The 115,343-nt window shown below is 54.2% G+C and carries 77 protein-coding genes (2 of these 77 cut by a window edge); 56 read left to right on the forward strand and 21 right to left on the reverse strand.

Translation table 11 applies throughout. The features are described from left to right. Positions 1 to 1,783 carry the 5' portion of a glycosyl hydrolase 115 family protein gene (locus BOC67_RS10635; protein WP_291910121.1) on the reverse strand. Its footprint begins 716 nt before the window's first position, so 1,783 of the gene's 2,499 nt are visible here — the first part of the coding sequence; it begins with the start codon at positions 1,781 to 1,783; its stop codon lies beyond the left edge, outside the window. A gap of 279 nt (positions 1,784 to 2,062) precedes the next feature. Here BOC67_RS10635 and BOC67_RS10640 point away from each other — a divergent pair, with 279 nt between their 5' ends. From BOC67_RS10640 to BOC67_RS10675, 8 genes are all read left to right on the forward strand, one after another. After that, complete coding sequence (locus BOC67_RS10640; RefSeq protein ID WP_291910122.1) at positions 2,063 to 3,283, forward strand: PQQ-dependent sugar dehydrogenase; 1,221 nt, start codon at positions 2,063 to 2,065, stop codon at positions 3,281 to 3,283. Positions 3,284 to 3,501: 218 nt separating this feature from the next. After that, a complete protein-coding gene (locus BOC67_RS10645; RefSeq protein ID WP_291910123.1) occupies positions 3,502 to 4,464 on the forward strand; it encodes an FHA domain-containing protein in 963 nt (320 codons plus the stop codon). 8 nt (positions 4,465 to 4,472) lie between these two features. Continuing rightward, positions 4,473 to 8,303 carry a TOMM system kinase/cyclase fusion protein gene (locus BOC67_RS10650; protein WP_291910124.1) on the forward strand — a complete coding sequence of 1,277 codons (3,831 nt, stop codon included), beginning with the start codon at positions 4,473 to 4,475 and terminating at the stop codon, positions 8,301 to 8,303. A 21-nt stretch (positions 8,304 to 8,324) separates the two neighbouring features. Beyond that, entirely contained in the window at positions 8,325 to 8,675 is a 351-nt protein-coding gene (locus BOC67_RS10655) for a hypothetical protein (RefSeq protein ID WP_291910125.1), read from the forward strand. A gap of 13 nt (positions 8,676 to 8,688) precedes the next feature. Then, positions 8,689 to 9,387 carry a hypothetical protein gene (locus BOC67_RS10660; RefSeq protein ID WP_291910126.1) on the forward strand — a complete coding sequence of 233 codons (699 nt, stop codon included), beginning with the start codon at positions 8,689 to 8,691 and terminating at the stop codon, positions 9,385 to 9,387. Continuing rightward, the gene (locus tag BOC67_RS10665) at positions 9,365 to 11,377 is read left to right on the forward strand and encodes a TOMM precursor leader peptide-binding protein (protein WP_291910127.1); all 2,013 of its coding nucleotides are present in this window, start codon (positions 9,365 to 9,367) and stop codon (positions 11,375 to 11,377) included. The genes BOC67_RS10660 and BOC67_RS10665 overlap by 23 nt, the downstream gene beginning before the upstream one ends. Positions 11,378 to 11,547: 170 nt before the next feature. Then, positions 11,548 to 12,225, forward strand: coding sequence for a hypothetical protein (locus BOC67_RS10670; protein ID WP_291910128.1), 678 nt, complete (start codon positions 11,548 to 11,550; stop codon positions 12,223 to 12,225). A 59-nt stretch (positions 12,226 to 12,284) separates the two neighbouring features. After that, positions 12,285 to 13,310 carry a hypothetical protein gene (locus BOC67_RS10675; protein ID WP_291910129.1) on the forward strand — a complete coding sequence of 342 codons (1,026 nt, stop codon included), beginning with the start codon at positions 12,285 to 12,287 and terminating at the stop codon, positions 13,308 to 13,310. Between the two features lie 143 nt (positions 13,311 to 13,453). On the opposite strand, the gene BOC67_RS10680 is transcribed toward BOC67_RS10675, so the two are convergent. Both BOC67_RS10680 and BOC67_RS10685 read right to left on the reverse strand, forming a co-directional pair. Further along, a complete protein-coding gene (locus BOC67_RS10680; RefSeq protein WP_291910130.1) occupies positions 13,454 to 15,292 on the reverse strand; it encodes a UbiD family decarboxylase in 1,839 nt (612 codons plus the stop codon). 240 nt (positions 15,293 to 15,532) lie between these two features. Then, entirely contained in the window at positions 15,533 to 16,318 is a 786-nt protein-coding gene (locus tag BOC67_RS10685; RefSeq protein WP_291910131.1) for a hypothetical protein, read from the reverse strand. Between the two features lie 133 nt (positions 16,319 to 16,451). On the opposite strand from BOC67_RS10685, the gene BOC67_RS10690 reads away from it, so the two are divergent. The 5 genes from BOC67_RS10690 (at position 16,452) to BOC67_RS10710 (ending at position 25,117) form a co-directional block, all read left to right on the forward strand. Next, entirely contained in the window at positions 16,452 to 17,042 is a 591-nt protein-coding gene (locus BOC67_RS10690; protein WP_291910132.1) for an RNA polymerase sigma factor, read from the forward strand. 77 nt (positions 17,043 to 17,119) lie between these two features. Next, positions 17,120 to 18,268: a FecR family protein gene (locus BOC67_RS10695; protein WP_291910133.1), complete on the forward strand. Its 1,149-nt coding sequence runs from the start codon at positions 17,120 to 17,122 to the stop codon at positions 18,266 to 18,268. 342 nt (positions 18,269 to 18,610) lie between these two features. Next, complete coding sequence (locus BOC67_RS10700) at positions 18,611 to 22,108, forward strand: SusC/RagA family TonB-linked outer membrane protein (protein ID WP_291910134.1); 3,498 nt, start codon at positions 18,611 to 18,613, stop codon at positions 22,106 to 22,108. Positions 22,109 to 22,126: 18 nt separating this feature from the next. Then, positions 22,127 to 23,581 (forward strand): RagB/SusD family nutrient uptake outer membrane protein, encoded by a 1,455-nt coding sequence (locus tag BOC67_RS10705; protein WP_291910135.1) that lies wholly within the window; start codon positions 22,127 to 22,129, stop codon positions 23,579 to 23,581. Positions 23,582 to 23,602: 21 nt separating this feature from the next. After that, positions 23,603 to 25,117: a redoxin family protein gene (locus tag BOC67_RS10710; protein ID WP_291910136.1), complete on the forward strand. Its 1,515-nt coding sequence runs from the start codon at positions 23,603 to 23,605 to the stop codon at positions 25,115 to 25,117. Positions 25,118 to 25,165: 48 nt separating this feature from the next. Here BOC67_RS10710 and BOC67_RS10715 read toward each other — a convergent pair whose 3' ends face one another. Then, a complete protein-coding gene (locus BOC67_RS10715; RefSeq protein WP_291910137.1) occupies positions 25,166 to 25,549 on the reverse strand; it encodes a helix-turn-helix domain-containing protein in 384 nt (127 codons plus the stop codon). A 103-nt stretch (positions 25,550 to 25,652) separates the two neighbouring features. On the opposite strand from BOC67_RS10715, the gene BOC67_RS10720 reads away from it, so the two are divergent. The 7 genes from BOC67_RS10720 (at position 25,653) to BOC67_RS10750 (ending at position 34,861) form a co-directional block, all read left to right on the forward strand. Beyond that, on the forward strand, positions 25,653 to 26,183 hold the full coding sequence (locus BOC67_RS10720; RefSeq protein ID WP_291910138.1) for an NAD(P)H-dependent oxidoreductase: 531 nt from the start codon (positions 25,653 to 25,655) through the stop codon (positions 26,181 to 26,183). 111 nt (positions 26,184 to 26,294) lie between these two features. After that, positions 26,295 to 27,311, forward strand: coding sequence for a zinc-binding alcohol dehydrogenase family protein (locus BOC67_RS10725; protein ID WP_291910139.1), 1,017 nt, complete (start codon positions 26,295 to 26,297; stop codon positions 27,309 to 27,311). 108 nt (positions 27,312 to 27,419) lie between these two features. Then, positions 27,420 to 27,959, forward strand: coding sequence for a sigma-70 family RNA polymerase sigma factor (locus tag BOC67_RS10730; RefSeq protein WP_291910140.1), 540 nt, complete (start codon positions 27,420 to 27,422; stop codon positions 27,957 to 27,959). A gap of 81 nt (positions 27,960 to 28,040) precedes the next feature. Then, on the forward strand, positions 28,041 to 28,970 hold the full coding sequence (locus BOC67_RS10735) for a FecR family protein (RefSeq protein ID WP_291910142.1): 930 nt from the start codon (positions 28,041 to 28,043) through the stop codon (positions 28,968 to 28,970). A 26-nt stretch (positions 28,971 to 28,996) separates the two neighbouring features. After that, positions 28,997 to 32,206 (forward strand): SusC/RagA family TonB-linked outer membrane protein, encoded by a 3,210-nt coding sequence (locus BOC67_RS10740; protein WP_291910143.1) that lies wholly within the window; start codon positions 28,997 to 28,999, stop codon positions 32,204 to 32,206. A gap of 22 nt (positions 32,207 to 32,228) precedes the next feature. Beyond that, positions 32,229 to 33,821 (forward strand): RagB/SusD family nutrient uptake outer membrane protein, encoded by a 1,593-nt coding sequence (locus BOC67_RS10745; protein WP_291910144.1) that lies wholly within the window; start codon positions 32,229 to 32,231, stop codon positions 33,819 to 33,821. Positions 33,822 to 33,883: 62 nt separating this feature from the next. After that, on the forward strand, positions 33,884 to 34,861 hold the full coding sequence (locus BOC67_RS10750) for a tartrate-resistant acid phosphatase type 5 family protein (protein ID WP_291910145.1): 978 nt from the start codon (positions 33,884 to 33,886) through the stop codon (positions 34,859 to 34,861). A 27-nt stretch (positions 34,862 to 34,888) separates the two neighbouring features. Here the strand turns inward: BOC67_RS10750 and BOC67_RS10755 are convergent, their stop codons facing one another. Next, positions 34,889 to 35,224, reverse strand: coding sequence for an MGMT family protein (locus tag BOC67_RS10755; protein WP_291910146.1), 336 nt, complete (start codon positions 35,222 to 35,224; stop codon positions 34,889 to 34,891). Between the two features lie 124 nt (positions 35,225 to 35,348). On the opposite strand from BOC67_RS10755, the gene BOC67_RS10760 reads away from it, so the two are divergent. Continuing rightward, complete coding sequence (locus tag BOC67_RS10760; protein WP_291910147.1) at positions 35,349 to 35,573, forward strand: hypothetical protein; 225 nt, start codon at positions 35,349 to 35,351, stop codon at positions 35,571 to 35,573. Positions 35,574 to 35,650: 77 nt separating this feature from the next. On the opposite strand, the gene BOC67_RS10765 is transcribed toward BOC67_RS10760, so the two are convergent. Further along, entirely contained in the window at positions 35,651 to 36,166 is a 516-nt protein-coding gene (locus BOC67_RS10765; protein ID WP_291910148.1) for a low affinity iron permease family protein, read from the reverse strand. Positions 36,167 to 36,596: 430 nt separating this feature from the next. On the opposite strand from BOC67_RS10765, the gene BOC67_RS10770 reads away from it, so the two are divergent. The 12 genes from BOC67_RS10770 (at position 36,597) to BOC67_RS10825 (ending at position 49,991) form a co-directional block, all read left to right on the forward strand. Continuing rightward, entirely contained in the window at positions 36,597 to 36,776 is a 180-nt protein-coding gene (locus tag BOC67_RS10770; RefSeq protein WP_291910149.1) for a class I lanthipeptide, read from the forward strand. Between the two features lie 101 nt (positions 36,777 to 36,877). Then, entirely contained in the window at positions 36,878 to 37,072 is a 195-nt protein-coding gene (locus BOC67_RS10775) for a class I lanthipeptide (RefSeq protein ID WP_291910150.1), read from the forward strand. Between the two features lie 94 nt (positions 37,073 to 37,166). Further along, the gene (locus BOC67_RS10780; RefSeq protein WP_291910151.1) at positions 37,167 to 37,340 is read left to right on the forward strand and encodes a class I lanthipeptide; all 174 of its coding nucleotides are present in this window, start codon (positions 37,167 to 37,169) and stop codon (positions 37,338 to 37,340) included. Positions 37,341 to 37,361: 21 nt separating this feature from the next. Next, positions 37,362 to 37,562, forward strand: coding sequence for a class I lanthipeptide (locus BOC67_RS10785; protein ID WP_291910152.1), 201 nt, complete (start codon positions 37,362 to 37,364; stop codon positions 37,560 to 37,562). A 71-nt stretch (positions 37,563 to 37,633) separates the two neighbouring features. Continuing rightward, positions 37,634 to 38,845, forward strand: a complete 1,212-nt coding sequence (locus tag BOC67_RS10790) for a lanthionine synthetase LanC family protein (RefSeq protein ID WP_291910153.1) — start codon at positions 37,634 to 37,636, stop codon at positions 38,843 to 38,845. A 27-nt stretch (positions 38,846 to 38,872) separates the two neighbouring features. Beyond that, positions 38,873 to 41,986, forward strand: a complete 3,114-nt coding sequence (locus BOC67_RS10795) for a lantibiotic dehydratase (protein ID WP_291910155.1) — start codon at positions 38,873 to 38,875, stop codon at positions 41,984 to 41,986. Beyond that, the gene (locus BOC67_RS10800; protein ID WP_291910156.1) at positions 41,986 to 44,181 is read left to right on the forward strand and encodes a peptidase domain-containing ABC transporter; all 2,196 of its coding nucleotides are present in this window, start codon (positions 41,986 to 41,988) and stop codon (positions 44,179 to 44,181) included. The genes BOC67_RS10795 and BOC67_RS10800 overlap by 1 nt, the downstream gene beginning before the upstream one ends. A 603-nt stretch (positions 44,182 to 44,784) precedes the next feature. Next, entirely contained in the window at positions 44,785 to 45,513 is a 729-nt protein-coding gene (locus tag BOC67_RS10805) for a hypothetical protein (RefSeq protein ID WP_291910158.1), read from the forward strand. Between the two features lie 368 nt (positions 45,514 to 45,881). After that, a complete protein-coding gene (locus BOC67_RS10810) occupies positions 45,882 to 46,568 on the forward strand; it encodes a hypothetical protein (RefSeq protein WP_291910160.1) in 687 nt (228 codons plus the stop codon). Between the two features lie 8 nt (positions 46,569 to 46,576). Next, positions 46,577 to 47,686, forward strand: coding sequence for a hypothetical protein (locus tag BOC67_RS10815; protein ID WP_291910162.1), 1,110 nt, complete (start codon positions 46,577 to 46,579; stop codon positions 47,684 to 47,686). Between the two features lie 39 nt (positions 47,687 to 47,725). After that, positions 47,726 to 48,751 carry a hypothetical protein gene (locus tag BOC67_RS10820; protein WP_291910164.1) on the forward strand — a complete coding sequence of 342 codons (1,026 nt, stop codon included), beginning with the start codon at positions 47,726 to 47,728 and terminating at the stop codon, positions 48,749 to 48,751. Between the two features lie 313 nt (positions 48,752 to 49,064). Next, complete coding sequence (locus tag BOC67_RS10825; protein WP_291910166.1) at positions 49,065 to 49,991, forward strand: PorP/SprF family type IX secretion system membrane protein; 927 nt, start codon at positions 49,065 to 49,067, stop codon at positions 49,989 to 49,991. 40 nt (positions 49,992 to 50,031) lie between these two features. On the opposite strand, the gene BOC67_RS10830 is transcribed toward BOC67_RS10825, so the two are convergent. After that, complete coding sequence (locus tag BOC67_RS10830) at positions 50,032 to 51,036, reverse strand: AAA family ATPase (protein WP_291910168.1); 1,005 nt, start codon at positions 51,034 to 51,036, stop codon at positions 50,032 to 50,034. A gap of 357 nt (positions 51,037 to 51,393) precedes the next feature. On the opposite strand from BOC67_RS10830, the gene BOC67_RS10835 reads away from it, so the two are divergent. From BOC67_RS10835 to BOC67_RS10900, 14 genes are all read left to right on the forward strand, one after another. Next, positions 51,394 to 51,993: a sigma-70 family RNA polymerase sigma factor gene (locus BOC67_RS10835; protein ID WP_291910169.1), complete on the forward strand. Its 600-nt coding sequence runs from the start codon at positions 51,394 to 51,396 to the stop codon at positions 51,991 to 51,993. Between the two features lie 103 nt (positions 51,994 to 52,096). After that, the gene (locus BOC67_RS10840) at positions 52,097 to 53,104 is read left to right on the forward strand and encodes a FecR family protein (protein ID WP_291910170.1); all 1,008 of its coding nucleotides are present in this window, start codon (positions 52,097 to 52,099) and stop codon (positions 53,102 to 53,104) included. A 414-nt stretch (positions 53,105 to 53,518) separates the two neighbouring features. Continuing rightward, the gene (locus tag BOC67_RS10845) at positions 53,519 to 57,154 is read left to right on the forward strand and encodes a SusC/RagA family TonB-linked outer membrane protein (RefSeq protein ID WP_291910172.1); all 3,636 of its coding nucleotides are present in this window, start codon (positions 53,519 to 53,521) and stop codon (positions 57,152 to 57,154) included. An 11-nt stretch (positions 57,155 to 57,165) separates the two neighbouring features. Then, on the forward strand, positions 57,166 to 58,635 hold the full coding sequence (locus tag BOC67_RS10850; RefSeq protein ID WP_291910174.1) for a RagB/SusD family nutrient uptake outer membrane protein: 1,470 nt from the start codon (positions 57,166 to 57,168) through the stop codon (positions 58,633 to 58,635). 26 nt (positions 58,636 to 58,661) lie between these two features. Further along, complete coding sequence (locus BOC67_RS10855; protein ID WP_291910175.1) at positions 58,662 to 59,570, forward strand: putative zinc-binding metallopeptidase; 909 nt, start codon at positions 58,662 to 58,664, stop codon at positions 59,568 to 59,570. 10 nt (positions 59,571 to 59,580) lie between these two features. Then, on the forward strand, positions 59,581 to 60,873 hold the full coding sequence (locus BOC67_RS10860; RefSeq protein WP_291910177.1) for a DUF4302 domain-containing protein: 1,293 nt from the start codon (positions 59,581 to 59,583) through the stop codon (positions 60,871 to 60,873). A 29-nt stretch (positions 60,874 to 60,902) separates the two neighbouring features. Beyond that, on the forward strand, positions 60,903 to 69,812 hold the full coding sequence (locus BOC67_RS10865) for a right-handed parallel beta-helix repeat-containing protein (protein ID WP_291910179.1): 8,910 nt from the start codon (positions 60,903 to 60,905) through the stop codon (positions 69,810 to 69,812). Positions 69,813 to 69,903: 91 nt separating this feature from the next. Further along, on the forward strand, positions 69,904 to 74,016 hold the full coding sequence (locus tag BOC67_RS10870) for a PKD domain-containing protein (RefSeq protein WP_291910182.1): 4,113 nt from the start codon (positions 69,904 to 69,906) through the stop codon (positions 74,014 to 74,016). 49 nt (positions 74,017 to 74,065) lie between these two features. After that, a complete protein-coding gene (locus tag BOC67_RS10875; protein WP_291910184.1) occupies positions 74,066 to 75,070 on the forward strand; it encodes a PorP/SprF family type IX secretion system membrane protein in 1,005 nt (334 codons plus the stop codon). Between the two features lie 16 nt (positions 75,071 to 75,086). Next, a complete protein-coding gene (locus BOC67_RS10880) occupies positions 75,087 to 77,090 on the forward strand; it encodes an OmpA family protein (protein WP_291910185.1) in 2,004 nt (667 codons plus the stop codon). Positions 77,091 to 77,114: 24 nt separating this feature from the next. Next, the gene (locus tag BOC67_RS10885) at positions 77,115 to 78,143 is read left to right on the forward strand and encodes a type IX secretion system membrane protein PorP/SprF (protein WP_291910186.1); all 1,029 of its coding nucleotides are present in this window, start codon (positions 77,115 to 77,117) and stop codon (positions 78,141 to 78,143) included. Between the two features lie 57 nt (positions 78,144 to 78,200). Further along, a complete protein-coding gene (locus BOC67_RS10890) occupies positions 78,201 to 78,785 on the forward strand; it encodes a hypothetical protein (protein ID WP_291910187.1) in 585 nt (194 codons plus the stop codon). Positions 78,786 to 78,884: 99 nt separating this feature from the next. Continuing rightward, positions 78,885 to 79,469 (forward strand): sigma-70 family RNA polymerase sigma factor, encoded by a 585-nt coding sequence (locus BOC67_RS10895; protein ID WP_291910188.1) that lies wholly within the window; start codon positions 78,885 to 78,887, stop codon positions 79,467 to 79,469. A 192-nt stretch (positions 79,470 to 79,661) separates the two neighbouring features. Further along, positions 79,662 to 80,723 (forward strand): ionic transporter y4hA, encoded by a 1,062-nt coding sequence (locus tag BOC67_RS10900; protein WP_291910189.1) that lies wholly within the window; start codon positions 79,662 to 79,664, stop codon positions 80,721 to 80,723. On the opposite strand, the gene BOC67_RS10905 is transcribed toward BOC67_RS10900, so the two are convergent. The 13 genes from BOC67_RS10905 to nirB form a co-directional block, all read right to left on the reverse strand. Then, on the reverse strand, positions 80,720 to 81,160 hold the full coding sequence (locus BOC67_RS10905; RefSeq protein ID WP_291910190.1) for a hypothetical protein: 441 nt from the start codon (positions 81,158 to 81,160) through the stop codon (positions 80,720 to 80,722). The two genes, BOC67_RS10900 and BOC67_RS10905, sit on opposite strands and share 4 nt — an antisense overlap. Positions 81,161 to 81,337: 177 nt before the next feature. Further along, a complete protein-coding gene (locus BOC67_RS10910; RefSeq protein ID WP_291910191.1) occupies positions 81,338 to 82,981 on the reverse strand; it encodes a RagB/SusD family nutrient uptake outer membrane protein in 1,644 nt (547 codons plus the stop codon). 25 nt (positions 82,982 to 83,006) lie between these two features. After that, positions 83,007 to 86,294: a SusC/RagA family TonB-linked outer membrane protein gene (locus tag BOC67_RS10915; RefSeq protein WP_291910192.1), complete on the reverse strand. Its 3,288-nt coding sequence runs from the start codon at positions 86,292 to 86,294 to the stop codon at positions 83,007 to 83,009. Positions 86,295 to 86,584: 290 nt separating this feature from the next. Beyond that, positions 86,585 to 87,751 carry a FecR domain-containing protein gene (locus tag BOC67_RS10920; RefSeq protein WP_291910193.1) on the reverse strand — a complete coding sequence of 389 codons (1,167 nt, stop codon included), beginning with the start codon at positions 87,749 to 87,751 and terminating at the stop codon, positions 86,585 to 86,587. Positions 87,752 to 87,838: 87 nt separating this feature from the next. Next, positions 87,839 to 88,438 (reverse strand): sigma-70 family RNA polymerase sigma factor, encoded by a 600-nt coding sequence (locus BOC67_RS10925; protein WP_291910194.1) that lies wholly within the window; start codon positions 88,436 to 88,438, stop codon positions 87,839 to 87,841. A 246-nt stretch (positions 88,439 to 88,684) separates the two neighbouring features. Continuing rightward, a complete protein-coding gene (locus BOC67_RS10930) occupies positions 88,685 to 89,449 on the reverse strand; it encodes an SDR family oxidoreductase (protein WP_291910195.1) in 765 nt (254 codons plus the stop codon). A gap of 129 nt (positions 89,450 to 89,578) precedes the next feature. After that, positions 89,579 to 90,481 (reverse strand): AraC family transcriptional regulator, encoded by a 903-nt coding sequence (locus BOC67_RS10935; protein WP_291910196.1) that lies wholly within the window; start codon positions 90,479 to 90,481, stop codon positions 89,579 to 89,581. A gap of 136 nt (positions 90,482 to 90,617) precedes the next feature. Next, entirely contained in the window at positions 90,618 to 92,057 is a 1,440-nt protein-coding gene (locus BOC67_RS10940) for a rubredoxin domain-containing protein (RefSeq protein WP_291910197.1), read from the reverse strand. Further along, positions 92,058 to 95,552 carry a nitrate reductase gene (locus BOC67_RS10945; RefSeq protein WP_291910198.1) on the reverse strand — a complete coding sequence of 1,165 codons (3,495 nt, stop codon included), beginning with the start codon at positions 95,550 to 95,552 and terminating at the stop codon, positions 92,058 to 92,060. It lies immediately after the preceding gene. 21 nt (positions 95,553 to 95,573) lie between these two features. Further along, a complete protein-coding gene (locus tag BOC67_RS10950; protein ID WP_291910199.1) occupies positions 95,574 to 96,857 on the reverse strand; it encodes an MFS transporter in 1,284 nt (427 codons plus the stop codon). Between the two features lie 17 nt (positions 96,858 to 96,874). Beyond that, a complete protein-coding gene (locus BOC67_RS10955; protein WP_291910200.1) occupies positions 96,875 to 98,176 on the reverse strand; it encodes an alginate export family protein in 1,302 nt (433 codons plus the stop codon). 93 nt (positions 98,177 to 98,269) lie between these two features. Further along, positions 98,270 to 98,638 (reverse strand): nitrite reductase small subunit NirD, encoded by a 369-nt coding sequence (nirD, locus tag BOC67_RS10960; protein WP_291910201.1) that lies wholly within the window; start codon positions 98,636 to 98,638, stop codon positions 98,270 to 98,272. Positions 98,639 to 98,662: 24 nt separating this feature from the next. After that, positions 98,663 to 101,158 carry a nitrite reductase large subunit NirB gene (gene nirB / locus BOC67_RS10965; RefSeq protein WP_291910202.1) on the reverse strand — a complete coding sequence of 832 codons (2,496 nt, stop codon included), beginning with the start codon at positions 101,156 to 101,158 and terminating at the stop codon, positions 98,663 to 98,665. 179 nt (positions 101,159 to 101,337) lie between these two features. On the opposite strand from nirB, the gene cobA reads away from it, so the two are divergent. From cobA to BOC67_RS10985, 4 genes are all read left to right on the forward strand, one after another. Next, positions 101,338 to 102,123 carry a uroporphyrinogen-III C-methyltransferase gene (cobA, locus tag BOC67_RS10970; RefSeq protein WP_291910204.1) on the forward strand — a complete coding sequence of 262 codons (786 nt, stop codon included), beginning with the start codon at positions 101,338 to 101,340 and terminating at the stop codon, positions 102,121 to 102,123. Continuing rightward, positions 102,110 to 102,799, forward strand: a complete 690-nt coding sequence (locus BOC67_RS10975; RefSeq protein WP_291910206.1) for a Crp/Fnr family transcriptional regulator — start codon at positions 102,110 to 102,112, stop codon at positions 102,797 to 102,799. The genes cobA and BOC67_RS10975 overlap by 14 nt, the downstream gene beginning before the upstream one ends. 123 nt (positions 102,800 to 102,922) lie before the next feature. Then, on the forward strand, positions 102,923 to 103,876 hold the full coding sequence (locus BOC67_RS10980; RefSeq protein WP_291910208.1) for a pectinesterase family protein: 954 nt from the start codon (positions 102,923 to 102,925) through the stop codon (positions 103,874 to 103,876). Next, complete coding sequence (locus BOC67_RS10985; protein ID WP_291910210.1) at positions 103,873 to 105,492, forward strand: glycoside hydrolase 43 family protein; 1,620 nt, start codon at positions 103,873 to 103,875, stop codon at positions 105,490 to 105,492. The genes BOC67_RS10980 and BOC67_RS10985 overlap by 4 nt, the downstream gene beginning before the upstream one ends. 52 nt (positions 105,493 to 105,544) lie before the next feature. On the opposite strand, the gene BOC67_RS10990 is transcribed toward BOC67_RS10985, so the two are convergent. Beyond that, entirely contained in the window at positions 105,545 to 106,567 is a 1,023-nt protein-coding gene (locus BOC67_RS10990; RefSeq protein WP_291910211.1) for a LacI family DNA-binding transcriptional regulator, read from the reverse strand. 228 nt (positions 106,568 to 106,795) lie between these two features. On the opposite strand from BOC67_RS10990, the gene BOC67_RS10995 reads away from it, so the two are divergent. The 5 genes in view from BOC67_RS10995 to BOC67_RS11015 are tightly spaced (at most 19 nt apart) and all read left to right on the forward strand, a layout consistent with a single transcriptional unit that may run on beyond the window. Then, entirely contained in the window at positions 106,796 to 109,747 is a 2,952-nt protein-coding gene (locus tag BOC67_RS10995) for a TonB-dependent receptor (RefSeq protein ID WP_291910213.1), read from the forward strand. A gap of 19 nt (positions 109,748 to 109,766) precedes the next feature. Further along, complete coding sequence (locus tag BOC67_RS11000) at positions 109,767 to 111,404, forward strand: RagB/SusD family nutrient uptake outer membrane protein (RefSeq protein WP_291910214.1); 1,638 nt, start codon at positions 109,767 to 109,769, stop codon at positions 111,402 to 111,404. A gap of 15 nt (positions 111,405 to 111,419) precedes the next feature. After that, positions 111,420 to 113,651, forward strand: a complete 2,232-nt coding sequence (locus BOC67_RS11005; RefSeq protein ID WP_291910215.1) for a glycosyl hydrolase family 28 protein — start codon at positions 111,420 to 111,422, stop codon at positions 113,649 to 113,651. Further along, a complete protein-coding gene (locus BOC67_RS11010; RefSeq protein WP_291910217.1) occupies positions 113,641 to 114,816 on the forward strand; it encodes a glycoside hydrolase family 88 protein in 1,176 nt (391 codons plus the stop codon). Before BOC67_RS11005 ends, BOC67_RS11010 begins: the two co-directional genes overlap by 11 nt. A 13-nt stretch (positions 114,817 to 114,829) precedes the next feature. After that, positions 114,830 to 115,343, forward strand: the start of a protein-coding gene (locus tag BOC67_RS11015) for a tagaturonate reductase (protein WP_291910219.1). It continues 950 nt past the right edge of the window; only the first 514 of its 1,464 coding nucleotides appear in the window; it begins with the start codon at positions 114,830 to 114,832; its stop codon lies off the right edge, out of view.

The raw sequence follows: 115,343 nt of genomic DNA on the forward strand, positions 1-115,343 counted from the left end.
GCGCTTCCAGCCACTTGACAGCCATAGCGGCCGCGCCGTACACCGGGTATTTGATGCGGGCAAAATAGGCGTCCTGCCTTGCAGCCGGTAAAGTTTGCTCCACCCCTCGCAGGATGGCTTTGATTTTTTCGTAACTCGCCAGGTAGCGATCCAGCTCTCCGCCAAATTCCGTTTCGCTGAAAGCGGTATTCACCACGGGCGTCCAGCCCCGTGCGTATTTCGCTTTATCTTCCTCCACCTTGCTCCATCCCATGAACTCCGGCCGGCGGATGCCGCAAAGCCTGTAATACTCCAGCATAGCAGGGTATAACGCTTCTCCGGCGGCCTTGCCAAAATCCCGCACCAGGTAGCGCCGCAGCTGCTCATTGATGGCGGAAGGAGATATACCCGGGATGTTCCAGGCCAGGTCCAGGAAGAATTCCAGGTTGTACCCGGCTATTTTTGGATCATGCACATTCGCCACCCACAAGCGCCTGGCATGATGGTCATAGGCTTCCCGCATTTCGTTATAGATCAGCCCCGGCTGCGTGGTGGCGAGCCAGAGGTAATCATGCGGGCGGCCCCAGTAGCTCAGGTGATAATACACGCCGGCCCCGCCGCTGCGCTGCTGTTGCAGGCTGTCGCCCAGGCGCGTCATGTAACCATAATTATCATCGCACCAGGTCAGCATCACATCTTCCGGCACCTGCAGCCCATTTTCATATATCTCCAATACTTCCTTATAAGGCACAAATTGCTGGGGGATTTTTTTCAGATCAGGTTGGATATACTTTTTCAGCAACGCCCGCTGCTCATTGATCACGCGTTGCAGGGCGTCCGTTTTTTCCGCCAGGGTTTTCACGCCTTCCATAGCGCCATCGTGTATGCCCCGCATGCCGATGGTAAAAAAGTTATCGGAGCGCTTCACTTCCTGCAAACGCTCTGCCCAGTAGCGGATTACGGCGTCGTGGTTATCTATAAAATTGAAATGCCCGCGCTGTTGTTCATTCCATTCGTACACGTTGTTGCGCATCAGCGGCTCGCAGTGGGAAGTTCCGATCACAATGCCGCAGCTGTCCGCCATTTCCTTTGCGCCCTTCGTCCGGTAAAAAGCGACGGTGCCCGTATGCATCGCCGGCCAGATAGTGTTGGCGCGCAGGCGCAGCAAGAGTTTGAACACCTCCCCGTAAGTCTTCGCGGAAATAATACCGGTATCCGCCTGCGGATCAAAATGTTTGGCGCTCCAGGGGCGCAGGCTCCAGTCCTCATCATTGAGGAAGATGCCCCGGTAAGCCACCGCAGGCCGCTGCAAGCTGCGGTACCCTGCGGGAATGCTTAATTGCGGCCGTTTTTCCGGCGTCACATCGCCCCACCATACCCAGGGGGATACGCCTGCCAGCCGGGAGAGTTCCAGGATGCCGTAGGCCGTGCCCCGGGCATCGCTGCCCGCTACGAGCAGCTGCTTGCCGGCAACGCCTATAAAAAACGCATCCATGGCCCCGGCAAGGCTGTCCACCGGTACTCCCAGCCGCCGTAACTCCGCGTTATTCGTACGGCTGAGTTGTAGAATCCGGATGTTGCTGTTTTTCCCCGTTCCCGCCACGGGCGCCCGGCCCGTCACCTGCCGGAGATCTCCGCGGAACATTTCCAGGGCTACCGCCACAACGGGCGATGCCGGGGCCTGCAGGTTGTAACGCACCGGCGAGGCGCCGTTAAACCACACCACGTCAGGGCTTTGCGCATGAACAGTCAAAGTAAGCGCTATACAGGCGCAGGGCAGGAAGCAGTTTTTCAAACGTATCATATTGTGAATACAAAGGTGGAATAGCAACAAGTATAAATTTTTTTTGGGGAGAGAGTAACCTGCACCTACCTGCCCGGTGTTCCGTTTACAAACCGCAATACCGGTGGCATAAGCCGGATCACCACATGCCTGCGTGCCGGGTAGCCGTTGCCGGTACACGCGCCGGCGGCAGGCAGTGATCACTATTCCGTCTATCGCAGCATAAACTGGTATTTTAATTGCGGGGAATGGATGACCTTTTTTACTGTTAGCATTTATAAACCTCTCAACTATCCTCACATGAATCACATGAAAAACTATGCGTTGATGGCGGGCATCCTGGCGGTTTTTGCCTGCTGCTCCCGCGAAGAGCCGGGCACTGATCACCCTTCAGCGCCTCCTGTGGAAACCAAACCGCCCAACACGAAATACCAGCCCGCGTTTAGCGGTCAAACCCGCGCCAACGGGGCGGTCACAAAAACGAAAATCAAAACGGACATCATCACCTCCGCACTCGCCAATCCATGGGGTATTACCGAACTGCCGGATGGCCGGCTGCTGGTAACGGAAAAAGCGGGCAACATGCGCATCGTAAAAACCACCGGTGAGCTGAGCGCGCCTATCACCGGCCTGCCCGCGGTAAACGCAGCCGGCCAGGGCGGCTTGCTTGGCGTTTGCCTCGATCCGGATTTCGCTACCAATCGCACCGTGTACTGGACCTTCTCCGAACAGGTCGCCGGCGGCAACCTGACTTCCGTAGGTAAAGGCCGCCTTGCTGCGGATGAAAAGACGATTGAAGGCGCTACCGTCATCTACCATGCGTTGCCGCGCCGCACCAGCACCCTGCACTACGGCAGCCGCATCCTGTTTGATAAAACCGGCAACCTGTTCGTCAGCACAGGAGAGGGCTCCAACCTGGATACCCGGCCGCTGGCGCAATCCGTAAGCGCGGTGCTGGGGAAAGTCATCCGCATTACCAAAACAGGGCAGGCCGCACCTGGCAATCCCACCTTCTCAGGTGCAGGCGCGCTGCCGGAGCTGTATAGCATCGGCCACCGCAACCCGCAGGGCCTGGCCATCCACCCCGTAACGGGCGAGCTGTGGGAATGCGAACATGGCCCCAGGGGAGGGGATGAGGTGAACCGTATTCAGCCCGGCCGCAACTATGGCTGGCCCGTCATCACCTACGGTATCGAATACAGCGGCGAGCCTATCGGCGATGCCATCCAGCAGAAAGACGGGATGGAACAACCGGCGTACTACTGGGACCCCGTCGTATCGCCCAGCGGCATGACCTTCTACGCCGGCAAACGCGTGCCTGAATGGGAAAATAACCTCTTCATCGGCGCATTGTCCGGCCAGCATATCGTCCGACTGGTATTCAGCAACAACAAGGTAGTAGGCGAGGAGCGCCTGCTGGCCAGCGAAGGGCAGCGCTTCCGCGATATCACGCAGGGCAGGAACGGCGCGCTGTATGCGGTTACCGATCAGGGCCGCCTGTACCGGATTGATAAAGAGTAATACCAAACTACGGCGACAATTTTTTCGTATAGGCGTGGGCCTTAATTCCGGCCCACGCCACTGAATATATTTTGCAGTTTGAGAATGCAGTTGTAAATTGGAGTAGCCATTCAACAAAAGGCGGCCTGCGGGCCGGTAATATTATTCCTGTCCTTATTCCTCACAACGGCTACCTGTGAAATGACCATTATCACCACCGGAATCCTCAATGAGATTACATGGCTAGTATCATCAATCTGGTTACCGAAGAACTGGTTGTTCTTACCCCTTTATTTACCGTAGGCCGCAATGCAAGCCTGGTAAACCTGCACCTCGCCTTTGGGGACGTATCCCAATCCCATGCTACCTTATTATGGTCCAAAGAAGGCTGGCAACTCCGGGACCATAGCCGCAACGGCACCCTCCTGGATGGAGAACACGTCTGGCAGCGAACCGCCAAACTCGCCAAGAACCACGTATTGCAGTTTGGCAGCGATGCGCAAACGAAGTGGAAACTGCTGGACCTCGATCCGCCCTTCCCCTTCCTGAAATCGCTCAACCGCCGCAACCACATCATCCGCCTGTCCTTCGCTACGGCCCTGCCGGATCAGCAGCGCCACGAAGCGGCCATCTACTTCCTGCCGGAAAAAGGCTGGGTGTACGAAAAAGAAGGACATGTCAACGCCCTCTCACACGGCCATAAAATTTCCTTCGCCAACGACGAATGGGAATTCGTATCCATCACGGAACTGGAAGATACGATCGATCAGCAGTCGCTCGTAGCCGGCGCCAGGCTGCTGTTCCACCTCAGCCTGAACGAAGAGCATATCCGGCTCGAACTGCAGCTCAGCCGCCATAACGCCATCGACCTCGGCAGCCGCGCACATAACTACCTGCTGCTGTCGTTGGCCCGTAAACGTTATAGCGACCACCTCCTGCAACTCCCGGAGGCGGACCAGGGCTGGTCCACCATCGACGAAATAACCGAAGACCTGTCACGCGAAATGCAGAAAGAAGTAGACGTCTATTTCCTGAACCTGCAAATATTCCGCTTACGTAAACAGTTATGTGAAATCCCTGAAATAGGTTACCTGTTCAGTAACATCATCGAGAGAAGGCCGGGCGAAATACGCCTTGGTCATCCTTATTTCAGTATCATCAAAGGAAACCATACCGAAGCTGATATCACACCCCTCAGATAATCCTGTATATGAACCATCAAACCATGCCGGCTGCCGGTTTCCCGGTAGTAGGCAACTATGAACTGCTGGAAGCGGCCGGAGAAGGCGCTACCTGTCATGTGTACAAAGCCATTCAGCAACATACCCGTCAGCTGGTCGCCCTCAAGGTGCTGAAACCCTCCCTGTCGGACGCCATGCAGCTGTCGCGCTTCGAGCGCGAAGCGAAAGTATGCGCCGGCATCAGTCACCCCTACATCGTAAAGCTGCTCGACAAAGGCGCTACCGCCGAAGGCAGGCCCTTCGTCGCTTTTGAATTCCTCGAAGGCAATACCCTGCGCCAGCAATTGCAACGCAGCGGCGCGCTCAGCGTGGCGGAAACCCAGGCCCTGATGGGGCAGCTCCTCGATGCGCTCTGCTGCGCGCACGCAAACGGGGTCGCCCACCGGGATCTGAAGCCGGATAATATCATCATCATCCGCTCCGGGGCAAGGCCGCATGTAAAAATTCTGGACTTCGGCATCAGCACCTTCGTGCAGGACCTGCAGCATGCCGATGCCATGGGCACGCCGGCCTATTGCGCGCCGGAACAACTGCGGGGCGAGCCGCCTACCACCCGTGCGGACCTCTACGCCTGGGGCCTCATCCTCATCGAATGCCTGACGGGCTGCCCCGCCATACAGGGTAACAGCATTGCGGATATCTACTACCAGCAACTCAGCCCGGAAACGATACCGATACCGGCATTCCTGCGGAACCATGCGCTGCACGATCTGTTGCAGTCCGTCCTCGCGAAGGACCCGAACGACCGCCTGGCGGACGTACACACGCTTTATGAACGCTTCCAGCAGCTGGACCTCTCCGTACTCCAGCCGCATACCACCGCCCCGGCGGCCTTCCCGCAAAACGGCCACCCTACGGCGGATAACTCACTGGCATGGATGTACGAAAAAAAGGAAAAGCGCCAGGTCACCATCCTGTGCGCGGCCATCCGGGTGATACAAGAACCCGCCAACCCTGTGGATGAAGATATCCTGGAGGAAATCCAGAAGGCCCAGCTGGCCGCCTGTACGGACGTTGCCACCCGCGGCGGGGGCTTCCTCAAAGGCGTTTTCGCAGATCAGTTCATGAGCTATTTCGGCTATCCCACCTCCGAAGGCAATGCCGCCCACCTGGCCGGTAAGGCCGCATTTGAAATACTAACGGCTACGGAAGCACGCAGTAAACGCCTGCAGCGCCAATACGGCCTGCAGCTGGAAGCCCGCGTCAGCATCCATACGGGGCAGGTGATTTGCCGCCCGCTCCGCGTGCCGGAAGGCATAGCCCCCAACTACGCGCAGCGACAGCTCGCCCTCGCGGCGCCGCAGCGTATAGTCGTTTCCGTTGCCACAAGGCAGCTCCTCGCGCACCTCGCCGTTTTTGAACGGGTGGTACACGCGCCGGAGGAGTTTGCCGCTGCCTGCTACATGGTGAAAGAGCGCAGCGGTAGCGCTTTTGCGCTGCTCCGGGACGGGGCCAACCAAAGCCTGCACGGCCGCTCCCGGGAGCTGCAAGCCCTCCGCGGGGCATGGGAGCGGGAAGGAGTGGCGCTGGTACGCGGCGCTGCCGGCATGGGCAAATCGAAGCTCCTGTACGAAGCCTCCCGCATGGCGGGCAACGACCTGCTGGAAGTTCGCTGCATGCCGGAATACCGTCACCGGGACCTTTACGTCATTTTCCACCTCCTGCAACAGCATTACGGCTTCCGGCCGGAGCTGCCGCAGGATGCCAGCCTGGCCCGGCTGACTGCTATGCTGGAAACGGCCGGCGCGGCAGTGGATACGGTCATGCCTATACTCTTGTCCTGCCTGGGGATGGCATTTACGGAACAATTCCAGCCCTCCCTCTTATCGCCGGGCGAGCAGCGCCGCCTGCTCATAGCCACGCTGATACAGTGCCTGGCTGCCATCTCCCTGGAAAAAAAATACCTGCTGATCATAGAAGACCTCCACTGGATAGACGCCGGCAGCGCCGCCGTACTGCAGGAAATCGTGAGCCTGCACGGCTGCCCCAATATGCTGCTGCTACTCTCCGCGCGGCCCTCCTTTGAACCCTTATGGCCACGGGATGCCTTTACCCTGCTGGAGCTGGGGCCGCTGGATAAACCTGCTTCCATGGCCCTGCTGGCGGACTTGCTGCAACGGCAGCCGGTGGAGCAGGATTGTATGGACTACCTGCTCCGCCATACGGACGGTATCCCGTTTTTCATGGAGGAGCTCACCCGCTACCTGCTCACAAAGGAACTGCTGATATACCGGGATGGCAGCTACCGCTTCGCAGAACAGATGTTCCAGCTAACGGTGCCGCTTACACTAAACGAAGTGCTGATGGCCCGCCTGGACGAGCTGGGCCCCGCCCGGGAAACCGCGCAGCTGGCCGCCTGCGCAGGCAGGGAGCTGCCCTGGAACCTGCTGCGGCAAATCTCTTCCCTGGAAGAGGAAATGTTGCAACAACACCTGCAAACGCTGGAAGCGCACGACATCCTGTATCCCCTCCGTTCGGAAAAAGGGCTGGTCTATGTTTTCCGTCATGCGCTGATGGGCGAGGTAGCCTACCAAAGCCAGTTGCTGAATATGCGCAGGCTGGTTCACGCGCGCATTGCGCAGGCGCTCCTGGGGGACGATCATGCCTCCGGTCCGCACCATGCCGCTACCATTGCCCGGCACCTGTTCCTGGCAGGCAACGCCATGGAGGCGGTAGACTGGCAGATCAAAAGCGTGCAGCTGATGCTGGGCGGTATCACCGGTAAGGACTCCCTGGCTCTTTGCCAGCAGGCGCTCAAATGGCTGTACACCCTGCCGGAAGATGCCGGCCGCACGCAAAAGGAAGTGATGGTGCGGCACCTGATGCTCTCCGTACTCGTAGTGCTGGAAAGCTATGGCGCGCCAGCCGTCAGGGAGCAACTGGATATATTGACCGCCCTGTACGAGCAAAACGAAGCCCGGGAAGAAATACTGCCCGCCATGCTCATGTACTGTAATTACTACGCGATGACGGGCAACTGGAAACAGGCGACGGAGACGGCGCAGCGGCTGCACGAGGTGGCGTATTCCACGCAAAACCAAAAATACCCGGTCGTATCCTCCGTGTTCCTCGGGCTGCAATATTTCAATAACGGGGAGCTGGAACAGGCCGCGGCCATGATGGAAGAAGCCCTGGCACGCTATGACCCCGCGCTGCACAGCAGCCTGGCCTACGAATTTGGAGTGGACCAGGAAGCGCTGGCCTGCAGCACGCTCGCCTGCGTGTACACCCTCGCGGGAGATGCAGCACGAGCGGAAACAATGGTCCACCGCGCGCTGGAAAAAGTAGAGGCTATCGCGCATCCGCATACGACCGCTTCCACCTACCTTGGCCTGGCCTGCGTGTACTTCTATCAGCGCAACCGGCAGCAGGTGATCTATTACAGCCAGGCGCTGCTACAGGTCAACGAATCCAGCCAGCTGCATATGTTCGGTAACTACGGGGCCATCTTACTGGCCTGGGCCAACGATGACCTGCAGGCCGCAAAGGCAGCGCTGGCGCAGGAAGCGCAGAAAGGCATACAATCCATGAACAGCTTCTGGAACGCCGTGGTGGCAGAAATCGAAATGCAGGCAGGCGAATACGAAGCCGCCCTGCAACGCCTCACCGCATCGCTGGCCCTCATCGGCGGGGCGGACGGCGCGCTCTATCATGCGGAAATACACCGGCTGCTGGGAGTATTGCACGCCCTGCAGCAGGACGGCGATGCCGCCGCCGGGCACCTGCAAACTGCCGCCGCGATTGCGGCTGCGCAGCGGGCTGCGCTGATACAGCAACGCATCCGGGCGGTGATGAACTAATGCTCATTAAAACCAAACTATATGAACCCTGTATTATCCAATCAATGGTTACAGACCTATTACGGCGCTTTACAATTATGCTGGAACGACGCGGAGTTCCAGGTAAGCCTGATGGCGGACCCGCGGGGCGCGCTGGAAAAGAAATTCAATTTCACCTATCCGGCAGTGCTGGACCTGCAGTTTAAGTACGTGCCCGACGGCAACTTTTCAGCCCTGCCGGAATTCCCTGTCAGCATCTTCGATTATCCGCCGGCTGTGCAAACGGCGCTGCAGGTGCCTTTGGTGCCGCCGCCGCCTTCCGGCCTCACGGATCTCAATTACCTCATGGGACTGCAAACGCCGGCGCCGGCCTGCTGTTGTATGTGCTTCTGATAAACTGTACGGTATGCATCGTTTCTTTTTTACGCAACAAAACCATCACGGGCAGTTTATCGAGATGTACCGGGATCAGGCCCATACCCAGCTGTTTGGCTGGATGTGCAGCTACCCGGAGCCGGAGCATCCCGGCAGGGTGGTGGAGTTATGGGCGTTTATGTCCGCCACGGATGCGACGCTTTCCAACGTGGCCTTTTACCCTGTGCAGGTTACCACCGGTTTCGTGCCGCATAATTTCGAATCCTGGCTGCTGAAGTTGCAGACAGGGCCGGCGTTTCAGGCCTACGTCTATCGCGTGGCGGATGTGGACCTGCCGGATGGCAGGCATAGCTTCACCGGTACCATGGCCAACGGCATTTATAACAGCAGCGGGGAGCAGGGCAGCGAGCCGGCGCTCGTAGCGGTGACCCTCATCTCCGCAGCGCGGCAGCTGGACAGTCAGTCGGCCGTGACGGACCAACTGATGCTGATGGCGACCTTCGAAGCCTCGCAGCCTTTGCTGCTCTATTCCCCGCTGACGGTACTGCAACCGCCGGTAGCCTCGCAGGAGTTCATTTCCGGGAAAGGCGTGCCTGGTATGGCATTGACGGGCCAAAAAGTTACCGTACCCATGCGGGAACAAGTGCTGACAATGACGGGCGCGCCTTCGGCCGGGCAAATTATTCAACGTATTAAATCCCTTACGGATGACATCACCATCCATGGATGACGTATTGCTGCTGACGCCTGGTTCCCGCTTCCTTCCCCTGGGGGAGGTGGCGGGCCTGGTGTTGGGCAGCAGCAGTATTATCCCCGTTTCGGGGAAGTTGCCGGTAGCGCTGATCAACATGGTGCAGCGGCAGGCCATATCTGCCTCCGGCTGCGTGCGGAAGTTGCAGTCAACTTTTCCCGTGCCGCACCTCCTGATGGAGCTGGACCGCCTCCGGCATACCGGCGTGCTTACGAGCCACCAGCTGGTGGAGACGGCATTCGTACCGCTGGCGGATATAACGGCGCCGGATACACGCTTCCTGGCCACCCCGGTGGACGGCCTTGCGCTGGCCGCGGCCATGCCCGCCTGGCGCGCCGCTATGGCCGCGGGCAGGCCGTGGATACCGGTGATTACCGGTAACGGCTATACGGTGGTTGGCCCGGTGTTTAACGGGGAGAGCGCCTGTTGCCCGCATTGCCTGTTTTCGCGGATGGACCGGTATTTCAGGGAAGATGCAGGTATGGTAACTGGAACGGATACACGTAGTTTGGCAGATCAGCCGGATGCGCCATCGCTCTCCCCAGCGGATACACGTATTCCACCGGACCTCGCCACTGCCATACAGGAAGCCTTATTACACCTCTGCGCTCATCCCGCCCCGGGGGAATACTTTCATGTGGGCAGGCGGTACCAGCTCCACCGCTACCAGTTGCGCCGCCGGCCGGAATGCCCCGTCTGCGGGGACCCGAAGGCCTTTGCCGCGGGTATGTCCGCCCCGGTAACGTTAACGGGTACACGCACGCAGTACCGCAACGAGCCGGTAACGGCCACCTGGGAAAAATGGAGCCACCACATCAACCCGGTGACAGGCATTGTGCGGCAGTTCAGCGAAATCGGCCAGTACGCCTGGCGCGCGCTGATGCCGGATGCGGCGCCGTTCACCTTCCTGCCTGCTTACGGTAAGGGCTATACGAATACGGCGGCGATGGTGAGCTGCCTCTGCGAGGCGATTGAGCGTTGGAGCGCCTGCTACCGGGGGGACGAGCCTTTGCTCCAGGCCACCGCTGCGGAGCTGCATCCTTACGCAGTACTGCCTGCCGCCATCCAGCATTTTGCGCCGCAGCAACTGCAATGGCCGGAGGATACGCCGGCCCTTGGCCCCGTGCCGGATACGGCGGTGGCCAGCCGCTGGTTGCCGGCATGGTCGCTCACGTACGAGGAGCAACGCTATGTCCCTGCGGAAGCCGTGTTGTATAATCTGCCGGCAACAGGAGAGGGGAGGGCGGCCGTCTTTGAATCCAACGGCATGGCGGCGGGCAGCACTTTGCCGGAAGCCATCTTACAGGGATTGCTGGAACTGATAGAACGGGATGCCGCCGCCATCTGGTGGTTTAACGGCCTGCCGCGCCCGGCAGCGCCGGCGGAGATGCTGGCCGGCAATGACTGGTACCGGCAACAACGGGAAAGGCTACACGAAGCTGGGTGGCAGGTACATTTACTGGACCTCACGCTGGATACCGGCGCATACGTGATTGCAGCCGTGGGAGAGCAGGCCGGCGCTTACCTGGCAGGCTTTGGCTGCCACTATTCCATGGAAGAAGCGATGTTGCGGGCATTTACGGAACTGCTGCAACTGCAGGCCATCATGGCGCCGGTAAAGCCTCCGGAAGGCACGCCGTTGGATTACCTGCGGCCCCACGCGGGCGCAAAGCGCTTTGATAGTAAAGTGACGCCCGGTACGGTGGAAGAGATGATCACCCAATTGGTCAGCGGCCTGCAGGCAACAGGCATAGAAACCATCGTGGTGAACTGTACCCGCCCCGATGCAGGGCTGCCTGTGGTAAAAGTGCTGGCGCCAGGCCTCCGCGCTTTCAGGCCGCGGTTTGGGGCAGGCAGGTTATACGAGGCCCCGGTCTCGCTCGGGCTGGCCATACAGGCAACCCCGTACCCACGGCTTATCCCTATGTGGATGGCGCCCTCACGGGAACATACCGCAAAGCAGGATTAGATCTTTCTCCCCCCCCCCAAAAAAAAATAAACTGAAATATGGTGAAATAGGAAAGGGATAACTGCCATTGTAGTTTTGAGGTATCAAGTCAAACGGAGCTCCACGACTGATACCGGGCGGAAACCGAAAAGCCTTAACAGAGTAGGTGATTAATACTAAACTATGAAACAATGGCAGAATACACTTTAAATGTTGGTTTCACCAACGATCAGTTACAAGTATTATACGCTACAGGTACCAACGTGGTAATTGCAAAACCTTCCGGCGGCGGCAGCCCCAATGTGGCCTGGCAGGTGTTCAAACCCCTGATGGCCAACCAACTGTCCTGGATTGAAGAATACGGTATTTACGCTTCCACCAGCAATATCACCAACGGCGCCACGCTCTCCCAGATGTCCAGCATCCCGGTTGGAGCGGCCATGAACAAACTCTACACCCTGCAGGATTCAGGCGTGATCACCGGTCCGGCCAGTGGAGGTCAGCCAAGTTCTTTTGCGCTGTTGAACGATTTCACCACCAAACCTTACATGACAGTAGGTTTGTACCAGGATGCGAAGGTGAACGGCGTAGACATCCTCGGCAACGCCATTTCCGCCGTACCTGTACTGCTGGCCAGCACCGCGGTGATGACCCCTTACACTACTGTTTACATCTGGCTGCAATCGCAGGTGAAAAGTAATTCAGTAGTGACGACCGTAACCTCCCCGATGACGCAGTTGCAGTTCGGCGGCGGAATTGACACCATCTCCGTTGCTTACGACAGCAATTCAGGCAAGTTCCTGCCTACCGGCAACTTCTCTATGAATTCCAAACAGTACGAAATTTCATACGTTGAAGCGGCACTCTGATTTCCACTATTAATAACCTGGAGGAGGCCTTTGCGGGCCTCCTTTTTAATGACAGTCCTATGGAAAATTCTGTGAGTGGCAACACCTCGCTCGATGAGCTGTTATACGCCATGCAACAACGCAACCTTGTGTACAACGGGGATTTCCGCTATTACAGCAACCAGGTGCTGGCCGGTGGGTATATTACCTATAACTGCCCGGACGGCTGGGTGTTCACCAACGCCGGCTCCTTCGGCATGGTAGGCTTTGACACGGCTACAAACACCTGTTACATCAACACCGGGGGAGGGGATAAAACAACTACTTTCCAACAGGCCTTGCATGAATTTCCGCGCTGGCAGCAAACTTTACGGGGCAATTATGTAGCGGCCAGCGTGATCATGACGGTATCCGGTAATTACCCGGTAAGCGTCACGCTGACGGATAATACCGATGCGGACACCGTAACGAAAAGCACCGGCGGGGACCTGCAGTTCGACCTCCTGCTGAAAGTAAATCCCAATGCCAGCGGGCTATTCCTGGTAGTAGAATGTAAAACGCCGAATGTGCGGATCAATATTTCCCAGGCATATGCGAATATCGGGAAGGTGGCTATTCAAAGTCTGCCCACTATGGTGCAGGGCATTATCGGAGAACGCCGCCAATACGTGGCTACGGAAACGCCGCCGGCGGAAGAGCTGTCCCTTTGCCAGCCTCCCGTTGCGCTGGGAGATGGTTACTCCCGGCTGAATTCCGTGATCAACGGGCGCTTCGGTACAAGTGGCAGCGGCATGTCCCTGACGCCGGATATGCGCGGGTACTTTAGCCGCTCCTGGAACAATGGCGCGGCCACCGATCCCGACGCCGGGCAACGTACAGCCCTGGGCGGTACCGTCACCGGTGATCACGTGGGCACCCTCGAGCAGGATATGTTCCTCAAACATAACCATCCGCTGCCATGGACGGCCAACCAGCCCAGTATGGGCGGCAATGCCGGCTCCATCACGGTGATCAATACACTGCAGCAGTCCAAAACGGGCGATACCGGCGGCAGCGAAACAAGACCGAAAAATATTGCGGAGCTTTTTACGATTAAATGGGCCTGATCTTTTTTCAGTAGCAGTTAGTAATGATGCCCGGTGGCGGGGCTGGCTGTTGAGCCGGCCCTTTCTTTTTTTGCTGGCCCCGTAACCGTGTAAGCTACTAAAAACCAAAGGGAGCAACCTTGCTCCCTTTGTAATATTTTCCATTATATAATCCCGTGTAACACGCCACCTTTCTTCCCCATTTCATCCACCCGCTTTTCCACCGCAGGGTCAGGAATTAACGGCGGCGCATGGTGCGGCTTAATCCGCGCGTCAATGATCACCGGCCCGTTACAGCCCCAGTGCTTATGCCGTATAAAACTGTTAATGCCATGGATATCGTGGGAAGGATTACTGCGCGTAAACGTTACCCAAACGAAGTTGTTGATATTCGCTGCGGTAAAGCCGGCGTCATCACATAATACGATAAGCGGTAAGCCTTCCAGTGATTCGTTTTCCAGGTGGTCGTTGAGGATGCCCAGCTGCGCGGCTGCTTCCGCTTCGCTGCCATAAGCCGGCGCCTCCACTGCAACAACGCCGGGCAGGGCGAGCTTAAACGCGCCAAACGGCCTTGGTACACTGAACGAAGCAGGTATTTCTTTCCAAAGCTCCCTGCGTTTTTCTCCCGCTGCGGCAATGGCTACTTTACTGCCGGCATTCAGGTCGCTGCCGGAATAATCCAGCGTATCGATGGTGGTGTTGGTGTAAAAATGCAGGTCCCGCGTCGTGTCAATGCGTTCCAGCATATGCAGGAGGAATTTCGCAATGTCGTGCGTATGCAGGGAAGGATCGTCTTCCTGCGCGCAGATGAACAGGTACTTGGCCAGGCTAAGTTGATTGCTGCCCAGTATATGATTAGCGATAGTGAGTATTTCCTGTGGTTTGCGCTCTTTCAGGTAAGGCGTGTAACGCTCGCTGCCGATGGCAAAGAGCAGGGGATGCACGCCGGCGGCATCCACGGCATGAATTTCCTTTACACCGGGGATTTCCTGTGGGATGGCATTGCCGGTGATCTCATGGATCAGCGCGCCGAAGCTGGTATCTTCCTGCGGCGGGCGGCCTACTACGGTAAACGACCAGGTGGGATTTTTTTTATGGTACACCCGGCTCACTTTCAGGAGCGGGAAGGGGTGAGTGAGGCTGTAATAGCCCAGGTGATCCCCAAAAGGCCCTTCCGGTTTGTTTTCATGCGGCATCACGGTACCGGTGATCACAAAGTCCGCATCTGCGGAAATGCAGTAGCCTTCGTCGTCGTAAAAATAACGGAAGCGGCGGTTGCCCAGCGCCCCGGCGAAAGTCATTTCGGAAAGTCCTTCCGGCAGTGGCATTACGGCGGACAGCGGATGGGAGGGAGGGCCGCCCACGAAGATGCTCACCTTCAGCGGTTGCCCTTTGGCATTGGCTTTCGTTTGATGGATGCCGATGCCGCGGTGGAGCTGGTAGTGCAATCCTATTTCCTGGTTGGGGATGTAATCGTTTCCGGCCAGCTGAATGCGGTACATGCCGAGGTTGGCGTTCATGATGCCGGGCTTATCCGGGTCCTCGGTGTACACCTGCGGCATGGTCACAAAGGGACCGCCGTCCATCGGCCAGTTCACAATTTGCGGCAGTTCGCTGATGCTGGTACGGCCATAGGAGATGGGCGCGTTTTTCCCTGTTTTCATGGGCAGGGCGGAGAGGGCCGTGGCGGCCACGTTGAGGTAGCGGAAAGGGTGCTTGATGGCCTTTACGGGATCGCCCTTAATATCTACAAGTACTTTGATCTTTTCCAGCGTATCGCGGAACATGAATTTGGAACGGTCCAGCGTGCCGAACAGGTTGGATACCGCCGGGAATTTGCTGCCTTTGATATTTTCAAACAGCAGGGCCGGCCCTCCGTGTTCGTACACGCGCAGGTGTATGGCGGCCATTTCCAGGTAGGGATCTACTTCCTGTTTAATACGGATCAGGTGTCCGTGTCGTTCCAGATCATTGATGCAGTCTTGTAAGCTATTGTACCCCATTATATCGTTCTTGGATTGAATCGGCCAAAATTAGAGCAATTTTACTAATAATGGGGTTGTTGGGGTTGGGGGAAAAGAAAAAGGCGCCGGAGCGCCTTATATTTTTGAGGGAGAGTGTTGTTATGAAGGGGCTGGGTGACTGTTGGATATATCAGCCAGCGGTATTGGTGTTTAACACCGGTAGCATTTTAATGCTGTTCATCAGCCAGCGCTCCTACTATTCAACACCATCCGCTCATGCTAAAACTTAATCTGCATTTTTTCCGACACCAGCTTCCCATCCTTATAATACTCAAAGTACCACTCCCCACCGCGTTTGAACAGTACGCCTTTATCAGTCCCGTTATCAGCAATAAAATATTCCGCCAGTGTAGTCTTAAACAGGCTCAATACTTTCTTTGGCGTAGTATCCACCAGCTGATAACCGGTTTCCGTAGGCTGCGCATACAGCGTAGCGCCGTTGTTTTTCGTTTCAGCAGTGGCTGCCGCTACCGGGGCTGCCGGGGCAGGAGCAGGCTGGGCTGGCGCGGAGGCTACCGTCTGCGGCGCCGCCGCCACAGGGGCGGATGCCGTGTTGGCCGCTGCCGGTTGCACCGTGCCATTATAAGCGTAGTTCAGCGATTGCAGGGAGCTTAAGGCATCTCTCAGCGCTTCGTTATACGCAGCGCCATAGTCTTTTTCCCGGCTTTTGCCCTCCTTGCTTTTAAACAGCACATTCCCCCGGCAATCCTTCAGCGTGAGCGTAAGGTTGGTCACAAATACGGCTTTACGCTGCTCCACATCGGCAATCAGCGCACTGCACTTGTTGCCGGCGATATCCGTAGGCAGCTCCTTATCGTCGATCAGGGCCTCGAAGCCCATGCCGTTCAGCACCATCTGCGTAGTGGTGTTTAAACCATACTGGTGCGCCTCTTTCTGAAAACTGAATTTTTCAGGTACCAGCACATACTTATAGTTGTTCACGGAATTCTGTGCGAACGCCGCCACACTGAAAAGTAACAGGAAAAAAAATGAGAATCCTTTCATAGTCAAATATTACCGGATGAAAATACAAAATCCTGCGTAATTACGCGTCCGCAACAATACTAATTTTAAAACCACCCATTTTTTACTATTTTAGACCTTTCAACCAACCAACTGTGTGTAGTGGCCGTATTGTATGGAACATTTAGTAAATGAAAAAGAATTGCTCCGGCGTTTGTCGGAAGATGACGAGGCTGCATTTCAGGAACTGTTTTATCACTACTGGGATCAACTCCACCATGCCGCACTGCGATTGACCAAATCTCCGGAACTGGCCACCGATATCGCCCAGGAAACGTTTGCCAGGGTATGGGCCAGGAGAGCCCAGCTAACGGACGTACAAAACTTCCCTGCCTTTCTCTTTACCATCTCCCGTAACTTAATACACGACCACCTGAGAAATAAAGTTTTCCGGGAAGAGAATGCCGGCTACCTGGAAGCTTATGCCGGCTATCACGACGCTACGCCGCAATACCTGCTGGAAAATAAAGAGCTGCAACACCTGTTGCAGGAGGCGATCGACAGCCTGCAGCCGCAACTCAGGCAGGTATTTACCATGGCGCGGTTGCAGGGCATGCGGCACGAGGCCATCGCACGGGAGCTGGACATTACGCCCATGTCCTCAAAAGTTTATATGGTAAGGGCCCTGGCCGCCCTGCGCAAATATATCCTGGAACACGGCGGCCCTTTACTGTTCTGCCTTTCCGTTTATTTTTTGCGGCCGTAAAAATTTTTTGAGCAATAATGTTCTCCTTTTTCCCGCTCCTCCGTCATTGTAATAAGAGAAGCTGAATCTAAGCCACCATGAACGATACTGACTTCAAAATATTATTTCAAAAATACCTGGATGATGCCATCACGCCGGAAGAAATGCAGCTTTTACAGCAGCAGCTACGGTCGCATTACCCAACCGCGGCAATAGAAGAGCTGTGGGAAACCACGCTGCAAACGCCCTATACGGGCCCGCGCAGCAGTCCGGCGCAACTGGCCGCCCTGTACGGCAACGTAAAGCCGGGAGGGAAGGTAGCTGCCATGAAATGGAGAAAGCGCCTCCCGTATGCCGCCGCCATACTGGTTTTGGTTACTGCGGGCTCGCTCTGGTATTACCAAAGCGCGCAGCGCCTGCCGCATACGCCCACCGCAACGGCTATACAACAACCGGTAATGCCGGCTACGGGTACGGTAACGCTCACCCTCGCCGATGGCAGCATCGTAAAAGTGGATAGCCTGGGCAACCAGACCATCCGCCAGGCGGGCGCCCGCATCAGCAAAGCCGGCAACGAGCTGGTATATGCCAGCGGTAACGCCGCCGCCAACGGTACCAATACCCTGACTACGCCCAGGGGTCGCCAGTTCCAGCTCAAGCTGCCGGATGGCACACGGGTATGGCTAAACGCTGCCAGCTCCCTCAGCTATCCCACGGCTTTCACCGGGCCGCAACGGAAAGTAACCGTTACCGGCGAGGCCTATTTCGAGGTAGCGCCCAACCCGCAGCAGCCCTTTGTGGTAGCCACTGCCAGGTCGGTGGTGGAAGTATTGGGCACCCGCTTTAACATCCGCGCCTACGAAGCGGCCAGCCAGATCAGCACCACCCTGGTAGACGGCGCCGTACGCGTATCGGCGGATCAAAAGGGGATCAGCCCCGTAGTGCTGAAACCCGGTCAGGTATCCATACTAACCGCTACGCAGATGTTGGTCGATAAAGCCGATACTGATAAAACATTGGCATGGAAAAACGGCTATTTCAATTTTGACGGAGCCACCCTGCAACAGGTATTGAATGAATTACAACGATGGTATGATATAGACGTAGTATATGAAGGAAATGTAAAAAATATCCGCTTTGGCGGCGAGTTAAGCAGGAGCAAAAGCCTGGGCCAGATAATAACAGCACTGAAGGACAATGAAGTGCACTTCCGTTTGGAGGGCAACAAGCTGACAGTTTTGCCGTAAGAGGTCAACAACATACTATTTATTACTTACAGCACGGAACGCCGGCATAACGCCGGTAAGGAAACTTTTTGCTTACTACTCACCAAAATCAGGAGGAGATTATGAATTAAACACCAACTATTACATCCGTGCCGCTAAAAAAGGGCCGCAGGTGTTTGCACCACCCCGGCCCTGACGTGGCGGACACTTTCTGACCGTTGAGGAAGTCATTTATTTATCAACCACACAATGCAAGTTATGCAAAAATCTGCGATGTGGCGAGGGAATGCTATGTCCGGCCAGCAGTCATGGCCGGCGTCAGCAGCGAAATTCCGGAAGCCTTACTTTAAAAAATCGTTAGTCATGAAACTAACCGCTTCCTTTTTTCTGACCGCCGCTTTTATGAGCGCCCAGGCGATGGGCTATAGCCAGTCCATCAGTTTTTCGGCCAACAATGTACCTTTACAGCGTCTCTTCCCGGTGATCAAACAACAAACCGGCTACGTAGTGTTCTACAACCAGGAGTTACTGGCAGATGTCAAACCGGTAACCGTACACGCGCAAAACCAGCCGCTGGCCGAGTTTCTGGCCAACGTCCTGAAAGACCAGCCACTCAATTTCCGTATAGACGGAAAGGATATCATCTTCTCCCGCAAGCCCATGGTGCTCATCCCGGAAGCTATTGCCGCCATCATCAAAGGAAAGGTGACGGATGAGAACGGGAACCCGCTGCCCGGCGCCACCATCCGCGTCAAAGGCGGTAATGCCACCGCCAGCACGGATGGCAACGGGGAGTTCACCCTTAAAAATGCGCCGGCAAATGCGACCATCATCATTTCCTATATCGGTTATAAACCGCTGGAAATAACGACGGACGGCACTTCCGTTAACGTGCGCATGGAGCCGGCCGCCGCTGCGCTGGCACAGGTAATGGTCACCGGTTACCAGTCCATCTCCAGGGAAAGGGCCACCGGCGCCTTCTCCACCGTCAGCAACGATGTGCTGAGCCGCCGCCCCACCTCCAACCTCTCCAGCGCCCTGCAGGGCCTCGTAGCCGGTATGCAAACGAAGGAGAACGAGGATGGCAGCATGGACCTCCTGATCCGTGGCAACACCTCCCTGTACGGGGATCGCAGGCCACTCGTCGTAGTAGACGGATTCCCCGTGTCGACCAGCAACTTTTCGGATATCAACCCCAATGACGTGGAATCCGTAACAGTGCTGAAAGACGCAGCGGCAGCCTCCATCTGGGGCGCCAGGTCCGCCAACGGCGTCATCGTCATCACCACCAAAAAATCCAAAAGCGCCGGCAAGCTGCAGGTAGATGCTTCCGCTTTCACGCGCATCTCCCGCATGGCGGACCTGGATCAGCTCATGACCCAGGCCAGCTCCGCGGATTTCGTAGCCTACGAAAAACTGGCGTATAAAAATAACTGGGTGTTCTCTCCCTACGCAGGTGGCTTCAGCGATATTGTAAACTCGCTGACCCTGGCGCAGGAACTGATTTACGGCAACCGGGACGGGTTGATTAGCGAACAGGCCATGAACGCCGGGCTCGACAGCCTCAGCAAAATCAACAACCGCGGGCAGCTCCGCGACCTGCTCATGCAACGGGCCGTGCTCAATCAATACAACGTCAGCATCCGCAGCGGCGGCGAAAGGTCTAAAACCTACGCCTCCATTATGTACGAAAACAATAAAGGCAACTTCCAAAAAAACAGTTACGACCGCTATATCCTCAACCTGCAAAATGATTTCCGGCTGGCGAAGTTTGCCGAATTCACCATCGGTGCTAACCTGCAGTACCGCAAGGCGGAAACCAGCGGCGCTACGGTGTCCGAACTGGAAGGGTTATCGCCCTACGAAACCCTCCTTAACCCGGATGGTTCCTACAGCGTAAACCTGAACACTTTTAACCGCGAGCAGCTGAAACATATCCCGTCCGCTAAATTCCCGTACAGCAACTGGTCCTATAACCTGCTGCAGGATGTACGGGGCCGCAGGCTCACCAACGAAAGCCTGAACGCGCGCATCCAGGCGGGATTGAAGCTGCGCCTTATGAAAGGCCTCACGTTCGACTCCCGCGTGCAGTACGAACGTAACCGGATTGATTATGCGGACTATTACGACGAGTCTACCTTTTACGTTCGCAGTCTTGTCAACCGCATGACGGAATACAATACAAACACCGGCGCCACCGGCAAATCGTATATCCCTAAGGGTGGTATCCTTAAGCCGCATAGAATAGGGGATAAAGACGTCAGCCGTAGTGATGTGGAAAGCTTCCTGCTGCGTAATCAATTCAATTTCGACCGCTCGTTCCGCCGCAGGCACGCCGTCTCCGCGATAGCGGGTATGGAAATTTCCCAATATACCACCAACACTTTAGCGAGCCCTTATGCCTACGGCTATTCCGCCGATAAACTGCAGGCAACGGTGCCGCCTTATGGCTACGGTGGTTCCCTGTCACCCATCACCGATTTTACCGGCTATCCCACCACTATAGCAGGCGCCAACCCGGTGTTCGGCTGGCAGAAGGATAAATATGTTTCTTTCTACAGCAACGCTTCCTATACCTATAACTACCGGTATTCGATTTCGGGAAGTATCCGAAGCGACGCTTCCAACTTCATTACAGACAATCCGCGCCTACGCTGGTCGCCGCTTTGGTCCCTCGGCGCAAAATGGAACCTGAAAGAGGAAGATTTCGTGAACCGCCACAAAAATATCGACCGGCTGGAACTGCGCCTTACCTACGGTAAAAATGGGAATGTGGAACGCTCTACCTCCACGCAGGCGTTGCTGAATGTGGGCAGCAGCCTAAATACCAGCACCGGCACCATCACAGCTTCCGTGGCCAACAACGGTAACCCGGGCCTGCGCTGGGAAAAAACAACCACCACCAACCTGGGTATCGATTACGCATTCTTCGGCAATAAGCTCTTCGGCTCCGTAGATGTGTACAATAAAGTAGGGGACGGCATCATCGGCAATATTGCGCTGCCGGCGGCTACTGGTACCACTTTGCAGAAGTTCAACAATGCCGGTATCACCAACCGCGGTATAGAAGTAAGCCTGGGCGCAAACGTGCAGATACCGCATACGCCTGTACGCTATTCTACTACCGTTACCTATGCGTATAACCGTAACCGTATTAACAGCTTATATAATCCATTGTTGTACACCTACCAGATACTGGATGGCGCTTTCGTGGAAGGCCGCCCGGTGAACTCTCTCTATTCGTTTTCCTATGCAGGTATGATCAATGGCGTGCCGCACGTGGTGGGGCCTAAAGGAGCGCCGTTCAGCTTCAACGACGTATCCCTGTACAACACCGCGCTGGGCCTGCCTTTCCTGAATTATGAAGGCACAACCACGCCGCCGCATACACTGGGCTGGGTCAATACTCTCCAGGTGAAGAACTTCACCCTCACGGCAATTTTTACGGGTAAAATGGGCGGCGTGTTCCGTAACCAAACGTTCTACTACCCGACTATGGTCGGCTCCGGGAAACTGTCCGTCAACCGCTGGGTGAAGGATGTGATGAACGGGGATCCCAACATCCCGGGCTTTGCGCGGCCGAATGAGCCTAAGCTCTACCTGTGGGACAGGTACGCGCCTTTCCTCAGTTCCCTGGTGGAAAGCTCTTCCTACATCGAGTGTAAGGAACTGACGCTGGAATACGCGCTCTCCCGCAAGGTGGCCAATGCCATCCACCTGGCCAACGCCAAAGCGTTTATCCAGTCCCGTGACCTCGGCCTCATCTGGGCGGCGAACAAAAACCGCTACAACCCTGACTGGCTGCCGGGTACCAACCGGCCGTTGCAAACTTATACCATTGGCGTAAACCTTCAATTCTAACCTGAAATGACGATGAAGATGAAAAAAACAGCATGGATCATGGCCGCGGCAATCGCGCTGGCAGGCTGTAAAAAATATCTGGCGGAAGAGCCGAACAAACAGGTAAGTATCAAAACGGTTTCCCAGCTGGAAGCGCTGGTAGACAATGCGCCGCTGTTTGCATACGAAACCAACCAAACGGCCAGCTTCTCCACGGATGACTATGAAATCAGCCGTAACCTCTACCGCCTCAATCCCGGCGCTTTCAGTTTCAACAGCCTGCAATATTATATCAACAGCGTGGACGGCGTGGCCAGCCTCGCCTCCGATGATTTGTGGAATGGGGAATACAAGAAGATTTTCACCGCCAACCTCGTCCTGGATAATATCGATAAAGTAACGGGCGACGATGCTACCCGCGCCCGCGTAAAGGCGGACGCCCATTTTATCCGCGCCATGTCCTACTGGACGCTCGCTAACTATTACTGCGCGCCGTACGCGGAGGCTAACCTGCAGTCGCTTGGACTGCCGCTCAAGAAAACCATTGAATACACCGAAAGCCTGCAACGCGCCACCCTGAAGGAAACGTACGACTTCATCCTGGCCGATATCGCAGAAGCGGAAAAAGTAGCGTACGATGAGGTGGACCCACGCAGGGCCTGGCGCGTGAGTAAAAAAGCCATCGCAGCTTTCCGCAGCAGGTATTTCCTCTTTACGGGCGATTATCCGAAGGCGGTACAGCAGGCGGACCTCGCACTGCAATCATCCGTCGTGAAGCTGGTGGATTTTAAAACCATCAAGCCGGGCGTTTCCCGGAACTATAGCAACCCGGCCGCCACGCTGCAATACAGCGAGCTGTTCACCTGGTCCGCTCAGAACTTCCTCTACTGGAAGGAGATGTATTACAGCCGCTATACCTACAACCGCTCCTGGTACGCGCCCAGCGCTTCGCTGATCAACAGTTACGATGCGGCAAACGACCTCCGTTATAAACTCCTGTTTATCCCCAACGGCGGCCGCGAGTTTTCCATTGTAACGCCGGCGACTACACGCTATACTTTCTTTAACACCGGTTATTACGCGCCGGCAGGCTTTACCCGCGCGGAAGTGCTGCTGAATAAGGCGGAAGCGCTGGCCAGGCAGGGGAATGCCGGCGGCGCCATGGATGCGGTGAACATCCTCCGAGCCAGCCGCCTGGTCAACTATACGCCTTTAACCGCCAACGGTAAGGATGATGCCATTAAACAGGTGCTGGCCGAGAGAAGGAGAGAGCTGCCGTTTACCATGCGCTGGTACGATATCCGCCGGTTCAGCGTGAACGAGTACACCGGGGATGAAATCAGCGTGGTGCGCGACTTCTATAACATGACCGCCACCGGCATCGACGTTAATACGCCGAAGACGTACACCCTGGATGCAAAGCGGATGCTGGTGCCGATCAACACCGTTGAGATCAACAGCAGTAACGGTCAGATTCTCCAAAACCCATATTAAAAACATAAAAGCAAAACAACCATGCATAAAATAATTGCACTGGCCCTCGCCGGCAGCCTCGTGTCGGGGTTGGTTTTTGGGCAGAAGAAAAAAGACAAGCCGGAGGTAAGCCTCGCGGAGCTGAAAAAGCTGGCGGCCGCAGTGGCGGCGCATCCGGACAGTCTTTCCTATCATGAAGCGTTCATCCGGAGTATCGGTATCAACAACCCCGCTGTAGTGGTACAGTACCAGAAATGGATGAAGCAATTCCCTAAAAATCCAAATGTACCGTATGCGCTGGCAGCGGCCTACCTCGATGAAGAAAGCCCGAAAGCCAAGCCCTACCTGGAAAAAACCGTGGCGCTCGATTCCACCTACGTAGAAGCCTGGGGCGGTTTATGGATGGATGCCCAGCGCTGGGGTAAATTCGAGGAAGGCACGGAATACCTACGCAAAGCCACAGAGGCGGATCCGAATAATGCCCAATACGCGTTCTACTATGCGGAAGGTATGCGGGAAAAAGACCCCGCCAAACACGAAGCCATGATACTGGACGTGGCCAGGCGCTTTCCCAATCATGATCGTGGCGCGCAGGCGCTCTACTGGCTGGCCGTCCGCGGTAAGGGAACTGCTTACCAGCTGAAGATTTTTGAACTGCTGAAAAACAGCTATGACCCGGCTAAATTCAGCTGGTCATCCAGCGGTATGAGCAGTTACTACAACCTCCTGTTAGAGGAAGATGCAGCAAAAGCAGTGACGCTGGCCAACGAGATGGCGGAAAAAATACCGGATGATAAAAAAGGCTGGGAGAGCAAAGCCGCTACTGCCAAAGCCATAGTAGCCGCTAATCAGCTGATAGCCGCCGGCGATGGTCCGGCTGCGCTGACGCAGCTGAACACCGTGAACCTGCCCTGGTATAGCACTGCGAAAGAATACGTGGTGTTACGGAAAGCCGCCGCCCTGGCACTTCGCAGCAAAAGCGCCGCGTACGACAGCCTGCTGGTTGAATTCCGGAAAAACCCGGGTACTAAACTGTATCAAGGTATGCTGGGCTATGGTCAGCAACTGGGCAAATCCGCTGCGCAGGTGGGTAACGAAACCTGGCAACGCCTGCAGGACTCCGCCAAACAAGCGACTGATTTTAGCCTGAGGAACTACTTCACCAACAAGCCGGCCTCCCTGGCGGATTATAAAGGTAAAGTAGTGCTGCTGACCTACTGGTTCCCCGGCTGCGGCCCCTGCAGAGGAGAGTTTCCGCATTTCGAAAATGTCATCCGAAAATACAAGGGGCAACCCGTGGATTACGTAGGCATCAACATCGTATCCGAACAGAATGATTACGTGTTGCCGTTCCTGAAAGGCAGCGGTTACAGCTTTACCCCCCTGGAAGATCAGCCAGGCAGAAACAAGGGCAACCTGAACAACGGCCAGGCAGCCCCGGTGAACTTCCTGCTGGATCAGCAGGGGAGGATCATCTTCCGGAACTTCCGGATAGACGGCAGTAATGAAGATCAGCTGGAACTGATGATCAACCTGGTGCTGAAACATGAAGCCTGATAAATCTTATCAACCCTTGTACGCCGGCAATGGCGTACAAGGGTTGTGCTATTGCTCGCAGGCGCATGCGGACGCCTGATCCAGGAATTCCCGGTGCTGCCGGCCCCAGGTTTCCAGGGAAATTAAGATGGGAATTAGTTTTTTCCCGCTCTCCGATAATTCGTATTCCACTCTTGGCGGCACTTCCGCATATACTTTACGCAGCACCAGTTTATGCTGCTCCATCTTCCTCAATTGCAAGGTCAGCATCCGCTCAGTAATCGCCGGTATCTTTTTGCGGAGCTCTCCAAACCGCATCTTGCCGGCGGATAGGTGGCAACAGATCACCAATGTCCATCGGCCGCCGAGCATCATGGCCGCATATACCTCCGCACATTCGGCCAGCTGTAATTTATTCTCGTAGTTAGTGGATGTTTTCTTAATACGGGTCATAATACTTACATTTTTGTCAGTACCATACATTCGGTTGCTAAGATACAAAATAGGAGGTAGTGGCTGTAATTTTGCCGTCTTGGAAGATTTCAAAACTGGTAATATGAAAACATTAGTCATTGTAGTGCATCCGGATATGGAAAAGTCAGTAGTCAATAAAGCATGGGTGGCGGCCCTGCGCCGGTATCCTGAAAAATACACCGTGCACGACCTGTACCAGGCCTATCCGGACAAACAAATCGATGTGGCCAAAGAACAACAGCTGCTGGAAGCCCATGATAAGGTCATTTTCCAGTTTCCCTTTTACTGGTTTAACTGTCCGCCGCTGCTGAAACAATGGTTGGACGAAGTGCTGACTTACGGATGGGCTTATGGCAGCAAAAGCGGGTATAAAATGGGCGGGAAAAAAGTAGCCCTGGCCATGTCTGTTGGCGTAGCCGAGGCAGAGTATGCGCCGGGCGCAAAGTACAAATATACCCTGGCCCAGCTGACGGCCCCTTTCGAAATAACATTTCAGTACGTACGGGCAGATTACCAGCCGCTCTTCGCCTGGTATGGCCTGGAACTGAACGCCTCTCCTGATTGGATCAGGCAGGGCGAAGCTGCATACCTCGCTTACCTGGAAGCGTTTTAGGAAGGAGGCGGAGGGGTAAAAAAGTCGGATTTGTATAAAAAGAAGTCCGATTTAACCTATACCCCAGCTACCCCTCCGCTTACCTTTGCCAGGTACAGTCAAATACTTCACATGCAGACACTTGTATGTTCCACGCCGGGCAGCTTTGCCTGGGAAAACAGGGAAAAACCTGTAGCCAAAAAAGGACACGCGATCATTCGGATAAAACGTATAGGCATTTGCGGTACCGACCTCCATGCGTTTCAGGGTACCCAGCCGTTTTTTAACTATCCCCGGGTATTAGGGCATGAGTTATCAGGAGTGTTGGAAGAGGTAGATCCAGCCACCGGCTTCACTGTCGGGGAAGCGGTTACCTTCATTCCTTACCTCCACTGCGGCAGCTGTATTGCCTGCCGTCGGGAAAAGCCTAACTGCTGCGCCAACATCAACGTTTGCGGCGTGCATATCGACGGCGGCATGACGGAATATTACCAGGTCCCGGAGGATGCCCTGGTTCACGGGCAGGGGCTAGGGTTCGATAGCCTGGCGCTCGTAGAGCCGCTCGCCATCGGCGCGCATGGCATTCGCCGCGCTGCAGTAGAGCCGGGAGAGTTCGTACTCGTCATCGGCGCAGGGCCCATCGGCATCGGTACTATGGAGCTGGCGAGGATCGCCGGCGCCCAAGTCATAGCCATGGACATCAGCGAAAGCCGCCTGGCATTCTGCCGGGAGCAGCTGGGCATACAGCATACCATCGTAGCCGGTAAACCGGATGCCGTGCGGCAACTGGCGGAAATAACAGGGGGCGATATGGCCACCGTCGTCATCGACGCCACCGGTAACCTGCGGGCCATCAACGATGGTATCCAATACCTCGCCCATGGCGGCAGGTATGTGCTGATAGGGCTCCAAAAGGAAGCCTTCAGCTTTTCCCATCCTGAATTTCATAAAAGAGAATCTACGCTGATGAGCAGTCGTAACGCCACCCGGGAGGATTTCGACCTGGTGATCGACAACATCCGCAACGGCCATATCAAACCGGAAACCTACATCACCCACCGCAGCACCTTTGATCAGGCGCCCCAGGAGTTTGCAAGCTGGCTAAACCCCGCTACAGGCGTCATTAAGGCCATGATTGAAGTGAAGTGATCCCGCAGCCGGCGTCAATGTTAATTGATTGCTATCATTGACGCCGGTTGTTTTTTCTTATATTGTTGCCAGTTATTTTTGCCCGGTCCGTTCACTATGTCTGCTTCAATGGATATACATTTGGATCGCTTAAAACATGGCGATTTCAAAGTGTTTGAAATGATTTTCAACACTTACTGGGAAGAGTTATTTACCTATGCCGCCAGGGTACTGGAAAGCCAGGAAGATGCACAGGATATCGTGCAGGACCTCTTTACCAGCCTGTGGGAGCGAAGGGATACGCTCTGCCTGGATACGGACCTGCGCTTCTACCTCTTCGGCGCTATCCGCAAGCTGATCCTGCGGCGCTTCAGGAATGAAGGACTAAAGGAAAAACACCTCTCTAAATTTATCGAATACAGCGAACTGAGAACCACCCTGTTGCATGCAAAGGTGGAAGATAAGGACCTGCTGCAGCACTTCCATCGCGACCTCCGCCAGCTCCCCGAAAAGGAACGCCAGGTCTTTGAATGGTACCATTTCGGGGAACTCAGTATCCGGGAAATTGCCCACCGTAGCGGCACTGCCGAACAAACCGTTCGTAATCAACTCAATAACGCCTATCGTAAAGCCCGCCCGCTCCTGCATAAACTGCTCTTTTTCGTATAGCCGTATTACCAAAATGTTAACACGCATTTCCGGATAGTTAAAAACTTCCGCTTGTGGAACTTATTGATAAAACACCCGATTTTGGAGCAACCGAGCAACAAGCACCCGTTTGAAAACATACCGGAAGATCACCTGGAAGAATGGCTGGACCATATGGCCGCCAACAATCCCTTCCCCGGCAAAATGCCGGCAGGCAAGGCCAAAGAGCAGCTGCGCCGGCAATTACTGGCGCAGGTAAGGCAGCGCACCGGCCAGGCAAGGCTAACGCCTATGCATATACGCTGGGCGGCCGCAGCGGCCATCCTCCTCCTGCTGGGCGCAGGCGCTTATCTGTTGCTCCGGGACAAACCGCCCCGGGAGTTGAAGTTCGTCGCCCTCTCCACGCAAAATGGCGAGCGCAAAGTGGTCAACCTGCCGGATAACAGTACCCTCTACCTGGGCCCGGCCGCCACGGTGGCCTATGCGGAGGATTTCACGCGCCACCGGGAAATTAAACTCACACAGGGAGAAGTCTTCTTCGACGTCCAACAGGATGACGCCCATCCTTTTCGCGTGCAGGTAGACAGCCTGCAGGTGGATGTCCTGGGCACCTCCTTTAACATCAAAGCCTACCCGCGGCACGAGGAGCTGGCCATAGGCGTCAGCACGGGTAAAATACGCGTCAGCAAGGCGTCGCAGGTATTGGGCACGCTAACGCCTCAACTGCAAATGCAGGTCAGCAGGAAAGATTATCATATTACCACGACCTCCCTGCCGGGCCGGGATATGGACGCGTTGCGCAATAACCGCATCAGCTTTGAGAACATGCCCCTGGCGGATGTGCTGACCATGCTGGAGGCCTATTATCCCGTACGCTTTACCCTGCAGGATAAGGTGGATCTCCGGGTCAGCGGTTCCTTCCAGGTGCGGCTCACCATACGGCAGGTAGTGGGCGCGCTGCAGCAGCTGACAGATAAAAAAGTCATTTTCAAACAACAAGAACACGATACCTATATCGTACGATCATCCTGAACATATAACATTTAACCAGGTCTAATATGACTGTAATTTTAAACACCACGGGCACAAAGCTGATTTGTGCAGGGGCGCTCTATGCCCTTATGTTTTTCGGCGCGGCGCAGCGCGTAATGGCGCAGCAGCGCATCGTTGTGCAGGAACTGCATGTGAAGGAAGGCAGCCTTTCCGCGGCGCTGCAGCAGCTTCGCCAGCAGGCCGGTATCGACATCGTTTATGAAGCGGCCGCCATGGATCAGATCAAAGTGCAGCCGCTGGACTTCAAACGCCAAACAGTGGAAACTGTGTTGAAGCAGTTATTGCGCGGTACTGGTTACCAGTGCATTTTTAATGAAGGGGTTGTGGTGGTGAGAAAAGAAAGGCCGCTGACGAGTATTTCCGGGGCCGTGACAGAGGGCGCTACGGGCATGCCATTGCCGGGAGTCAACGTATTGGTAAAAGGCTCCGGGACAGGGACCGTATCGAATGCAAAAGGCATCTTTACGCTCAATGCGGATCCCTCCGGGGATACCCTGCTGCTGAGCTTCATCGGTTACAAGCCGGAGAAGATCGCCCTCGCTGGTCGTACGTCCGTTAACGTTAAGCTGGAATTAAATACCAGTACGCTCAACAGCGTGGTGGTAGTCGGCTATGGCCAGACTACCAAAGGGGACCTCACCGGCGCCGTATCCCACGTTACGGCGGAAAGCTTTAACACCGGCGTATTCAACTCCCCCGAGCAACTGCTGCAGGGTAAAGTGCCGGGCCTCAACGTCACCCGCAGCGGGGACCCCAGCGCCACGCCTACCGTCATCCTCCGCGGGCCTTCCACCTTCCGCAGCGGGGAAGCGCAGCAACCGTTCTATGTGATCGATGGCGTACCCGGAGCTTCCATTCAATTGATCGCCCCGGCGGACATCGTATCCATGGACGTGCTCAAAGATGCTGCTTCTACCGCTATTTACGGCGCCCGCGCCGCCAACGGCGTCATCATGATCACCACCCGCCATGCCAAACCCGGCCAGAGCTGGATCAACTACAGCGGCTACGGCGCAGTGGAAAATGTATCCAACAGCATCCGCATGCTCACCGCGGATGAACTGCGCAAATTCCTGAAAGATAACGGCAACTCCCTCAACCCCTCCGATGAAAATAACGCCAATACCGACTGGCAGAAAGAGGTTACCAGGCAGGGAATTTCCCATAATCATAATATCTCTTTTGGGGGTGGTAATGAGAAGACCGTTTTCGACGGAAGCATAAACTACCTGCAAAACCAGGGCATCATGAAAGGGTCCGACATGGAACGCCTCAACGTACGCGCCAACCTGGAGCAGCGGGCCTTTAACGATCGCCTCAAACTCAACCTCGCTATCAGCAACAGCATCACCACGGAAAATAAAATTCCGGAACTGGTGTTCCTGAATATGCTGACCTACCTGCCTACCACCAGCGTCTACAACCCGGATGGTACCTTTAAGGAGGACTGGTCACGAACCCGCAACTACCTCAACCCGGTATCGCTCATCGTGAACAATACCGACAAGACGAAGACCAAAACCATGCTCGGCAACGCCCGCGCGGAGCTGAAGCTGCTGGAAGGCCTGACCTATACGCTCAACCTCTCCCTGCAGGATGAGCAGGTGAACCGCGATATCTACAACGGTCGCGCCTCCGGACTGGCCCAGGGCCTGAACGGCCGCGCTATCCGCAGCGCCTTCGGTAATACCCGCAGCCTGCTGGAAACTTATTTCAACTATGCTACCCGTTTCGGAAAGCACGACCTGAAGCTCCTCGCCGGTTACTCCTGGCAGGAGGACCGCCGCGGGGACGGGTTCCAGACCTCCAACCAGGGCTTCGTGTCAGACGCCTCCCAGGGCAATAACCTGAGCTATGGCAGCGCGCCTGCCGGCTATATCCCTGACTACGGCAAAACCCGCATCTCTACCTTACGATTTATCTCCTTCTACGGCAGGGCCAATTATGCCTATAAGGATAAATACCTCTTCCAGGCATCCCTCCGCCAGGACGGCTCTTCCGCCTTTGGCGCAAATAACCGCTGGGCGCTGTTCCCCGCTGTATCCGGCGCATGGAAGGTTTCCAGCGAACCATTCCTGAAAAATGCCGGCTGGCTGGACGATCTGAAACTGCGTGCAGGCTATGGCGTTACCGGTAACTCCCTGGGCTTTGATCCGCTGATCGCCGTTATGCGTTACGACCTGCAGGGTAAATTCTATTACAACGGTAATATCCTCAGCAGCATCGCGCCTATTCAGAACGACAATCCCAACCTGAAGTGGGAGAGTACCGCTATGACCAACATCGGCGTGGATATGACGCTGCTGAAAGGCCGCCTCGGATTCACGGTAGACGTGTACAACAAAATGACGTCCGACCTGATCTATAACTACAACGTAGCCAGCACCATGATTGTGAATACGCTGACTGCCAACGTAGGAAAAATGCAGAACAAGGGGATCGAATTCCAGGTAAACGCAACGCCTGTACGAAAAGGTAAATTCACCTGGAACACCAGCGCCAACCTCGCGCATAACAAGAACGAAATCGTATCCCTCTCCAACGATATGTTCTCTGTGAAATATATTGAAACGGCGGACCTGGGCGGTCGCGGCCAGAGTGGTAACTATTCCCAGCGCCTGCTGGAAGGCATGCCCCTCGGTACCTTCTACACCATGCGTTACGCCGGCAAGGATAAGGATGGTTTATCCCAGTTCTATAAACCTGATGGTACGCTCACCCGCGAATACAACAGCAGCTACCTGGTACAAACCGGCAATGCCCAGCCTAAGCTGCTCTACGGCTGGAGCAACAGCATCACCTATGGCAACTTCGATCTCAACTTCTTCCTCCGCGGCGTGTATGGCAACCAGATTCTGAATGCGACCCTGGCTAACCTCAACGCGCCTTATGGATCTACAGCTACCAACCTGCCGTACTTTTCGCTCACCGAGTCCGCCAAGGACGACCGGGCCTACCTACTGAGCGACCGCTATATCGAAAGCGGTTCCTACCTGCGGTTAGACAATGCGACCCTCGGCTACACCGTGCCCCTGCACAGCAATTATCTCAAACGGTTACGGGTGTACGTTTCCGGTAACAACCTGTTCGTAATTACAAACTACCGCGGCGTGGACCCAGAAATCAGCATGGGTGGCCTGACGCCGGGTATCGACAACAATAACTTTTATCCGAAGACCCGCTCTTTCCTGCTGGGGCTGAATGCTTCTTTCTAATCATTGCTAACACCGATAAAGTATGAAGAAACTGTTTTTATATAGCGCTTTCCTCGGAGCTACCGCCTTTACCGCCTGCACCAAGCTGGATGTGAAAGTGGAGTCCGAATACGTAAAAGAGAATTTCCCGACAACGCCGGATGGATTTGTGGCCGTATCAGGGCCTATCTACTCCCTGCTGGCCAGCGGCTATGCGATCGACTACTGGCGGTTGCAGGAGCTCTCTACCGACGAGGCGATTATCCCTGCCCGCGACGGTAACTATGACGATGGCGGCAATTACCGCTTCCTTCACCTGCACACCTATACGAAAGATCACCCTACCGTGAGAAGCGTGTGGCAGTGGGGCTACGGCGGCATCAATGCCTGTAACCGCATCTACAAGGTATTCCAGGACGCGCCGGATAGCGACAGCAAGCCGGCCGCCATGGCGGAGATCCGCGCAATGCGCGCCCTGTATTACTTCTTTATGATGGACCTGTACGGCAACATCCCGCTCATGGACAAGTTCAATACCGCGGAGCTGCCGAAGCAGGCCTCCCGCGCGGAAATCTTCGCGTTCATTGAAAAGGAACTAAAAGAAGTACTGCCTTTACTGACCAGCACCACCGGTCAGCTGACCTACTCCCGGCCTACCAAATGGCTGGCTTTCGCTATCCTGCAGAAGATGTACCTCAATGCGGAAGTGTACATCCACAAAAGCATGTATAACGAATCCGTGGCCATGGGCGATAGCATCCTGGCCGGTAAAAAGTATAGCCTTGCCAGTGACTACCTCACCATCTTCGCACCGGATAATGGTCCCCAGATTACAGAAACCATTTTCGCGATCCCTTATGATGCGAACGTAATCGAGGGCTGTCAGTTTGCCCGATTCGGCCTCCACACCGGCTTACAGAGCAAGTACCAACTGCCGTTCCGTCCGAGTATCGCCATGAGTACGATTGCTTCTTTCTACCAAAAATTTAATTTACCAAACGATATCCGTAACAGCACCTGGCTGGCAGGCAAGCAGTATAACTTCGATGGCACGCCGATTTACATCACCACCACCAACAAGGGGCTGGATGACAGGTACAACGGGCCGGACCCCGGCGCTACCATCAAATGGCAGCTGGAGTTCACCCCGGAAATGCCGCTGAAGAAAGTGGAAACAATGGACGTGGGGAACGACGAACTGGGCAAGGCCAGGGGCGTGCGCAGCATCAAATACTACCCGGATAAAAACACGCATCCGAGCACCCGTAACTCTAACAACGATGTGCCGGTATTCCGCCTGGCAGACGTGCTGATGATGAAAGCGGAAGCCATCCTGCGCGGCGCTACGGCTACCGCAGTGGCGGGCGAAATGCAGACGCCGGATGTGCTGGTAAATAAGATCCGTACCCGCGTAAAAGCGCCTGCGGTTACCAACATCACGCTGGAGGAACTGCTGGAGGAAAGGGCCCGGGAATTTGCCTGGGAAGCATGGCGCAGGAATGACCTGATCCGCTTCGGCAAATACGAAGATGCCTGGGGCTTTAAAACCAATGCTGAAACTTTCCGTCGTATTTATCCTATACCGGCCACGGAGATTACCCTGAATGGTAATCTGACGCAGAACACCGGCTATTAATTGAACTGGCTCCCGCCCCCCGCAAGCGGCGGGCGGGAGTTACTAAACCGGAAGAGAGGCATATGAGAACAATTTTTATCCTGCTGCTATTGGCAGCAACTAACGTACACGGGCAAACGAAAAAGTACACGGCGGAATATAACAAGGGTTACCGCGGCGGATTCATCAAAGGGCAGACGAGTCGCGACAATGCGCTGGAATTTGCCGTCATCGGCGATTTCGGCAGGGGAGGGGAATATTTTCAGAAGGATGTGGCGGCTACTTTAGCGCAGGCCGTAACCGGTATCAACGCCAGTTTCATTGTGGCCACGGGCGATAATATTTATCCCGATGGGGTAGCCAGCACCCAGGACCCGCTCTGGCGGCTGTCTTTCGAGGATGTGTTTTATCAATACCCTTTACACCGGGCATGGTATGCCGTATTGGGTAACCATGATTATCATGGCAATCCCCAGGCCCAGGTGGATTATTCAAAAGTGAGTCAACGCTGGCATATGCCTGCGCGTTATTATGCGTTTAAGCGGAAAATTGCCGGGTCGAATGAGGCGTTGTTCGTGTTCCTGGATACGAACCCACTTGACCGGGAAGCCTATACATCTCCCTATGGGAAAGAACTACAGGCGCAGGATAGCGCGCGGCAGCTCCGCTGGCTGGAAGAAACCCTCAGCGATACCAGCAGTAACCTCCGCTGGAAAATCGTGATCGGCCATCATCCCTGCTATACGGCGGGTAACAGGGCGCTGAATACGCCATATATACGCTATGCGTTGGAGCCTTTGCTGGAAAAATACAAGGTGGATATTTATATCAGCGGGCATGAGCATCATTTGCAATACCTGCATCCGAAAGGGAAGCATACCCGGCATTTCATTTCCGGCGCGGGTTCTGAGGCCAATGAGCAGCTACAGCCGCGGGGCGCTTACGATTTTTTTGCCCCGATACAGGGGTTCATGACTTTTTCGCTCATGGCCGATAATGTTTGTGTGCAGGCTATCAGCAGAAAAGGAGAGATCCTTCATACGATCAACTTCAATAAATAAAACCTGCATTCCTGCAGGTTTTTTTAGTTAGAATTCAATTTCCTTCACCGGGTCCCAGAATAATTTTTTGAAGTCCACCACCCGGTTATTTTTCACTTGTACCTTTTCGGCTGCCAGCTTCCGGGCACGTGTGCCATCGTCGCCGCTAAGCTGACCGGTGCTGTTGACCACGCGCTGTACGGGTACGGGAGGTTTTTCGCCATGCACAAAGCTCATGGCCCGGCCTACCATTCTTGCGCCGGACTTTAATCCGGCCGCTTTGGCCACGGCGCCGTAGGAGGTCACGCGGCCTTTGGGAATGCATCTTACAATATCAAAAATTGCCTTATAAACGGCGGTGGTATCGGTTACTTTTGACGGCATATGATGGAGTTGCTTTATGCCGGAAAGTTATTGAAAATTTATGGCTTTTCTAAGAACCCGGCCCGGGTATAAGAATGCCAGTGGCTGGTATGGTTTTATTACAGGTTAAATAAAACCATTTACTATGTCTGATAAAGAAAAACTCGAAAAAAAGGCCAGGGAAGAACAGCATAAGAATGATTCACCTGTAAAGCCTGATCCGGAAACGCTGGGGCCGCAACCACAGGAGAAAATGGAAGGCCCCGTATCTTCTATCATAAAGGATATTGCAGAAGCCGGAGATGATAATTTCGGCGAGGAGCCGGAAGAAAAAAAGGAAGATACAGCCGGAAAGAAGGATAAGAAATAGTGTACTATTTCTACAAAATGATTCAGGCAATCCCCAATCGGATTGCCTGAATTGTTTTATGCTGGCGTAGCGTATGCTTATGGTTCCTTTTCGTTTTCCCGCTCTTCCCGTTCTTTTTCCTCTTCCAGCGCGGTTTTGCTCATGGCCCCTTCAATGGCTTCCTCTACTGAATGGGATTCCCGCAGATGTATGTGCTGCTGGGTTACTTCCACCATTTTACAATAGTACTTGTGCAGGATGTCCAGCTCTTCTTCAGAGAGGTTTTCCGCATCTATCAGGCGGTTGCTGGCCAGCCTGTTGGCAGCGATCAGCTCGTTAAGCTTGAGCTGCACTGATTTGGAGTCCTTATTTTGGGATTTCTGAATCAGGAACACCATGAGGAAAGTCACGATCGTGGTGCCTGTATTGATCACCAGTTGCCAGGTGTCGGAATAGTTGAAGATAGGGCCGGTGATGCCCCATACAACGACTACCAGCAGGGCAACGATAAACGCGCCTGCGCTGCCGGTAATGGCTACCGCTTTGGTGGCGAGTCCTTCAAAGAAACCGGTTTTTGACTGTCCGTTGCCCGGAATTATGTCCTGTTTTTTCATAACAGATGGTTTTACAGGATGATATGCAAAATTAGGACCACAGCCATTTCAGGCCCTTTTTGCATAAAACTGTAGATACTTGTACCCTTTGCGTGTAAATGAAACGGCTGCCCGTAAGTCGTAGTTTTTTATTTTTTAGGGAGAAACGTTCACCGCTGCTGCGAATACCTGCCCGTTACTTTTGTAGTGTGACTAAACGAAATTCCGATTGCGATAATTTTTCAGAAAAATTTCCAAAACTATTTTTTTTCAAAATCATTTTTCCTATCTTCAGTATCTCAATTGCTCAAAATAACCTTACTGCTCATATGTCAACGTGTTTGGAAAATAATCCGCTCCCATCCTGATAATGTTTTTGCGCTGAACAACCGCCCCATGGCGTAATGGCTTCATTGAAGACAGGGGAGGATATTGTTGTAAATTTTAGTTTATGAAAAAGAAAAAAATCTCTTTGGAGAAAAAACTGTCCCTGAAAAAAACTACCGTAGCTGAACTCAGCAAAACAGAACAGAAATCCCTGGCAGGTGGCGCAGCAACCCAATACTGCAATACCTATGATCCGCAGGAAACCTGCGAAACGCATCCAAGACCTGGCTACCAGTGCGTTTGATGTTTGTTAACCAAGGATGGAAAGGCCGTTAACCCCGCTGTAAAAGGATAACGTCCGTGTCAACAAAACCTGTAACCCGAATCCTTAATTCCTATTTTGTTATGAGAAAAAGAAAACTTCCCCTGGAGAAAAAACTTTCTCTGAACAAGGAGGCTGTGGCCCTTCTCAACGCCGGTCAGCAAACGCAAGTTGCGGGCGGCGCGCAGGCTATCACCCGGCTCGATGAATGCCTTGTTACCAGGCAGGAAACCTGTGTAACCATTCCTCCCGGCCAGATGTACTGCATCATGTGCTAATGAAGTAATTACAGTATTCGTTAACCTGGAAGTAGCGCTCCGGCTGTGGTTTACAACAGCCATAGGGATTGCTATGCCCCAAAAATCACATCACATGAAAAAGAAAAAAGTAGGTCTCAGCAAAAAACTCTTGCTGAAGAAAGAGGCTATTGCCACTTTGAATCCAAAGCAACAAGCCAAAATCGCCGGCGGTGCGCCACTCACCTGGTGGAGCGCCTGCTGCGTGGAAACAGATGAAGTTACCTGTCCGATCGACTGCGTAAGATAAACCTCACCTAAATCTGCTAAAATGAAAAAGAAAAAAGTAGATCTCAGTAAAAAGCTGATGCTCGCAAAAGAAACCGTTGCATTGCTCAATGCGGAACAACAATACCGCATCAACGGCGGCGCCGCCACCCTGTACATCACCTGTACGGAAGATACCCGCGCCATTTCCAGCTGCAGAGCCACCAGCCCCGGTGCGGGCCAGCCCTGCTGCCAGATTCCGTGAGCCTAAGCGGCCATATTTTTCAATAGGGAAAGCCATCGCTTTCCCTATTGTTCCACTTCATCTGTTCGACCATGGAAACAACAAAATTACAGCTGCGCCAGATTTATGAAGACCTGATTCCCGTACTGGACCACCAGCGCTACGGGGCGGAATATGCCAACAGCCTGTTCAAAGGCCCCTGGGGCGCTTTACTGTTCATGTTTTACTATGAACAGTATGTAGATACCAGCGCGGATCATGCAGCCGGCCTGCTGGAAAAACTCTATGCCGCCTACACGCCGGAAGAAGGTACCAACTACTCCTTCTGCTCCGGGCATACCGGCCCATACTGGCTGCTGGAGCACCTGAGCAGGCGCCAGTTCCTCGATATGGACCTGGAGGAACTCGCGGGGGATTTTGTTACCGCCACCATCGCCCACAGTAATCTCAACCTCCAATGGAGGAACTTCGACTTCCTGCACGGCAGCATCGGCATGTGCAATTTCCTGCTGCCATTTGCGGCAAGGCATGATGTCAGGAAACACCTGTCCGACTGTGTAGATCACCTGCTGGCCGCCAGTAAGCTCACGCCCAAAGGCAGAAGCCTGCCTATATTCTATACGCACGATAAACCGGTAGGAGAGTATGTAGACGCTTTCAGCCTCGCCCATGGCAGCTGCGCCGCCCTCATCCTGCTGACGAAAATTTATGCTGCCGGCATCTCCAAAAATACCTGCGAACTCCTGGTAACGGAATGTATGGCGTTTATACTCAACAATAAACTGGCCCCCGTACCGGATGAACTCAACGCGCTGTATCCCGCGATACTCGATGGCAAATATGCGAGCAACAACAGCCGGCTCGCCTGGTGCTATGGGGACCTCAACGTAGCCTGGACCCTCTGGTACTGCGGCGGCGTATTCAACAATGCCGCCTGGAAAAAGGAAGCGCTGGACATCATGCATTACAACATCCGGCGTAATACCTATGAAGCGGCGGGCGTGCTGGACAGCTGCCTTTGCCACGGCATCAGCGGCATCGCTGCGTTTTACCGCAAATTCTGGTTCGAAACCGGCGACCCCGCATTCCACGAATGCGCAGAGTATTGGTACGGCAAAGCCGCTTCCGAAATAACCTTCAACGATGAGCTGAACAAGCATGGGATCCTCGTTTGGCGCGGGAAGGATAAGGACTGGTGCTACTCCTGGGACCTGCTGGATGGCGGGGCCGGGGTTGGACTCGCCTTAATGTCGCGCCTGCACGAAAAACCACTTACCTGGGATGAATGCTTCCTCTTATCCTGATTCTTTAAATCAACAAACTAATTACCAATGGCATTGACGCATACCGGATTTTTTTTGTTGAGAAGCCCCCTGTACCCGGTGAACCATTACCGGCAAATATTGGATATGCCGCTGCAGGATTTGCAGGCGGCGCATCCTGAGTTCCTTTATGCCCTGCACATCGCATCGCGGGAGCTGTTGAAAGAGCTGGAACGGTTTATCCAAACGCCCGGCGGCTTCACGGAGAAGAAAGCAGCGAAGCTGCGGAAGTCGCTCTACAAATACTGGGTACGCGCCTGCACGCGCAGCACGCCTTACGGCCTGTTTGCCGGCTGCGTCACGGGCAATACCGGCGCGGAAACGCAGTGGCAGTTGTCGCCCATAGCGGGCGCGCGCCAGCATGTGCGGCTGGATATGGATTACTTCACCCGTATATGCCACTACCTGCAGCAACAACCGGCCATTGCTCCCCAACTCCGTTACTATCCTAACAACAGCATTTATGAAAGTGGCAGCAAATACCGCTATGCCGAATATACCATCGTCCAAAACAAACGGCGGTATATGCTCACGGCCGTGCCGGTGACGCCATACCTGCGGGCAGCGTTACAATGCGCCGAAGGCGGCGCTGCCATGCAACAGGTGGCGGAAAGCATCATGGCCACCGATGCTGCCATCTCAAAGGAAGAAGCCATGAACTTTGTGGCTGAAATGATCAGCGCGCAACTGCTCATAGCCGAAACAGAGCCTAAGATAACCGATGTAGACAACCTCGGTTCCCTCATAGACCGCCTTTCCACCATTGATGATGTTAAAACCCTGCAATCCCACCTGCTGTCCATTCAACAGCTTTTACAACAACAGGACCTCGATCCGGCCCGCCTCCTGCAAATAGAGGAACGCTGCAGGACGGCATTCCCCCTGGATACCCCGAAGGACCTGTTGCAGGTCGACCTCTTTAAGACCGGCGCCTGCACCATTGGAGAAACCCTCCTCACAGCAATATTGCAACAGGTGGGCGAACTCACCGCCCTCTGCCACGGCTATACGAAAGGAGGCAGCACGGATCTCTCCACCTTCGCGGAACGCTTCCGGGAAAGGTACGATGGAGAAGAAGTGCCCTTAAACCTCGTGCTGGATACCGAAGCGGGCATCGGCTACGGACCCGCTTCCCAACAATCCGTACACGCGCCATTCGTGGAAGACATACAGACCGAAGGCGCCCCGCCGCCCAATACCGTATCCTGGTCCAACTTCCAGCAATATGCGCTGGAGAAATATGAACAGTTCCTGCAAACAGGAACCCCGGTAACCATTACAAGCGAAGAACTAAAAACCTTTGGCGATCCCAACGACTTACAGATGGCCAGCAGCTGCTACCTGTTTGGCGCCCTGCTGGCGGAGAACGCAGCGCAGGCGGATAAAGGGGACTTCGCCTTTGCATTGCAATCCGTTGGCGGCCCCTCCGCCGCCAACCTGATAGGCCGCTTCTGCAGTGGCGATGCCGTGCTGGCGGAGCGTATGAAGGCTGCCCTGGCACAGGAGGAGGCAGCCATGCCGGATGCCATTTTCGCGGAAATTGTGCATTTCCCTGAAGCCAGGGCCGCCAATGTATTGATCCGGCCCGGACTTCGATCCTTCGAAATCCCTTACATCGGCGTGCCGGGCGTAGCGCCGGCTTATCAGCTGCCGGTAAGTGATTTGCTGGTTTCCGTGAAAGGGAATGAAGTAATCCTGAGGAGCGCCCGGTTGAATAAAAGAGTCTATCCGCGACTTAGCTCTGCGCATAATTACAGCTATAACTCCCTGCCTGTGTACAAGTTCCTGTGCGACCTGCAGCACCAGGGCCTGGTATCGCACCTGGCCTGGGACTGGGGCGTACTCAATAACAGGCCGCGCCTGCCGCGGGTGAATTATAAAAACATCATCGTATCCCGCGCTACCTGGAATATCCGCAAGCGCGAGGATGAAGCAATAGAACAAACCCTTACTACTTTCAGAGAGCAATACCAGTTGCCCGGCAGGGTAGTGCTGACGGAGGCGGACAATGAGCTGCTGCTGGACCTTTCTGCGCCGCTGGCCCTGGAAATCCTGGAAGACCACCTGAAAAAACACGGCCAGGCACGGCTGCGGGAATTCCTTGGGGATGAGCAGCAGGGCGTACTGCGGGATGCCGCCGGCAACGTATATGCGCATGAGTTACTCATTCCTTTAGCCTATACGAAAACCAAACCCACCCCGGTATTCCAGCAGGCGCTGAGTACGCGCCGGCCGGAGGAGGAATTACCTCAACGGGCATTTGCGCCCGGCAGCGCATGGATGTACCTGAAAATTTATTGCGGCCACCGGGTAGGCGAAGAGTTGCTGTCAGGCTTCTTTGCTGACAAGCTGCCCACCTGGAAAGAGGATGGCCGTTTTGAGCAATGCTTCTTCCTGCGTTACGCCGACCCGCATCCGCATCTCAGGATCCGCTTCCTCAACCGCCGGCAGCCAGCGCTGAATGAGGGGCTGCTGCGCGAGATACAGGATTTCCTCGCGCCCTGGATTACGAACGGATTGGTGCATAAGGTACAAACGGACACCTATGTACGGGAGCTGGAACGGTATTCCGCCGGAGCCATGGAGGCCAGCGAAGCCCTGTTTTGGCACGACAGCTATGCCGTGATCCAGGTTATCAGTATGCTGGAAGGCGCGGAAGGGGAGGAATACCGCTGGAAGCTCGCGTTGCGCGGCATGAATATGCTGCTGGAAGATTTCGGCCTGCAGCCAGCGCAACGCAAAAAAATACTGGGCAGCCTGCGGGAAGGATTTTTGGAAGAGTTTGGAGGCGCTGCGCTATTGCACAAACAACTGAATGACAAATACAGGAAGCACCAGCAGGAGATACTTTCCTTTTTAGACCCGCAGCAGGACGAGGCAAATGATATCGCGGATGCAATTGCCTGCTTTGAGGAAAGAAACCGGCACAATCGCCCGGTGATCAGCCGGATCAGGGAAAACTGCGGCGGCCCGGAAATGTACACCCGCATCGTGGCCAGCCACCTGCATATGTTCATCAACCGGATGTTTGTTGGTAAGCAACGCAAGCATGAACTGGTACTTTATCATTTCCTGGAAAAATATTATCTCTCACAACTGGCGATGGAGGCGGCTTCAAAATAATGGGATTTACTTTTTATAAACAGCTGGATGCAATGGACTGCGGCCCTACCTGTTTGCGTATGGTGGCAAAGCATTATGGGCGCGATTATCCCCTGGACTACCTGCGCACGCTTTCCAACATTACCCGGGAAGGCGTGAATATGCTGGGGATCAGCGAGGCGGCGGAAAAGATAGGTTTCCATACCACCGCCGTGAGAATATCCTTCGAGCAACTGGACGAACAGGTGGAACTGCCCTGCATCCTTCACTGGAACCAGCAGCACTTCGTGGTATTGCCGCCGCAGAATTACAACCGGCACAATCCCAGGGAGCAATTGCTGGTGGCCGATCCCGGGCATGGCCTCGTGAAGGTGGACCGGGAAACTTTCCTGGCCTGCTGGCAGGGTAATGCCAATACGGGGGTGGTGTTAATGCTGGAACCAACAAAAGCGTTTTATGAGCAGCAGTATAAAGGTCCGGCGAAGGCCGGGTTTGGATTTTTGTTGCAATACCTGCGGCCGTATAAAAAGTTTATCGCGCAGTTGTTCCTCAGCATCTTCCTGGCCAGCTTATTATCGCTGACCCTGCCGTTCCTGACACAAAGCCTGGTGGATTACGGTATTAACCGGCAGGATACCGGCTTCGTGTACCTGGTGCTGTTATCCCAGTTGCTGCTCTTTGCCGGCAGCACTGCCATTGAAATGATACGCAGCTGGATACTGCTGCATATGAATTCCAGGATTAACATCAACATCATTTCGGATTTCCTGATCAAGCTCATGAAGCTGCCTATTCGTTTTTTTGACAGCAAGATGATCGGGGATATTCATCAGCGGATCAACGACCATACGCGGATTCAAAATTTCCTGACGGGAACAACGCTTTCCACCTTGTTTTCCTTTGTGAACCTGCTGGTGTTTACCAGTGTGCTGGCGGTGTACAGCATGAAGATACTAGCGGTATTCGTGGTGTTCAGTGTGGCGGCTGTCGCATGGATATTGTTTTTCCTGAAACGCAGGAAGGCCCTTGATTACAAGAAGTTCCAGCGCATGAGTGAAAACGAGAATGTGCTGATTGAAATGATCACCGGCATGCAGGAAATAAAACTCAATAATTGTGAAACAGCGCGCAGGTGGGAATGGGAGCGCGTGCAGGCAGGATTGTTTCATCTCAATGTGAAGAACCTTGCATTGGGGCAATACCAGCAGGTAGGCTCCGTTTTTTTCCATCAGCTGAAAAATATCCTGATCTCGTTTATCACGGCGAGGGAAGTCATGAACGGGGACCTTACGCTGGGGATGATGTTGTCTGTCAGTTATATCATCGGGCAGATGAACAGTCCCCTGGACCAGTTGCTGACCTTCATTCAATCCGCCCAGGATGCCCGCATCAGTTTGGATCGCCTGAGCGAAATCCATAACCGGGAAGAAGAGGAGCGGGAAGGACAGGTAGTGCTGAAAAAAAATGTAAATGGTTTTGGTGACATTCGGCTCGAAAATGTTTCCTTTCAGTACGGCGGCGCGCAATCCCCCTACATCCTGAAGGATATTAACCTGGTGATCCCACAGGGGAAAGTCACGGCCATTGTGGGGGCCAGCGGCAGCGGTAAGACAACCCTGATGAAGTTATTACTGCAGTTTTATGAGCCGGTGGAAGGGAGTATTTACGTGGGGGAGCATAACCTGAAAGATATTTCGCCGCGTTGGTGGCGGCATCAATGCGGCAACGTCATGCAGGACGGGTTTTTGTTTTCCGGCAGCATTGCCCGGAATGTGGCCATCAGCGATGAAAAGGTGGACAATGAAAAGCTCCTGCATGCGGTAACTACGGCGAATATACGCGACTTCATAGAGGAATTGCCGCTGGGCTACCAGACCAAGCTGGGGAATACCGGCAATAATATCAGCGCCGGCCAGAAGCAGCGGATCCAGATAGCCAGGGCCGTCTATAAAGATCCGGTGTACCTCTTTTTTGATGAGGCAACCAGCGCGTTGGATGCCAGCAATGAAAGGATTATCATGGAAAACCTGGACCGGTTCTTCGAAGGCAGGACGGTGGTGGTGATAGCGCATCGGCTGAGTACAGTGAAACAGGCGGACCAGATTGTAGTGCTGGAAAAAGGCCGTATAGTGGAAGTGGGCACGCATGGAACGCTGAGCGCGCGGAGGGGGAATTATTATTCGCTGGTGAAGAATCAACTGGAGTTGGGAGGATAGTGGGATGAGGGAGGTGGAAAGGTGCTGCCCGGGAGTTGGTACGTTTTGCTAATCCCCCGGAGGGATGGTTATGGGTAGAAGTATGGTATATGGGGGATGAAATGTGGTGTGGCAGATTGGAAGAGTGGGATAATTGGAAACGCGGGGTTCGACCACGGAAACGGTTATACGGTGTGTCACGGACTGGAAGGGGAGAGAACATGGGAAAGGCTGGATTTGACCACGTGAACGGTTATACGGAGTGTCATGGACTGGAAGGGGAGACAACATGAGAAAGGTTGGACTTGACCACGTGAACGGTTATACAGTGTGTCCAGAACAGGATGGAGGCAATATGGAATACCAGGGTTCGACCACGTGAACGGTTATACGATGTGTCACTGACTGCAAGTAAAACAACATAGGAACGGTCGAAAGAGGCTATAAAAGTGATTAAATGTTTAATCGTGTGTCACTTGCCGGAATATTGACCTATCCCGAAACGTCGGGTTCGACCACGTAAACGGTTATACGATATCACCAACAAAAAAAACAAAATTTGAAAGGCCGCATTCGCCGAAATAAACGACGATGCGTTGGTAAACTAACTGTTAGCATAACAATATGGGAAAAGTAAAAAGCAAACACCTGAACGGATATACGCTGCATCACTCCCTGCAGGAAATGCGCAGTGAACCTGTACAGGAGATCATGGGTAAAATGCCTCCCTGGCTGATCAGGCAGGGTATTGTGCTGCTGTGTATCGTGATACTGGCCTTGTTTGCAGGGGCCTGGTTTTTTACGTATCCGGAAATAACGGTTGCGCAGGTAACTATTTTGACGATGGAGCAGGAGGGAGGGGCTGCCAGCACCACGCAGCTTCCTAGCGCTGGGAATGCCTCCACCGCGCGTACTTCCAGCTCTAAAACTACCCCCGCCACCGATACTGCCGGCCAAAGAACTGGCGCCGCCACGCACATTCCACGCGTTAACACTTCCTCCACCGGCGATGCAACTCCCAATGAAGCCCATCCAACCGGAACCACGACTACCGCTAAAATTCCGGCGCGGGATGCCTGGCGCATTCATAACGGCCAGGAAGTACTAATACGCGTTACCGGGTTCCCGGCGGAACGATTCGGTTTGCTGCGTGGCAAGGTGGCAGGGCTTAGCGCATCTCCAACAGATACCGTGCTAACAGTAGATGTTGCGCTGGATAAGGGGCTGGAAACCACCAGCGGGCAACAGCTCCCGCCGTTGGCGCGGCTGGATGGCACGGCGGAAATCACTACTGCAAAAACCAGTTTACTGCGCCGGTTATTGGGTGGCGTAGTTACTGGGCAACTTCAATGAAGTTATTAAGTGAATGATCCGCCGGCAATGGAAAGGAGTCTTATTGGGCGCTGCTGTTTGTCAGCGACTCCCGCAAAACTCTCCTGCTAACCCATCCCACGTAAGTAAGCCTTATTAAGCGCTGCTTTTTGTCAGCAACTCCTCCAAAACTCTCCTGCTAACCCATCCCTGTCAAGAAAATCTCACCGGGCGCCGCCAACCGCCCCGCCTCCTCCCAAAAATCCCCCGTGCCTCATTCCACACTCCCCCAAAATTATCTTGTTAAATAATCCCCTCCCCACCCGCTACACCAATAAATTTGCTAATTTTAAGCAACTTTAATTTTGTACTAAATGAATGAGGAGAAAGAAAAGAATGGTTTCGGTATCTTGAAAAGTTTAAAGAAACTCATTTTCGAAGATGATCCGAACGCAGTGCCCCCGTCAACACCTGCCCCGCAGCCTGTAGCCTCTCAAAAGCAAGCGCCCGTAACGCCTGCTCCAGCGGCAGTGCCGCCCCCGTTGCCCACCACGCCGCCGCCACTGCCTGGCCAACAGCCGGTGAGTGAAGCGAAACAGATGAAACTCAAAGTGCTGGAAATGCTTGAGAAGCTCAACGAGCCAGGCGTCGATTTCTTCGAAGTCTGGAACGCCGCCGCCGAAATGGGCGCAGTAGACGGCAACAATCTCAAAGCAGCCTTCACTTCCCTGAAGTACGTGGATAAGTCGCTGGACAAGCAAAAACTCCTGCAGTCAGGCCGGCATTACGCGGCCGAACTGAAAAATATTATCGACCGCGAAACCACGCAGAAGCAGCAACAGAAGCAGGCCATAGAGCAGGAGCAGGTACGCGAAAAAGCGAACCTGGCCAACGAAATTCAGGAATTGGAACGGAAATTGAATGAACTGCGTCAACAATTAGAAATCAAACAAAAAAATCTGAGAGAAATCAATAGCAAGTACGAACCGCAATTGAGGGATATCGACGCTAAGATTGCACTTGGCAACAACGCTGTAGCAGAAGTAGTCAGCGATATCCAGCAAGCACTTCAACTAATTGAAAGTAACTTAATTTAAAAGTCCCTATGGCAAATCAACCGCAACAGGTAAACATTCCTGCCGAACTCAAAAGTCAGCTCCCGATTTTTCAGGTCCTTGGAGATCATCTGCCACAGCAGATGCAAACACCCGAAGCTAAGAAAAAAGTAGCCAGTATCTTCTTCTGGGCGCTCATTCTTGGCGGCGCATTCGCATTCTTCAAATACCTGCCACTGATGCTGGAATACGCAGCCAAAAGCATCCTGCTGGTGATATTCAGTATCGTGCTGATCGTGCTGCTGTTACTGGCGCCCAAGATCATTCAGGTACTGCACCGCCTCGGTAACGTCCTGCTGTTCAAAGGCGAAAAAGCTATCATCCGCAATAACCCGATTGAGACATTGCAGATGTTATCCCGCGATGCCAGGGATACTCTCAAACGCGTAAAAGCAAAAATTGCGAACGTGGACGGGGTAAGGATTGAAATGATTTCCAGCGGCGAAAACTCCCAGAAGACCGCCCAGGAAAAATACGGCCTGGCAAAAAGGTTCACACAGGAAGCCGCCGCGCTGGAAGAAAAAAGTAAAGCCGAAGCTGCCGCCAGCAACATGGAAAAGGCAAACGCCCTGGCCCGTGATGCAAAGGAAACCCGTACCAAAGCCTTCCTCCTGGGTAAGGAAGGAGAGGCGGAGGAACAGAACGCCCGCAGCTATGTACAATACGCCAACCAGTTTGCCAAAGTGCTGGAAGTACTGAAAGACAACGAAAGCGCCGCCCGCATTTACGTGAGCACGCTGGACAGCAGTATCTCCATCATCTCCAAAAAACTGGAAGCCACCCAAAAAATGAAAAACGCTACGGAAGGCCTGGCGGAAGTATTCAACATCAAAGACGGCTGGGTATTCCAGGAGGCCATGAACGCGGCTACCGGCGCTATCAGCCAGAATATCGCCTCCATCAGGTCCAACCTGGATTTCCTCGACCAGAACAACAATATCACCGTTGGTGGCGCGCCTTCCCAGGGCGAACTGGAAGAGTTTATCCGCAAGGTGGACGAGCGTAACCTGAAAGTGCTGAACGTAAGCCAGATGGCGGATTCCTACTATGAACTGAAGCCGGAAGAGAAAGTAGATAAAGGCTTCTCTATCATGGACTAACCAAAAAAATAACCCGAAAACAACTAATACAATTTCAAAATGGAAGAAAAATCAACCTGGGCCAGACTACGTTGGCCGATCAAAGTATTCATCATTGCCCTCCCTATTATCGGCATTGGATACTGGGCCTCAGAAAGCGGAAAACTGGGTGCTGTAGGTAGCAAGGAAGCCCCTGAAACGGAAGCCACGGGAACCAAATCCTGGGGGGACAGCGAAAAGGCAGCCACCCCCAAGTCTAAATCCACTGCCGCTGCAGAGCGCCGTACCTTCAACTACGTGCCTGAAAAACCGGTAGACGGTGAAATGAAAGGCGTGGTGGAAGTAGGAGCGTCCGGCTTCAACTCTTTCGTCATCAATGTAGACAAACAAAAACGCTGGGAAATCATCTCCAAGGACTTCGGTAAATCCTTCGTGTACGAAGGGATGGCCACTACTGCCGACATCCGCCAGGGACTCAAAGATTACATCGGCGCCATGTTCGATAAAGGCGTGAAATCCAGGAACGTGCATTTCGTAATCAGCTCCGGCGCACAGAAGGAACCTAAGACCGCTGTTATTGCTTCCGAGCTGAAGAAAATGGGCTATATCGTTAACCTGGTATCCGCAGAGCAGGAAGGTAAGCTGGCGCTGAAAAGCGTGCTGCCGCCTACCTACGAGGAAAATTCCTATGTAGTGGATATCGGTTCCGGCAATACGAAAATTTCCTGGATGGAAAATGGTACCATTAAATCCATAGAAGGCCCCGGCGCCAAATACTACGAAAAAGATATGAAGGACGACGCCGTGTACGCGAGCATTAAAGCGCTGGCGGAAAAAGTGCCGGCTTCCAAACGCGAAATCTGCTTCATCATCGGTGGGGTGCCTTTTGAACTGGCTAAGGAAATCCGCGATGGGGAAGAGCGTTTCACCGTCCTGAACGACCCCGGTCAATACCAGTCCGACAAGATCAAGATCAAAAGTGGTCTGAACATCTATAAAGCCATTAAAGACGCTACCAACTGCGATACCTTCGTGTTCGACTGGGATGCAAACTTTACCATCGGTTTCCTGCTGACGCTTAAATAAGCGTATAGCCCGGATATATTTTTGCAGAGGCGCCCGGTACCGGGCGCCTCTTTTTATTTACCCGGCCTCCATAACCGGCTCCTGGCGCTCAAATAAACGTACCACCCGGAAATATTTTGCTGAATGCCCCTGTATTTTCAGTATCACGCCTGCTAGATAAGTTTGCCTCCCCGGTACCCACCCAATAGAATTTGGTAATAACCGGAAATTAATTCTAACTTTATATTCCCGATTTTTACCACATCTTTTTGATTCAGCCGGATTATTTTTACGAAAATTAGTTCCGTTTATTCCTGGTATCCAAATACAACCAATGAAATATCTCTACCTAAGGATTTTTGTTTCACTCTCTTTTGCCTCCCTGCTGACGGGAATCGTGCATCAGGCGGCAGCTCAAACCACCAGTAAGGCAGGCGCTTTGCTGGACCCCTCTTCCACCCAGTATTTCCAAAACCAGTATCTCGCCAACCCCGCTATGGCCGGGATAGACACCGGTTTTCACTTCAACGCCGCCTATCGCCGCCAGCTGGATGGCATTGACGGCGCGCCGACCACCAAATTCTTTTCTGCGGATGGCTACATCGGCAGCCGGATCGGCGGAGGGGTAAACGTGATGAACGACCAGGCAGGGCTGCTGAACCGCACCCGCGCCGCGCTGACCTACGCTTACCACCTGCCCCTGAACCAAAACGGAACGATGCTGCACTTCGGGCTGTCCTTAGGGATGAACTTCCAGCGGATCGATTACAGCAAGGTAAACGGGGACCCGAACGACCCTTCCGTGAACGCATTCAACCGCCGCGACGATTACTTTGAAGCGGACTACGGGATGGCCTATACGGACCAGCACTGGACCATCCAGGCGGCCTTGCCCAACATCCGCTCTACCTTTTCCAAAAAGGATTTCGTGGGTGCGGACGGGGGCGTGATCTTCTTTTCCGGCGTGGCCTACAAGTTCCGCATGGAAAGCGCGATCAGCTCTATTGAGCCGAAAGTATGCTACCGCAGCATCAAAGGATATGACGGCATTGTGGACTTCGGGGTCAACCTCGGGCTGATGGAGCAAAAACTCAATGTAATGGGATTGTACCATACCTCCGGCACGTACACCGTAGGCGCAGGGTTCTATCTGCTGGATGCAGTGCGCCTCAACCTGATGTACACCAAGCAATCCGGCGGGTATAAGAACTATACGGACGGCGGTTTTGAAGCGGGGCTTACCCTCGATTTATTCAAATAACCCTGCCGGCGGCATCCCGGATAAGGAATGTCCGGGATGCTTATTCCCCAAAGAAAGTACGTTGTTTACGGCAGAAAGCCTCAGCCACTAACGCAGCGGATACGTGCAGGCGCTCCTGCCAGCTGCCTTTAATCTCTCTATAAAAAATATTAAACCCTGCTAAAGTGCGCCGGTGTGCAAGATCCAGCGCATCCCGTTCCGCCTGTTCCAACCTGGTTCCGTCCTGGTGCCAGGGCACATCATTGTTCAGATACAGATAAAGATCCGCCCGATTGCTGGCGAAAATGGCATCCTCCACCTGCATCCGCGTATCAAAAAACTGCAGGCCGTAGGAAAAAGTGATGTGGATGTCCGTGTCGATAAACACATACGGACTATCGCCCTGCACGGCCGCGTCGATACGGGCCGCATGCGCGCGGGCAACCGTATAGAGGTCCTGCAGGGTGAAGGCGTTGGAATCCGGGATGATATCCCGGGCCGCTTCCTGCACGGCCGTGCCGTGGAAATGCGCCGCGAGCTGCGCCGTCAGGGTGGACTTCCCCGTGGATTCCGTACCCAGCAGCACCACTTTCAACGCCAGGTTTTTTTTCACCGCAGGCGGGAGGTAGGACCAGTACGCCGCCAGGTCCTGCCGGATCAGGGACGCCGCCACCGGCACCTGGTTACGCGCGGGGTTAAACGGCAGGTGACGGATACCCATAAACGCCGCCACGTACTCCCCATAAGGCTCGGAGGTCACGAGCAGCTCCACGCCGGGCAGCAATTGCATAAAGACCTCCGCCCAGGCTGCGGACACAGCTTCCGAAGAAACGGAGGTATTGGGGAGCTGCGCCTCGTCGTAGGCATAAATACGTATATCCACTCCCGTTAGGTCCTGCACGGTATCACTGATCCAGTTTTTCCTGGTTTCCGGAGCGATTAATTCCGTATTGCCGCAACATACAAGCACCGTCAGCTGGTCGCAGGCGCCCCGTGCAAACCGGATCATGGCCTCGTGGCCTTTATGAAATGGTAAAAATTTTCCGAATACAAATCCCTTCGTCATAAGCAGGTAACTATCGGCGGCAAAGTAACCGAAAAAATAAAAAATACGGCAGTGGCCATACGAATTTGCCGCGCTTTTTGGTTTATATATCTCCAAAAAGCAACAGCAGCATCTATTTGTGGCAAAGGCCGGGGCAGGGTCAGTATTATTTATAAAATTTTTAGCATCATTGACTTAATTAGCAAAAACTAACAGGTTATTAATATAGATAATATAATTATATTTATAAAATAACAATTTTTTGTTATTATTTTATACAGCGAAAGTACGGTCCATGAAACCTTATGATGTTATTTGAAGAACCCGACTTTATATGCCACAATTATTCCGCGCTATGATTCATATAAATGAGGAGATATGAATATTAACGATGCCGAATTAATCGAACAATTACAACTCAGCCAGGTCCCGGCGTTTGACGGGTTGTATTGGAAATATCACGAAGCGGTGTACCGCAATATTTTCAAGTTCGTAAAAGATGAAACTGTTGCCCAGGACATTCTACAGGAAGTTTTCAGCCGGCTCTGGGAAAAGCGTTACGACCTGAAGGCCGACCAGCCCGTCAGCGGATGGCTGTTTGTCATCAGCTTCAACCTGTCCGTTTCCTACCTGCGAAAGCGGGTGCGCGAATACGCGCTGCAAAAAGATCTCCTGGCCATGTCCGACGAGGCCATGGCCGGAACGGAAAACCTGCAGGTACAGGAAGCCCAGTACAAACTACTGATGGAAGGAATCGAACAACTTTCCCCACGCAGAAAAACCATTATTACCAAATGCAAGCTGGAAGGAAAAACCTATGCTGAAGTAGCAGCGGAACTCAATATTTCCCGCCATACCGTGAAAGAACACCTGTCAGCCGCCATGTCTATACTCAATGAATATATGCATCGCAACGGTGAACAACGATACGTGCTGCTCCTGTTGTTCTTTCTCAACTTACCCGATAACATGGGTTGATTTCATATGCGGAAATAAAATATCTGTTTTTTTGGGAAAAAAAGTCCTGACTTGACCCCTCCATTTTTTTAAACGTGCGTATTTAGTATAAACCGTCACGATAGTGAATAATAAAAAAGCATACTTACAGCAACTCCTGCATTCAGATAATTGGTCTGCCGAACAATGGAGCTGGATGAAAACCTACCTGGACGGGGAAGACCTTTCCGAGCTGCAGGCCGTTGCTGCAGAGGATTTCCAGCTGGAGCTTTCCGAAATGAGGGCCACGCTGGACAAAAAACTTTCTGCCGCTATGCTCGCAAATATTCATCGTCGTGCAGGCATTACCGATAGTAGCTTCCGCGGTACGTTCAGGCTGTACGCAAAACGCATCGCCGCTGCGGCGGTGGCACTGCTGGTAATCGGCGCTGCTTCGTATATGCTGCTCCGTTATAACGGCAACAATATGGTGAGCGTGGCTGCCGACGAAGGCCGCACCGCCATCACCCTGCCTGACGGCTCGCAGGTCGTACTGGAGAAAGGAGCCAGCATCAGCTATCCCAAAGGCTTCGGTACCAAAAGCCGGGAGCTGACCCTGAAGGGAGAGGCCTATTTTAACGTAACGCACGCAGCGAAGGCGGCCTTCACCATCTCCTCCAAATACCTGAAGACAACAGTACTCGGTACTTCCTTTAACATGGACGTACGCGATAACAAAGAGGTGAAAGTGGTGGTGATCAGCGGTAAAGTGCAGGTGGATGCGCACAACGGACAGTCGCCCTCCACGCAGCCCGTCGTGCTGACCGCCAACCGCGAACTGGTACTCAATACTGCAACGAACGAAATTCAATTGATAGATGGAACCGATGATGCCCGATTTTTTGCACTGAAAAGCACCGGCGTACTGGCCTATAAAGGCGAGTCTGTCGTAACGGTGCTGCGCGACCTGGAGCGGATCTACAACGTACCCATCCATGCGCGCAATATCAGTAAATGTAGTTATTACGGTGATTTTACGATCAAGGACGACCTGCTCAAACAGCTGAAATTGCTGGCAGGTCCATTTAATGCCGATGTTGTTGAGCTAGAAAACGGAAAAGGATTTATGATCACAGGAGGTTCCTGTGGATGAAGAAAACCAAAGTCTAACGCGTTAACCATGCCGTTGTTCCAAACAGAGTTTTGATAAGCAACCGACATTAATTTTTTAACGCTGTACTATTATAACCGGAAAAAAAACGAAAAGTTTTTCCGAACGGGAAAGCTTTGCCCACAACAGATATAAACCGATGCTGCTCCCTCAGTAAGAGGATGTTTATGTTGTTTTGCCAGTTTGTTGTTTAGGCGCTTAATGAGATTTATCAACCAGTTTATAAATAAGGACTAAAATGATTACGATGAACGCTATTGCTTCCGCCACCGGATAGCCTTACCCACTTTATCTGACAAAAAAGATAACTGCATAGCAGCAAACCCGCTATTGCCCGATTCCTCCTGGGAACCGGAACGGGAACCTATTACCCTTAAAGTCTATCAAAACCGAATTATGTTGAAGAAATTCCGGCAACTACTGTTCTGCCTGATCCTGCTTATTCCCTGCCTGTCGGTGCACGCCGCCAACCAGGACCTGCTCGACAAAAAAATTACTATCCAGCTGCGTGATGTGCTGCTGAAAGACGCCCTGGAAAAAATAAGCACCATCGCGGAAGTATCCTTTGTGTACACCAGCAACGACGCGCTCAATGCCAACAAAGTAACTGTTACAGCGAACAATGAAAAGGTAGGAGTCCTGCTGCATAAGCTGCTCTCGCCATACTCGCTTTCCTTCAGCGTTATGTACGACCGCATTGTGATCCGCAAGGATAACCACAGCAAGGAAATTCCATCGCAGCTGAGCGGCTCCCTCTGGCAGATACAGCCGCGCACAACGGATATACGGGGCCTCGTGACCGATATCAAACAGATTGCCTTACCCGGCGTGACTGTACTGATCAAAGGCACTTCCAGGGGTACTACCACCAACGAAAGGGGAGAGTTTGAACTGAAAAAGGTACCTGCCAACGCGGTGCTGCTCATCAACTTTACAGGTTTTAAAACAGAGGAGATACCGGTGTCCCAATTCGGCGCAGGTACAAAAAGTATTACCCTCAAAGAAAAGCCTACGCACCTCCAGGAAGTGATCGTGACAGGCTTCCAGAGCATCGATAAAAGCAAGTTCTCCGGCGCGGCAACACGCCTCAAGGCCGATGATGTGAAAATTGAAGGGATGACGGATGTTAGCCGCATGCTCGAAGGCCGCGTGGCCGGCGTAGCTATCCAGAACGTATCCGGCACCTTTGGGACCGCGCCGAAAGTACGCGTGCGCGGCGCCACCTCCATCAACGGGGATAATAAACCCCTGTGGGTAGTGGACGGGGTGGTGCTGGAAGATGTGGTGAACATCAGCAACGACCAGCTCTCCAGCGGCGACCCTACCACACTGCTGGGTTCCGCCGTGGCCGGACTCAACTCCAACGATATCGAAAGTTTTGACATCCTGAAAGATGCCGCCGCTACAGCCTTGTACGGCGCCCGCGCGATGAACGGGGTAGTGGTGATCACCACAAAAAAGGGTAAAGCCGGCCGACCTATCGTTGCCTACAGCGGCAACTTTAGCACCCAACTCAAACCCGGCTACGGCGATTTCAATATCATGAACTCCGCCCAGCAGATGTCGGTGCTGGCAGAACTGGAAAGAAAAGGTATCCTTACTTCGGATATCCTTTCCCGTGCGGATAACGGTGTGTTTGGTAAACTCTACGAACGCCTCAACGCGGATGACAAAGGCCACTTCCCGGTGGAAAATACGCCGGAGGCACGCAAGCAGTTCCTGCTGCGCTACGCCAACGCCAATACGGACTGGTTTGACCTGCTGTTCCGCAACAACTTCGTACAGGAGCATTCGTTAAGCATCTCCACCGGTACGGATAAATCCCAGTCCTATTTTTCTACCAGCTATTACAGCGACAACGGCTGGACGCTGGCGGATAAAGTCAACCGCTATACGCTGAATTACCGCAATACCTATAAACTGTCTAACCGCCTTACCACGAACTTTTCCACCCTGGCTTCCGTACGCCAGCAGAAAGCGCCGGGCGCGCTGAGCCGCAGCAGCAACCCCGTGGAAGGTAAGTACGACCGCGACTTCGACATCAACCCATTCAGCTATTCCCTCAATACCAGCCGCACGCTCACCGCATACGATGAAAACGGCCACCTGGAATATTTTAGAAGAAACTTCGCGCCGTTTAACATCATCAATGAGCTGAGCAACAACTATCTCAACCTGAACATGATGGACCTGCGCCTGCAGGGCGACCTCGCCTGGCAGCTGACCGGCAACCTCCGTTACGAGTTCACCGGCGCTATCCGCTACGTTAAATCCAGCCGCGAACACCAGATTACCGAAAGGTCGAACATGGCCGGCGCTTACCGCGCCAACGACAATGCCACCATCGCGGACAACAACCGCTTCCTCTACCGCGATCCGGACAACCCGGACGCGCAGCCGGTAGTGGTGCTGCCTTACGGCGGTTTCTACAACCGCACGGAAGATCAGCTGATCAACTACGATTTCCGCAACGGGTTGAACTACAGCGATACCTTCAACACCAAACACCAGCTGAACGTGCTGGTAGGGCAGCAGGTAAAGGCCGCAGACCGGCAGGCCGCATCCAGCACAGGTTATGGCTACCAGTACGACAACGGGGGCGTGCCGTTCGTGGATTATAAAATCCTGAAGCAGACTATCGAGAGCAATTTTCCTTACTACAGCATGGGGAAGGACTTTGACCGCTTTGCGGCCTTTTATGCAACCGCTACCTATGCCTACAACCATAAATACAACGTGACCCTCACGGGCCGCTACGATGGCTCCAACCGCCTGGGCATTTCCCGCAAGGCGCGCTGGCTGCCTACCTACAGCGGCGCCGTATCCTGGAATATTGAGCAGGAGCCTTTCATGCAGCAATTTCGTAACCTCGATTACCTGACGCTCCGCGCCAGCTACGGGCTTACCGCCAGCATGGGCCCCGCCACCAATTCCAACATCGTGTTCCAGACGGTGAACACCCGCCGCCCGCACCTGACGGAAGTGGAATCCGTAATACAACTGGCGCACCTGCAAAACGACGACCTTACCTGGGAAAAATTATATACTACCAACATCGGGCTCGACGGAGGCCTGTTCAACGGCCGCATTAACTGGGCCATTGACGCCTATACCCGTAAGAGCTTCGACCTCATCAGCAAAATCAAAACATCCGGTATTGGCGGCGAGCTTTATAAAGCCGCCAACTACGCGGATATGGATTCCAAAGGGCTGGAAGTGATGATCGGCGGGGAACCCATCCGAAAGAAAGATTTCAGCTGGCGCGCCAACCTGACCTTTGGTTACAACACCAACAAGATCACCAACGCGAAAAACATTCCCGCCATCTTCGACCTCGTAGTGGCGGAAGGCGGTAACATTGAAGGCTATCCCGTGCGCAGCCTCTTCTCCCTGAAGTACGAGGACCTGACACATTACGAAGGCGTGCCGGAGTTTATTAACGAGAAGGGAGAGCTGGACAAAAACGTGAACCTGCAGGACCTTAAAACCGGCCACCTCGTGTATATGGGACCGGTAGACCCGCCGGTAACCGGCGGCGTGTCCAATACCTTCCGGTATAAGAATCTCTCCCTAAACGTTTTCGTTACCTACCAGGCGGGCAATAAAATCCGCCTGACGCCGGCGTTTAAAACGGCTTATTCCGACCTGGATGCCATGCCGAAAGAGTTCTACAATCGCTGGGCCATGCCGGGAGAAGAAACGAAAACCGTCATCCCATCTATCCTAGATGTATTTGAGCAAAGCCTGATCTGGGGCAGCTATCCCTATAATAACTACAACTACTCTACGGAGCGGGTGGCCAGCGGGGACTTTGTGCGGCTGAAAACCGTGTCGCTCACCTATACGCTGCCGGCCGCCAAAGCCAAGTGGATCGGGTTTAACAGCCTGTCCTTCACGGGCGCGGCCATCAACCCATGGCTCATCTATGCCGATAAAAAGCTGCAGGGCCAGGACCCGGAATTCTTCAATGCCGGCGGGGTGGCGCAGCCAATCCAGAAACAGTTCACTTTTTCCATTAAAGCGGGCCTTTAAAATTTTAGACTATGAAACTGAATCCTACGCTATATAAACGTACAGCCGTTACCGTAGCAGCCACGCTGCTGCTGGCTACCGGCTGCACAAAATTTTTGGAACAACAGCCGGACAGTACCTGGACCTCCCTGGACACGCCGCAAAAAGTGGCGAAGCTGCTCGGCACCGCCTATCCGCAATCCAGCTACATTGTGATGTGCGAGTCGAAGTCGGACAACGTGGCCGATAAAGGCGTGGGCGAATCCGAACGCCCCAACAGCGACAGCTACCTGTTCCAGGACGTGCAATCCATTGAGGAAGACTCCCCCGAAGCTTACTGGGCGGCTTCCTACAGCGCCATTGCCGCGGCCAACCAGGCCCTGAAAGCCTGCGCGGAAGCGGACGACTCCACGCTGTACCAGGCACAGAAAGGAGAGGCCCTTGTGGCCAGGGCGTACGCGCATTTCATGCTCGTCAATCTCTTCTCCCCGGTATATGACCCTGCAACGGCGGGCACGAGCCCCGGCATCCCTTATGTAACGGAGCCGGAAACGGTGGTGCACAAGCAGTACCAGCGGAAGACGGTGGCCTACGTGTACGAGATGATTGAAAAAGACCTGCTGGCCGGCCTGCCCCTGATCCAGGACGAAGCGTACACCGTGGACCGTTATCATTTCAACCGCCTTGCGGCCAACGCTTTTGCCACCCGCTTTTACCTCTTTAAGAAAGATTACCAGAAAGTGCTGTACTACGCCGCGCAAGCCTTCCCCGGCGATCAGCTGGGCATGCACATGCGCCCGTGGAATTCGAAATACAATAACATGTCGCCCGCGCAGATACGCGACCTCTATGCCAACGCCGCGGAAGACGCCAACCTGCTCATCGTGGAAACCAAATCGCTTGCAGGCAGGTATATGGGCCGCTACCGGTACGACCTCTCCTTTGCCAAGGAAGTGGAGATCCTCGGTAACAATGTGACCGGCGGCCGCTGGGCTTACCCCGTGTACTACTACGGCAACCAGGATTACTTTGTGCCGAAGAACATCGAGTACTTCGTGAAGAACTCCGTGAATGCCACTATCGGCCAGCCTTACGTGATGAACGTACTGTTCACTACAGAGGAAGTATTGTTTAACCGGGCAGAAGCCAATGCCGCGCTGGGCAATTACGACGCGGTATTAAAAGACCTCAACCTCTTCGCCAGTCGCCGTATCACCAATTACAGCGCTACCTCCCACAACATCACGATGGCGCGGCTGCAGAACTACTACGGCACGACGGACCCGCGCGTGGCCAGCCTGCAAGCCATCCTCAGCTTTAAACGGGCGGAGTACATACAGGAAGGGATGCGCTGGTTTGACCTGCTGCGGCATGGTATAACGGTAACGCACACACGCATAGGCGCGCCGGACCTGGTGCTGAAACCGGGGGACGACCAACGCACGTTTCAGCTGCCGCAATCCGTTGCCAACAGCGGATTAGAGCTTAACCCAAGGAAATAATTTATCAACCAATATCTGCTATTACTATGTTGAACATTAAATGGCTTCTCCTGGCGCTTTCATTTTGCTGCCTGCTGAGTTGCAGCAAGGATGATGATATGGAGCTGGTAGAGGATATTCCGGGCCTCGGCGGAGATACCTGGAAGGCCAGCGCGCTGGACAAATACCTCTACGACTCCCTGACCGTACCTTTTAACATCGCTGTAAAATACAAGTGGGACCAGTTTGAGTTTGAAGTAAACAAAACCCTGGTGCCTGCAAAGGAAGAGAAAATCATCCCCGTCATGGAGGCCATCCGAAAGGTATGGATCAATACCTACATCGCGGAGGCGGATTCCCTTTTCTTCATCAAATACTGCCCCAAGTTCCTCATCCTCTCCGGCAGCGCCAGCTGGAACAGCAACGGCACCATCACGCTGGGAACGGCGGAAGGCGGCCGTAAGGTAGTGCTGTACCTGCTGAACGAATTCCGCACTAAAACGATGGCAGGTTACAAGCTGTCCGACTCCGCTACCGTGAAGCAAATGTTCCATGTGATCGAACACGAGTTTGGCCACATCCTCCACCAGAACGTGATGTACCCGGTGGAATTCAAACGCATTAATCCCGGCCTGTACACCGGCAACTGGAATAACATTTCAGATGCGGAGGCCAACCGGGACGGCTTCATCACCGCCTACGCCATGAGCGGCTTTGATGATGATTTTGTGGAGATGGTGTCCATCATGCTGGTAGAAGGCAGGGCCGGGTTTGAAAAAATCGTCAACAGCATTCCTGCCGGCAATAGCGTGAACGGTACCTCACAGGCGGCTGCCAAAGCCTACCTCCGGGCTAAAGAGGCCATGGTGGTCAACTATTTCAACAAGGTGTGGGACATCGACTTCTATAGTCTGCAAACCCGTACGCGGACAGCAATCGAACAATTACTCTACTAAAATGCAGCAGATGAAAAAAATTATTTACAGCCTGTTCATAGGATTGATGGCCCTCACTGCCTGTAAAAAGGAGATGGAGCCGGTGTTCAGGGAATCGATAGACAAGCGGCTGAAAGATACGCTGGACAACTACCAGCGCATACTCATGGGGGCGGAATACGGCTGGAACACGCTGGTGTTTCCCCTGCAGGGCGGCGCATATAATTTCTACATGAAGTTTACGGACAGCAACCGGGTACAGATGTTTGCCGACCTCTCCGAGCAAACGGCCAACCAGATGCAGGAAAGCAGCTGGCGGCTGAAAGCCTTGCAGCAACCAAGCCTCCTGTTTGATACCTATTCTTACCTGCACCAGCTGAGCGATCCTGACGGGAACGTGAATGGGGGCGTTGATGGCGCTGGCCTGCAGTCCGACTTTGAATTTGCCTTTGACGGCATGCAGGGGGATACCATTAAGCTGCGGGGCCGCTTCAACCACACCGTTGCCTATATGATCAAAGCCAGCAAGGCCGAGCAGGACCTGCATTACAGCCAGCAGGTAAGGCGGACGTTTGACCGCGTGGGCTCCCTGCAAACCTTCTTCATACGCTTATCTTCCGCTGAAACCAAGTGCGACCTGCAGGTGGACATCAGCAGTCACCGCATGCTCATTGGCTGGCAGCAGGAGGGGAAGTACCGCATCTACACCAGTAACTATTACTACACGGCCACTGGCATCGGCCTCGCCAATCCCTATGCGGATACGGTAAAGCTGCCCTTTACAAAGCTGGATAACGCTACGTGGAACAATAATATCCTCCACTGTAACATAGACGGCAAGGCGGCCACCATCACGGAAACCGTGCTGCCGTTGCAGGTAGATACCGCCGCGCCCCGCAACTGGTATAACGAAGCGCTGGCAGCGGGCGACTACTGGCAAACCTTTAACGGATGGCATATCAACGGCGTGGAAGATGCGCTGAATGTACACAGCACCGCGCGCTACTATTCCTTCGGGTACTGGCCGCAGTATGATACCGATACGGACTTCCTGCCCTGGATCACCGTCAATGCCGCCGGCACCGGGCTCACCTATGCCTATGGCGTGTTCTTCGACGGGCCGCCGGTGTTCGATACCAAAGGATTCCTCTACTTCTCCCCGTTTGCGGAAGGCGGCACACGACCGAGCCCTTACACGCCGGTACAGCGCACCTATCAGCTCATGGCCGATTCCGGCGGATTCTATATGGTAAAGTTTGCCGAGAAAATCTATTTCATGGTCAGCGCTACCACGGGTAAAGCCTGGATAGCCTGGTACAGATAATTGTATTGCGAATTCCCAAATAATATGAAATGAAAAAATTTACCTTAATTCTCCTTAGCACCTTCCTGCTGCTGACAGCCCAACGGCTGTTGGCGCAGGTAGATACCCGCATAGGGAACAATACCAGCGGTAATACGCCTACTACGGGGCCTTGCCCGTTGCAGGACTATTACGAAGGTTCCAGGGCGCAGTACCTGTTCCGTGCCTCCGAACTGCAGGCCGCTGGCATGAGAGCCGGGAATATCAGCGGAGTGAAATTCTACGTCCTCTCCCTGGGCAATGCCGGCACGATCGAAGGGTATTCCATCAAGCTGGGCACAACTACGGCCACCACGCTGACGACCTCCTGGCTGCCGGTTACCTTCGTGGGCCGCGCTGCCGCGGATTACACGCCCACGGCCGGCTGGAATAACTTCGCTTTCCCCTCCGGCTTCTACTGGAATGGTACGGACAACCTCGTCCTCGAAGTCTGTAACGGCCAGGCGGCCCCCATGCCGGACGGAGTCTGGTACACCAACAACCCCGTGGTGGGTAGTACTTCCGGGCTAAGCTTCAACGCTTCCCGCACCTACACCGTGGATAACACGGCGGACATCTGCGCCACTACCAGCACTTCCGTGAATGGCTCGCAAACCACCCGCCCGGATGTAACCTTCACCTGGATACCGGACGCCGTATGTGCAGGCACGCCGGCTGCCGGCACGGCCAGCGCCAGCAAAGCCAATGTATGCGCAGGGGAGGCGTTTGACCTCTCCGTGAGTGGTACCACCATCGCGCAGAACATCAAATTCCAATGGCAAAGTTCTACGGATAACGTCAACTGGACGAACCTGCCCAATGATACCACGGCTAATTTTTCTACCAGCCAGTCCGTATCCACTTACTACCGCTGCGTGAGCACCTGTGCCAATTCAGGCGCTACCGCTACCAGCAACGCCGTATTCGTCAACAGTCCGTTGCTGGTGCAGGGTAATTACTACATCAATAAAAACCTGCCTACCGGCGGTAATAACTTCAACTCCTTCACGGACGCCTACAACTTCATGAAATGCGGTATAGGCGGTCCTATCAGCTTTGAAGTAGTAGCCGGCAGCGGTACCTATAACGAACAACTCAACTTCGGACCCATTACCGGCGCTTCCGCGACCAATACCATCACCTTCTTCGGCCACGGCAGCGATACGCTGGCTTTTGCCTGCACTTCCGCCAACCGGGCCATCGTAAAACTTGACAATGCAGACTATTTTACTTTTAAAGACCTGGTGCTGAAAACCGTGATCGGTACAGGCACTACCTACGGTTGGGGTTTCCACCTGCTGAACGATGCGGATAACAATACCATCACCGGCTGTACCATTTTGCTGGACACCGCCGGTACCGCTTCCAACTACGCAGGTATCGTCATCTCCAACTCCACCACTTCCGCTACCACCACAGGGGATCACTCTGTGGACAGCCTCCGGGTTATTGGCAACACCATCACCGGCGGGTACTACGGTATCACGTCCATGGGTGGCGCCACCGTCCCCAACCTGGACATTATTATCAGAAACAACAAGATCCAGGATTTCTATAACTATGGTATTTACTTCAATGGTAACTCCAAACTGACCATTGAAGATAATATTTTCACGAGGCCGGTACGCCGCAACAGCAGCACGTTCTACGGTGTCTATGCTACGGGCATGAATACACGCTGCCTCATCACCGGCAACCGGTTCTTCAACCCGTTTGGCGGCAATGCTGCCAGCACCTCTTCCGCCTACGGTATTTATTTCACTAACGTAGACGCCTATCCGGCGTTGGAAAATACCATCTCCAATAACCTCCTGTATAAATATTCCGGTACAGGCAGCGCGTATGGCATCTACCTCAGTGATTCGCATAACAACTGGTTCTACCACAACACCGTTTCCATTGACGGCGCGTCTACCGCTGCCACTACGTATAACCATTACGGTATCTACGTGGGTACCAAGTCGGACGGTAACCAGTTTTACAACAACCTCATCTCCGTTACCCGCAGCGGGGGAGGGAACAAGTATAACGTCTATTACAGCACAGCCACCAGCACCGTAACAGGTAATAACAATATCTATTACAACGGCGCAACGGATGGCAATAACTACCTCGGCTACTGGGGTACGGTGAAGCCGCTGCTGGCCGACTGGCAGACGGCGACAGGTATGGACACCAGTTCCTATACCACCAACCCGCTGTTCCGCGATCCTGCCAACGGCGACTTTACACCAAACAATGCTTCCATCGATAATAAAGGCGTGCCTATTCCGCTGGTGACAGTGGACATCCTCGATGCGGCGCGCAGCGCTACCACGCCGGACATCGGCGCGTATGAATTTACGCCGCCGCCCTGTAATACGCCGCCAACGCCGGGTACAGCCATCGTGGACAAAACGCCCGTGTGCTATAACAACAAGGTGAGCCTCTCCCTGCAAGGCAACTCCATCGGGCTGACGCAAACCTACCAATGGCAAACCGCCACCAATGCGGCCGGCCCATGGACCAACTTCGGCGCCGCGCTGACCAACCCGGATACCGTGGTGGCTATGACGGCTACTACCTATTTCCGCGCGGCAGTCACCTGCTCCGGCAACACGGCCTATTCCACCCCGGTGCTGGTAACGGTAAACCCCGCGTTGCCTCCGGGTAATTACACGATCGATAAAACCCAGCCGGCATCTGCCATCAGCTTCCCGAGCTTCAATGCCGCCAAACAGGCCATGGCATGCGGTATCGCAGGAGCGGTAGTGTTTAACGTGGCACCGGGCACTGGTCCTTATAACGAAATGCTGATCCTGGATTCCATCCCGGGCGTGTCCGCCGTCAATACGATTACCTTTAACGGTAACGGCAACACGATCGCTTATACCGGTCAAACCAGCGAGGACAGGGCTACCATTAAATTACGCGGCATCGATCACGTTACGTTCGACAGCCTCGTGGTGGATGCCCGCGGTACCAACTACGGCTACGGCATTCAACTGTATAACAATACGGACAGCATCACGATCAGCCGCTGTACCATCCTCTCTGATATCGCGGCCACCAGCAGCAGCTACGCCGGAATTGTGGTAAGCGGTTCCGAAACCAGCGCTACTACCAGCACCAACGCCAGGCAGGATGGGCTGAAGATCCTGAACAATACCATCACTGGCGGCTACTACGGCATCGTGATTTATGGTGATGGCACAAGCTTCAGCAACGATCATTTCATCCGTGGCAACAAGGTGAACGACTGGTATTCCGACGGTATATACCTGAATAATAACCGGAATGTGGTGATTGAGAAAAATGATCTGAGTCGCCCTGCCCGCACCAACAGTACCACCGCGGAAGCCATTTCCGTGGAGAACTCCGCCGGCGCCATCCTGGTGAGCAGCAACCGCATACACGACCTGTTTGCCGCTGCCGGCAGCAGCACCTCCTCGTCCTACGGTATCCGCATTTATTATTGCGACGGTACTGCGGCCACGCCGGTGAAGGTGATCAACAACCTGATCTACCGCAATACCGGCGGTACCGGCTATGGCTTGTACAGCAGCAATTCCCCGTTTGTGCAGTTCCTGCATAATACGGTGGTGTATGACGATAATGCGGCCACTACTTCCAGCATTTACGGCTTCTACCACACCGGTTCCGTGACGGACGTGGTGCTGGAAAATAACATCTTCAAAATCTCCCGGAGCGGCTCCGGCAGCAGGTACGGCCTGTACTACAGTACGACGGGCGTGGTGAAATCAGACTACAACCTCCTGTATGTAAAAGGAACCGGCACGGTGTACACCGGCTATTCCGGCGGGGGCTATGCTTCGCTGGCCGCATGGCGCGCCGGCCTGAAGCTGGACAGCAATTCCCTGGATATTGAACCGGTCTTTGGCGACCCTTCCAACGGCAATTACGAGCCGGTGATTTCCCCGATGGACAACCGCGGCAAGCCGGCCGGCGTAACCACGGATATACGCGATGCGGCCCGCAGCGCTACCACGCCGGATATGGGCGCTTACGAAGTAACCCTGCCGGATTGTACCACGCCGGTAACGCCTGGTACGGCCGTTATTACGCCTGCTACGCCGCTCTGTATGGGCAATATGGTGAGCCTCGACCTCGTGGGCAACAGTAAAGGCGGCAAGCAAACCTACCAGTGGTACCGCTCTTACAGCGCTGCCGGCCCCTGGGATTCCGCCGCGCCGAAGCAATTTGTAGCGCCGCTGATCACCGAGCTGACGACGAAGAAATACTTCCGCTGCATGATCATCTGCGGCGGTACCGATACGGCTTACTCCACCGTGGTAATGGCCAATATGAACGAGCCATTGCTGAAAGGCGTGTATTCCATCAACCCGGCCCAGCCTGCGAGCCCGACCAACTTCCAGTCGTTCGGCGCTGCCGCGGCGAAGCTGGAATGCGGTATAGCCGGCGCCGTTACCTTCGAGGCGGTACCCGGCACCTATAACGAGCAGGTAGTGATCCGCAAGGTGCCCGGCGCTTCGGACACCAGTCGCGTTACCTTCACCAGCGCCACTTACAACGCTGCGGACGTAACGCTGGCCGCTGCCGGTACTTCCGCTCAGAACTACGTGGTGTTACTGGATTCCGCCAGCTATATCACGTTTAAAAACATAACAGTCAATGCCACCGGCGCCACTTACGCCCGCGGTATCGTGTTAGCGAAAGGCGCCGCGTACGACAGCGTGTCGCACCTGGTGATTAACCTGCCGGCTGCTGCGAGCTCCACTACCAACATCGCCGGTATTTACGGGGATGGCGTGTACGGCGCTTACAACACGCTGGATGGGAATACCATCAGCAACGGTTCCTCCGGTATCCACTGGGTAAATACTTCCTCCAACGAAGGGCCTTACCTGCGCGTGGTGAAAAATACCGTGAAGAACAGCCGCGACTATGGTATTTACACCGCCTATACGTACCACACCGTGATCACGGAAAATACCGTGCAGTTTGCAGGTAATACCATGGCTACCACGGGTTATGCCATCTATAACTACTATAACGATTCCTCCCTGGTGTTATCCCGCAATAACATCCAGGTATCCGGCATCAGCACCCGGGTATATGGTATCTATCTCTATAATCCTGATATTTTTGGAGGTAGGGGAGATATAACTGCGAACCGCATTACGATGCGCGGTAACACGGGCGATCTCACGGGGCTTTATGCCGATGAGGGAGACCAGTGTAACATCTCCAATAACGTGATAAACGTGCAGACAAGCGGCGCGAACGCTTATGGCCTGTACAGTGACGGATGCGATAACACGAACATCTATAATAACACCATACTGAACAGCTCCCGCAGCGCTACCAACAACTACGCGGCCTACTTTTTAGGCTACGCCAGCGACGGTAACCTGAAGGTGAAGAACAACATCTTCGCGCACGACAGCAGCGGCCGCGCGCTGTACTTCAACAACAGCGATTATGTGATCACGGATTACAACAACCTGTACACCAACGGTACAGTGCTGATCCGTAACAACACGCCTGCGGCGGACTATGCGACCCTGCCGGCCTTCCAGTCGGCCAGGATGCAGGAGCTGAGCGGCATCGTGTACAAACCGGCCTTTATCAGCAATACGGACCTGCGCCCGGATGTCAACAACCCGGAAGTATGGGCCATCCATGGCCGCGGCGTACAGGCGGCGGATAATACCACGGATATCGACGGCAACCCGCGCCCGTCCGCCCTTACAGAGGGCGTGCCGGATATGGGCGCCTACGAATTCATGCCGCAGGTAATTCCACCGGTATTGCCGGCTACACCGGCCGCGCCTGCGCCAGGCGTTACGCAAACCTGGATGTTTGGTACGGACACCGTCGCCAAAATTACCTGGAAGCCCGGCGCAGCTACGCCTGCGGACCTTACCGTGCGCAGGTACTCCGGCGTAAAACCGCCGAACGCCAAGGATTCCGCCTACATGTATTTCTATACGGATGTAGACGCCAACCCGAACAATACCAATTACGATTTCCTCGTCAAACAGTTTTATGTGGACTCCTGGCAGGGCTTTATCCATAACCAGAAGAACATCAAGCTGGCGATGACGGATACGGCGAAAGCCTGGTGGACGGACTCGCTCAGCGTGGTAAACGTGAGCGCGAACTATATCACGGACAGCGCCGTGCATTATATGGACTACTTCACCGGTATGGAACTGAACAGCGGGCCTAAGAAGCAATTCGTAGAACCGGCGGACAGCTCCAACCGCGGTACCAAATTCTGGGTAGGCTATGGCCATCACCAGTTCTTTGCATCGGACAACTCCCAGCAGATGGTGCTGTACTTCAATGCCCGGGAAGCCGCTACGGTAACCGTGCGCATCAATGGTACCTCTTACGAAAAACAATACAGCGTGCCGGCCAATACTACCATCACGTCAGACATCATTCCGAAACTCGGCGCATTTGATGCCCGCCTCCTGGACGAAGGCCTGAGTGACCGTGGTATCAGCATCGAGAGCGACGTGCCTATCGAAGCCTACGCGCATATTTACGGCAGCCTGTCCTCCGGCGCTACCATGCTCTTGCCGGTGGGTACTTACGGGTACGACTATGCGACGCTGCAAAGCCGCCAGTACTACAGCAGCAACTGCTACTCCTGGTTCTACGTGGTGGCGCACTATGATAATACCAAAGTGGAAATCACGCCGGCCGCGCCAACCCGCGGTGGCCGCCCTGCAAACGTACCGTTTACAGTGACCCTCATGAAAGGAGAGGTGTACCAGGTATTGGGCGCTATTAAATCCGGCTCGGAAGGGTTCGACCTCACGGGCAGCCATGTACGCTCGCTGCCAAACAGCGCAGGGGAGTGCTTCCCGGTGGCCGTCTTCTCCGGCAGCAGCCGCACCAGCCTGGCCTGCAACAACGGCAACGGCGGTGGCGGGGATAATATGATCCAGCAAAACTTCCCGTCCCAGGCTTGGGGCCGGAAATACCTGACCAGCCCAATGGCAGCCAGCAGCGGAGCCGACACCCGGCTGACCAACATCTACCGCGTGGTAGTGAAGGACCCTGCGGCCATTGTAACGGTCAACAATACACGACTCACCGGTTTGATCAACAACCTGTATTACCAGTTCGAAAGCAATACGGCAGATGTGATCGAAGCCGATATGCCGATCATGGTGGCGCAGTTCATGGCTTCCAGCGGCGAATGTACCAGCTCCAGCCTCAACGACGGGGACCCTGAAATGGTGTACATCAGCCCGGTAGAGCAAGGTATCAACAAGATCGGTTTCTACCGCAACACGGCGGAAGCCATCCGGGTGAACTACCTCAACGTGATCATTCCAACGGCAGGCTTAAGCTCCCTGCTGATAGACGGTTCCAATGTATTCGACCATACCTATCCACATCCTAACGCTGCCGGATATACGGTGGTAGTGAAACGCTGGGGCGCAGTAGCGGGGCCAAGTACCGTTACTTCCGACTCTGCCTTCACCGCTATTATTTACGGGGAAAGCGCCCAGGAAAGCTATGGTTACAACGCCGGTACGCTGGTGAAGAACCTCAATATCCTGAACGCCTATACGAACGTGAATAATCCGGCAGCTACTTCCAACGATTATACCTGCGCCAAAACGCCGTTCCGCTTCTCCATGCTCATACAGGTGAAGCCGGTGGAAATTGTCTGGAAGCTTAGCGAAGTGCCGAACCTCACGCCGCATGCGGACGTGGTGAGTAAAGACCCTGTGCCGGTGGATTCCATCGTCGTGAACGGCCGCACCTACTACCGCTACGTACTCGCTACCGATTATGTATTCAGCACCCAGGGTACGTACTATGTGCCTATCCGCATTACGCACCCGGCCTTCGAAAGCTGCAATAATACTTTCGAAAGCGTGCTGACGGTGAAGGTAATCCCTGCGCCGGTAGTAACAATTACCACGCAGTACAGCAACTGTATCAACGACCAGGCCACCTTCACGGGCAACGCCACTACCAGCAACGGTGTAGGCATCGCCAAATGGAAGTGGGAGTTCAGTGATACCGTTACCGCGAATACAAAAGATACCACCCGGTATTTCCATACGCCGGGAACCAAACAGGTGAAACTGAGCATTGTGGCGGCAGAAGGTTGTATTGCCGATACGACGGTGAATGTGGAAGTATTTGAACCGAAACCATTCAGCCTCGTGAAGGATTCCGTGATGACCTGCGAAGGCAGCGATGTCACCTTCCAGGTCAAAGACCCGCAATCCAACGCCCAGTACAGCTGGTATGATGCGCCTGCCGGCGGCACGTTGCTGCATGCCGGTACCGACTATACGATTTCCGGTATCACTGCCGATACGGCGGTGTACGTGGAAAGCAGCAGCCAGGGATGCTCCGGCGGCGGGCGTGTACGCGGGGTGGTGAAGGTAACGCCAAGGCTCGTCAAACCAGTGGTGACGGTAGATTCCATCGGCGTGCATTACATGCACTTCAAATGGAACGCAGTGCCTTACGCTACCGGCTATATGGTATCTGCCGATGGCGGCAATACCTGGGTGAATCCATCCAGCGGTCCGGAAGGACTTACCCACGAACTCAAAGGCCTGACGCCGGTGACGGACTACTCCCTGCTGGTGAAAGCGATGGGTTGCGCGGAACAGGTGTCCGACCCTGCAGGCGGTAAAACCCTGCCGGACGGCATCTTCATCCCGAACACCTTCACGCCGAACAACGACGGTAAGAACGATGTGCTGCTCGTGTATGGCTATATCATCCAAACCATGCACCTGACCATCTTCAACCAATGGGGCGAAAAGGTATTTGAAACGATGAACCAGCAACAGGGATGGGATGGCTCCTACAAGGGCAAGGCGCTGCCTTCCGGCGTGTACATCTACGTGGCGCGGTTTACGCTCACGGATGGCACCACCACCGAAAGGAAAGGCGTCATCAACCTGATTCGCTGATGAATAAAAGCGGGTGTATTGCTGCATGCGGCTCCGGCCCATGCAGCGGCACACTGCCGCTGCTGAAGCAATAACCAGTCAACTCAATAACATGAAACAGATGATCAACTTATTCAACCCGCCGCGCAGCTGTAGCTGCCTGTGGCTGGTATGTACGCTGTTAGTGTTGCAGTTCGTGGCCATTAAAAGCTCAGCCCAGAACCGTTCCAACAAAGGGAAGGAGTTCTGGGTTGGCTACGGACTTCACCAGTTTATGGAGCCGGGCCAGGACAACAGCCAGGAAATGGTGCTGTACCTGAGCGCTGAGCAGGCCGCAACGGTGACGGTTTCCTATGGCCCCACTTATTCGAAAACCTATACTATTCCCGCAGGAACGGTGATTGCGACGGACCTGATCCAGAAAAGCGGTACCAACGACGTGCGGCTCTATTCGCCCCCGCCTTTGTTTGGCGGCACCGGCGGGGAAGGCGTATTCTCCAACAAAGCCATTCACATCGTCAGCAATGTGCCCATCGTGGCGTACGCGCATATTTACGGCAGCGCCTCTTCCGGCGCTACCATGCTCATGCCAGTGGAAACCTGGGGCTACTCCTACATTTCCTGCAACAGCATGCAGAACTATGGCACCAACTGCTTCTCCTATATGTTTGTGATCGCAAAGGAAAATAATACCGTTGTTGAAATCACCCCTTCTGTACTGACAAGAAATAACCGCCCTGCCGGCGTACCGTTTACGGTAACGCTGAACAAAGGCGAGATATACCAGGTGGTAGGCCGTATCACCAGCGGCAGCATCGGCAATGAGCTGACCGGCACCACGGTGAAATCTGTAGCCAACAGCAACGGGGAATGCTTCCCGGTGGCGGTGTTTTCCGGCAGCAGCCGCACGGCCATCAGCTGCACCGTCAACGGCAGCGGCAGTGGCGATAACATCATCCAGCAGATATTCGGTTATGAAACATGGGGCAAACGTTACCTCACGGCGCCCAATTCTCCCGATAATGACCCCGCAGGCAAACTCACCAACCTGTACCGCGTGGTGGTCAAAGACCCTACCACCGTGGTAAAAAGGAACGGCGTTATCTTAACCGGCCTGCAACGAAATTCTTTTTATGAATATACCAGCAACACGGGGGATTATATCGAATCTGATAAACCTGTGCTGGTGGCTCAATACATGAGCTCTTCCGGGTCCTGCGGCAACAACGGCCTCGGGGATCCTGAAATGGTGTACATCAGCCCCATAGAGCAGGCGATTAAATACGTAGGCTTCTACCGCAATACGATGGAAAATATTTCCGTCAACTACCTCACGCTGATTATTCCCAACGGCGGTATCCCCTCCCTGCGCATCGATGGCAGCAATACGTTTGACCACGTGTACGCGCATCCGAATATGCCGGGCTACTCCGTGGTGGTGAAGCGTTGGGGCCGTACCGTAGGCCAGTCCATCGCTTCCAGCGATTCCGCCTTTGTGGGCACCGTGTACGGGTTGGGCAGCGTGGAAAGCTACGCGTACAACGCCGGCACGCTGGTAAATAACCTGAATGCCATCGGCGAAATCCACAACGAATACGATATCACCAAGTCCGCCAATGATTTCACCTGCACCAATACGCCCGTAGAGCTGTCCATCCTCATGGCCTACGAGCCTACGAAGATGGTATGGAAGCTCAGCAGCCTGGCCGGCGTGATGACGCCCGCGGCGGATATCACCGTTACCAGCCCGGTTTCCAAAGGCGTGGTGACCGTGAAGGGGATTCCTTACTATAAATATTCGCTGCCGGGCGCCTATAAGTTCAATGCCAAAGGCGCGTACGACATCATCGTGATGTCCACACACCCGAAGATTGAGAATTGTAACAACACCGAGCAGGTGGGCTATACCCTCACGGTGAAGGATATGCCGCAAAAGCGCCTCTCCGTGAGCTATACCGGCTGCACGAAAGATTCTGTTTATTTCCGGGGAGATACCACTGCCGCGGATGCGAAAGCCTATCGCTGGTATTGGGATTTTCCGAACAATGAAAAGGACAGCGGCCAAACCGTGCGTAAACTCATTGCGCCCGGCACTACTGCCGTGAAGCTCACCGCTATCACCGGCGATGGCTGCGTCGCGGATACGACGTTCAGCGTACAGTCGTTCCCGGTACCTGCGGCCGATTTCACCAGCGATGTAACGGCCCTTTGCGCCGGCGGGCAGGTAACGTTTACCGATCATTCCACGTTTGGAGGTCCCGCGCCAATCGGCCAGTGGTACTATGATTATGGTAATAATAATTTGGAGAGAGATAGTAGCGGCGCGCCGCAAACGGTCCCGTTCTTACAACACGGGTCTACGCTGGTTAAGCACGTGGTAAAAGTGTCGGAGAAATGTGTAAGTGACACCGTTACCATTCCAATCAACGTGTATGCGAACCCGTTAGCAGGCTTCAGCGCCCCGCAGGACTGCATTGCGGCGGACGGCGTGGTGCAGTTTACCGGTACGCCCACCGTGGCGGACAACAGTACCATCGCCACCCATGCCTGGGAGTTTGGCGATGCAGGCGCTACGCCCGCCAACCCGAATACGGCAGCGGTGCAGTCGCCCAGCCATACCTACACCACTGTAGGCGCCTACACCATCAAATATACCGTGACTACCGATAAAGGCTGTACGAAAGATTCCGTGCTGACGGCCGCCTTTAAGTTCAAACCTAAGCTTGCCTTTGCCGCGCTCCCTGCCGTTTGCGAAAATGCCCTCACCGGTGTGAAAGTAGATAAAGCGACGGTGCAAAACGGCGTTGCAGGGCAGGGATTTTACCGCGGCCCCGGGGTAGACAGCGCGGGCAACCTGCTCCCTGCGGTGACCACCACCGGGCAACGTACCATCTGGTATGTTTTCAATACCACGGATGGCTGCGCGGACAGTATTTCCACCGTGCTGACTGTGCACCCGAAGCCCGTGGCCGGATTTACGGCTACGGATGTATGCCTGGGCGAACCGGTTACCATCACGCCGCAGGCGGCAGCAGGCATTGCTGCCTACTGGTGGGATTTTGGCGATAATACCCAAACCACTACTGCCGGTGCTAACGCCTTCGCCTATACGTACCCGGCCGACAGTACCTGGCAGGTTACCCTCGCTACCCGCAGCGTGGATGGCTGCGTGAGCGATACGCTGCGCCAGCAGGTAGTTGTGCATCCTTTGCCGGCAGCCGGTTTTACGCTGCCCGCCAAAGTGTGTATGCCGGAAGGCACGGCGGCATTTACCAATACCACCACGCTCAAAGGCAACCAGTCCATGACCTATGCCTGGAACTTTGGAGAAGCGGGTGGCGCTTCGTCCGACAAGGACCCTGTTTATCACTATCAAAACTTTGGCCCCGTAACGGTGAGCCTCACCGCTACCTCGGCAGCAGGCTGCGCCAATACAGCGGTACAGTCGTTCAATAACTTCTACGCCCAGCCGGTAGCCTCCTTTACAGTAACGCCGGATACGCTCTGCCAGGGTATGGACAATGTATTCACGGATCAAAGTACAGACGCTACCAGCAGCATCAGCACCTGGGCCTGGCAGTTTGGCGATGGCGCCAGCTCTGCGGAGCGCAACCCGCAGAAGAAGTACACGCAACCCGGTGAATACGGTGTACAGCTGGTGGTGGAAAATGCCGCCGGCTGCGTGTCCGCACCGTATAACAGCAAAGTGATAGTGTACCTGCAACCGGTGATCGATGCCGGCCCTTCCTTCGTTGTGCCGCAAGGCACGCTGGTGCAGTTCCGCCCCGTGGCGAACGATTCGGTGAACCTGCAGTTCCGCTGGACGCCCGCGGGCGACTTCCCGAACCCGAACGTCTTCGCGCCGCAGCTGATTGCTATGAAGGATGCGGAATACACCCTCACCGCCATCGGTAAGCACAACTGCATGGCCAGCGATAAGCTCACCGTGAAAGTACTGAAGCCGGTAGCGCCGCCAACGGCCTTCTCGCCAAACGGGGATGGTATTAACGATACCTGGATCATCAAAAACCTGGACGAGTACCCGGATGCTACCGTGGAAGTATTCAACCGCTATGGCGCGAAAGTATTTTCCAGCAAGGGCTATTCCACCCCGTGGGACGGCGCCGGCAAAGGCGGCATCCTGCCGGTAGGTACCTACTATTATGTCATTAAACTGAAGAATGGATTTCAGCCACTGACGGGCTATGTAGCAATATTGAAATAGCACGGCTATGCACCAAATGGAAAAACACTAACTCTATAAATACTGCGCAATGAGAAAGAATTTTATTGCATTGTTCCTGTCCCTGTTTGCCATCAGCGCCGCTCCGCGGCTGATGGCGCAGACGGACCCGCACTTCTCCCAGTACTACGTATATCCGTCCTGGTTAAACCCGGCGCTTACCGGCGCGTTCGACGGAGATTACCGCGTAGCGGCCATCTACCGCACCCAATGGGGTAATATCAGTCCGTTCAAAACCTACGGCATCGCGGCGGAAGTGCCCACGGCCAAAAACGTGAACATCGGCGCCAGCGTGCTGAACCAGGCTGCCGGCGATGCGGGCTATAATTATACCACGGGCTATGTAAGCGCCGCTTACACCGGCGTGAAGCTGGATGCCAGCCATTATCACCAACTGACCTTCGGCTTGCAGGCGGGCTTTATCCAGCGCCGTTTTGACCCGGCGAAGTTCACCTTCGGGGAGCAGTGGAACCCCGTTACCGGCTACAATCCTTCCAATCCGCATACGGATGGCTTTACCCGCACTTCCGCCGCCAGCTTCGATGCCGGCGCAGGCGTACTCTATTTCGACGGTACGCCCGGCAAGCCATACAATATCTACGGCGGCTTTTCCGTGATGCACCTCACCCGGCCTACGGACCAGTTCAGCGCCAACGGCGATGCGCGCATCCCTATGCGCGTTACCGCGCATGCCGGCGTGAAGCTCAATATTGACGATCGTTTTGCGGTAACGCCCAACCTGCTGTACCTGAAGCAGGGCAGCGCTTCGGAAAAAATGATTGGCGCGTACGGCCAATACAACGTGGCCCTGGATGCGGATGTGATGCTGGGCCTCAACTACCGCTTTGACGATGCGTTCACCACCCACGCGGGCTTCCTGTATAAGAACATGATGATGGGCATCAGCTACGACATCACCACCTCCGACCTCTCGAAGATGTACCGGGGCAGTAACAGCTTTGAGATTTCCGTCACGTTCATCGGCAGGAAGAAAGTAAAAACGCCGGGCGTCGACTTTGTTTGTCCACGATTGTAATCACAAAAAAAGGATCATGAAGAAAATAATATTCACTACTGCCGCATCGCTGCTGATGGCCCTTTCCGCCGGAGCGCAACTGGCTTACAACTACCTGCGTGCGGCCGATGATTACTATAAGAAGAACGATTATAATTCCGCCGCTACCTACTACGAAAAATACCTGGTAGCCAAAGGGAAGTCGCAGCGGCAGGAATCCTATAAGCCGTACGTAGCCACCAGCGCCTCCGCCGGGCAGAAGCTGAAACCCGCCGTCAGCAATGAACAGGAAGCCACCTACAAGCTGGCGGAAAGTTACCGGCTGCTGCATGATTACGAAAAGGCGGCGCCTTACTATGCAACCGTTATGGAAAGCAGCGCGGAAGCGTATCCGCTGGCGGCGTACTACTACGCCGTGTCCCTCAGGGCGCTGGGCAAATATGAACAAGCCGGGCAGGTGTTCCGTGCGTTTTTAAGGAACCACGCTGCGAAAGACGAGTATGCCGCTGCCACGGCACGTGAAATCGCGAACCTGGATTTTATAACGAAAGAGCTCAGCAAAAAGGACTTAGATCTTTACAAAATATCAAAAGCGCCAACGGGCCTTAACGCCACCGGGGCCAGCTACGCGCCGCTATGGCTCAGCCCTTCCACGCTGGTGTTTACCTCCACCCGCCCGGCAAATGCCGGCGATGATCATGGATTCATCAACCGCCTCTACACGGCGGATTACGAGGCGGGCAACGCGGCCAACATCAGGCTGCTGGCGCTGGAACAACCGGCCGGCGTACACCAGGGCAGCGGCAGCGTTTCAGCGGACGGGCAGGCGTTGTACTTCACCCGGTGGAATATGGAGCATGGGAAAAAAATCGCGTCCATCTGGATGTCCCGCAAAAGCGGCGACAGCTGGGGCGCGCCGGTGATGCTGCCGGAGATGGTGAATGTGCCGGGGGCCAATGCGCAACAACCCTTTGCGACGCCGGATGGCAAATACCTGCTGTTTGCCAGCGACAGGGCAGGAGGCAACGGCGGTTTCGACCTCTGGGCCGCAAGCCTTGACGGGAGCGGACTTCCGGCTACTGTTACCAACCTCGGCGAGGTGATTAACACCGCCGGTAACGAACAGGCGCCGTTCTACCACGCTACCACCGGCACGCTGGTCTTCTCCGCGGATGGCCGCACCGGCATGGGCGGGTATGATTTCTTCAGCAGTCGAGGTACGGTGGGCAACTGGCAAACGCCCGTCAATATGGGCGCTCCCGTGAACTCCGTGAAAGACGATATCTATTTCGGCAGCCGCAGCAACAACCGCAACCTGCTGGATGACGTGCTGCTGGGCTCCGACAGGGATGCCTCCTGCTGCCTGGAATTATTTTTCCTCCATAAGGACCGCGCGCCGCGCCAACTCCGCGGTACCGTGGTGTCCTGCGAGGGCGGCGCTCCTGTGGCCGGCGCTACGGTGGTGGTGAAGGACCCTGCTACCAACTCCGTGGTGGCTACCGTTACCACCGCTGCCGATGGTTCCTATGCCTACAGCATCCCGGAATATACGGCCCTGCAGGTGGATGCTAACGCTGCCGGCTATACGAATGCAACGGGTAAAGTGAATGCGCCGGATGATTTAGACGCGGAAGCCCTCGTTACGCCGGCAATCTGCATGCATCCGATCGTAACGCCGCCGGCGCCGGTAACGCTGACGGACGTGTATTATGATTTTGACCAGGCTACGCTTAAGCCGGAATCCTTTGCCTCACTGGATAAGCTGGTGGACATGCTGAACGAACATCCGGCGATGGAGATAGAACTCGGCGCGCATACGGACAGCAAGGGATCGGAGCGACATAATAAAAAGCTGTCGGAAGCCCGCGCCAAGAGCGTGGTGGATTACCTGATCAGCAAGGGGATCGACAAGCAGCGGCTTAGCTGGAAAGGCTACGGGGCCTCTATGCCGGTAGCGCCGAACACCCTGCCGGATGGCAGCGATAATCCGGAAGGCCGCGCCCTGAACAGGAGAACGACCTTCTCGATCCTGAAGCAATAACCGTTCACCCAAAATTTTAGTGACATGAAAAGAATTGTGTTTACAGGCCTGTTGATATTAGGGCTACATGTTGGTTACGGGCAACAGTTGCCGCATTATACCCAGTATATCATGAATCCGTTCATCGTCAACCCGGCGGTGGCCGGCATTGAAAACTACTGGGACCTGCGGCTCAGTCACCGCCACCAGTGGACGGGCATCAACGGCGCGCCGGTGACCACCTACCTCACCCTGCACGGGCCTTTGCGTAAATCGGACTATGCGGAGGCTTCGCCTACAGGTTTTAATCCCGAAGGGGAGAACCCGCGGGGGAAGGGCTACTGGCAGGACTATACGACACCGCCGCCGCATCCCGGCGCGGGCCTTACCATCCTCAATGATAAGGCCGGCCCTATAAACCGCTTTTCAATCACGGGGGCCTATGCGCATCATGTTAATTTGTCGCCCCGCACGAGCCTCAGCGCCGGTATAGGCCTGGGTATGCAACAGGTATCCCTCGATACCCGCAAGGTCCAGTTCTACGATCCCAACGACCCGACGATGGGCTCCGGCGGGATATTGAACCGCTGGCGCCCGGATGTGAGCCTGGGCTTGTGGCTGTATTCGGCCGATGCTTTCATTGGCGCATCCGCGCAAAATATTGTACCGCAGAAATTAGGTTTTGATAACGGCAAACTGGTGGGCGATTCAGTTTACCAGGGTAAACTGATACCCCACCTTTTTTTCACTGCCGGGTACCGACTCTGGCTGAGCGACGACCTGAATGTGATGCCGAGCCTGATGGTGAAAATGATTACAGCAGCGCCTGTCAGCTTTGATGTGAATGCCCGGTTTATGTACCGGGACCGCTTCTGGTTTGGCGCCTCCTACCGGATCAACGACGGGGTGGCCGGCATGTTCGGGGTCAATATCAGCTCCCTGATCAACATCGGTTATTCCTATGACTACGCCGCTTCTTCGCTGAATGTGGTGAGCAGGGGATCGCATGAGATTATGATAGGCATCCTGCTGGGTAACCGCTACGGCGATACCTGCCCGCGAAATGTATGGTAGCATATAATTCATCAACCAAATAATCACAAACAAAAAACACAAAAACAACACACAATTATGAAAAAGTTAAGAAGCTTTTTGCCCTATGCATTGATCCTGTCCGCTGTAGTAATGTTCATGGTATCCTGTAGCAAGGATGGCGAGCCGGGACCAGCCGGGGCACAAGGCCCTGCCGGTCAGACGGGTCCGCAGGGGCCTAAAGGAGATCCTGGCGCTAAAGGTGATACCGGTACTGCAAACGTAATTTACTCCGCCTGGCTGGATGTTGGTTTCCAGCCTGATACCGTTCATTACCCGGGCGGTGTGATCGATACTGTTGGCTGGTTTGCCGGCATTCCTGTTACCAAACTTACGACCGACATGATTGGGAAGTGCGATGTGAAAGTGTACCTGAACATGAACACGGCCGCTAACCCGCAGGTGCTGCCGTTACCGTTCTATGGCAGCTTCACCATCTTCCCGCAGCTGATCCCCGGTTATATTTACCTGACCTCGGATGTGCGCCTGTCTACGGTGACGTCCAACGGCAGTAAATATTACCAGTACCGTTATATCCTTATTCCTGGTGGCGTAGCGGCCCGCAGTGCGGTAGACTGGAATAACTATGACGCGGTGAAAGCTTATCTCAACCTTGTGGACTAAACAACAAATAACATCTTAGAAACGAAGGTCCCTCTTTCCAGGGGGACCCCTCATTTACCTCAAGCAAAATCTATTCATTCATCGTATGATAATTTGTGTATGCAGAAGTATAACCATCTTTCGGATCAGGAGTTAGTCCGATTGTATTTAGCAGGCGATAACCCGGCCTTTACTGCGTTGGTGTACAGACATAAGGACAGGATTTTTACAACCATAGTATTGCTGGTGAGAGATAAAGCGCTGGCAGAAGATTTTTTCCAGGAGGTCTTTATTAAGATTATCAATGCATTGAAAGCGGGGCAGTACACGGACAATAACCGGTTTTGCCCCTGGGTGGTGCGCATCGCCCACAATTTTTGTATCAGCCATTTCCGCAAGGCGGAAACCCGGCACAATGTGCTTACGCGGTTCAATGACGCCATTGGCGACAGCCTGCATTACATGGATTTTAGCCCCGAGCAGCAGCTGATCACCGGGGAGCGCTACCGGGAGGTAGAGCATATGCTGGACCGCCTGCCGGCCGCCCAGCGCGAAGCGCTGATCCTGCGATATTACGCCGGGCTCAATTACCGGGAAATGGCCCAGACGGTAGGCATCAGCATCAATACGGCGTTGGGCCGTGTGCGTTATGCACTCATCAATTTAAGGCGGCAGATGGCCGCTTCGGAAACCGCGATGTGCTAATGAGCAGCTATCTGAAGCAACGCAGCTTACTATAAAAATAACAGGATGCATCAGCGGCAAGGCTGATGCATCCTTTAAGCGGATTGCGCCGTATTTTAATTTTATTTTAATGTAGCTTCATGTGGATTTAATTATTTTACCCGCATGGAGTATAATCATTTTTTATATAGACGCTGGAAAATTACCCTGCCTTTGTGGTCCATCATCTGCCCTTTAGTGGGGCTGGTGATACTGGCTTTGGCGGCGCAGTACAAGAGCGGTTTCTTTGCCCTGGTGATGGGCGCATCCCTGATAACTACTGTGCTGGCGGCGGTGCATCACGCGGAAGTGGTGGCGCATAAAGTGGGCGAGCCATTCGGGACGCTGATCCTGGCGTTGGCCATCACGGTGATTGAGGTTTCCCTCATCGTGTCCATGATGCTGGCCAAAAGCGCCGGTGGCGCCACGCTCGCGCGGGATACCGTGTTTGCCGCCATCATGCTGATATTGACGGGCATCATCGGGTTATCGTTACTAATAGGCGGGTATAAGTACAAGGAGCAGGCGTATATCAAGCAGGGCGTCAGCGCGGCGATGACAACGCTGACGGCTATATCCGTTTTGACGCTGGTGCTGCCTAATTATACCACTACCACGGCGGGGCCGGTATATTCCAGCAGTCAGCTGATTTTTGTGGCGGTCATTTCCCTGGTGTTGTACGGGGGATTTGTAGCCGTGCAAACGGGTTTGCACCGGGATTATTTCCTGCCGGAAGATGCGGCCAAAGGCGACGAAGATGCTCATGCATCCCCACCATCCGCGGCTACTACGGTATTCAGCCTGTTGCTGCTGGTAGCGTCGCTGGTAGTGGTGGTATTGCTCTCAAAGAAATTGTCGCCTACCATCGAGGGTATTGTTGTAGACTTAGGGGCTCCCAAGAGCCTGGTAGGTATCATTATCGCAGCGGTGATCCTGCTGCCGGAAGGCCTGGCTGCCATCCGCGCCGCTTCCCGCAACCGCCTGCAGACCAGCTTGAACCTGGCCCTGGGCTCCGCGCTCGCCAGCATTGGCCTCACCATCCCGGCGGTGGCCATCGTTTGCTACATCATGGGGTTTGAGGTAACGCTGGGGATTGACGGCAAATCCACCCTGCTGCTGTTGCTTTCTCTTTTTACCATCAATATTTCCTTTGGCGCCGGCCGTACGAATGTATTGCAGGGCATTGTGCAGCTGGTGATACTGGCTACCTACCTGTTTATTACCGTGGTCCCTTAGAACTTCACCTGGGTGCCTGGCGCACAGGGCGTTTTGCTCAGCGAAGCGTACTTCAGCACAAAGGAAGCGCTCATACAATGGGCCGGGTGGATGTTGGACGTGTCCATGCTTTGCAGCACCATGTAAAATACCTGCCCATCCTTAACGGAATCCGGCAGGGATACAACGCCCATGGTATGCGGTATCACCTCCGGGTTATCCCGGTAACCCAGCCATATGGTACTGATGGAATCGGTATGGGTTTTGAATACTTCCTGGTCCCTGGGGTCTACAAACTGGATCAGGTCCTGGCAACTGGTACCTACATATTTAACGGGAACGCAGGAAATGCCCGGCTCCACGCATATTACCCTCAGCCCGGGGTCCTCGTCCTTCTTACAGCCAAAAGCGGTGAATAATAATGCATTGAGCAACAAGATAGCTTTAACAGTACGCATAACAGCAATGATTTTGGTTTGGGAGTTTGCTGTTAAAACGGGCGTCCCTTATAAAAGTTACAGGAAAAGTTTTTAAGGGGCCCTGGAATGCCCTTAAAAGAAATGCGCCTCCTGGAAAAGGAGGCGCCGTTTAACACTCGTTATATTTCTATTCTCAAAAAGAAGCAACTGATCATATTATCTCGGCTTTTGATCCCACCACAACCTGGTGCCGCCATTATCCGCAGGAGTGCTCAGCAGCTGTATGGCTGCCTGCACTGCCTGGGGATTGGTATTGTATTCATTCTGCGGGAACGGTAACCTGCGGATCTGCAACTCCGTGGAAATGGTACCACCGCTGTTGTTGTGTACTACAGGAAATAGTTTAGGATAACCGGTGCGGCGGAATTCCGTCCAGGCTTCCTGCCCTTCGGGGAACATGGCCAGCCATTTTTGGGTGATGATCCTTTCCAGTTTTTGTTCGGGAGTGGCGGCTTCATTCCATTTGATAGTAATGGTGGAAGGGCTGCCGGCATTGTTGGCGCTGTTCTTCGGGTCCACATAAGGCGCGGGTACGCTGGTATTGTCGTCCTTATAGGCAGGATTGCTAACATTCCATTGCGCAAAGGAGGCGGCAATGCCATCTTCGTAGGCCTGCTGCGTGCTGCCGGCATTCGCCCAGCCATTCAGCGCAGCTTCCGCGCGGAGGAAGTACACCTCTGCAGCGGTCATGAGCTGCACCGGCGTTTGTTTGCTGAAGGAAGGCGTAGCGCCGTCGTTGACATTCAGGTTGGAATATTTCACATAATCATCCTTGGCATTGGCGCTGGTGATGCTGCCGATGCGAATGCCGATGTATTGGTTCGGGAAGGAGGGATCGGTGGACTTATCCATGTACCTGCCGATGCGCGGGTCCTTATAGCCATTCAGGTAACAGGCCAGGGAAGCGTTGATGCGGGTATCCGCCCAGTCGGTAGCAATGAAGACCAGCGGGTTGGTAAATGCGCCGGTGATCTTCACGGTCATATTATCCGCGTTAGCGGTGATGAGTCCGCCGTTGGCAGGGTCCAGGGCTTTTTCGCCTTCTGCCTTTGCCAGCGCCTTGTCCGCATAATTAATATGGGTAGCCAGGCGCAAACGCAGACTGTTGGCATATTTCAGCCATTGGGTGAAATTGCCGTTGTAGATGACGTCAAATTGGGCAAAGTTGAAGGGGAGAGATTTACCGCTGCTGATTTGCTGGCGCAGGTAACCGGCGGCGGTATCCAGCTCCAGGAAAAAGCGTTTGTAAACATCCTGCTGACTATCAAACGGGATGCTGGTATTGCTCTCACCTACACGGCTATACGGAATAGGGCCATAGATATCCGTCACGCGGCTCATGGCTGATACTTTAGTGATCAGCGCCACTGCCCATACCGCCGGGAAAGTTTTTTCAATACCGGTACTCCGCAGCTTAGTAAGCGGCGAAATCACGTTTAGGTAACCTACTTTATAGGCTTCCCCGTTCCAGCCTGTCACGAGGGAGTAGTTCAGGTTGTTGAGGCCGCTGCCGAATGGCGTGGCGGACATGAAGTAGCCGGAATAGCAATCCGCATTCAGGTTTTGCTGCACCTGGAAGGAGTTCGGATCGCCTCCGCCGGAAAAGTTGTAGATAGACATTTCGGCGGATTTGAGGTACAGGCCCAGTACGTTGAAGTCGTACGCCAGTTGCCCGCCGGTAACGCCGGTATTATCCGTATTATAAGACTCGAAATTTTTCGTACAGGCGTTCATGCTACCCGCGAGCAGTGCAGCAGCCACCCATACTTTATATCCGCGCAATTGATTGATCAGTTTCATCGTGTTCTGTTTTTCAGTGATACCATTAGAAGGTTGCATTCAGTGTCAGGCCATAGGAGCGGGTTGCAGGCAGCATAAACGCATCCACCCCGCCAAGGCCGTTGGCTGTAGACATGGTTTGCTCCGGGTCGAACGGCGCTTTTTTGGAGAAGTACAGCAGGTTGCGGCCCGTGAGGGAGAACTTGAGGGACTTCACAAAAGTATTTTTCAGCGGAACGAAGTAGCCGAGCGCAGCTTCCCTTAAACGTACGGTTGTGGCGCTGTACATGTATTCGCCGGAAACGCCTTCGCGGCCGCCGATCACGGAGTACCAGTTGGCGGCATCGATGGTGGTAACCGGGTTGCCTGCTTCGTCCACCCCGTTGATCTTCACGCCGCCGGCGTCGCGGGCATCGCCGCTGGCTTTGGAAACGCCGTAGCTGTCCATCATGGCTTGTGTGAGCGACATCACCTTGCCGCCAAACTTACCGTCGATGAGGAAGGAGAAAGTGAAATTACCGAAGGTCAGGTTGTTGTTCCAGCCCAGCTGCCAGCGGGTATTGGCGTTACCGAGGTACACCATGTCGCCGCCCTGTTTCACCGGCTTGCCGTCTTTCACGAGGATACGGCCCTGCGCATCCCTGCTGAGTACGGTGCCATAGATATCTCCGAAGGAGCCGCCTACTTTAAACTGTGACGCGTAGTTGGCGCCGGATGCGCCGCTGAGGGTAAAGCGGTCCACCTGCGGGGAGAGCTCGATGATCTTGTTTTCGTTGGTGCTGAAGTTCAGCGCGGTGTTCCACCGGAATTTACCTTTATCAAATACATCGTACCGCACGATGGCTTCCACGCCCTGGTTCTGAATATTACCGGCATTGATAAATACCGTGTTGTTCAGCGTAGCCCAGGCGGCGGCGATTTCCATGGTCTGGTTGGTGGTATTGGTTTTATAGTAGGTAACGTCCACGCTTAAACGATTATCGATGAAGCGCCATTCTGTACCGAGTTCCAGGGATTTTGTCTTTTCCGGTTTCAGGGTATTGAACGGATTGGCGGTACTTACCACGATGTTGCCACTGCTGCCCAGTTTAGCGCCGGGCGTATTGCTCTGGTAGGCGAGCGGACTGTTACCGACGATGGCGTAGGAACCGCGGACCTTCGCAAAGCTGATGGCCTCCGGCAGGTGTAAAGCCTGGCTGAGGATGACGTTCAGCCCCACGGAAGGGTAGAAGTAGGAGAGCTGCGGCGTGAATGCGAGGTCGGAAGCCCAGTCGTTACGCGCCGTTAAATCGAGGAACACCCAATCGTTATACGAGATATTGGCGCTTGCAAAAACGGACTGCCATTGGCTGTGCTTTTCCTGCGCGGTCCCGGAGATGCGGGCGTCCAGCGTTTTCACGTTTTGGATGGTGAAAATATTCGGCAGGTACAGCCCATCTTTCCCGGAGCTGATAACATCCCCCTGGATTTTCACATCGCGGATGCTGGCGCCGGCCAGGCCGTTGATGCTGATTTTTTTACCGGGGAAGCTGAAGTTGGCGAGCACGTCGCCATACTGCTGCGTGGTAGTGGTATTGCTGTAGTAGTAGCTGCCATTGGCGCTGGCGAGTACCTGCTGGGTGCCGGCGTAGATCTTTTGTTCGTACAGGTCGTTGATGCGGTCGATGCTTCCGCGGGCCTGGATGTTAAGCCAGGAGTTGGCCTGGTATTTCAGGCTGGCGTTGGCCAGTAAACGGTTCCTGCGGAGAGAGTTCGGGTTGCGGTGAATGATCCACCAGGGATTTTGCTGTACGTCTTCATTCAGCGGCCAGTTTTGAACGGGCAGGAAGTTGCGGCCCGGGTCTGCCACTTCGAAATTGTTTTTGTATTGGGAGATGTCCAGGCTACGCGGGAAGAGGTACAGCCCAGTGAGCGGATTGAAATAGAAGCCGGAGAGCGGCGTATTGTCAATCTTCTGGGTCATGTAGTTCACATCGGCGGTGGCGGTGAGCTTATCGTCGAAGAAGTGGCCGGTTTCCTTGAAATCGAGGTTATGGCGGCCTATATCGTTGCCGGGTTCAATACCGCGGCCGGAGGTGTTTGCGTAGGAGAAATAAGTTTGCGCCTTTTCGCTGCCGCCGCTCAGGCTGATGGCGTTGGTGAAGATCTGGCCGGTTTGGAAGAACTGGTCCAGGTTATCCCGGTTAACGGGATTGTTGATCTTCGCGCCCCAGCTTTGTGTGGAGCTGTCTTTCGTTTGCGCGTAGTTATTTTGAAATTTGGGCAGGTAAGCAGCCTGGGAGATATTAAACCCGCTGTACACGTTGACGGCCGGCTTTCCGGATTTGCCCGATTTGGTAGTGACGAGGATGACCCCATTTGCACCCTGGCTACCGTACAAAGCCGCTGCGGAAGCGCCTTTCAGCACGTTGATACTTTCGATGTCTTCCGGGTTGAGGTTGGAGATAGGATCTCCGCCATCGTAGGAAGAGGTACCGCCGTAGATGCTGGTAGGCTGGTTGGTGAGGGAGTTGTTCATGGGCACCCCGTCGATTACATACAGGGCCTGGTTGGAGCCGAGGCCGGATTTACTGCCGCGCAGGATCACCTTGGCGGAGCCGCCCACGCCGGAGGCGCTGGAGCTGATGGTCAGGCCGGCCACCTTACCGTTGAGGGTATTGATCAGGTTAGGATCTTTGGCTTTGGTCAATTCCAGGCCGTTCAGCTGCTGGGTGGAGTAGGTGATGGATTTTTCCGCACGCTTAACGCCGAGGGCTGTTACGACTACGGCATTGAGCTGGCTGTCCTGCGTTTGCAGGGTGATGGCGAGGTTGGCGTCGTTGCCCACCGTCACCTGTTGCTGCGCATACCCGATGAAGCTGATGATCAGCACATCGCCGGGTTTGGCGTCGATGGTGAATGCGCCCTGGACGTTGGTTACCGTACCTCTGCTGGTGCCTTTCACCTGGATGGATACGCCTACGAGGGGCTGCCCGTCAGGGCCGGTTACCTTGCCCTGTATCGCGATGTTCGGGCTGGCGAGGGGGGTATCCTTTACCCGTGGCCTTGCGGAAACCACGATGGTTTTATCCACGATGTTGTAGGTGAACAGGCGGTTGTTGAGGCAGGCGTTGAGTACCTGCGGCACGGTAGCGCTTTGCATATTTAAAGTTACCGGCGCCGCCTGCTGCAGCAGGCGTTCGTCGTAGACGAATTCGTAGCCAGTTTGGTGGCTGATGCTGTTGAATACGTCGTACAGGGCCAGTCGCTTACCCTTGATGGTAACCGATTGGGAGAAGGAGTTGGCGCTCAGATTAAGTGTAAATACTATGGTCAGTATTGCCGTTAATCGCATAATTAGCAATAATTTTTGGAGCAAAGGCCTGCCCTTTCTGCGGACTTTGCAGGTACAAAGGAGTTCCATACTTTTGTTTTGTGGCTTAAAAGTTCAATTTTGTTTCAGCAAATGGAATTTGGATTGCCATGTTATAACCGGGAGCATTGGCGTGCTTCCGGTTTTTTGCAATCAGTTTGTTAGCATTCACGTTTTCATAACCTGTCAGTTTTTTTAATTCATAAGTGGCGTTGCTGTGATCATTTTACTGCAGTGCGTTTTATTGCACCTGTATTTTTGTACAGGTGTTTTTATTGCGCCGGGTAAAATGGTTTCACTTTTATTTGATGGTGATCAGTTTCAAAGCTAACCCGCTGTGTAGCGGAGAGGATGTGGAGCAGGTCGTCCGCATCGGCGCGGCGGGAGATGACGCCGGTCAGGCGTACATCTGAGAGGTCGCCGCTGTACGTCACCTCCACATCGTACCAACGGGCAATCTGCCGCATGATGGTTTGGATGCTGGTATTGCGGAAGCGGAACTTGCCGTCTTTCCAGGCCAGCGCCTGTTCCATATCGGCGGGGCCTACGCTGAAGCTGGCATTGCCGGCGAGCGTGCCTGCCTGGCCGGGTTGGAGCAGCGTTTTGGCGCCGCCGCGGGACAGCTGAACGGCGCCGCTTTCCAGCGTGGTGGTGATGGCTGCTTCGTCCGCATAGGCCATGATATTGAAGCTGGTACCCAGGACCTGCACTTCCATAGCCTCGTTGCCTTTTACGGCTACGATAAAAGGTTGGGCGGCGTTGGGCGCTACCTGGAAGTAGGCTTCCCCGGATATTTCCACTCTTCTTTCCTTACCGGCAAAGGTTGTCGGGAAGCGGATGCTGCTGGCTGCGTTGAGCCAGACGCGGCTTCCGTCCGGCAGGCCGAGCTGATACTGGCCGCCCCGCGGCGTAACGATAGCGTTATATACGATGCCGGCGGCTTTGCCATTGGCCTGGTAGGTGATGCCTTCCCCGTTATTATGGATGCGTGCATCGCCCTGTTGGGCTATTTCCCCGAGGTGGGCGCTGTCGAGTGGGAGAGTGCTGCCATCCGCCAGTACCAGCATGGCTTTATTGCTACCCGGCTGTATGGGTTTCACCTGTTTGGCGATCACCACCGGCTGCCGTTGGTGCTGGTAGAGGTAAGCGCCGCCGCCGATGGCCAGGGCTGCGAGGCATGCTGCCGCCAGCAGCCACCTGTTGCGGGACGGGCGTGTAGCCTTGAGGGTGGGCTGTGCCAGGATATGGGCTACAATTTCCGGATGATCGGCCGGTTGCCAGCCACTGTCCGGCGCGCCCTGGCGCAGCAGCGTATCGATGTCCGCCTTGATCAGCGCTGCCACTTCCGGTTGCTGGCTTAACTCCTGAAGGCGCTCCAGCTCCGCGGCAGTGATGCTGCCTTGTTTGTATTTTTCCAGTAGTAGCTGTACTTCCTTCATAAGTGTTTTGGTTGTTTGGGAAAGGGTATTTAGGGTAAAGACGAACGAAGGAAGGGAAGGGAGTATGCGGGGGAAAAATTTTTTTAATTACCTCCTGAACGTTAGCAGTATCAATAAAATTGGCACCGCATCGTTTTTCACGCGGGCGCTCACAAACGTCCGGATAGATTGCATGGCCAGGCTCATTTGCTTCTTCACGGTATGCACTGAAATATTCAGCTGCCGGGAAATCTCTTCATTGCTGTAGCCTGCCTGGCGCGCCTGATATACCTTGCGCCTTTCCGGCGGCAGTGCGGATACGGCGGCATGGAGGATGCCGTCGTATTCCTTTTGCAGCAGCAGGTGATCTGCATCTTCCCGGATGGTGGGTTGCTGCTGCTGGTGAATATCGTAAACTTTCAGTTTGACCAGCTGCCTGCGGAAGCCGTCATAAATATGGTTGCGGGTGAGTATAAAGAGGTAATCGCGGAAGTTGCCCACGGTAGGCAGCGCTGCCCTGCGGAGCCAGACCTTCATGAATATTTCCTGGACGGTTTCGGTGGCCAGGTTGGGATCTTTCAGGTACACCATGGCAGCGTCATATACCAGTTTACTGTACTGGTGAAAAATAGCCGTAAACGCAGCGGCGTCACCCCCGGCTACCTGTGATAATAGTGCTTGCTCTTCTGCTGTATTGGCGACTGGCAAAGGCTTAATATTGAATTTTGGTGGAATCCTTTTGTCCGATTATGACAGTAATTTAGTAATAAATTACATTCCAACCATCATTTTGCTTAAACGTTTAAGCACCGCGCCAGATAAGCACTGCCAGCGCCGGGTTTGGAGGGGCGCCGGCAGTGGGATAATGGGTCCTATAGTAACAGCCGCTGAAATGCTAAAGGCCCTTCGGCTGTGAAAGGATACCCCGGGCTGCATGGCCGTTGCAGCGGGCCGCTAAATAAACATCCCGCCTGAAGCCTCAATCCGCTGCGCCGTAATCCAACGCGCTTCTTCCGTACAGAGGAAAGCCACGATGCCGCCAATATCATCCGGCATACCTACACGCCCCAACGCTGTATTAGCCGCAACCCGCGCATGCATTTCCGGGTTATCCCTTACCATGCCGCCATTGAAGTCCGTAGCAATAGCGCCAGGCGCTACCACATTCGCGGTAATGCCGCGCTGCCCCAGCTCGCGGGCAAGGTAACGGGTCAGCACTTCCACGCCGCCTTTCATCATCGCATAAGCGCTGCTGCCAGGGAGGGCAAAGCGCGCCAGGCCGGAGGAGATGTTGATGATGCGGCCGCCGTCGTTCATTAAACTCAGCGCCTGTTGCGTGAAGAAGAACACGCCTTTCAGGTGGATGTTCATCAGGTCGTCGAACTGCGCTTCCGTCACGGAAGTGAAAGGAGTGGTGAGGCCGGTGCCGGCGTTATTGACGAGGAAATCGAAGGTGGACGCGCCAAAGGTTTCCTGTAAGGTATTTTTCAATTGTGTAAAGAAGCCCTGGAACGACTTCACGTCGCCGGCGTTCAGCTGCAGGGCAGCGCCTTTGCTGCCGGCAGCTGCAATGGCAGCTACCACGTTTGCGGCTTCATCCTGCCGGCTGTTGTAGGTGATGACTACCTGGAAGCCTTTTTGAGCCAGGGCAAGCGCCATGTTCCTGCCGAGTCCGCGGCTACCGCCTGTTACGAGTGCAATTTTGTTACTGGTTGCCATGTTTTGAAATTTTGTTGGTGAATTATCGTACTGTTTGTTCAGCGAATCGACTGTACAAAGTTCGGTCATTGCGTAACCGGGACTGTTACGGTAATCAATCTATCATTTGCAAAATTCAAATAATGGCGTTTAGCGGTACGCGGCCGGGGAAAGGTTGGTTTGCTTCCTGAAAAAGTTGGAGAAATGAGCGACCTCCTCAAAGCCAAGTCCATAGGCAATCTCGGATACGCTCAGGTTCGTTTGCTTCAGCAGGATTTTAGCTTCCTGTACAATGCGGTTGCTGATCAGCTCCGTAGTGGTTTTACCGGTGTTTTCCTTTAATACCTTGTTGAGATGGTTGACATGCACGGCCAGCCGGTCCGCAAAATCCTTGGCCGCGCGCAGCTGCAGGCGCTGTTGCGGCGGTTCTACGGGGAACTGGCGTTCCAGCAGTTCAATAAACAGGGAGGTAATGCGCGTTGCGGCGGTATGGGCAGGCTGTGTAACGTTCAACGGCTGCAGCTTTTGCCCGAAGTGGATCACCTCCATAAGGTAATTGCGCAGCAGGTCGTATTTATAGGTGTAATCGGACCCGATTTCCCGGTACATTTTCCGGAAGATGCCGGTGATTTCCTCCGCCTCTTCTTCGTGTACCTGGAAGATGGGGACGCCGCCGGACCGGAAGATGGGCAGCTCGTCCAGCACCACGCCGCTTTTGGTGGGCACCATAAATTCCTCGGTGAAAATACAGAAATAGCCGGCCTGGTTTTCATCTAAAGGCACATAATGGTATGGGATCTTCGGAGAGGCGAAGAGCAGGGCGTTCTGCTCTATTTCAATCACCTTATCGGCGTACTCGGCCCTGTTACGGCCGCTGATCATGCTGATTTTATAATAGGAACGGCGGTTGTAGGGCATGGTACCGGTAGCCTTGTACCTGGCTACGGTGTCGGCTATCTTAAAGATGTTGAAATGCCCCAGTTCCTTGTTGATGCCTTCCGGCACATTGCCGGTAGCTTCCCTGTAAAAATCTTCCAGCGTTGATCTGGTCATGACTGCCTCCGTTTTGCGAAATTCAAATGTAGGGAATTTTGGGGACATGGGAGGCGGTTGCGGTGATTGGGCATCTGTGTTTCATCAATGTACTGGTTACGGGGAGGCAGGTCACAACGGCCAAACTAACCGCACTTTAGGTGGCAGCCAGCGCCACCTCACGGAAGTTCTCCACCGCGCCCTCGCAAACCGAACACCGGTAATCCGCCGGCAGGTCCGCAAAAGCCGTCCCTGGCTGCACTCCCTGCGCCGGATCCCCATAGGTTTCATCATATACCGTCAGGCAATCGCAGCACTGATAAGCCGTTTTCTCCGGCGCCGGCAGCACCGCCGCCTGCTGCTCCCGGATGTAATCCCCCAGGAGGTCCTTTTCGCTCTGCTGATCGTAATAGGCTTTGCACAACGCCGCCACATAAGGGCCCAGGTGCTCTTTACTGACCCCCTCCCGGTACAGTACCAATTGGGAGGAGTTGGCATTGAAACCGGCGGTATGCAGGATGTCGTACCGTTGCAGGTACTTGAGCTTACTCTCCCGGTGGCGCTGCTGCCTTCTTATAACAATAGAACCAAACAGGCTTTCGGACTTCCGGATCCGCACGCTGAAACAGAGGCCGTAGGTCCGGATGTCCATACTGTCAAAATACCGGATGATATGGCGTTTCAGCACCAGCCCGTCCTCACAGTCATCCTCCACGCACCAGTTCAGTTCATTGGCCGCATGCCGCACATTTACGCCGTGCTTGCCCAGGATATAGTCCCACAGGTGGCGGTGCGTTTTACTGATATGCTGGATTACGACCGATTTCCAGGGGGTGATGTACACCGCCCCTGTCATCGTTTGCTGGCAAATGGCGCACATATCTCTCAGGAAAGGAACCGAAAAATATTCATTGCGCTTGTATATGCCCAGCCAGTAGCCGTTATTCTGCTGGTTAAAACCTTCGTAGTAAGGCAGGTGGAAAGGAGGGAGTGCCAGCTCCTGTTCCTTCTCCCGGGAGCTGAATGCCTTGTCGGCCGTCACATTTTCGTATATTCCTTCCAGTGAGTTTGTATGTAAAATATACTGCTCCGCCGCTTTGCTCAGCGCCGCTATATGGTTGCTGTACACCAGCATAGGCCAGGCCGTCAGCTCCTGCGTGCCGGGCAGCCGCAGGTAGAGGTACCAGTAGTGCGCATGCGGGGAGGATACCCAGTTGATATGCCCGGTAAACAAAGGCACAAAGGTTTGGGACTGTTCGCAGATGTTGATCTTCAGGGCGGGATGGTAATCAAACTGGTCAAATATTTCCTTGTACACTCCCTCCGTCAGCCAGCCGGTATGCATCAGCAGGCCGCTGGTCAGGTAGGAGCTGACGATGTTGGGGCCTGCCGCCACGGGGATGCGCGCCAGGTGGCACTGGGTTACAAATGATTCGTAGCGGTTGACGGCTACGTCCAGTATCAGCTGCTGCCGCTGCCCGAAGCGCAGCTCCCGGCACTGATGCTCCGCCGCCAGCTCTACGAGTTTCATCAACTGCCCCGCCGGCGCAATGCCCCCGGTGAAATTGATTTGTATGGTCTGCTCTGCTTTCAACATCTATACGAGTATTGATCTTTCCTGTAATGATTTTTCGAGGATGGCCTTCACTTCGGACCGGCAGCTGCCGCAGCCCATACCCGCGCCGCTGGCCTGGCAGAGGGCCGGCAGGTTGTCGCAGCCTTTGTCGATTTCCGCGCGGATATTGCCTTCGCCCACATTGCCGCAGCTGCATACCAGCTTCCCGAGAACGGTATGGCCCTTGTTGCCGGAACGCAGCAGTTGCAGCCGCTTTTCGCTCAGCTCCGTGCCCTGCTGTATCAAATCCCTGAACTCGAGGAACTCCGATTTGTCGCCAATGAGGATAGCGCCCACCAGCTTGTCCTGGTGCACGATGCATTTTTTATAATAACGTTTGGCCTTATCCATGAAAATGATTTCCTCATAGGCCGGGTCATCCGGGGTGACCACCATCCCGAGGGAACAAATGTCCGTTCCGTGCATTTTCAGGATGTTCATAAACAGCGAGCCTTTGTAATAGCTGCCGGTATCGCCGCAGAGGTAGCCGGCCACCACGGCGGCTTGTTGCTCCGCGGCAGCGGTGATGCCGTACAGCACGCCCCTGAAGGAGGCAATCTCCCCGATGGCAAAAATGTCCGGATCACTGGTCTGTAAGTATTCATTCACCGTTACGCCCCGCTCGCATTGCAAGCCTGCGGCTACGGCCAGTTCAATGTTAGGTTGGGTGCCGATGGTCATCACCACGGCCTGGCAGGGAATATACCTGCCGCTTTTCATATAGAGTCCCGTCACATGGTCGTCCCCATCGAAGCGGGAAATCTCATCGTTGAAATAGGTTTCAATGCCTCTGTCCGTCAGCTCTTCATGGAGCAGCTGCGCTGCCGTGTGATCCAGCTGCCGGTCCATCAGGCGGGAGGTACGCTGTATAACGCCAACGGCTATACCCATTTCCCGGAGCGAGGCTGCCAGCTCAATGCCGAGCAGCCCGCCGCCGGTGATCATAACGCGGCCTTTACCAGGACTTACATAAGATTTAAATCGGTCAGCATCGGGGCGGGTACGCATGGTGAAGATGCCCCGTATATCCGGTACATCTTTGAGCCTGGCGGCACGGCTGCCCGTAGCCAGCAACAGCACGTCAAAGGAATGTACCTCACCATGGTTATCGGTCACAGTTTTGCGCTCCCGGTCAATATGCGTGATATAGACGCCGCGGCGCAGCGTGATATTATACTGCTGCTCTTCCTCCCTGTTCATGGTCACCAGTTGCGGCCATTGCAGGGTATCGGAAATATAGTCCGGGAGCATTACCCTGTTGTAAAAGGGCAGATCTTCCTTGCTGAAGATCACGATTTCATCGGTGGTATTCAGCTCGCGGTAGGAGCGTACAAAGCCCCTGGCGCCCGCGCCTGCGCCCACGACGATGATTTTTCGCTTTGGCTGCTGGTATTTGCGGACAGCCACCGCGTTGTATTTAAAATCCGGTTGTTTTGAAATGGGGTCCAGCAGCCGGGAGGTCAGGTTGTTGGCCCGGTGGAGGTCCTGCTGCAGGATCTTGCCCCAGTGCATAGGCAAAAACACGACGCCCTGTTTGATGGTATCCGTGAGGGTGGCCTTCACCCTAACGTTGCCGGTTACGCTGAGTACTTCCACGATATCCCCGTTGCGGATACCCCTTTCGGCGGCATCTTCCGGGTGTATTTCCAGGAAAGCCTCGCGGATATGTTGCCGGAGTTTGTTGACCTTGCCGGTTTTGCTCATGGTATGCCACTGGTCGCGGATGCGGCCGGTGGTAAGGATCAGCGGAAATTCCGGACTTACGGGTACGGAATTATTTTCATCCGCCACAGCATGGATCATCGCTTTACGGTCGGAGGTATAGAACTGGTGGTCTGTAAACAGTCTGCTGGTGCCTTTGCCGTTGCGGTAGGGCCATTGAATACTGCGATGCTCCTGTAATATGCTGTAGTTGAGGCCACTGATATCTGTATTGGTACCGCTTGTCAGGCGGGTATGTTCTTTATATATCTCTTCCGTTGTCGTATAGTCGAACCCGTTATAGCCCATTTTTTTAGCGAAGCGGCAAATGATTTCCGCATCGGGGAGGGCTTCCCCCGGGGCTTCGGTAATGCGGGCGAGGTAACTGATGCGGCGTTCGGCGTTGGTCATGGTGCCTTCCTTCTCCGTCCAGGCGGCTGCCGGCAGTACCACGTCCGCATATTCCAGGGTTTCCGGCTTGCTGGAAATTTCCTGTACTACCACGTATTTCGCCTTTTGCAGCGCCGCTTCCGCCTGCCGGGCATTGGGCAGGCTCACCAGGGGGTTGGTGCACATGATCCAGATGGCTTTCAGGCGGCCGTCTTCCAGGGCTTCAAACATTTCGGTGGCGGTTAATCCGGGTTTAGGGGAGATGTCAGGGACGCCCCAGAACGCGGCCACCTCCCGGCGGTGCGCTTCATTATTCAATACGCGATGGGCCGGCAGCAAATTGCTAAGGCCACCCACCTCCCGGCCCCCCATGGCATTGGGTTGCCCGGTAAGGGAGAAAGGGCCGCTGCCGGGTTTACCGATCTGGCCTGTGATCAGGTGCAGGTTGATGAGGCTAAGGTTTTTGTTGACCCCCACCACGCTTTGGTTCAGGCCCATGGTCCAGAAAGACATGAAGCCGGTTGCTTCGCCGATGTACCGCGCGGCGGCATAGATGTCCGCCGCATTTACGCCGCAGATGACGGCCGCCTCTTCCACCGTACGCTCCATGACCTGCTTCCGGTAAGCTTCATAGCCGTTCGTATGCGCGGCAATGAAGGACTGGTTCGTGTATCCCTGCATGATAATCGCCCTGCCAATAGCATGGTGCAGCGTAATATCCGTTCCGGGATTTAGTTGCAGGTGAATATCCGCCATGGCGCAGGTTTGCGTTACCCGCGGATCGCTCACAATAATTTTAAGGGCGGGGTTGGCGGCCCTGGCGGCTTCCACGCGGCGCCAGAGGATAGGATGGCACCAGGCGGGGTTAGCGCCGGCAACGAAGATGCAATCCGCTTCCGCGATGTCGTCATAATTACCGGGAACGCTATCCTCGCCCAATGCCAGTTTATAGGCTGCTACTGCGCTGCTCATGCATAACCGGGAGTTGGTGTCTATATTATTGCTCCCGATGTATCCTTTGATGAGCTTATTAACCACGTAATATTCTTCCGTCAGGCATTGCCCGGAGGCGTAAAAGGCAACGGCTTCCGGGCCGTATTTTTTTATGATGCTGCCAAATACGGCAGCGGTGCGTTCCAGCGCCTGGTCCCATGTAACCCGCTGCCGTGGCATGCTCCGGTGGTATCGCATTTCCGGGTAGAGGAGCCTGTCGGAGGTATCCATCACGGTATAGTGCAGGTTCATGCCCTTGGAGCAAAGCATACCCCGGTTGACAGGATGATCGGGATCGCCCTGTACCTGTACATTTCCCCGTTTATCTTTCGTCACGATGATGCCGCAGCCTACGCCGCAGTAACAACAGGTGGATTTAATGGAGGTGTCCATGGAACGCTGGATTTAAAAGTTTCAGGATGCTACGGCCGCGGATGGGATGCCGCTGGCCGGTACCGGTTTTACAAACCTGGTTACCATGATGATGACGGAAACGATGATGACGATCACGCCCAGGTATTGGAAGGCCTGTATGTAGGTAATGCTTTCTGATTTAAAGAGGAAGCCGAACATCATTCCGCCCAGGTTGCCGCCAGCGCCAACGATGCCGCTAACCATGCCGGCATTCTTTTCATTGATAAAAGGCACGATGCCGAAAGTGGCGCCGTTGGCCATTTTCAGGAACAGCGCAAAACTCAGCATACAGGCGATGGCCAGTCCGAGGGTGCCGGCATGGGCAAACCAGAGCAGGCCCAAACCTTCGCCCAGCAGCATGAAGCCGAGCAGGCGGCCTTTGCCCCGCATGCCGTGCCTGGCGCCCACCTTGTCGGACACGATGCCGCCCAGCGCCCTGGCAAATATGTTCATGAATCCGAATATCCCCGCCAGGAAACCGGCTTTGGCCTGGTCTAACCCAAACGTATCTACGAAGTGCAGGGAGGCCACATTGTCAAACGTGATCTCCATCCCGAAGCACATGCCGTAGGCCAGCGTCAGCGCCCAGATGCGCCAGTCCTTGAGGATGCTCCAGTCAGTAGGGCCGGCAACTTTGCGCTGGCTGATTTCATCGAAGTTGCCTTCCGGCGTATCCCTGGTAAAACGGTAGTACAGCCAGGCAACGATCAGCATCATCAGTCCGGGTACGATCATGGCATAACGCCAGGCTTCCCCTTTGGTAAACCCAAACCCCACAATAGCCGCGAAGATCAGGGGCATAACCATATTGGTGATCCCTCCGCCGAGGTTGCCCCAGCCGCCGGTGATGGCGTTGGCAGTGCCCTTGATGGAAGGAGCGAACATCAGCCCGGTGTGGAACTGTGTTACCACGAAGGAAGCGCCAATAACGCTGATGGCTAAACGGAAGAGCAGGAAGGTAGTGTAGCTGTGCGCCAGGCCCACGAGGAACACGGGCAGGGAGCCGGCTACCAGGAGCCGTACGGCCGTTTTGCGGGGTCCCCAGAGGTCGCAGAGGCGGCCTATGATCAGCCGGGCGATAATGGTGCCGCTGACAGAGGCGATCATAATATTGCCCACCTGGGATTTAGTGAGGCCGAGGTCTTCCCGGATGGTAGGCATCAGCGGCGCCAGGCCAAACCAGCCAAAGAAGCAGACGAAGAACATCAGCCACGTGATATGGAACGTGCGCATCTGAACGGAGTTCAGACTGAATAATTTTATTTTATCGAGTTGAGCAGACATAGACTTTGGTTTGCAGGTTATTTAATAAAGATCTCCGGTTTCACGGTGAGCATCAGGTAGGCCCAGTTGCTGTTGCTGCCGGCGTTGGCGATGTTCTTGACAGTGGGAGAGGCGAGGGTATTGGTATTCCAGTAATGGCTATACCCTCCTTCAATGCTGATAATACGGGTAAGGCTATACGTAGCCGTGATGTCGGCCTCTGTGCCCAGGTTCCGCTGGTAGCCGGGAATGCTGCCGGCGCTGAGGAACTGGTGCAGGTCGGTACTGATGAGCCATTTGGAAGCGGGCTTCCAGCGCGACTTCAGGTAGTAATCCTGCAGGCCCTGGTGGCCGAAGGGGCTGGCAACGTAGAAGTAGTCCATATTGCCCCAGAACTTATGCGGGGTACCGTACAGGGGGTCAAACCAGGGACTGGTATAATCCACCCCGGGCCCCAGGCTGAAGGCGCCGCTCAGCTTAAAAAGCGCCGCGGCGGATAACAGGCAGGAGGGGTTCGTGGCCGCCTGGAAGTAGCCTGCAGCAGTGGCTTCCAGCAGTCTGGAGCTGCGGTTCCAGTATAGCCCGGCGGTAATGCGGCTGTAGGTAGTAGCTTCCCAGGTTTTTACCGGCAGGTTGTTGACCGTATCGGTATGGGAGCGGGAAAATTGATCGGCCAGGACGAGGAAGGAGAGCGTTTGATTACCCGTCTTCCGGCTGGCATGGAGGAATTCCAGGCTTTTGTACATGCTGCCCCCGTTCGTGTTGGCCGGGTAGTTGCCGGGAGGCGCTGGGTTGTAGATGGTGCCGCTGCCGTTTTCCTTGTTTTGATTGAAAGCGGCGCCGAGATGCAGCTGCCAGCGTGGGGACTGGTACCGGAGCAATACCGCATCGTGGCGGCGGCCCTGTTGCAGCCAGTCGAGGTTGCCGAGGAGGCGGCTATCGTCGTACACCAATTCCTGCCGGCCGGCCTTTACGCTCAGGCTGTAATTTTTTACAGTGGTATCCGTAAGCATGACCGCCGCCCAGGCTTCGTGCAGGAGAAAGCCGTTATTGTCGGCCGTGGTGGTGCGGTTGATGGTAGAGGCGTCCTGGCCCCATACCCGTACATCCTGGACGGTGAGGCCCAGCTGCAGGCGGTAGGCGTTAAAGCCAAAGCCTAACCTGCTGCGCTGGGAGGTGAAGAACGCCGGTTTGGCGTTGGCGGGAAGTGGGGCTCCTTGTCCGTCACGGAATTCGGAGCGCGTCCGTAATTGTGCGTTGATGGATAACTGCGCATATGCCGGCCGTAGAAATAATCCGGACAAGACAAACGAAGCCCCGCTAAGAAACAGTTTTTTCATGTAACTTAGATCGATTTTAAAAGTGAGCCAATCATTTTTGAGTCAGAAGCCCGGCCAGCCTGCCCGCTGCCGGGTTTCGCCTTTTATGTGACGCTATACTTCCATAAACGCTGCGTTGATACCGATGTACACCCGCTCGTCAATTACTTTCACGGGGTACACGGTGATGGACGACTCAGCATCGTCGGAGATGCAGCGGCCATCCAGCAGGGAGAATGTTTTCTTGTGAAAGGGACAGGCTACCTTTGGCTCGTCCTTTACGGTGCCGGTCATGCCGCGGCTGAGCGCCATCTGCTGGCGGTGCGGACACATGTTCTGCGTGGCGTACCACTCATTGCGGCGCGCAAAGTAATAGAGTGCGATCTGCTCGTCTGCCAGCTTAACGCATACCCCGCCGTTGGTGGGTACATCGGTTGTGTTGCAGGCGTAATACCAGGTGATACTTGTTTCGATTACAGACATAGCGGTAGGATTTAGTTGATTGAATTATTTCCATTCAGCGGCGCGTTTCTGGTCGCGCATTTTTTCAAATTTTACAGTAGGGTCTTTTTCTTCCGGCGCATTGATGAAGTGCGAGAAGCGTTTCCGTAATTCAGGGCTTTCCACTACCTCTTTCCATTCGCATTTGTAGTTGTCGACCAGGGTTTGCATGGCGGCCTCGAGTTCGGCGGCAATGCCCAGGCTGTCGTTTACCACTACGTTGTGGAGGTAGTCCATCCCGCCTTCCAGCTTATTGAGCCAGGTAGCGGTGCGGGTGAGCGGGTCGGCGGTTTTGATGTAGAACATCAGGAACCGGTCGATATATTTAATACAGGTTTCGCTGTCGATATCGGAAGCCAGCAGTTTGGCGTGTTGCGGTTTGGAGCCGCCGTTGCCGCATACGTAGAGGTTCCAGCCTTTTTCCGTGGCGATGATGCCGAAGTCTTTCGACTGCGCTTCGGCGCATTCGCGGATACAGCCGGATACGGCGGATTTTATTTTATGCGGGGCGCGGAGGCCGCGGTACCGCTCTTCTATCCGGATGGCAAAGCTGACGCTGTCGTGCAGTCCGAACCGGCACCAGGTGGAGCCTACGCAGCTTTTGACGGTGCGCAGCGCTTTCCCGTAGGCATGGCCGCTTTCAAAGCCTGCGGCAATCAGCTCTTCCCAGATGTAGGGGAGGTCGCTCAGGTGTGCGCCGAAGAGGTCGATCCGCTGCCCGCCGGTGATTTTCGTATAGAGGTTATATTTAGTAGCTACCTGCCCGATGACGATGAGTTTTTCCGGGGTGATCTCACCGCCGGGGATGCGTGGCACTACGGAGTAGGTGCCGCCTTTCTGGATGTTGGCGAGGTAGCGGTCATTGGAATCCTGTGCGGTATCGTTGCCTTTGTCGAGGATCAGCTCATTCCACAGGCTGGCGAGGATGGAGGCTACCACCGGTTTGCAGATCTCGCAGCCGTCGCCCTGGCCGTAGGCGTCTATCACTTCGTCGAAGCTGCGGAGGGCTTTTACCTTGATGAGGTCCAGCATTTCCTGGCGGGAGTAGGCAAAGTGTTCGCAGATGACGTTGCGGATATAGCGGCCTTCGGCTTTCATGGTGGCGGTGATGAGGTCCTTTACCATGGGCGCGCAGCCGCCGCAGCAGGAGCCGGCTTTGGTGGCCTTTTTCACGTCGTCGAAGGTTTCCAGGCCTGCGGTAACGGCACCGCATATACGGCCTTTGCTAACGCTTTCGCAGCTGCAGATGACGGCATCGTCCGGCAGGCCGGTAACGGCAGCGGAGTTAGCGTCCCCGTCTTTTTTAGCGCCGGTCAGCAGTTCGGAAGGGTTGGCCGGCAGGGGCAGGCTGTTTTTCGTTGTTTGCAGCAGCATGTTATAGTCGGCCGCATCCCCGATCAGGATGCCGCCCAGCAGCCGTGCGCCGTCCTGGGTGATATTGAGTCTTTTATATACTCCCGCAAAGCGGTCTTCAAATACGATACTATGGCAGGTATGCGGCAAAGGAAACGGATCGCCGAAGCTCGCCACGTCCACGCCGATGAGTTTGAGTTTGGTGCTCATATCAAAGCCGGTGAAGGCTTTTTCTTCTCCCATGATGGTTGCCGCCGCTACGGCCGCCATTTCATAACCCGGGGCTACGAGGCCGTATATCATTTGCCGGTGAAGGGCGCATTCCCCGATAGCGAAAATCTCCGGGTCGGAGGTTTGCATCTGGTCGTTCACTACGATGCCGCCTCTCGGGCCCAAAGTAAGGCCGGCTTGCAGGGCCAGTTCGTCTCTTGGTTTGATGCCGGCGGATACGATAATCATGTCCGCCGATACGGAACTGCCGTCCGTAAAAGCCAGGCCGGTTACTTCATTTTCACCTAACACCTCGCTTGAATTACGGTTTGTAAGAATGTTGATTCCCAGTTCTTTAAGTTTATTTTCTAATATGGCAGAACCCTGTTCATCGATCTGCCTGGGCATGAGCCGGGAGGAAAATTCCACTACAAAGGACTCCGGCACTTTAAGGTCGAGCAGGGCTTTGGCTGCTTCCAATCCAAGGAGTCCGCCCCCGATTACGATACCGGATGTGGCGTTGGCGGCATAAGCGCGGATCGCGTCCAGGTCCTCGATGGTGCGGTACACGAATACTCCTTTTTTATCAATGCCGGGGATGGGCGGTACGAAGGCAGCGGAGCCGGTGGCCAGTACGAGGTAGTCGTAGGTTTCCGCCTTCCCGTCCAGCGTATGTACGGTTTTGCGGTGCCGGTCGATCCGGGTAACGGGGTCGCCTGTATGTAATATTATATTATTGTCCTGGTACCATTGTAAGTCGGCCAGCAGGAGATCTTCAGCGGTTTTGCCATCCAGGTAGGAGGTGAGGTGTACCCGGTCGTACGCCGGGCGGGGTTCTTCGCCAAATACAATCAGTTCAATCCCGGTATCAGCTATTGAACGGAGTTTCTCACAGAATTTGTAGCCTACCATGCCGTTCCCTATTACGATTACTTTCATTGGAATTAGATTTTGAATCGGGAGTTAAAATATATTATAAAATATTTTATATAATAGATTTTCTCTTGAGGAATGTAAAATTGCGGGCAGGCGTATGATTTGTGATATAAAAATAAGGATTTTGTTTTTAAATTTGAATGTGTTTTCTGATAAAATACATAAATATAATTTAATCTAATATGAATGAATCAGCCAAAATGCTCTCCCTGATAGGCGCAGGACCCGGCGACCCGGAGCTGATCACCCTCAAGGCGGTACGGGTACTCCGCAGCGCCAGGGTGGTATTATATGATGCCCTCGTCAACGAGGCCCTCCTGGAACACGCCGCACCGGATGCGATTATTAAATATGTAGGCAAGCGGTGCAGTCAGCATAGCCGCACGCAGGCCGAAATCAATGAGCTTATTGTCAGCAGCGCATATGAATACGGCCATGTAGCCCGGCTTAAAGGCGGGGACCCGTTTATCTTCGGCCGCGCCACGGAAGAAATTGAGACTGCCGCCCGCCATGACATCCCCGTACAGGTCATCCCCGGCATCAGCAGCGCCCTGGCAGTACCCGCCGCGCAAATGATCCCCCTGACGAGCAGGGGAACAGCTGACAGCTTTTGGGTAACAACCGGGACTACCTCAGGCGGCCAGCTCTCACCGGAGTTAGTGCTGGCGGCACAATCGTCCGCGACCGTTGTAATTCTCATGGGGATGCATCATCTTTTTCCCATCACCCAATTATTTACCTCCTACGGTAAAGCCTATACGCCGGTGATGATTATCCAGCAGGGGACCACCCCTGAGGAAAAAGTGGTGAGCGGACATATATATAATATTACCGAGGTGGCCCGGGAGGCCGGCATCGGTAGTCCGGCCATCATCGTCATCGGCAACGTGGTGGACCTGCCCGGACATTTCTCCCAACTTGCCACGCAAAAGTTATCTTTGCACGATACGCATTATGAAACCAGATAAAAAGTCCTGCGACGGCGCCAGCTGCCTGCTCTGCCGGCTCTCCATGCGGGAGTGGCTGCCCGCCATCCAAGCGCACAAGAAAAACTTCGGGTATAAGAAAAACGATACCCTCTTCCGGGAAGGCGACCCCGTAAAAGGTATGTTCTTCGTGGTGGAAGGGGTGGTGAAAGTGCATAAGCACTGGGGGACGGAAAAAGACCTGATCGTGCGCTTTGCGCAGAAAGGGGAGATCGTAGGGCACCGCGGCATCGGCGGCCCGGAAAATATTTATCCCGTTACGGCTACCGCCATGGGGCCTGTGAAAGTCTGCTATGTGGACCTCGAATTTTTTACCGCCTCCCTCCGGGTCAACAACGAGCTGCTCTACCAGCTCATGCTCTTTTATGCAAAAGAATTACAGGACGCGGAAAAATACATGCACGGACTGGCGCATATGCCCGTCAAAACACGCCTGGCAAATGTGCTGCTGCTGATCTACCGCAAGTTTGGCACTACCGCCGAAGGCTATATTAACCTGCCCCTCACCAAACAGGACCTCTCCGAATGCATCGGCGCTACCTACGAAACGACCTTCCGGGTACTGCATGAGCTGATCGCCGACGGGCTGGTGAAAACGGAAGGTAAGCATCTCCTCCTGCCTAACCCCATTGCGCTGGCGGAACAGGCGAAATTCTAGCAAGCCGGCTATGGTAAAGGGTTGTAGCTTGTCTGGCCAGGTGGCCGCCGGGAACGATTGCGTAAATAATCCTGGCGCATCTGCGGCTCATTTACTAATTTGATCCCGGAATTGTTTCACGATATGAAAAAAGTATGGCTGACCTATGTACTGCTGCTTGCAGGCGTATCGCTGTTTGCGCAAACGGTAAAGAAAACGGTGGCGAAAGATGGCAGCGGCGATTATACCACGATACAGTCCGCACTTGATGCTGTTCCGCTTAACAATGATCAACCTTATATCATCTACATTAAAAAAGGTGTATATAAAGAAAAAGTACATCTCGATTCTTCCAAGGATCATGTGACACTGATCGGCGAAGATGAGTTCAGCACCATCATAACGTATGACGACCATTCCGGGAAAGTAACGCCCAACGGAGATACCCTGCGGACGTCCACTTCCTATACGTTTGCAGTGAATGCTGCCGACTTCCGGGCCGAACACCTGACCTTTCAGAATACGGCAGGCGCGAACGCCGGACAGGCGGTGGCGCTGGCAGTGAAAGGGGACCGCGCGACGTTCCTGCATTGCCGCATGATCGCTTTCCAGGATACGCTCCTGGCAGGGGCTACGCCCGGCAGGGAATACTACCGCGAATGCTACATTGAAGGAAGCACAGATTTTATTTTTGGCGCAGCCGCGGCATTGTTTTATAAATGCCGGATACACAGCAACCGCAATTCCTTTATCACCGCCGCCAGCACGCCGGAGCGCCAGGCCGCCGGGTATGTGTTCAGGGATTGCAGGATTACCGCTGATTCAGGAGTGGCCAAGGTATTCCTTGGCAGGCCATGGAGGCCGTTTTCCAGCGTAACGTATATCAACTGTTACTTAGGGGAACACATTCTGCCGGCGGGATGGAACAACTGGGGCAAGGCCAGCAACGAAGCTACGGCGCGTTACGCGGAGTACAACAGCTATGGCCCGGGCGCTAATCCCGCAGCGAGGGTAAACTGGGCCAGGCAGTTAAGTAAAAAAGAAGCAGCAAAGTACACACAGGAATATATTTACGGAGATTGGAAATTTCAACTATGAGAAAACTGGCAGGATGCCTGATCGGATTACTGGCCGCTTCACCGGCCTTCGCCCAGTCAGGGAACGAGGTATCAAAAGTTTGGGTAGCGGATAACGGAAACGGTACCTATAAAAATCCGGTATTGTACGCGGATTATTCCGACCCGGATGCCATCCGCGTAGGAGAGGATTACTATATGATCGCTTCCAGCTTTGATGCCATCCCGGGATTGCCCATCCTGCATTCCAAAGACCTGGTCAACTGGCGTATTGCGGGGCATGCCCTGCTGCGTCAGCCGCCATATGAGCATTTTACCAGAACCCAGCATGGCAACGGCGTTTGGGCGCCGGCCATCCGGTATCATAACAATGAATTTTATATCTATTACCCGGACCCTGACTTCGGTATCTATCTGACTAAAGCCAAAAATATCAATGGCCCGTGGAGCGAACCGCAGCTGGTGGCAGGAGGTAAAGGGCTGATAGACCCTTGTCCGCTCTGGGACGACGATGGCAAGGCGTACCTCGTGCATGCCTATGCCGGCAGCAGGGCGGGTATTAAAAGCATCCTGGTGGTAAAACAACTGAATGCCGATGGTACCAAAGCGATCGATGAAGGAGTGATGGTGTTTGACGGTCATGACGCGCACCCTACGCTGGAAGGGCCCAAGTTCTACAAGCGCAACGGCTATTACTATATCTTTGCGCCTGCAGGAGGGGTGTCCACCGGATGGCAGCTGGTGATGCGTTCCAAAAATATTTATGGCCCTTACGAAAGCAAGATCGTAATGGACCAGGGGAAATCGCCCGTAAACGGCCCGCACCAGGGCGCCTGGGTGACTACCCAGAAAGGGGCCGACTGGTTCCTGCACTTCCAGGACCTGGATGCATACGGCAGGGTGGTACACCTGCAGCCGATGACCTGGGTAAACGACTGGCCGGTGATAGGAGAGGATAAGGACAAGGACGGAAAAGGCGAGCCGGTACTCGTCTGGCGCAAACCGGATGTAGGCAAAACCTGGCCGGTGACCACACCGGCAGAATCGGACGAATTCAATGGCAATACGATCGGTAAACAATGGCAATGGCAGGCCAATCCTTTTGCAGGCTGGGCTTTCCCTTCCTCCGCGAAAGGCAGCCTACGCCTCTTTGCCGCACCCGCGCCGGATTCCGCCAACAGCCTCTGGGACGTGCCCAATGTGCTGGCGCAAAAATTCCCGGCAGAGGAGTTTACCGCCACGGTAAAGTTTACGTTTACACCGCGGCTGCCGGGCGACCGGATGTCGTTCATCGTACTGGGGCTCGATTATGCAGGCCTGGCAGTTGAAAATAAAACAGATGGTTTGTACCTTACCACCCTCCGTTGTACACAGGCGGATAAGGGCAGGAAGGAACAGGCGGAGCAGGTAACCAAACTAACGGCAACGGATATATTTTTCCGCGTGCGGGTTACCAGGGGAGGAAAGTGTAACTTCAGTTACAGTACTGACGGTACTACTTTCCACGTGGCAGGAAATGAATTCACAGCTAAACCCGGCAAATGGATAGGAGCCAAGCTGGGGCTGTGCTGCAGCCGCACGGCAAAAACAAATGATGCCGGCTTTGCGGATGTCGATTGGTTTAGAATCACTAAATAGTAATAAGAAAGGCTAAATGAACATTCCCTGACGTCTGCCAGGGAATTTTTTTTTATTTGTTTTCGGGAGAAACCAGCCTTGTCTGTAGCTTAATGGTTTTGAAATCTTTCACCGGGCGCTTGCTCTCAATCAGCTGCAGCAATAACTCCGTTGCTACCTGGCCCATTTCAAAAGCTGGTTGTTGCACCACCGTGAGGGGCGCATGGAGGAGCTCTATCAGTTCAGAATTAGAAAATCCCGTGAGGGCAATGGTTTTTGGTACGGCTATCTTATGGCGTTTCAATATCCGCATACAGCCGGTGGTCAATTTGTCCGACGTGGCGAAGATAGCCTCTGGCTTAGGTTTTAGCTTAATAAGTTCATTTACGGCCGTTTCCACCTCGTTGAGCAGCATGCCCCCGTGGAAGCAATACTTTATCATCTTCGGGTCCGGCTTCAGCTTATATTGTTGCAGGGCGGCCATGTATCCGCCCACTCTTTCCCTTGTAATATTTAAATGTTCGGAATTGGCCACGCAGGCGATGCGGCGGTAACCCTGTTCCAGCAGGTGCTGGGTAGCGTTGTAGGCGCCCTGGTAATTATCCACCACTACTTTGTGGGTATTGATATCTTCCACGGTGCGGTCAAAAAATACAATAGGCAGGCCAGATTGGTGCAGGGACTTTAGCTGCTGCAGGTCGTTCGTGGCGCTGGAAACGGAAATCAGCAGCCCGTCAATACTCCGGGAGGCCAGGTATTGCAGGGTCCTTACTTCCTTCTCAAAGTTTTCGTGGCTTTGAGAAATGATGACGGTATAGCCTTGTTCGTTGGCAACAGATTCTATTCCGTTGATGATTTGAGAAAAGAAACTATTGGCAATTTCTGCTACAATAACACCTATCGAATGGCTCTTTCTTTCTTTTAAAGACAACGCAATAGGATTCGGCTGGAAGTTAAGCCTGGCGGCGTATTCCAGCACTACCTGCTTGGTGGCGGCACTGATCTCATGGCTGTCGCGCAGGGCCCTCGAAACCGTGGACGTGGAGAGATTCAACGCCTTTGCAATGTCTTTGATCGTAGTTGCTTTATACTTCATTTCTTTTACAGCATGGGCTTTCAAGTGTTTTTTCCCTTCGTGAATGTAGTGAATTTTCCGGGAACGATTGCGTAAATAAAGTTCTCATTTAGTAAATAGTTGTGTAGACTTGTATCATACGACAGCTAAATTTTTAGACCATTTACAGCAATACGAACCACGTTTTTTGAACAACGCAGACCTATTCGCTTAAAACTTTATTAGCCAAAAACTTTCACGCAAGACGTTATGAAAAAAATTCACCTGATTTGCTTACTGCTATGCTGCTTTAGCCAATGGGCGCTGGCTCAGTCACGCACCGTTAAAGGGAAGGTGACGGATGCAACCACAGGCGAGGCTTTGCCGGGAGTAACCGTGCAGGTAAAAGGTGGTACCGGCGGCGCTCAGACCGATCCCGCGGGCAACTTCTCCCTCACTATGCCAGACGGCAAAAATGAACTGGTGTTCTCTTACCTGGGATACGCTTCCCTTACCCTTCCTGCTGCGCCGGGCACTATGACGGTGCGCCTGGAACAGAGCAATAAAAAATTGGACGAGCTGGTAGTGATCGGTTATGGTACCGTGAAGAAACGCGACCTCACCGGCGCCGTAGCTTCCATCAAAGGCGACGAGATCAAGAAAGTACCGAGTACCAACGTGATGGAGGCGATACAGGGTAAAGTGACCGGGGTGGACATCACCCGCAGCAGCGGCGCTGCCGGCGCAAAAATAAATGTAACCGTGCGCGGTAACAGGTCCATCACGGCGAACAACGGCCCTCTCTACATTGTGGACGGGGTGCAGTACAACAGCATTGAAGACATCAACCCGAACGATATCCAATCCATGGAGGTATTGAAAGATGCTTCCACCACCGCCATCTACGGTTCCCGCGGTGCAAACGGCGTAATCATGGTGACCACCAAACGCGGCGCCAGCGGTAAGCCTAAGCTCAACGTGAGCTCCTATGTAGGCGTGTCGCAGGTAAACGGTTACCCGGATATGATGACCGGTCCGCAATACGTAGCGCTGAAAAGAGAAGCGAACCGCACTACCGGCAGATGGGCCAGCGAAGCGGATGATCCCAAGATCTTCAACGCCTTCGAACTGGAAAATATCAAAAACAACGTATGGACGAACTACGCGGACCTGCTGATCCACGACGGGTTGCAGCAGGATTATCAGGCGGGCATCTCCGGCGGTTCCGATAAAACAAAAGTCTATTTCTCTTTCGACTACTTCAACGAAAAAGGCTTATTCAAACTCGATGAACTGAAACGTTATACCACCCGCTTCAACGTGGATCAAACCATCAACGAGGTGATCAAGGTAGGCGTTCAGAGTCAGCTCACCTACTACAACCAGAGCCAGCGCCGGGACCCGCTGAACCAGGCGAACAAATTCCTTCCGCTCACTACGCCGTATGATGCGGACGGCAATTTCGTACTGTTCCCGAACTCCGGTTCTGCGATCAACCCCCTGGCGGACGAGCAGCCGAATGCTTATGCTAATGATTCCAAAACCACCAGGGCCCTGGCTAACGCCTACCTGGAGATTACGCCCCTGGCAGGTTTGAAGCTGCGCTCCAACCTCGGCGTTACTTTGGAAAATACGAAACAGGGCATTTTCGCCAGCAAGGCTTCTATCGACAGGGGTACCCAGTCCACCAGCAGAAGCCAGTCGCTCAACAGCTCCCGTACCTTCCTCAGCTGGGAAAACATCCTCAGCTACAATAAATCATTTGGCGACCACAACTTCGGCCTCACCGGCATTTCCAGTCTCCTCACGGATAACAGCGATTATTCCAACATGCAGGGGGACGGACAGCTGCTGCCTTCGCAGCTCTACCACGCGTTGCAAAACAACGTAAGCGGTATCTCCATTGCGAGCGGCTTGACGCGCACGAAGCTGATCTCCTTTACCGGTCGCCTCAACTACGATTATAAAGGTAAATACCTGCTCTCCTTCACCACCCGTTCCGACGGTTCTTCCAAGCTCTCCCCGGGCATGAAATGGGCTTACTTCCCATCCATTGCCGGCGCATGGCGCGTGAGCGATGAGGCCTTTATGAAAAGCCAGCAGCTCTTCAGCGATCTGAAACTGAGGGTGACATATGGTATTGCCGGTACAGACGCGGTGGCGGCTTATTCTACAGCAGCCGTACTGACGAAAATTCCTTTCTCCTGGGATGATACCAACGCCGCTATTGCTTATGCCATCGGCGCGCAGGCAGGTAACAAGGAACTCAAATGGGAAACTTCCGCCACTAAAAATATCGGGCTGGATTTCGGTATCCTCCAAAACCGCATCACCGGTAACATTGATGTGTATGATACCAAAACGAAGGACTTACTGCTGATGCGTACCCTGCCTACTTCCACCGGTACTACTTCCGTGGTGCAGAACATTGGTAAAACCCGCAACAGGGGCTTTGAAATCGGTATCAATACGGTAAACGTCAGCACGAAAGATTTTCGCTGGACCTCCAACATTTCCTACTCCCGTAACAAGGAGGAGATTGTGGCACTGGCCAGCGGTTCGGACGACGTAGCCAGCGGATGGTTTATCGGCTACCCGGTGAAAGTATTGTACGATTATGAAAAGATCGGCATCTGGCAAACCAACGAGGCAGACCTGGCTGCGAAGTTTGGCCGCAAGCCGGGCGAGATCAAGGTGAAAGACCAGGACGGCAACGGTATCATCAACATTGCAGACCGCAAGGTGATCGGCAACCAGGTGCCTAAATGGACTGGCGGCTTGAACAACGATTTCAAATACAAAAATTTCGACCTGAACATCTACATATTTGCCCGCATCGGACAGTGGATTAACTCCGAATATGCCAGCAAATACGATCCGCAGGGCCTGGAAAACAGCGCGCCGCTGAACTACTGGACGCCGGAAAATCCGAGCAACGATTATCCGCAGCCGGATGCCAGCCGATCCAAAGCCAGTACGCCGTTCATCTCCACCATCGGCTACCGCGACGGTTCCTTCGTGAAGATCAGGAACATCTCCCTGGGCTATACGTTTGCGCCGGAGCTGCTGAAGAGGCTGAGCCTTTCCAACCTCCGCCTGTATGTAACCGGTAAAAACCTGTTCACTTTCAGCAAGGTGAAAGACTACGATCCGGAAAGAGGAGGCGCGCTGAGCGAGCCATTGACAAGGATGTATGTTGCCGGATTGAATGTTGAGTTTTAATCTTTATTAAACCGAGGTTATGAAATTATTGAACAAGTATATATTATTCGCAGGCCTTGCAGCAGGTTCCCTGGCTGCCTGTAACAAACAACTGGAAGAGTTCAACCCGGGCAGTTCCACATCGGACGCCGTGTACTCCACGCCGGAAGGTTTTGAATCGCTCGTAAATGCCGTGTACACCTACAACCGCTGGTGGTATGGCAAGGAAGACGGGTATAACATCGCGGAAATGGGTACGGACATCTGGACCAGCGGTACCGGCGACGTATATCCTGACCTGACGAACTACAACAACCTGCAGGCCAGCAACGGGGCTATCAAAAACCTTTGGCAGCAGCTGTATGCGGCCATTAACCTCTGCAACGCCGGGGTAAACCGCATCGATGGCTCCGGCCTCCCGGAAGATAAAAAGAAGATCCGCGGCGCCGAGCTGCGCTTCATGCGCGCCTTCTACTACTGGCATATTGTGGAAACCTGGGGTAACGTGCATTTCAGCACCAAGGAAACCGACGGGGTAGTGACCACGGCCAACCGCACGCCGGTAGATACTTTCTACGCGCAGATCTTCCGCGACCTGGATTACGCTATCGCCAATTTACCTTTAACCACTACCGATTACGGCCGCGCCACCAAACCCGTGGCGGAAGCGTTTGCCGCCAGGATGTACCTCACCCGCGGCATGAACCAGCAGGCGGCGGACATGGCGCAGAAAGTAATCAGCGGCTACAGCTATAAACTGCTTGACAAATATTCAGATCTCTGGCGCATGGATAACCTCGTGAATTCCGAGGTGATCTGGGCGGTAAATTACATGAAGAACCTGGTGTTCGACGACCGTAAGGATGCAACCCTGTATCCCAATGGCCACAGCAGGGGCGCTAACAACGCGCATATGCTGTTTGCCATGAAGTACGACGACCTGCCGGGGATGCAACGTGATATTGCCAACATGCGTCCATTTAACCGTTATATGCCCACGCTTTTCTTGCTGAATCTATTCAACGAAAAAGCAGATGCCCGTTACGAAGCCTCCTTCAAACAAGTTTGGTATTGTAATAATCTGAAGACGGCTCCGGCGGGCATGAAGCTGGGCGATACGGCTATTTACATCAGCAAATATGTGCTGCCGGACAATCCTAAATACAGGATTTACGACAGGAACGATATCTACAGGGCGGACGGCGGCGGCCTGGACCGCACCCGTTATATCTCCCTGAAAAAATTTGACGATCCTACCAGGGCTTCCATGAACGAAGAGCAGAGCGCCCGCGATGCCTTTATCATCCGCCTCGCCGAGATGTACCTCATCGCCGCAGAAGCCCAGTTCAAACTGGGTAACAGCGCAAAAGCCGCAGAGTATATTAACCTGCTGCGCAAACGCGCTACCATCCCGGGGCATGAAGCGGAAATGACGGTAGCTGCCGGCGACATCACGCTGGACTTCCTCCTGGACGAACGGGCCCGCGAGCTGGTAGGGGAGCAACTGCGCTGGTTTGACCTGAAACGTACCGGCAAGCTCCAGGAGCGTATTGCGAAATACAACCCGGACGCCAACCAGTATTTTAAACCTTACCACCTGGTACGGCCTATCCCGCAGGATCAGATCGACGCCGTTACCAATAAGGATGAATTCAAACAGAATCCGGAGTATAACTAAGCCAAGTAAGAAACCATGAAATTTTTGCAGCTATTATTGCTTTCCCTGATCGGGCTCGTGCCGGCGCAGCAGCCGCCAACCGTCTATCTCATCGGGGATAGCACCATGTCGGACAAGCCGGTGGAAGAGAACCCGGAAAGAGGCTGGGGACAATTGTTTCCCAAGTTCTTTCAACCAGGGGTGGCTATACGAAACCATGCAGTGAACGGCAGAAGTACCAAAAGCTTTATCAATGAACATCGCTGGGATACGGTGGTATCCCGGCTTAAACCGGGCGACTGGGTGCTCATACAGTTTGGACACAACGATAGTAAAGAGAAAGATTCCAGCCGGTATGCAGCACCCCATGGCGCCTATAAAACAAACCTGGAACGGTTCGTCAAAGAAACCCGCGCGAAAGGCGCAAATCCTGTCCTCATCACACCGGTGGCCCGCCGCAGTTTCGTGAACGGGAAACTGGCGGATACCCACGGGGAATATCCCGGCGTGGTGCGGGAAGTGGCCAGGGCCATGAACGTACCGTTGATTGATTTGCAGCAGTCCAGCAGCGCGGCGCTCAGCGAAGCGGGCGAACAGGGTTCCGTTAAATTCTTCAAAACCACGCCTCCGGGCCATTACAAAACATTGCCCAAAGGCGTAACGGATGATACGCACTTCAATACCTACGGCGCTACACGGATGGCCGCGCTGGTAGCCGATGCCATCAGCAAGCAGCATATCCCGCTGGAAAACTGGTTGCTGAAATCCGATTTCGACGGCAAATACGCCTACGAACTGCCGGTCATTTATGAGCCGCATTTCCGCCAGGATACTTTCAGCATCCTGCAATACGGCGCGAAAGCAGACGGTATCACCCTGAATTCAAAAAGCATCAACGACGCAATCGCCGATTGCAGCAGTAAAGGCGGCGGCGTGGTATATGTGCCGAATGGCCTCTGGCTTACCGGCCCGATCGTCCTGAAAAGCAATGTGAACCTGCACCTGGCGGCTAACGCCGTATTGCAGTTCACGACGGATTTTGATCAGTACCCGCTCGTAAAAACCACCTACGAAGGCCTGGTGGCAATGCGTTGCCAGCCTCCCATCTCTGCTACAGACCAGGAAAATATTGCCATCACCGGTAAAGGTATCCTGGATGGCGGCGGCGATGCCTGGCGCGCGGTGAAAAAAGGAAAGATGACGGAGTCGCAATGGAAAGACCTGCTGAAAAAAGGCGGCGTACTGAGTAAGGACAGCACGACCTGGTATCCCTCCCAAAAACATTTTGCCGGCACGCTGGTGAAGGATCCGGGGGTGATCAAGGGAGATGCCAATGCTGCGGATTTTGAAGCCTATAAGGACTTTCTGCGTCCCAACATGGTCAGTATTACCAGTTGCAAAAATGTGCTCCTGGAGGGTGTAACCTTCCAGAACTCGCCGGCATGGTGCATCCATCCGCTGCTCTGCGAAAATATTACGCTCCGCGGCGTGTACGCCAAAAATCCCTGGTACGCGCAAAACGGGGACGGGCTGGACCTGGAATCCTGTAACTACGCCCAGGTGCTGGATTGCACCTTTGATGTGGGAGATGATGGCATCTGCATTAAGTCCGGCCGCGACGAGCAAGGCCGCAAACGGGGCAAACCCACTGCCAACGTAGTGGTGAACAACTGCACCGTGTACCATGCCCATGGCGGATTTGTGATCGGCAGCGAAATGTCCGGCGGCGCAAACAATCTCTATGTCAGCAACTGCACCTTTATGGGTACGGACATCGGTCTGCGTTTCAAAACCACCCGCGGCCGCGGTGGCGTAGTGGAAAATATTTATGTATCCAATATCAACATGCGGGAAATTCCCGGAGAGGCCATCCTCTTTGATATGTATTATGCCGCCAAAGACCCTATTCCGCTGGCAGGGGAAGATAGGTCCGGTCCGAAAATTGAGCATGTACCCGTTACAGAAGCGACGCCCATCTTCCGTAACTTCTACATAGAAAACGTGGTATGCCACGGCGCCAAATCCGCCGTGTTTATCCGGGGCCTGCCGGAAATGCCTATCAGCAATATCAACATGACCAACATGACGATTAAGGCGAAGGAAGGCATCAGCTGCCTGGAAGCCAAAGGCGTCCATTTCAAAGACGTGTACGTGGTAACCAGCTCCGGCAAAGAGCCGGTGACCAAACGCAATGCCAGCGATATCACCTTTTCCGATAGTAAGTATAAAGACACAAAACAAAAATCATCAGTAGAACATGCGCTATAGATTCAATTTTGTAATAACCTTATTGCTGATACTGGCATTGAAATCGAATGCACAGACAGGGGCTGCCGGCATGGCGGCCACCTGTATGCGTATCTGGAAGGATTCCTTATCCATGCATCCCGGCAGCCCCGTACGGTGGACGTACGACCAGGGCGTGATCCTGGAAGGCTTCCATGCGCTGTGGCAGCGGACGGGCAAGCAGGAGTATTTCGACTATATCAAAAGAAGTATGGATCACTTCATCCAGCCGGATGGCAGTATCCGTACCTATAAGCTGAAAGATTACAATATCGATAACGTGAAGAATGGCAGGGCGATACTGGTGCTGTATAAAGCCACCAAAGACCCTAAGTATAAAAAAGCGGCGGACCTCCTCCGCGAGCAGCTGAAAGGCCAGCCCCGTACCCATGCCGGCGGCTTCTGGCACAAACAGCGCTACCCCTGGCAGATGTGGCTGGACGGCCTGTATATGGGAGAGCCGTTCTATGCGGAATATGCTGCTATGACCGGCGAAACCGCTGCCTTTGACGACATCACCCGTCAGTTTGTACTCATGGAGGAACACGCCAGGGATCCTAAAACAGGCCTGCTGTACCATGCCTGGGATGAATCCAAAGAACAGCGCTGGGCCAATAAGGTAACCGGGCAATCGCCCAACTTCTGGGGCCGCGCGATGGGCTGGTACGCCATGGCATTGGTAGACGCCATGGAGCAATATCCGAAAGGCCATCCGGGCAAGGACAGCCTGAAAGCCATACTCGGCCGCCTGGCGGTGGCGGTGCAAAAGTACCAGGACCCTAAAACCGGCTGCTGGTACCAGGTACTGGACAAAGCCAACGGTAAGGGGAACTACGTAGAGGCGTCCGCGAGCTGCATGTTCGTATATGCGTTGGCGAAAGGTATGCGCCTCGGCTATTTACCGGCTGCCTATAAAAAAGTAGTCAACAAGGGATATGATGGTATCCTGAAACAATTTATACGTAAGAATCCGGAGGGAGATATCACACTGGGCGGAACTGTAAGCGTGGCAGGCCTCGGCGGCGAGCCTTACAGGGACGGCAGCTATGAATACTACCTCAGCGAAAAAGTGATCGACAACGATCCCAAAGGCGTGGGATCCTATATCCTCGCCGCCAACGAAGTTGAAATGATGCGTAAAAAGTAAAAACCCTTTTTTCATGAAGTTATCAAAAGGTGCGCTGCCCCTGCTGCACGACAGAGAAGCGCTCCAACTGCCTGCAGCTAACTGTTTTTCACTGCCTGAAAAAGTACTGCAATTCGGAACCGGTGTACTGTTGCGTGGACTGCCGGACTTTTTTATCGATAAAGCCAATAAACAGGGCCTGTTCAATGGCAGGGTAGTGGTCATCAAATCCACCGCCAAAGGCACCACGGCCGAATTCGACAACCAGGATAACCTCTATACCCAGTGTATCCGCGGGGTGGAAGGCGGTAAGAAAGTGCAGATGGATATCGTGAACGCCAGTATCAGCCGCGTATTGACGGCCGCGACGCAGTGGGACCAGATCCTGGCCTGCGCTGCCAGCGAAGAGATGCAGGTGGTGATCTCCAATACCACGGAAGTAGGCATCGCCTATGTAGAAGAAAATGTATTAACCGGCGTACCTTCCTCTTTCCCCGGAAAGCTGCTGGCATTCTTATATAAACGGTATCAGCACTTCAACGGCAGCG

This window comes from Chitinophaga sp. CB10 (assembly GCA_001870995.2).
Taxonomy (GTDB): domain Bacteria; phylum Bacteroidota; class Bacteroidia; order Chitinophagales; family Chitinophagaceae; genus Chitinophaga.

Excerpts from the sequence above, each read along its gene's own strand:
- BOC67_RS10850 (WP_291910174.1), top strand. The coding sequence starts at position 57,166 with ATGAAACTGAATCCTACGCTATATAAACGTACAGCCGTTACCGTAGCA.
- BOC67_RS10845 (WP_291910172.1), top strand. The coding sequence starts at position 53,519 with ATGTTGAAGAAATTCCGGCAACTACTGTTCTGCCTGATCCTGCTTATT.
- BOC67_RS10930 (WP_291910195.1), bottom strand. The coding sequence starts at position 89,449 with ATGGCAACCAGTAACAAAATTGCACTCGTAACAGGCGGTAGCCGCGGA.
- cobA (WP_291910204.1), top strand. The coding sequence starts at position 101,338 with ATGAATGAATCAGCCAAAATGCTCTCCCTGATAGGCGCAGGACCCGGC.
- BOC67_RS10705 (WP_291910135.1), top strand. The coding sequence starts at position 22,127 with ATGAAAAAAACAGCATGGATCATGGCCGCGGCAATCGCGCTGGCAGGC.
- BOC67_RS10690 (WP_291910132.1), top strand. The coding sequence starts at position 16,452 with ATGGAACATTTAGTAAATGAAAAAGAATTGCTCCGGCGTTTGTCGGAA.
- BOC67_RS10785 (WP_291910152.1), top strand. The coding sequence starts at position 37,362 with ATGAAAAAGAAAAAAGTAGATCTCAGTAAAAAGCTGATGCTCGCAAAA.
- BOC67_RS10820 (WP_291910164.1), top strand. The coding sequence starts at position 47,726 with ATGGAAGAAAAATCAACCTGGGCCAGACTACGTTGGCCGATCAAAGTA.
- BOC67_RS11005 (WP_291910215.1), top strand. The coding sequence starts at position 111,420 with ATGAAATTTTTGCAGCTATTATTGCTTTCCCTGATCGGGCTCGTGCCG.
- BOC67_RS10685 (WP_291910131.1), bottom strand. The coding sequence starts at position 16,318 with ATGAAAGGATTCTCATTTTTTTTCCTGTTACTTTTCAGTGTGGCGGCG.
- BOC67_RS10750 (WP_291910145.1), top strand. The coding sequence starts at position 33,884 with ATGAGAACAATTTTTATCCTGCTGCTATTGGCAGCAACTAACGTACAC.
- BOC67_RS10835 (WP_291910169.1), top strand. The coding sequence starts at position 51,394 with ATGAATATTAACGATGCCGAATTAATCGAACAATTACAACTCAGCCAG.
- BOC67_RS10800 (WP_291910156.1), top strand. The coding sequence starts at position 41,986 with ATGGGATTTACTTTTTATAAACAGCTGGATGCAATGGACTGCGGCCCT.
- BOC67_RS10990 (WP_291910211.1), bottom strand. The coding sequence starts at position 106,567 with ATGAAGTATAAAGCAACTACGATCAAAGACATTGCAAAGGCGTTGAAT.
- BOC67_RS10725 (WP_291910139.1), top strand. The coding sequence starts at position 26,295 with ATGCAGACACTTGTATGTTCCACGCCGGGCAGCTTTGCCTGGGAAAAC.
- BOC67_RS10720 (WP_291910138.1), top strand. The coding sequence starts at position 25,653 with ATGAAAACATTAGTCATTGTAGTGCATCCGGATATGGAAAAGTCAGTA.
- BOC67_RS10775 (WP_291910150.1), top strand. The coding sequence starts at position 36,878 with ATGAGAAAAAGAAAACTTCCCCTGGAGAAAAAACTTTCTCTGAACAAG.
- BOC67_RS11000 (WP_291910214.1), top strand. The coding sequence starts at position 109,767 with ATGAAATTATTGAACAAGTATATATTATTCGCAGGCCTTGCAGCAGGT.
- BOC67_RS10980 (WP_291910208.1), top strand. The coding sequence starts at position 102,923 with ATGAAAAAAGTATGGCTGACCTATGTACTGCTGCTTGCAGGCGTATCG.
- BOC67_RS10890 (WP_291910187.1), top strand. The coding sequence starts at position 78,201 with ATGAAAAAGTTAAGAAGCTTTTTGCCCTATGCATTGATCCTGTCCGCT.
- BOC67_RS10855 (WP_291910175.1), top strand. The coding sequence starts at position 58,662 with ATGTTGAACATTAAATGGCTTCTCCTGGCGCTTTCATTTTGCTGCCTG.
- BOC67_RS10670 (WP_291910128.1), top strand. The coding sequence starts at position 11,548 with ATGGCAGAATACACTTTAAATGTTGGTTTCACCAACGATCAGTTACAA.
- BOC67_RS10830 (WP_291910168.1), bottom strand. The coding sequence starts at position 51,036 with ATGACGAAGGGATTTGTATTCGGAAAATTTTTACCATTTCATAAAGGC.
- BOC67_RS10695 (WP_291910133.1), top strand. The coding sequence starts at position 17,120 with ATGAACGATACTGACTTCAAAATATTATTTCAAAAATACCTGGATGAT.
- BOC67_RS10645 (WP_291910123.1), top strand. The coding sequence starts at position 3,502 with ATGGCTAGTATCATCAATCTGGTTACCGAAGAACTGGTTGTTCTTACC.
- BOC67_RS10765 (WP_291910148.1), bottom strand. The coding sequence starts at position 36,166 with ATGAAAAAACAGGACATAATTCCGGGCAACGGACAGTCAAAAACCGGT.
- BOC67_RS10895 (WP_291910188.1), top strand. The coding sequence starts at position 78,885 with ATGCAGAAGTATAACCATCTTTCGGATCAGGAGTTAGTCCGATTGTAT.
- BOC67_RS10755 (WP_291910146.1), bottom strand. The coding sequence starts at position 35,224 with ATGCCGTCAAAAGTAACCGATACCACCGCCGTTTATAAGGCAATTTTT.
- BOC67_RS10660 (WP_291910126.1), top strand. The coding sequence starts at position 8,689 with ATGCATCGTTTCTTTTTTACGCAACAAAACCATCACGGGCAGTTTATC.
- BOC67_RS10885 (WP_291910186.1), top strand. The coding sequence starts at position 77,115 with ATGAAAAGAATTGTGTTTACAGGCCTGTTGATATTAGGGCTACATGTT.
- BOC67_RS10675 (WP_291910129.1), top strand. The coding sequence starts at position 12,285 with ATGGAAAATTCTGTGAGTGGCAACACCTCGCTCGATGAGCTGTTATAC.
- BOC67_RS11010 (WP_291910217.1), top strand. The coding sequence starts at position 113,641 with ATGCGCTATAGATTCAATTTTGTAATAACCTTATTGCTGATACTGGCA.
- BOC67_RS10795 (WP_291910155.1), top strand. The coding sequence starts at position 38,873 with ATGGCATTGACGCATACCGGATTTTTTTTGTTGAGAAGCCCCCTGTAC.
- nirD (WP_291910201.1), bottom strand. The coding sequence starts at position 98,638 with ATGTCTGTAATCGAAACAAGTATCACCTGGTATTACGCCTGCAACACA.
- BOC67_RS10910 (WP_291910191.1), bottom strand. The coding sequence starts at position 82,981 with ATGAAACTGATCAATCAATTGCGCGGATATAAAGTATGGGTGGCTGCT.
- BOC67_RS10655 (WP_291910125.1), top strand. The coding sequence starts at position 8,325 with ATGAACCCTGTATTATCCAATCAATGGTTACAGACCTATTACGGCGCT.
- BOC67_RS10825 (WP_291910166.1), top strand. The coding sequence starts at position 49,065 with ATGAAATATCTCTACCTAAGGATTTTTGTTTCACTCTCTTTTGCCTCC.
- BOC67_RS10985 (WP_291910210.1), top strand. The coding sequence starts at position 103,873 with ATGAGAAAACTGGCAGGATGCCTGATCGGATTACTGGCCGCTTCACCG.
- BOC67_RS10905 (WP_291910190.1), bottom strand. The coding sequence starts at position 81,160 with ATGCGTACTGTTAAAGCTATCTTGTTGCTCAATGCATTATTATTCACC.
- BOC67_RS10935 (WP_291910196.1), bottom strand. The coding sequence starts at position 90,481 with ATGACCAGATCAACGCTGGAAGATTTTTACAGGGAAGCTACCGGCAAT.
- BOC67_RS10945 (WP_291910198.1), bottom strand. The coding sequence starts at position 95,552 with ATGGACACCTCCATTAAATCCACCTGTTGTTACTGCGGCGTAGGCTGC.
- BOC67_RS10860 (WP_291910177.1), top strand. The coding sequence starts at position 59,581 with ATGAAAAAAATTATTTACAGCCTGTTCATAGGATTGATGGCCCTCACT.
- BOC67_RS10745 (WP_291910144.1), top strand. The coding sequence starts at position 32,229 with ATGAAGAAACTGTTTTTATATAGCGCTTTCCTCGGAGCTACCGCCTTT.
- BOC67_RS10870 (WP_291910182.1), top strand. The coding sequence starts at position 69,904 with ATGAAACAGATGATCAACTTATTCAACCCGCCGCGCAGCTGTAGCTGC.
- BOC67_RS10740 (WP_291910143.1), top strand. The coding sequence starts at position 28,997 with ATGACTGTAATTTTAAACACCACGGGCACAAAGCTGATTTGTGCAGGG.
- BOC67_RS10665 (WP_291910127.1), top strand. The coding sequence starts at position 9,365 with ATGACATCACCATCCATGGATGACGTATTGCTGCTGACGCCTGGTTCC.
- BOC67_RS10950 (WP_291910199.1), bottom strand. The coding sequence starts at position 96,857 with ATGTCTGCTCAACTCGATAAAATAAAATTATTCAGTCTGAACTCCGTT.
- BOC67_RS10680 (WP_291910130.1), bottom strand. The coding sequence starts at position 15,292 with ATGGGGTACAATAGCTTACAAGACTGCATCAATGATCTGGAACGACAC.
- BOC67_RS10780 (WP_291910151.1), top strand. The coding sequence starts at position 37,167 with ATGAAAAAGAAAAAAGTAGGTCTCAGCAAAAAACTCTTGCTGAAGAAA.
- BOC67_RS10715 (WP_291910137.1), bottom strand. The coding sequence starts at position 25,549 with ATGACCCGTATTAAGAAAACATCCACTAACTACGAGAATAAATTACAG.
- BOC67_RS10975 (WP_291910206.1), top strand. The coding sequence starts at position 102,110 with ATGAAACCAGATAAAAAGTCCTGCGACGGCGCCAGCTGCCTGCTCTGC.
- BOC67_RS10650 (WP_291910124.1), top strand. The coding sequence starts at position 4,473 with ATGAACCATCAAACCATGCCGGCTGCCGGTTTCCCGGTAGTAGGCAAC.
- BOC67_RS10770 (WP_291910149.1), top strand. The coding sequence starts at position 36,597 with ATGAAAAAGAAAAAAATCTCTTTGGAGAAAAAACTGTCCCTGAAAAAA.
- nirB (WP_291910202.1), bottom strand. The coding sequence starts at position 101,158 with ATGAAAGTAATCGTAATAGGGAACGGCATGGTAGGCTACAAATTCTGT.
- BOC67_RS10700 (WP_291910134.1), top strand. The coding sequence starts at position 18,611 with ATGAAACTAACCGCTTCCTTTTTTCTGACCGCCGCTTTTATGAGCGCC.
- BOC67_RS10920 (WP_291910193.1), bottom strand. The coding sequence starts at position 87,751 with ATGAAGGAAGTACAGCTACTACTGGAAAAATACAAACAAGGCAGCATC.
- BOC67_RS10880 (WP_291910185.1), top strand. The coding sequence starts at position 75,087 with ATGAAGAAAATAATATTCACTACTGCCGCATCGCTGCTGATGGCCCTT.
- BOC67_RS10865 (WP_291910179.1), top strand. The coding sequence starts at position 60,903 with ATGAAAAAATTTACCTTAATTCTCCTTAGCACCTTCCTGCTGCTGACA.
- BOC67_RS10915 (WP_291910192.1), bottom strand. The coding sequence starts at position 86,294 with ATGCGATTAACGGCAATACTGACCATAGTATTTACACTTAATCTGAGC.
- BOC67_RS10760 (WP_291910147.1), top strand. The coding sequence starts at position 35,349 with ATGTCTGATAAAGAAAAACTCGAAAAAAAGGCCAGGGAAGAACAGCAT.
- BOC67_RS10995 (WP_291910213.1), top strand. The coding sequence starts at position 106,796 with ATGAAAAAAATTCACCTGATTTGCTTACTGCTATGCTGCTTTAGCCAA.
- BOC67_RS10940 (WP_291910197.1), bottom strand. The coding sequence starts at position 92,057 with ATGTTGAAAGCAGAGCAGACCATACAAATCAATTTCACCGGGGGCATT.
- BOC67_RS10710 (WP_291910136.1), top strand. The coding sequence starts at position 23,603 with ATGCATAAAATAATTGCACTGGCCCTCGCCGGCAGCCTCGTGTCGGGG.
- BOC67_RS10875 (WP_291910184.1), top strand. The coding sequence starts at position 74,066 with ATGAGAAAGAATTTTATTGCATTGTTCCTGTCCCTGTTTGCCATCAGC.
- BOC67_RS10815 (WP_291910162.1), top strand. The coding sequence starts at position 46,577 with ATGGCAAATCAACCGCAACAGGTAAACATTCCTGCCGAACTCAAAAGT.
- BOC67_RS10730 (WP_291910140.1), top strand. The coding sequence starts at position 27,420 with ATGGATATACATTTGGATCGCTTAAAACATGGCGATTTCAAAGTGTTT.
- BOC67_RS10955 (WP_291910200.1), bottom strand. The coding sequence starts at position 98,176 with ATGAAAAAACTGTTTCTTAGCGGGGCTTCGTTTGTCTTGTCCGGATTA.
- BOC67_RS10640 (WP_291910122.1), top strand. The coding sequence starts at position 2,063 with ATGAATCACATGAAAAACTATGCGTTGATGGCGGGCATCCTGGCGGTT.
- BOC67_RS10790 (WP_291910153.1), top strand. The coding sequence starts at position 37,634 with ATGGAAACAACAAAATTACAGCTGCGCCAGATTTATGAAGACCTGATT.
- BOC67_RS10805 (WP_291910158.1), top strand. The coding sequence starts at position 44,785 with ATGGGAAAAGTAAAAAGCAAACACCTGAACGGATATACGCTGCATCAC.